Source organism: Reyranella sp. (assembly GCF_044224635.1).
Taxonomy (GTDB): domain Bacteria; phylum Pseudomonadota; class Alphaproteobacteria; order Reyranellales; family Reyranellaceae; genus Reyranella.
Map to the genome: position 1 here is coordinate 1 of NZ_JBGAKA010000020.1, position 115,343 is coordinate 115,343.

The window sequence follows — 115,343 nt, forward strand, 5'->3', positions numbered from 1 at the left end:
CGTTTGGCCGCAAAGCGGCCAAACGCCTTGGACGCGGACACCTCCCCAGCGAAGCTGGGGAGGAGCATGAGAGATCGTCACGGTGCCACGATCGGGTCGAGCTTGTGCTTCTTGGCGTACTTCAACAGCCGGCCGTCGAGCTTGATGGTGTCGACGAACAGGTTGATGTAGTTCAGCCAGATCTGGTCGCCCGGCGGCACGACATAGGCGTAGGGCGTCACCGCGAGCTTGTCGGCCGGCAGGATGTAGGTCGCCCAGTCGAACTCGTCGGTGACCTTGATGGCCGTCGGGAAGTCGGTGAGGATGGCGTCGACGCGGCCGGCCACCAGCTCGGCCTCGCGGGTGTTGGGCGGGGCGATCGACACCACCGTGGCATTCTTGAGGTAGCCCTTCATGAACACCTCGATGTAGCTGCCGAGCGAGGCCGCGGCATTGATGCCCTTCTGATCGAGGTCCTCCCACTTCTTGACCTTGCTGTCCTTGCGCGTGACCACGTAGATGTTGGTGATCAGGTAGGGCTTGGAGAACTCGACCGCCTGCGCCCGCTTCAGCGTCGCGCCGACGCCGAACATGCCGATCTCGCACTTGCCCGCCTGCAGGTCGGCGATGAAGGTGGCGAAGCTCGATTCGACGATCTCGAGCTTGGCGTCGAGCTCCTTGGCCAGTTCCTTGGCGAGGTCGGCATCGATGCCCTCGATCTCGCCCGACTTGGGATTGCGGAACGAGATCGAGTAGTAGAGCGGAAACTGGCAGACCCTGAGCTTCTTGCTCTTGGTCACGTCGTAGAGACGCGACTGCGTCTGCTGCGCCGCGGCGTCCGGCGCCGCCATCGTCAGCCCGGCCATGCCGGCGAGGGCCAGCGCCCCCCAGATCGCCCTCATACCCATGATCCTCATACCTGTCGTCCTCACACCCATGATCGGCCTCCTCTCGTCACTCTTCCCCGTCAATCCTCGAACTGCTGCAGGAATCGCCTGGCCCGCTCGGTCTGCGGCGCATCGAAGAACTGCGCCCCCGGGGCCTGCTCGACGATCTCGCCGTGATCCATGAAGACCGTGCGCGTGCCGACATGGCGCGCGAAGCCCATCTCGTGGGTCACCACCAGCATCGTCATGCCTTCCTTCGCCAGCTGGCGCATGACCATCAGCACCTCGCGGCGCAATTCAGGGTCGAGCGCGCTGGTCGCCTCGTCGAACAGCAGCACCTTGGGCGACATGGCGAGCGCGCGGGCGATCGCCACGCGCTGCTGCTGGCCGCCCGACAGGCGCGCCGGATAGGCATCGCGCTTGTCCGACAGGTCGACCTTGGCCAGCAGTGCCTCGGCGACGGTGATCGCTTGGTCGCGCGGCAGGCGCTTCACCCTGAGCGGCGCCTCGATCAGATTCTCCAGCACCGACATATGCGGCCACAGATTGAAATGCTGGAACACCATGCCGATGTCGGAACGTACGGCGCGTTGCGCCGCCCTGGTCCGCCGATCGGGCTCGGGCGTCGCGATCGTCGTGCCCTGCATGACAATGCGGCCTTCGCTCGGCGCCTCCAGCAGGGCGAAGCAGCGCAGCAGCGTGGTCTTGCCCGACCCGCTCGGGCCGACCACGCAGACGACGTCGCGCTCCATGACCGGCAGCGTGACCCGGGTCAGCACCTGGTGCGTGCCGAACCGCTTGGTCACCTCTTCCGCCACGATGATGGGCGTCGTCACGCTTGTTGGTTCCTCGCTGATGAGCGGCGCTAGCGCCATGAATCCCGTCCCCTCCCGAAGCGAAGGTTACTCGTCCGGCTGACATAAGCAATTCCTATGCCCGCTCTTATTCCTCTCCAGCTTTGGCAGATGCTTTGCTACAAACGCTCACAGAAGGGGCGGGAATTCCGATAACGGGTGCTTATACGTCCATGGATGTCAAGCTGCTGGAAGCGTTCCGGGCGGTCGTCGACCATCGCTCGGTCACGGCGGCGGCCAGCGTGCTGGGGGTCACCCAGCCGGCCGTCAGCACGCAGATCGCGCGCCTCGAGGAGATGATCGGCTTTGCCCTGTTTGAGCGCTCGGGCGGCCGGCTCAAGCCCACCCCTGAAGGATTGTTGTTCTATGCCGAAGCCAATCGCGTGTTGAGCGAGGTCGATCGTCTGGCCACGACCACGGCCCAGATTCGCGAAGGCCAGGCGGGGCGGCTGGTGATCGCCAGCCACCCGTCGGCGGCGATCTCGCTGCTGCCGCCGCTGGTGGCCGATTTCCTGCAGTCGCGGCCCGGCGTCTCGGTGCGCCTGGTATCGCGCCATTCGGACGTCGTGAGCCAGCTCCTGCCGAGCGAGAGCTTCGATATCGGCATCGCCGAGCTGCCGATCGACGACACGGCGGTCAAGCTCGTGAAATACCGCATGCGCTGCGTCGCCATCCTGCCGCCGCGCCATCCGCTGGTGTCGCGCAAGGTGCTGACGCCCAAGCTGGTGGCCGAGCATCCGATGGTCCTGCCGGTGCGCTCCCAGCAGGTCCCGACGCGGATCTTCGCCGCCTTCGCCTCGGCCGGCGCGGCCTTGAACATCGTGGCGGAAGCCGAGTTCTTCGCCACCCTGTGCGCGCTGGTGGCGGCGGGCGCCGGCTGGTCGCTGGTCGATCGGCTGTCGGCCGCGAGCTTCTCCCATCTCGGCCTGGTCATCCGGCCGTTCGAGCCGGCGATCGTCTACGAGATCGGCGTCTTCCATCGCGCCGACCGCGAGCCGTCGGTGCTGGCGGCATCCTTCCTCGAGCTGCTGGAGGGCAAGCTCGGTGGCTGACGCGACAGTGTCCATGGCCTCAGGAGGACCGCTCGGGCTCGACCCGGCCATCGCCGCTGAGCTGCTGGCCGATCCCGGCCTGTGGCGCGACTTCAACGACATCTGCGATTGCGGCGGCCGGCTGGCCGGCACGGAGAGCGAGAAGCGCGCCTTCGCCCTGCTGCGCGAGCGCGTGCGGGCGGCGTCGCCGGCCAATTCCGGCCGCTCCATTCCCGTGCCCTACGGCGGCTGGCGGGCGAAGCGGGCGTTCCTGCGCCTGCCCGACGGCAGCCTCGCGGCGTGCCATCCGCTGGTTCGCACCATCGCGACGCCGCCGCAGGGTCTCACGGCCGAGGTGATCGATCTCGGCCGCGGCACGCCCGAGGAGTTCGAAGCGCACGCCGCCGAGATCGGGGGCCGCATCGTCCTGGTGCGCCACGAGCTGATGTTCGCGGCCGGCACCATCCATCGCCGGCGCAAGTACGACGCCGCGCGTGCTCATGGCGCGGCGGGGTTCCTGATCGCCGGCCCCTTGCTCGGCCATGTCGTTGCCGGATCCTCGGGCCGGCAGGCGGGCGACGGCATTCCCGCGCTCGGCATCGCGCCCGAGACGGCGGCGCGGCTTGCCCGTCGCGCGAAGGGCTATCCCACCGTCACCATGACGATCGAGACGGAGGAGGGGCCGGCCGAGACCGAGACCCTGCTCTATGACTATCCCGGCAGGACCGGCGAATGGGTCGTGCTGAGCGCCCATGTCGACGGCCATGACCTCGCCGAGAGCGCCATGGACAACGGCACCGGGCTCGCCTCGGTGCTCGCGGTGACGCGGGCGCTGGCGCCGCACGTGGCGGGCTTCCGTCGTGGCCTGCGGGTCATGTTCTTCAGCGTCGAGGAGTGGGCGCTCACCGGATCGGCGCAATATGTCGAGTCGCTCGGCGAGGCTGAGCGCCGCCGCATCGCGCTCAACGTCAATCTCGACTCGGTGGCCGGCAGCCCAAACCTCGCCGCCCTGACCAGCGGCTTCGGCGGCGTCGAGCCATTCGTCCTGGACGTCGCCGAAGCCAACGGGCTCGGCGTGCGCACCGTGCGCCCGCTGATGACCAATTCCGACCACGCCAACTTCGCCCAGGCCGGCATCCCCGCCCTGCGCCTCGTCGCCGGCTTCGATGACCCCGCCGCCAACCTCCGCCTCGTCCTCACCCCCGCCGACACGCGCGACAAGATCGGCCAGGGCGAGCTGCGCACGGCGACGATCTTCACGGCGGCCCTCGTCGCCGCCGCCTGCAATGCGGACCCGGCGGAAGTGGAGAGGTGGCGCAGCTAGTCAGGCGATGAAGAAGGGCTGACCGGGCGACGAAGCAAAGGTCCTCGCTTTGCTCGGGATGACATCATCTTTGTAGCAACACCCTCGATGTCATCCCGAGCGCAGCGAGGAACCTTTGCGCTCCTCTCACATCGCCGCCGTCCTCAGGAACTGCAGCAGCAGGCGGTTGACCTCGTCTGGCTGCTCCTGCTGCACCCAGTGGCCGGCGCCTTCGAGGAGGTGGATTTCCTTCATGCGGGTGCAGGCCGTCTTCTGCATGCGGTCGATGGCGCCGGGATTCTGGTAGATGCCCCAGTCGCTCAGGCCCGAGATGAAGGTCGCGGGCACGTCGATGGTTCGGCCGCTGAAGATCTCATGCTCGGCACCGAAGCGGCCGGTGGTGCGCACGCGATAGGCGTTGAGGCCACCTTGGAAGCCGGTGCGCATGTACTCGTCGCTGTAGACCTTGAGCTCGCGATCGGGCAGCCACGTGTTGTTGGCGATCTCGGCCGGCGTCGGCATCTCCTTGGCCACCGTCTCGGCCATACCGTCGGCCAGATCCATGATGTAGTAGGTCGGCATCTTGGCGAGCTCTTCGGCGATCCAGCCTTTCAGCGGGAACGGCTTGTTGGCTTTCCAGTCGGCGCTCTTGTGATGGTAGTAGGCGCGCAGGAAATCATGCACGCCTTGCCGGGCATGCCAGATGTTCGCGTTGGCGGGACGCGTCGAATAGTACCACTGGTAATGCTTGCGCGGCCGCGGCAGGGTTGCCATCGCGGCATGGATATCGGGGGGCGCGCCCGATGCGGATGGCTTGTCGGCGATGTCGAACGGCAGGGCGGGCAGGCCGCCGAAGGGAGCGCTCATCAGCACCATGCGCTTGAAGATGTCGGGCCGCACCAGGGCGGCGTACGAGGCGATGGAGGCGCCGAAATCGTGGCCGACGACAGCTTCCGCCGTTCGGTGCCCGAGCGCGAACAGCACGCCGACCGCGTCGCGCAGCAGGTTGGTGAAGCGAAAGCTCGCGAGGTCGCCGTCGTAGTCGGCGTCCCAGCCAGTCGTGCGTCCATAGCCGCGATGATCGGGCGCGATGGCATGGTAGCCGGCCGCCGCCAGCGCCGGCAGCACCTTGCGCCAACTGTAGGCCAGCTCGGGAAAGCCGTGCAGCAGCAGCACCGCCGACCGGCCCTTGGTCTCGAAGCCGGCTTCCAGCACGTGGATGTCGAGGCCGTTGATCCCAGGCAGGATGCGCGCACGCACGCCGGCGGGCAAGACAGAGGCGGAAAGCGCTTCCATGGTTCCAATCCGTGGGTCGTTGCAAAAGGACGGTCACAGCCTACGTTGAAGCTGTCGAAAATGGCAGGCCGGCGTGGGTCACCCGGCATTGGACGCGCCGGACTCCTGCGGGAAGGATCAGCGCCACGCTCCCTGCCGCCACGGCCCGCGCCGGCATCCCTGTCACGCCGGCAAGGGAAGAGGACCTCGGTCATGCAGCAGCAGATTTCGGTGATCACGCTCGGCATCGCGGACGTCGCGCGCTCGAAGCATTTCTATGTCGGCGGCTTCGGCTGGATGCCTGTGTTCGAGAACGCGGAGATCGTCTTCTACCAGATGAACGGCCTGATGCTGGGTACATGGCTCACCGGCGCGCTGGAAGCTGACATGCAACGGTCCGGCCTCGCCCGGCAAGGCGCATTCTCTGTCGCGCACAATGTTCGCTCGGAAGAGGACGTGCAGCCTCTGCTCGATCGACTGGCGGCGTACGGCGGCATGCCGCTGCGTGCCGCGGATAAGCCGCCGCCCGGCGGTTTACGCGGCTACGTCGCCGATCCTGACGATCACGTGTGGGAAATCGCTTTCAATCCGGCCTGGCCGATCTCCGTCGATGGTCGCGTGACATTCGGCCTGTGACACAGACAGTGAAGCCCGTCACTCGTGGTGCTCGGCCAGCTGGTTGAGCGCCCGCTCGACCTCGGCGACGACGCACTGTCGATAACCCAGCGATTCCGGCGAGAGTTCGTAGGACAGGCAGACTTCGCGCGCCTCTCGCGTCGCGCGCGCCTGCCGGCCGGCAACGTCGGGTTGGCCGCGATCGAAGGCCAGCGCCGCGCGGGCGACGCAGCCCTCGAACGCAGCCGTGCTCGGAGTCACGCCGTTCTCGAGACAGACCTGCTCGGCGAGAACCAGCGCTTGTCCCGTCTGGGCATCAGCCCGAGGAAGCACCGCGGCGGTCAGCGCCAGGGCGCCGAGGGTGACGATGATCATCATCTTGCGAGTCATGCGTCCTCCTTCCGGACCACGGCCGCGGTGGGTGGCGAGCTGTGGAGGCCGCTCAGCGACTAGTCGTTGGCGACCTGCGGCCCATACTTCGGCTCCTCGGTGGCGAAGACCAGCAGGGCCCGCGCTGCGGTTTCCTTGTCGATGCAGGCCTGCAGGCCGGACGTATTCATCTGCAGGCCGTACGACAGGCAGGCTTCGCGCGCGCGGGCCGCGACCCGGGCAAATTTGTAAGCCATCTCCGGCTCGCCCCATTCGAGCGAGCGGGTAGTCTGCGACAGGCAGTATTCATGGCCCTCCATTCCCGGCTTCAATCCCTGCTCCCGGCAGATCCGCTGGGCCAGGCTCTGGGCCGATACCGGCGGCACGGGTGGCAGGAAGGCGACAAAAGCCGCGACCAGCAGCGCGCTTCCGAGCGCTGCACCGGCATGCAATTGACTGTGAGTCATAGGATCCTCCTCAAACCCCTCGCGGGAGGTCGTGTGCCAATGAACGCGGCTGGTACGGGACAGGTTGCCGCGCTGTTCCGGTCGCAATGACACTTTTCGGCCGCAATCGGGCATAGTTTCAGGAACGGGAGCGGCAGAGTGCTGCCTGTCCCACGGCGATGAGATCCGCCGCTACGCTCAGGATGACATGACAGGAACCGCTCAGTAGCTCTTCGGCAGGCCGAGCATCCTTTCGGCGACGTAGCACAGGATGAGCTGCTCGCTGACCGGCGCGATGCGGGCGATCATGACCTCGCGCAGGAAGCGCTCGACGTGGAACTCCTTGGCGTAGCCGTAGCCGCCATGGGTGAGGATGGCGCGCTCGCAGGCGTCGTAGGCGGTGCGCGCGCCGAGGTACTTGGCCGAGTTCGCCTCGGCGCCGCATTCGCGGCCGTTGTCGTAGAGCCAGGCCGCCTTGAAGGTCAGCAGGTTGGCGGCCTCGAGCTGCATCCAGCTCTCGGCCAGCGGATGCTGGATCGCCTGGTTCTTGCCGATCGGCCGGCCGAACACGGTGCGCTCCTTGGCGTATTGAGTAGCCTTCGCGAGCGCGGCCTTGCCGATGCCGATTGCTTCGGCGGCGATCAGCACGCGCTCGGGGTTGAGCCCGTGCAGCAGGTAGTGGAAGCCCTTGCCTTCCTCGCCGATGCGGTCCTCGAGCGGCACCTTGAGGCCGTCGATGAACACCTGGTTGGTGTCGATCGCCTTGCGGCCCATCTTGTCGATCTCGCGCACCTCGATCTTGGAGCGGTCGAAGTCGGTGTAGAACAGCGACAGGCCGTCGGTCGCCCGCCGGCATTTGTCCTTGGGCGTGGTGCGGGCGATCAGCAGCATCTTGTCGGCGATCTGTGCCGTGGTGGTGAAGGTCTTCTTGCCGTGCACGATGTAGCCGTTGCCGTCGCGCTCGGCCTTGGTGTCGAGCGCCGTGGTGTTCAGCCCGGCATCCGGTTCGGTGACGGCGAAGCAGCCCTTGACCTTGCCCTTGATGATGTCGGGCAGGATGCGCTTCTTCTGCTCGTCGGTGCCGAACACGACGATCGGGTTGGGCCCGAAGATGTTGAGATGGATCGCCGATGCGCCCTGCAGGGCCGCACCCGACTCGGCCACGGTCTGCATGAGGAGCGCGGCCTCGGTGATGCCGAGCCCGGCACCGCCATATTCCTCCGGCATGGCGATGCCGAGCCAGCCGGCATCGGCCATCGCCTGGTAGAAGTCCGCCGGGAAGCCGCCCTCCTTGTCCTTCTTCAGCCAATACTTGTCGTCGAATTGCGCACACAGCTTGGCGACGCTGTCCTTGATCGCGAGCTGGTCTTCGGAGAAGGCGAAATCCATGTCGGTCCTTTCAATCTGTTCCTCCCCAGCTTCGCTGGGGAGGTGTCCGCGAAGCGGACGGAGGGGTCATGGGCAACGGAACTGAGGCTCATGACCCCTCCGTCGCCGTATCGGCATTTTGGCCGCAGAGCGGCCAAAAGCCTTTGACGGCGACACCTCCCCAGCGATGCGCTGGGGAGGAAGGTTTGCTACCTATTCACCCCCAGCCAGCCCATCAGGAGGCGGTTGAACTGCTCGGGCCGCTCGACGTTGGGCAGGTGGCGCGCCTTGGCGATGCCTTCGTAGCGGCCGCCAGGGATCTTCGACGCGATGAGCTGGTTGCGGTCAGGCGGGGTGCCGGCATCCTCGTCACCGCAAATCACCAGGGTCGGAACCTTGATGGTGGGCAGGCGATCCTCGTAGTTGAAGTTCTGGATCGCCGACGCGCAGCCGAGGAAGCCGGCCGGCGTCGTGTTGCTGATCGTGTCGCGCACCTCGCGCCAGCGCGTCGCGTTGACCTGCTTGAACTCGTCGGTGAACCAGCGCTCCATGGTGCTGTCGGCGAGCGCCGCCAAGGTGCCGGCCTTGCGCACGACCGCCTTGCGCTCGTCCCACGCCCCGGTCGAGCCGGGCGGCGTCGACGGCTGGGTGTCGCACAGCGTCAGCGACAGCAGCCGATCGGGATTGGCCAACGCGAAGCCCTGGCCGATCATGCCGCCGATCGACAGCCCGACATAGTGCACCTTGGCGATGCCCAGCACGTCGAGCGCGCCTTTGACGTCGGCAGCGAGGGCGTCCATCGTGTAGTCGCCCTCGACCGGGCTGCTGCCGCCGTGGCCCCGCATGTCGAGGCGCAGCACGCGATAGCCGGCGCCGAGCAGCGGCACCATTTGCTCGACCCACATGCCGCCATCGGCATTGAGCGAATGGGTGAAGCAAACGGTCGGCGCACCCTGCGGGCCGGCGAGGTCGAAGTAGATCTTGCGGTTGTCGTGAGCGAGCAGCATGGGTCGTGCCTCCGATATTGTAGCCTTCACATCGCCGAGATGCCGCCGTCGATGACGACTTCCGAGCCGGTCATGAAGCTCGATTCGTCCGAGGCGAGGAACACCAGGGCCCAGCCCACTTCCTCGGGCCGGCCGAGTCGGCCGATCGGCACCTGGCGGCCGAGCTTCTGCTGCATCACCTCGTTGCCGAAGCGGTCTCGGTAGCGGTCGAGAATCGGCGTATCGATGAAGGTCGGGTGCACCGAGTTGCAGCGGATGTTGTAGCCCGACTTGGCGCAGTGCAGCGCCACCGACTTGCTGAGCAGCCGCACGCCCGCCTTGGCCGAGTTGTAGGCCGCCATGTTGGCGCCGGCGATGATGCCCGAGATCGACGAGATGTTGATCACGGAGCCGCCCAGCCGATGGGTGTGCTTCTTGATCTCGGCAACGCCGTGCTTGCAGCCGAGGAAGACGCCGTCGAGGTCGATGGCATGGACGCGCCGCCATTCCTCGAGCGTGATGTCCTCCACCGTCTTGCCCAGACCGATGCCGGCTGAGTTCACCAGCACGTGCAGCGCCCCGAACTTGTCGATGGCCTCGGCGATGGCGGCCTTCCAGTTGTCCTCGCTGGTGACGTCGAGCTTCACGAAATGGCCGGCCGAGCCCAGCTTGTCGGCCACCGCCCTGCCGCGGTCGACGGCGATGTCGGCGACCACGACCTTGGCGCCTTCCTGGGCCATCAGGGCGGCCGCGTTCGCGCCCAGTCCCGATGCGCCGCCCGTGATCAGCGCCACCTTGCCTGCCAGCCGGTCGGTCATGCTCGTTTCCTTCCTGCTCTTGCCTCGCGGTGCGCGATGTAGCTCGTGGCGGTCACGATGATCGCGGCTCCCACGAAGGTCCAGATGTCGGAGGTCTTGCCCCAGACCGCGACGTCCATCAAGGCGGCCCACACGATGCCGAGGAACGTGATGGGTTGCAGGGCGGAAATGTCGAGCAGGCGATAGGCCCAGGTGATGAAGAAGTAGCCCAGCGTGCCGAACACGCCCATGGACAGGAAGAGGCCGAGTTGCGCCAGGCTCGGCGTCTGCCAATACCACAAGCCGAGCGGCGCGAAGCAGATCATGCCGACGAGGCTCTGCCAGAACACCACGCCGGCCGGCCGATCGCGGCCGGAAACCACCTTGCCCACGAGGTTGGAGCCGGCCATCAGCGGCACTGCCAGAAGCATCATCAGGATGCCGGGGTTCAGCTCGCCGAAGCCCGGCCGCACGATCACCAGCATGCCGGCGAAGCCGACGGCGACGGCGGCCCAGCGTCGCCAGTGCACCGTCTCGTGCAGGAAGACCACGGCGCCGATGGTGACGAAGATCGGCCCGGTGAAGCCCAGAGCCGCCATGGTGGCGAGCGGCAGCCACACCACCGCCTCGTACCACAGGCCATAGCCGGTGGTGTGGAACAGGCCGCGGAAGGCGTGAAGCTTCAGATCCTGCGTGTGGAGGCCGGCGATGCCCGTGCGCCAGAGCAGCCAGGGCGTGATCACGGCGAGACCGGCGATCCAGCGTCCCCAGGCCACGAACAGCGGCGGCATCTCGCTCGCCAGCTCCTTCACCGAGCCGTTGAGGAAGTTGAAGAAGATGCCCGAGACGACGGCCAGCACGAAGCCGCGCGCCGTGCGCGAGGGAATCAGGCGCGAGAGCGAATCGATTTCGACGGCCGGGGCAGACATTGGCACCGGGCTTGCCTGTGCGGCGAGCGACGGTCAAGCTCGCGGCACGGAGGGGGTTTCTCGATGCGGCTTCGCTTGTACGGATTGTCGATCGCCATTCTGTTGGCCTGTGCTGGCACGGCGGCGGCGCAGGAGTCCTACCCCAACCGTCCGGTGCGCTGGATCGTGCCGTTCGTGGCAGGTGGGCCGACCGACACGCTGTCGCGCATCCTCACGGCGCGGCTCGGCGAGATCTGGGGCCAGAGCGTCGTGGTCGAGAACAAGGGCGGCGCGTCGGGCGCGATCGGCGCCGACCTCGTGGCCAAGGCGGCGCCCGACGGCTACACGGTGATGCTGGGCACGCAGAGCACCAATGCGTCGAACATCCTGTTCTTTCCCAACCTGCCTTACGATCCGATCAAGGACTTCCAGCCGCTGACCTTGATCGGCACGGCCTGCATGGCGCTGGTGATTCCGCCGTCAGTGCCGGCGAATACGGCGAAGGAGTTCGTCGACTGGGTCAAGAAGCAGGACGGCGGCGTCGCTTACGCCTCGGCCGCGCCCGGCAGCTCCCAGCATGTCGCCGCCGAGCTGCTGGTGAAGCGGACCGGCATCAAGGCCACGCACGTGCCCTATCGCGGCAGTGCAGCCGCCATGCCGGACCTGATGAGCGGTCGCATCGCCTACATGTTCGACAATCTGCCCTCCGCGCTGCCGCAGGCGCGGGCCGGCAAGGTCAAGGCGCTGGCCCAGACCTGCGCCAAGCGCTCGCCATCGGCACCGGACCTGCCGACGATGGAGGAGGCGGGCTTCCCCGACTTCGCGATCGAAGGCTGGTACGGCATCTTCGCGCCGGCGAGGACGCCGCGGCCGATCGTCGACAAGCTCTCGGCCGACATCAACAAGGTGCTGATGGAGCCGGCCTCGCTGGAGCGCTGGAAGACCCTGGGCTTCGATCCGATCGGCACCACCCCGGAGGCCTTTGCCGAGCGCCAGAAGGCCGACCTCGCCTACTGGAAACGCATGATCGACGACACCGGCATCAAGGTGGAATAGACTGCGAGCCCGAGGAGGACCTCCATGGACACCATCGTTGCCCGCCGCACCCTCGATACGACGCCCGTCGCGCCCTCTCTGTTCGCGCACTTCGTGTTGCGCTCGTCCAACATGCCGAAGCTGGTCGACTGGTACTGCACCGTGCTCAACATGCACGTCGTGCAGCGCAACGACTTCATCTGCTTCATGACCTACGACGACGAGCATCACCGGCTGGCGGTCGTCAATGTCGAGGGCCTGCACGAGCCCGACCAGAAGTCGTGGGGCCTGGCGCATGTCGCCTACACCTTCCGCGACATCGGCCAGCTTCTGTCGACCTGGCGCCGCCTCAAGGACCAGGGCATCGAGCCCTACCGGCCGATCCATCACGGCCCGACGATCTCGATGTACTATCGCGATCCGGACGGCAATTCGGTCGAGCTACAGGTCGATCGCTTCAAGACCAAGGAAGAGTGCGCGGCCTATTTCACCTCGGACGCCTTCCGCAAGAACCCGATCGGCGTTGCCTACGATCCGGCCGAGATGGCTGCCGCCTACGAGGCGGGCATGCCCGAGAGCGACCTCATGAAGTTGCCCGATGGGCCGCCGGCGCCGCTCGGCTCGGCCCGTCGCTAGTCATCGGGCTAGCTCGAGAACAGTAGGACCAGCGCTGTCCCGCCGATGGCGACGACGGCGAACGCTACGCCGATGATCATGAAGCGGCGTGGCCGGTAGGTGTCCTGGTCGATGGTCCGCGCCACGTGAAGATAGTGCCACGAGGCGCCGAGCATGATCAGGATGCCGAACGCGATCATGCCGATGCCGACTGTCTCGGCGTGGCGATTGACGGCCTGCTCCGACGCCGGCGTGCGATGGAACTCCAGCAGGAACAGGCTGAAGCGGTTCAGCGCCACGCCGAAGGTCATGACCGCGATCGACGTGCGTACCCAGGCCAGGATGGTCCGCTCGTTGGCGAGATGCTCGGTCACGTGCTGGGCTTTGGGCTTCGGCTGATCCACTGAGGCCTCCCGGGCGGGCAAAGAAAAGGGCGCGACCCCGGCAGGATCGCGCCCTGATTAAACCCCTCCCCAGCTCGGCTGGGGAGGTGCCCCCGTAATCGGGGGGCGGAGGGGCCATAGGCCCCAGTCCCGCTGCTCATGACCCCTCCGTCGCCGTGGGACGGCGACACCTCCCCAGCGAAGCTGGGGAGGAGAATGAGAGAGCGAAGACCGTCAGTTGTACTTCGCGATCTCGATGCGGCCGACCTGGTCGCGATGGACCTCGTCCGGGCCGTCGGCCAGGCGCAGCGTGCGCTGGTGGGCGTACATGCTGGCGAGCTTGAAGACCTGGCTGACGCCGCCCGCGCCGTGCAGCTGCAGGCAGCGGTCGACCACCTTGGAGCTGATGTTGGGCACCGCCACCTTGATCATGGCGATCTGTTGGCGCGCTTCCTTGTTGCCGTACTTGTCCATCGCCCAGGCCGCCTTCAGCACCAGCAGACGGGCCATGTCGATCTCCATGCGCATGTCGGCGACATGGGCCTTGGTCACGCCCATCTCGGAGATGCGCTGGCCGAAGGCGACGCGGCTCTTGGCGCGCTTGATCGCCATCTCGAGCGCCCGCTCGGCGACGCCGATGGCGCGCATGCAGTGATGGATGCGGCCCGGGCCGAGGCGGCCCTGGGCGATCTCGAAGCCGCGGCCCTCGCCCAGCAGGATGGCCGACTTGGGCACCCGCACGTTGTCGTAGATCACCTCGGCATGGCCGTGCGGCGCGTCGTCGTAGCCGAACACGTGCAGCATCTTGACGATCTTGATGCCGGGCGTGTCGCGCGGCACCACGATCATCGATTGCTGGCGGTAGGCCGGCGCGTTGGGGTCGGACTTGCCCATCAGGATGATGACCTTGCAGCGCGGGTCGCCCATGCCCGACGACCACCATTTGCGGCCGTTGATGACGTAATCGTTGCCATCGGCCTCGATGCGGCATTCGACGTTGCGCGCGTCCGACGAGGCGACGGCCGGCTCGGTCATGGCGAAGCACGAGCGAATCTCGCCGTTGAGCAGCGGCTTCAGCCATTTCTCCTTGTGCTCGGCCGAGCCGTAGCGGGCGAACACTTCCATGTTGCCGGTGTCGGGGGCCGAGCAGTTGACCGACTCCGAGGCGATCGAGGAGCGGCCCAGCACCTCGCAGATCGGAGCGTAGTCGAGGTTGGAGAGCCCCATCGTGCCATGCGTGTCGCCCGAAGCCCGGTCGGCCGGCAGGAACATGTTCCACAGGCCGCGCTTCTTCGCCTCGGCCTTGCACTCTTCGAGAACCGGCGGCAGCGACCAGCGGTCCTTGGCCTTCTCCATCTGCTCCTCGTAGACGGGCTCGGCCGGGTAGATGACCTCGTCCATGTACTTGTTGAGCTTCTCCAGCAGCGCCTTGCTGCGATCGGAGTATTCGAAATCCATATGGCCTCTCCCTCTCAGTGCTGCGGCGGAATGTGGCCGAAAACCGGGCCGATGTGAACGGGCATTCAGGCCGCACCCGCCTGTTCGCGCAGCGAATGGGCGTGCGTCAGATGGTTGCGGCGCATCGGCCGCAGCACGAGCAGCGCCAGGACGGCTGCCAGCGCGTTCATGGCGGCGGCCAGGAAGACCACGTGCCAGCTTCTTGATTTACGTCAAGCGTCGGCCGATGCCAGGCCGATACAAGATAGAGTGGCAGGCCATGGGATCAGGTTGTCGCTATCGACATTGGTGTCCCAGAAGCGGAGCGCGCGCCCGATGAAGAGCGGTTTGGCCCTGTTGCAGCTGTGGCTGATAGCGAGTGCAATCTGGATGATCGGATGGATCATCATGATCAACAGCAATTGTGCGTCGGGACACTCTGAAGCCTTGGTTTGCCGTCCCGACTTCCTGCAGCACATTTCCGCCTTTCTTGCGTCCCGCAACGTGACGATGATGGAGTTCGCGCTGTGGGGCTTGACGGTTCCCGTCGCTGCCCTGGTTGCCATCATCGCTGGATACGCCGGCTTTCGCCTTCTCCGCCAGGGCAAGCCAGATCCGTAGGCCATTCCCACGGTTGGAGCTCGTGCCCCTGAGCTTCTTGACCGATCCGGGTGCTCGCAGCCATGGCTGAAGCAGTCGCGCAAGACGATCGTCCTAAAGGCTTGCCTGCCGAAGGCGGGCGCTCCTAAATCTGGCAAAGATTGCTTTGGGAGTAACGCCGTTGGACGCTGTCATGAGCACGCCCTTCAAGCCGATCGAGTTCCTGAGCCGCGACGTGCGCGTCGACCGGCGCGACGACGGCACCATCATCCTGCAGTCGAACCACCGACTGAAACCCTACGAGAGGCACGTGCCGGCGTTCCTGGCGAAGTGGGCGGCCCAGGCGCCCGACCGGGTGTGGCTGGCGCAGCGCCGAGGGCCCGACCGCGAATGGCTGAAGCTTGCTTACGGCGAGGCCAAGCGGCAGGTCGATGCGGTGACGCAGGCGCTGATCGAGCGCGGCTTCGGGCCGGACAAGCCCGTGATGATCCTGTCGTCGAACTCGATCGAGTTCGCCCTTCTCAGCATGGCGGCGATGCAGGCGCGCGCGCCGCTCGCCCCGGTGTCGCCGGCCTACTCGGTGATGAGCCAGGATCATGCGAAGCTGCGCTATGTGTTCGACCTCATCAAGCCCGGCCTGGTGTTCGTGCAGAACGGCGAAATCTACGCCCGCGCCCTGAAGGCGCTCGACCTCGAGGGCGTGCTGCTGGTCCATGTCGACAAGGCGCCGCCCGAGAGGCAGTCGCTGCCGTGGAGCGAGCTTCTCGCGGCGCGGCCGACCGAGGCCGTCGACCGCTCGGTCGAGGCGATCGAGCCGGGCACGACGGCCAAGTTCCTGTTCACCTCGGGCAGCACCGGCATGCCCAAGGCGGTGATCAACACCCAGGAGATGATGTGCGCCAACCTGGCGATGGGCCAGATGGCGCGCACGCGCCGGCCCGAGGATCCGCCGGGGGTCATGCTCGACTGGCTGCCGTGGAACCACACGATGGGCGGCAATGCCACCTTCCAGGGCAATCTTGCCGACGGCGGCACGACCTACATCGACGACGGCAAGCCGCTGCCCGGCCTGTTCGAGGAGACGCTGCGCAATCTGCGCGAGATCTCGCCGACCTATTTCGCCAACGTGCCGGCCGGCTACGCCATGCTGGCGACGGCGCTGGAGAACGACGACGCCCTGGCGCGACGGTTCTTCAAGAACCTGAATTCGCTCGCCTATGGCGGCGCCACCCTGCCGTCCGACCTCTACGAGCGCATGGAGACGCTGGCGGTCAAGTACACCGGCTTCCGGCTGCCCTTCGTCACCGGCTGGGGCTCGACCGAGACCGCGCCGACGGCGACCACCGTGCACTGGGCCTCCGAGCGGGTCGGCCTGATCGGCCTGCCGTTCCCCGGCGTGCAGCTCAAGCTCGTGCCGACCGGCGAGGAGGGGCGCTACGAGCTCAGGCTCAAGAGCGTGATCGTGACGCCGGGCTATTACCGCCAGCCCGAGCTCACGGCGCAGATGTTCGACGAGGAGGGCTTCTACAGGATCGGCGATGCCGGCCGCTTCGTCGATCCCGAGGACCCGAGCTGGGGCCTGATCTTCGACGGCCGGGTGGTCGAGGATTTCAAGCTGATGAGCGGCACCTTCGTGCTGGTGGGGACGCTGCGCACGACGGCCATCGCGGCGGCGAGCCCGGTGCTTCAGGACGCCGTGATCTGCGGCCAGGACCGCGACTATGCCGGCCTGCTGGGCTTTCCCAATATCGCCGCCTGCCGCCAGCTCGCCGGCGCGGAGGGTGCCAAGCTCCCGCCCTCCGAGCTGCTCGCCCATCCCGCGGTGGTCGGCGCCCTGCGCGAGGGGCTCGGCCGCATGAACCGCGAGGGCAAGGGCTCGTCGATGCGCATCAAGCGCGCAGTGCTGATGGCCGAGCCGCCCTCGGTCGACGGCCACGAGATCACCGACAAGGGCTATATCAACCAGCGCGCCACCCTCGAACGCCGCAAGGCGCTGGTCGACCGGCTCTACGCCGGCGGCGAGGGCGTGATCGAGATCGGGTAGTTCATGGTCCTCCCCAACTTTGTTGGGGAGGTGTCGTCGTCATACGACGACGGAGGGGTCATGAGTCTCAGGCGCAACCTCCTCCCATGACTCGTGACCCCTCCGTCCGCGATTACGCGGACACCTCCCCAGAGAAGCTTCGCTTCGCTGGGGAGGGGATGAGAGGTCCGCGACTGGCGAAACGGCGTCCCTGCAAAGGTTGACACGCTGTCCTGCAATATCGATGCTCGCTACGGAACTTACGCCAGCGTAAGTCGAAAAGACGCAAGAATAAGTACGGAGGAAACAATGGCCGATCGTTCATCCGCGGGCGCGCTCGCGCGGCGTCGCTTCATCGGCACGGGACTGGGCGGCATCGGCCTGCTGGCCTTCGATCTGCCGGGATCGCGCGACGCGCGCGCCCAGACGGCCGGGCTGCTGCGCGTGTCGGCCAACGTCAATCCGTCGACGCTCGATCCGACGACCGGGCGCAGCGGCGGCGATCACCAGTTCCTCTATCCGCTGTACGACACCCTGGTGCAGTGGGAGCCGAAGACCGGCGAGCCCAGGCCGGGGCTTGCCCAATCATGGACCTACAAGGACGACACCACCCTGGTGCTCGAGCTGCGCCCCGGCCTCGCCTTCCATGACGGCACGCCGCTCGACGCCGAAGCCGTGAAGTTCAACCTCGATCGCAGCCGCACCGACCAGCGCTCCAACATCAAGGTCGATCTCGCCTCCATCGACTCGGTCGAGGCGACCGGTCCGACCACCGTCACGCTGAAGCTCAAGGCGTCGGATCGGTCGCTGCCGCTGATCCTGTCGGATCGCGCCGGCATGATGGCCTCGCCGACGGCGATCAAGGCCGGCGGCGGCGCCATCGACCGAAATCCGGTAGGGGCGGGACCGTGGAAGTTCGTCAAGTGGGAGGACAACACGATCGTCGCCTACGAGCGCAATCCCGCCTACTGGAACAAGAGCGAGCCCAAGGTCGACAAGCTCGACATGCGGATCATCCCCGAGGTGGCGACGGGCGTGCGCTCGGTGCTGGCCGGCGAGAACGACATCGTCGTGACGGTGCCGCCGGTGCAGAAGGTCGTGCTCGAGCGCTCGGGCAAGGTCAACGTCTTCGCCAACCCGTCGCTCTATCTGCACATGGTCTATCTCGACTACGCCAAGCCGCCGCTCAACGACATCCGCGTGCGCCGGGCGATGAACCTCGCGATCGATCGCAACGTGTTCAACACGGCGACGATGGGCGGCCTCGGCGAGCCGGGGACAACCCTGTACCCCAAGAGCTACTGGCCGCACGACGCGTCGCTGACCAGCATCCTCGCCTACGATCCGGACAAGGCAAAGGCGCTGATCAAGGAGGTCGGCACGGAAGTGTCGATCAACGGCATCTCCGCCTCGGACCAGGCCTCGGTGCAGCGCCAGGAGCTGCTGATCGAGATGTGGCAGCGCGTCGGCATCAAGGCGCGCGTGCGCTCGACCTCGACGCCGGAAGCCTCGAGCGCCTTCTTCGCGCAGCGCTCGACCGACTTCTTCATCGCCGCGCTGACGGCGCGGCCCGACCCGTCGATGGGCTGCTTCATCCTGTTCAGCAAGGATTCGTTCTACAACGGCGGCCATCAGGAGATCCCCGGCATGGAGGCGGCGCTGGCCGAGTCGCGGGCGGGCGCCACCCAGGAGCAGCGCAAGCAGGGCCTGTCCAAGGTCCAGCGCATCGCCTGCGAGCAGGCGGTGTTCATCCCGCTGCTGTTCGAGGTGAGCGTGATCGGCGTCAGCAAGAAGTTCACCGGCTTCCAGCCCAACCTGTTCGGGCGGCCGCGCTACGAGACCGTCGCGGCGGGGTAGGGCCAGGCCATGCTCGACCCCCGCATGCCGCCGCGCGATGAATGCGTGATGCGCGACCTGATCGACCGGCGCGCCCGCGAGGTCCCCGACCAGCCCTTCGCGATCTTCGCCGACGGCTCGAGCTGGAGCTACGGCGCGCTGCGGCGCCGGGTCCGCGACTGCGCCGAGGGGCTGCACCGGCTGGGCGTGCGCCAGGGCGATTTCGTGCTGGTCTGGCTGCCCAACGGCTCGGTGTGCCTCAGGGTCATGCTGGCCCTGAACTATCTCGGCGTGGTCTACGTGCCGATCAACACCGGTTATCGCGGCGGCCTGCTCGAGCACGTGGTCGAGAACTCGGGCGCCCGCCTGATGATCGGCGATGCGACGCTGGTGCCGCGCCTGGCCGACGTCAAGCACGCCGAGCTGCGGAGCATCGTCACCATCGGCGGAACGGCCGAGGTCCCCGGCCTCTCCATGCTCGACGAGGGCGTCCTCGACGGCGACGGCAGGCGCCTGCCGGCGTTCGAGCGCGAGGTCGAGCCGTGGGACACGCTGTCCGTCATCTACACCTCGGGCACGACCGGGCCGTCGAAGGGCGTGCTGTCGTCGTCGCTGCAGATGTATTCGACCTTCATCCCCAACAACATCCTGCGCCCCGAGGACAGGACGCTGGTCAACCTGCCGATGTTCCATGTCGGCGGCGCCGGGCCGATCTGGGCGACCATGATGCGCGGCGGCTCGTTCGCCATGGTCGAATCGTTCCGCACCAGCGAGTTCTGGCCGACCATCCGCGCCTTCGGGGTCAGCCACACGATCCTGCTCGGCGCCATGACCTCGTTCCTGCTCAAGGAGCCGCCATCGCCGGACGATCGTGACCATCCCTTGAAGCGCGTGTCGATGATCCCGCTCAGCGACCAGCACCGCGAATTCTCCGAACGCTTCGGGGTCGAGATCCATACCGGCTTCAACATGACCGAGATCTCCTCGCCGCTGGCCTCCGGCGCCAACCCGACGATCGACGGCACCTGCGGGCGGCCGCGCGCCGGCGTGGAGCTGCGCATCGTCGACGAGAACGATTGCGAGGTGCCGGCCAATGTCGTGGGCGAGCTGATCGTGCGCACCGACATGCCGTATGCCTTGAACCACGGCTACCATCGCAATCCCGAGGCGACGGCCCGCGCCTGGCGCAACGGCTGGTTCCACACCGGCGATGCCTTCCGCCGCGACGAGCAGGGCAACTTCTTCTTCGTCGACCGCATGAAGGACGCCATCCGCCGGCGCGGCGAGAACATCTCCTCCTTCGAGGTCGAGAAGGAGATCGTGGCGCATGACGACGTGCGCGACGTGGCCGTCGTCGCCGTGCCGAGCGAGTTCGGCGAGGACGAGGTCATGGCGGTGATGAGCCCCGTGCCGGGCCGCGACATCGATTTCCCCGCCCTGGTCGAGTTCCTGCGCCCGCGGCTCGCCCATTTCATGGTGCCGCGCTACTTCCGCATCATCCCCGACCTGCCGCGCACGCCGACCCAGAAGGTGCAGAAGCACCTGCTGCGCTCCGAAGGCGTCACCGCCGACACGTGGGATCGCGAGAAGGCTGGCATCGTGATCAGGCGCGAGCGGCTGGCGCAGAGGTCGACGGCGTGATTCATCACTTTTCATTCTCCTCCCCGGCATTTTCATCCTCCTCCCCAGCTTTTTCATTCTCCTCCCCAGCTCCGCTGGGGAGGTGCCCCGTCATACGGGGCGGAGGGGTCATGAGTCACAAAGGCAGCGGTCCCATGACTCATGACCCCTCCGTCGCCGCAAGACGGCGACACCTCCCCAACAAAGTTGGGGAGGAGAATGACCATCGAACCAGCAAGGCCCCATGACGACCGATCCCGGCGAAGACCTCGACACCCGCCGCCGCGCGATTCGCGCGATGGGCGGCGCCGCCAAGCTGCAGGCGCGCCGCGCGCGCGGCATCCTGAATGCGCGCGAGCGCATCGATCTCCTGTGCGAGCCCGGCACGTTCAGCGAGATCGGCGAGTTCGCCCATTCGGCGCGTGTCGAGGACAAGCATCGCACGCCGGCCGACGGTATCGTCACCGGCTTCGGCAAGGTCGACGGGCGGGACGTCGCGATGGCGTCGTTCGACCTGACGACGCTCGGCGCCTCGTCGTCCGTGGTGAACATCCGCAAGCTCGGCTTCCTCAAGGACAGCGCCTCGCGCGCCGGCATCCCCTGCGCCTTCCTGATCGAATCGGCCGGTGCGCGCATGCCCGACATCCAGGGCGCGGTCGGCATGGGCCGCATCGGCCAGCTCTCGGGCACGCGCCGTGATCGCGACGTGCCCTGGGTCTCGGCCGTGCTCGGGCCGTGCTACGGCATGGGCACGTGGTACGCCGTGCTGTCGGATTTCGCCGTGATGCGCCGTGACGCGACCTTCTCGGTATCGAGCCCCAAGGTCACCTCGGTGGCCTTGAGCCAGGAAGTGACGCCCGAGGAGCTGGGCGGCTCCGACCTGCATGCCGACACGACCGGCCAGATCGACCTGGTGACCGACACCGATGCCGAGGCGATCGCGGCGCTGCGCTCCTTCCTCGCCCTCCTGCCCGCCAACTGCCGCGAGGCGCCGCCGGCCGGCCGCGGGCCGGTGGCTGCGCATCCGGCGGAGGCCGTCGACGCGCTGGTCCCGGCGGCCCGCAACAAGATCTACGACGGCCGCAAGCTGGTCGAGCTGCTGGCCGATGTCGGCTCGGTGATGCCATTCCGGCCGCGCTACGGCGTCACGCTGGAGACGGCGCTGGCGCGCATCGACGGCCGCACGGTCGGCATCATTGCCAGCAACCCGCGGCGCAAGGGCGGCGCCATTGACGGCCCGTCGTGCAACAAGATGACCGAGTTCATCGTGCTGTGCGACAGCTTCAACATCCCGCTGGTGCTGCTCGCCGACACGCCGGGCTTCCTGGTCGGACTGCAGGCCGAGCAGGAGGGCGTTGCCGGCAAGATCATGAACAACCTGCGCGCCCTGGCGCTCGCGACCGTCCCGAGGATCGCCGTGGTGGTGCGCAAGAGCTACGGCCAGGCCTATCTCAACCTCGGCGGCGGGCTCGCCGACGCGTTGGCTGTGATGACGACCGGCGAGGTCGGCTTCGTCGATCCGTCGGTTGCCGTCAGCGTGGTCCACAATCGCCGCCGGCAGGACGGCGACAAGGAATACCAGGCATTGCTGCAGGGCATGGTGGTCAGCAACTCGCCGTACGAGCTCGCCGGCATCTTTGCCGGCCACGCGGTGATCAGGCCCGGCGAGACGCGGCAGTGGGTGAGCCGCATGCTCGATGTCTATGCGCGGCGCCTGACCGGCGGCATCGGCCAGCATCGCCTGTCGACCTGGCCGACCAGCCTGTAGAACAGGCGGGCCAGCGCGATTCCATGTCCTTTCTTTTCCGTCATCCCCAGCGAAGCCCGGCGTATGGGCGCGCCTTTCATTCTCCTCCCCAGCTTCGCTGGGGAGGTGCCCCGTCATACGGGGCGGAGGGGTCATGAGCCCCAGTCCCGCTGCTCATGACCCCTCCGTCGCCGAAGACGGCGACACCTCCCCAACAGAGTTGGGGAGGAGAATGAAAGGCGTGCTCATCGGCGAGCGCCCTGCCCCCGCGGGAGAGGCGACGACACCGTGACGCGCGTACGACGGAGATGGAACGGGGAGTTCGAGCCCTCGACCGAGGACCAGGCGCTGAAGCGCCGCCTGATCCTGCGCGAGGCCGCCGCGGCCTTCAACGAGCGCGGCTTCCACAACGTCTCGCTCGACGAGGTCGCGGTGAAGCTCGGGATCTCAAAGACGGTCTGCTACTACTATTTCCGCGACAAGAACCACCTGCTGCTGTCGTGCGTCGAGATCGGCTTCGAGCTGGCCGATCACGCCCTCGCCGCGGCCGAAGCGAGCGACGGCAAGGCGCTCGCCAAGGTGGTCGAGTTCACCCGCACGTACGTGAAGAACATCACCTCGGAGCTCGGCACCTGCGCCGTGCTCACCGACCTCAATTCCCTGAACGAGGCCGATCTCAAGGCGGTGCGGGCGCGCCAGCGCGTGTTCAGCCGGCGCCTGATCAAGCTCGTCCAGCTCGGCCAGGAGGATGGCAGCATCCAGGTCTCCGACAGCCGGGTCGCGGTGAGCTGGATCGTGAGCGCCCCGTTGATGATCCCCCAGCTCAGCCAGCTCTGGCAGAAGCAGGGCACCGCCTGGCTTGCGGACCATTACGCCGAGTTCACGCGCCGCTCGCTGTCGGCGCGGTAGGGTTCGTGATGAAACAGCGCTTCAATTCTTGCGAGATGGCTGCAATCAGAAAAATTGTCATCCCGAGGCCGAAGGCCGAGGGACCTTTGAGGCAACGGAAAGGTCCTTCGGCCTTCGGCCTCGGGATGACAGATTCTCTGTCGCGCCCACCACGTGCCAGTATCGAAGTCTGACGCGTCCAGGAGTCCCCCGATGAGCACTGGTGTCGTTCCCGACCGTGAAGAGTGCGTCCTGCGCTGCCTGCTCGACCGTCACGCCGAGGCGGCGGGCGATCGGCCGTTCATCGTGCTGCGCGACGGCCGGGAGATCTCCTATGCCAGCCTGCGCACCGACGTGCGGGCGATTGCCCGGGCGCTGCAGGATCTCGGCGTCAAGCAGGGCGCCCCGGTCCTGGTCTGGATGCCAAGCGGCCTGGAGGCGGTGAAGCTCTGGTTCGCCATCAACTATGTCGGCGCGATCTACGTGCCGATCAACACGGGGTATCGCGGCGGCATCCTCGAGCACGTGGTGCGCAACGCGGGCGCCGCGCTGATGCTCGCCCACGCCGAGCTGGCCGGCAGGCTGGCCGATATCGGCAAGACCGACCTGAAGACGGTCGTCGCTCTGCAGGGTGCCGCGGCGCCGATTGCCGGCATCGAGGTCCTGCCGGAGGATCGATTGCGCTCGGCCGGCGACGTGCTGCCGCTCGACCGGCCGATCGAGCCCTACGACACGCAAAGCATCATCTACACGTCGGGCACGACCGGGCCGTCCAAGGGAGTATTGTCGTCCTACGCCCATCTGCACGCGACCGCGACGACGCTGTGCTCGAGCAACGACGGGCTCTGTTATCTCGATGCGTCCGACCGTTTCATGGTCAACCTGCCGATGTTCCATGTCGGCGGCACGGCGCCGACCTACGCCATGCTGGTGCTGGGCGGAGCGATCGTTCTGCTCGAGGCGTTCGATACCGGCTCGTTCTGGCGCACCGTCAGCGGCACGCGCACGACCTGCGTCATCCTGCTCGGCGTCATGGCGACCTTCCTGATCAAGGAGCCGGTCCGGCCGGCTGAGCAGGAGACGTCGCTGCGCCATGCCCTCATCATCCCCTTCACCGCCGAGGGCATCGCCTTCCGCGAGCGTTTCGGCGTCACCACGCACACGCTGTTCAACATGAGCGAGGTGTCGTGCCCGCTGATCGCCGAGGACAATCCCGCCGTGGTGGCGACCTGCGGCCGGCCGCGCGCCGGCGTGACGGTGCGGCTGGTCGACGACAATGACTGCGAGGTCGGCCCCGGCCAGGTCGGCGAGCTGATCGTGCGCACCGACGTGCCGTGGACCCAGAACCACGGCTACAACGCCAACCCCGAGGCGACCGCCCGGGCCTGGCGCAACGGCTGGTTCCACACCGGCGATGCCTTCCGCATCGACCCGTCGGGCAACTATTTCTTCGTCGACCGCTTCAAGGACGCGATCCGCCGGCGCGGCGAGAACGTCTCGTCATTCGAGGTCGAGATCGAGGTCTCTGCCCATCCGGCGGTGCGCGAGGCGGCCGTCGTCGCGGTGCCGAGCGAGTTCAGCGAGGATGAGATCCTGGTGGCGATCTCGCTCGCCGAGGGTCAGACGGTTGATCCGGTTCAGCTGATCGAGTTCCTGCGATCGCGGATGGCCCATTTCATGGTGCCGCGCTACGTCCGCGTGCTCGACGACCTGCCCAAGACGCCGACCCAGAAGGTGCAGAAGCACATCCTGCGCGGCGAGGGCATCACGGCTGACACCTGGGATCGCGAGGCCGCCGGCATCGTCATCAAGCGCGACCGACTCGTGGGCCGTTCGGCGTGAGGTCTTGGTCTCCGCCTGCAAGGTGACCCCATCTTACGGCAACGGAGGGGTCATAGCCTTCGCTGGGAGCGCCACTCCTGTGGCGCTCATAGGATGCGCGATCGACAAGAAGGGCGCCACAGGAGTGACGCGCTCTCAGCGTATGATTCACCGACCGCACTTTGGTTCTTGCCAAAGTTAGAGCCTATGAGTGGCGCGCTCCCACGGTGCTTGTGCAATCAATTGCACAGGCTCGTGCTGGCGGGTTGCAGCCATGCGGCGCACGCAGGGAGACAGTCGCCACGATCGCGTTAGCGTGGCATCCATGACTGCCCGCTTCTCGCGTCACTCTTTCCCGGTGACCTGCGTCTTCTATTCTCCGCCGCTTGTGAGGGCGCACGAGGGCGGCGGGGAGTCGCGCGCGCCCAATGGCCCCGACCGCAAGATCGCCGGCCCGACCGCAAAAGGCGAAGCCGTGCGGTCGCTTGCGGTCGACTAAGTCCTTGATTCCAAAGGCTCCGAACGCAGCGAACGCAAAATTGCAGGGTCGTTCTTTTCTCGGCGAGCGGGGCGGCCCAACCCGCACGGGACCCTCCTGGCGCATATTCAGGCGAACGAACTTGAGATCGGGCGTGCGGCCAATCCTTGGCTATAGTCAGGATATGGACCGAACCGAGCCCCCCGCCGAGAGCGTCGAGAAGGACGCCCCGCTGCGCTACGACACGCGCCTGCTGGGGCGCATCCTGGGCGACACGGTGCGCGACCAGGAAGGCGAGGCGGTGTTCGAGCTGGTCGAGCATATCCGCCGCACCGGCGTGCAGTTCCATCGCAATGCCGACGAGGCAGCGCGCCAGGAGCTGCAGGCGATCATGAGCGGCCTGCCGATCGACCGGGCGATCAAGATCATCCGCGCCTTCGGCTATTTCTCCCACCTCGCCAACCTGGCGGAGGACCAGCATCACATCCGCCGCACGCGCGCCTATGCCAAGGCACGGGCGCCGGCGCGGCAGGGCACCATGGCGTATGCGCTGGCGCGCGCCCGCGATGGCGGGGTCACGCGCGAGGAGCTGGAGGCCTTCTTCGCCCGGGCGCTGTGCAGCGCCGTGCTGACGGCCCATCCGACCGAGGTGCGCCGGCGCAGCTCGATCGATCGCGAGATGGAGATCGCCCATCTGCTCGACGACCGGGACCGGGTCGAATACACGCCGGAGGAGCTCTCGGCCAACCGGCGGGCGCTGCGCCGCGCCGTGCTGACCTTGTGGCAGACCAGCATCCTGCGCGGCACGCGCCTGCGGGTCATCGACGAGGTCAACAACGGGCTGGCCTACTACGACCATACGTTCCTGCGCGCCCTGCCGGCCTTCTACGCCGATCTCGAGGATCGCCTGGGCGTCATCGAGCCGGAATGGCAGGGCATCGAGGTGCCGTCCTTCCTGCGCATGGGCAGCTGGATCGGCGGCGATCGCGACGGCAATCCCTATGTGACGGCCGAGGTGACGCGTCAGACGCTCGGGATGCACAGCGAGCGGGCGATGCGCTTCTATCTCGAGGAGCTGCACCGGCTGGGCAGCGAGCTGTCGCTTGACGGCCGATCGGTGCCGGTATCAGACGGGCTGGCCGCGCTGGCGAAGACCTCGCCGGACCGCTCGACCGAGCGCCAGGACGAGCCCTACCGGCGGGCCGTGATCGGCATCTATGCCCGGCTCGCCGCGACCGCCTGGAAGCTCGATCGGCTGGAGCCGCCCTATCCGGCGGTCGGCGAGGCGCCGGCCTACGAGTCGGTCGCGGCGTTGCAGGCCGATCTCGACACGGTCTCCGGCTCCCTGGTGCAGGCCGGCTCGCTGCCCCTGGCGCGCGGCCGCTTGCGCGGCTTGCGCCGGGCGGTCGACGTGTTCGGCTTCCACCTCGCCGCGCTCGACCTGCGCCAGAACTCCGACGTGCACGAGCGCGTGATCGCCGAGCTGCTCGAGGCGGCGTCGACCGGCGATCCCGTGGACTATCGCGCGCTCGACGAGCCCGCCCGCATCGCGCTCCTGACGGCTGAAATGGCCAACCCGCGACCCCTGGCAGCGCCGCACCATGGCTATGGCGAGGAGACGGCGGGCGAGCTCGCGATGCTGAACGTCACCGCCGACGCCCACCAGAGATACGGCGGCGCGTCGATGCCGCACTACGTGATCTCCAAGAACGACAGCGTCTCCGACATCCTCGAGGTGGCGGTGCTTCTGAAGGAGGTTGGGTTGCTGCGCCCGCATGAAGAACGGCTCGACGTCGACATCGTGCCGCTGTTCGAGACCATCGGCGACCTGCAGCACTGCGGCCGCATCATGGACGAGCTTCTGGGCCTGCCCGCCTATCGCCGCCTGGTCGCCTCGCGCGGCGACGTGCAGGAGGTCATGCTGGGCTATTCCGACAGCAACAAGGACGGTGGCTACCTGACCTCGACCTGGGAGCTCTACAAGGCCGAGCTGTCGCTGATCGAGGTGTTCGCCAGGCACAAGGTCGGCCTGCGCCTGTTCCATGGGCGCGGCGGCTCGGTCGGGCGCGGCGGCGGGCCGAGCTACGACGCCATCCTGGCGCAGCCGCCGGGCGCCCTGCAGGGCGCCATCCGCATCACCGAGCAGGGCGAGGTGATCGGCGGCAAGTACTCCAACGCCGAGGTCGGCCGGCGCAATCTCGAGACCCTGGCGGCGGCCACCCTCGAGGCGAGCCTGCTCGAGGCCGGCCATGCGCCGCCGCCCGCCGACTGGCTCGCCATCATGGAGGCGCTGTCGGCGCACGCCTTCCGCGCCTACCGCAGCCTGGTCTACGAGACCGAAGGCTTCGACCGATACTTCCGCGACTCGACGGTGCTGGAGGAGATCGCCACCCTCAACATCGGCAGCCGCCCGGCGTCACGCTCGAGCCGGCGGCGCATCGAGGATCTGCGGGCCATCCCCTGGGTGTTCAGCTGGGCGCAGTGCCGCCTGATGCTGCCCGGCTGGTACGGCTTTGGCGCAGCGGTGTCGGCCCTGACGGCAGCGCGGCCGGACGGGCTTGCCACCCTGCAGACCATGTACCGCGACTGGCCGTTCTTCCGCACGACGCTCTCCAACATGGACATGGTGCTGGCCAAGAGCGACATCGCCATCGCCTCGCGTTACGCCGAGCTGGTCGGTGACGCGGCGTTGCGCGAAAAGGTGTTCGGCCGCGTGCGGCAGGAGTGGCAGGCCTCGATCGATGCGGTGCTGGCGATCAGCGGCCAGCAGACCTTGCTCGAAGGCAACCCGCTGCTGGCTCGGTCGATCCGCAACCGCTTTCCCTACATCGACCCTTTGAACCACGTGCAGATCGAGCTGCTGAAACGTCATCGCGCCGGCGACACCGATCCCGGCGTGGTCGACGGCATCCATCTCAGCATCAACGGCATCGCCGCCGGTTTGCGGAACAGTGGGTAGGAGCCCTCTCGATGACGACAATGCTGTCATCCCGAGCCGACGGCGAGGGACCTTTCGGCAACAGTGGTAACGGAGGAAACCATGGCAATCGGAGCCAAGTACCTGTTCATCGTCAGCATGGACGTCGCCAAGGACAAGGAGGCGCTGTTCAACGAGGTCTACGACACCGAGCACGTGCCGCTGCTGCAGAAGGTCCCGGGTGTGGGCGCGGTGACTCGCCTGAAGACCGAGCCCGCCGCCTTCAACCTCGCCGGCGAGCGCAAGATGCTCGACGGCGGCAGCGAGCCGACCTACGTCGCGATCTACGAGCTCGACAGCCCCGACGTGCTGCTCAGCAAGGAATGGGCGGAGGCGGCGGAGAAAGGCCGCTGGCCGGGCGAGGTGCGTCCCTACACGTCCAACCGCCGCCACATCGTGCGCAAGGTGATCTAGCTCACGGCTTGCCGAACGTGGCGATGCGATCGACGGTGCAGATGAACAGCACGCGCTTCTCGTCGATCGCCGGATCGCGCAGGCCGTAGGGCGGCGGATTGCCGGTGTACTTGGTCCAGATCTTGTCGAGCTGGCGGGTGATGCGCTCGCCGCCCGGCTCCCATTCGCGCTCCTCGCGCTCGACGGTGCATTTGAGCTGGACCCAGTGATAGGCATTGTCGGGATTGACGATCAGGATGGTGAACCTGGGATTTTTGCGGATCCAGCCGCACTTGGGACGGTGCGACGCGGTGTTAACCAGCACCTTGTCGCCTTCGTAGTCGAACCACATGGGGGTGAGGCCGATGCGGCCGTCCGGCCCGATCAGGCCGAGCGTCACCGTGATCGGCCGATCGAGCAGGGCCTTGTAGATCGGATCGAGATCGGACAGGCCCTTGATCCTGGTCCGCTCGCCGACGGCGAACTGGCCCTCCTGGAGTCCGTTGGCGACGTCGCGAAATTTCGCGACAGTGATGTCCGGCATGGCTTCCTCCTCGACCTTCAACCTTCTGATGGGGAGGTCCAATTGTTTCGTGTGAGCTGCAATGCAGCAAGCGAGGATTGCCGCCGCCGGACGGCTTGGCGATGATGAACCGGCAGGAAAAGAGGGAGCACCGGACCATGGATTTCAAGAACAAGGTCGCCTTGATCACGGGCGGCGGCAACGGCATCGGCCGCGCCACGGCGCTGGGCTTTGCCTCGCGCGGCGCCAAGGTCGTGGTCGTCGACCGCGATTCGACGGCGGGAGAGGCGACCGCCGGCATCGTCCGCCAGCAGGGCGGCGAGGCCCTGTTCGTCCAGGCCGACGTGACGCAGGCCGACTCGGTGAAAGCCTATGTCGACAAGGCGGTGGCCACGTTCGGGCGCATCGACTGCTTCCACAACAATGCCGGCATCGAGGGCAAGGTGGCGCCCATCGTCGACTATGACGATGCGATGTTCGACTCGGTCATGGCGGTGAACGTGCGCGGCGTCTACCTGGGCCTGAAGTACGTCCTGAAGCAGATGATCGCCCAGAAGGGCGGCGCGGTCGTCAACACCGCGTCCACGGCGGGCTTGATGGGGTCGCCCGGCATGCCGGCCTACGTCGCGTCCAAGCACGCCGTGCTCGGCCTGACCAAGACCGCGTCCGGCGAGGTGGCGCGGCAAGGCATTCGCGTCAACGCCGTGTGCCCCGGGCCGATCGACACGCGTATGATCCACGCGCTCGAGGCGCAGCTCAATCCGGCCGACCCGGGAAAGGTGACGGCGCGCTACCAGTCGTCGATCCCGATCGGCCGTTATGGCACGCCCGACGAAGTCGCCAACACGGTGCTGTTCCTGTGCTCCGATCTCGCCGGCAACATCACCGGCGCGCACTACGTGATCGACGGCGGCCGCACCGCGACGCCGGGCGCCGTGACGTCGATGAACCAGGATTGAGCCCGCGGTCAGTTCGCCGTCATGCCGCCGTCGATGACCAGCTCGCTGCCAGTGACCCAGGACGCATCGTCCGACGCCAGGTAGAGGCAGCCGGCGGCGATGTCGTGCGGCGTGCCGAAGCGGCCGAGCGGCGTCGCGGCGAGGCGCTGGCTGGCGACCTCGGGGTTCGAATGGCCGGGCTGGGTCATCGGCGTGTCGACGAAGCCGGGATGGACCGAGTTCACGCGGATCCTGTCGGGCGCGTACTGGATGGCGGCCGCCTTGGAGAACAGGCGCACGGCGCCCTTCGAGGCGTGATAGGCGGCGTTGGCGTGGCTGCCGACGATGCCGCAGATCGACGAGATGTTGATGATCGAGCCGCCGCCGGCGCGCTGCATGGCCGGGATCGCCGCCTTGGTGCCGAGGAACACCCCGGTGGCATTGATCTCCATCACCTGGTTCCAGTGCGCCAGGGTCTGGTCGGCGAGCCGCGGCCCGGCCGTCATGGTGGTCTGGATGTTCTGCTTCGGGTCGCGCCCGGAGATGCCGGCGATGTTGCACAGGATGTCGACCCGACCGTAGGTCTTCTCGGCGAGGCCGACGATCTCGGACCACCTCGCCTCTTCGCGCACGTCCTGGCTGGCGAACAGCGCCGTTCCGTCGGCGGCGATGATCTCCTCCTCGATGCGCTTGCCCAGTGCGGTGTTGCTGTCGGTCAGCAGCACCGCGGCGCCATGGCGGGCGAACAGCCGCGCCGTCTCCGCGCCGATGCCGGAGGCGCCGCCGGTCACGATGGCGACCTTGCCGATCAGTCTCTTGCCCGGTTCCATGATCTCGCTCCTCCCGATGATTTCCGCGATGATGCCAACCGGCGGGCCGGACCGCCATGCCGGGGCCTGGCGAATTCCGCTGCGAGGTCGATCGACGTGGCGCGAATTGACTCGAGGACCCCGAGGCACAATCGTCGCGTCAACCACGACAAGCCGGACAGCGAGGGACCGATGCGCTTCAAGAACAAGGTGGCCCTGATCACGGCGGCGGCCAACGGCATCGGCCGCGCCACGGCCGGCATCATGGTCCGGGAGGGGGCGACGGTGATCGCCGTCGACAACAACCAGGGCCGGCTCGACGAGGCGGTGCCGTCGCTGCGCGCCGCCGCGGGCACGTCGGGCGGCAAGGTGCTGGGAACGCTGGCCGATGCCCTCGACGCCACGGTGGTCGACACGCTGATCGACGAGGTGGCGCGCACGCACGGCGCGATCGACATCCTGGTCAATGCCGTGGGCGGCAGCACGGTGATCGACCGGCCGACTGCGACCACCGAGCAGCTCACCTTCGCCGAATGGCAGAAGCTGATCGCCTTCAACCTCGACGCCACCTTCCTGTGCACGCATGCCGTGATCCCGGTGATGAAGCGCCAGCGCAGCGGCAAGATCGTCAACCTGGCCTCGATCGACGGCATCAACGTCAACGCCATCGCGCCCAGCATCACCCTGACCGAGCGCATCCGGCCGCATTGGGACAAGCGCACGCAGGCCTCGCAGGCCGAGGAGATCGAGAGGACGCCGTTGCGCCGCGTCGCCGAAGCGGCCGACCAGGCGCGCGTCATCTGCTTCCTCGCCTCGGCCGACGCCGACTTCGTCACCGGGCTCACCATCGACGTCACCGGCGGCGTGTAGCGGGGGAGGGGAGCATGGCAGGAAAGGTCGGATTCATCGGGCTCGGCGCCATGGGCGGGCCGATGGCGCTCAACCTGGCGAAGGCCGGATTCTCGCTGGTGGTCAACGATATCGACGCCTCGAAGACGGTGCCGCTGAAGGTCAAGGGTGCGGCGGTGGCGGCGTCGGCGGAAGCGGTGGCCGCCGAGGTCGAGCGCACGATCGTCATCGTCGAGACCACGGCGCAGGCCGAAGCGGTGATCGTCGGCGAGAAGGGCATCCTCGACAGTGCGCGCGCCGGCCACATCGTGCTCTGCATGGCGACCATCGATCCGTTCGCCGCCCGCGCCATCGCCGAGCGGCTTGAGACGCGCGGCATCGCCATGCTCGATGCGCCGGTGAGCGGCGGCACGGGGCGGGCGCAATCCGGCGAGCTGTCGGTGATCGTGGGCGGCGAGCGCGCCGTGTTCGACAAGTGCCAGGACCTGTTCTCGGCGATGGGCAATCGCTCGTTCCATGTCGGGCCGCTGGGCAGCGGGCTCGCCATGAAGCTGGTCAACAACATGCTGGTGCAGGTCAACACGGTGGCCGTGGCCGAAGCGATGGTGCTGGGCGTGAAGGCCGGCCTCGATCCGCAGATGATCTACGACGTCGTGCGCGTCTCGACCGGCGCGAGCGCGGCCTGGGAGCTGCGCGTGCCGCGCATCCTCGCCGGCGACTACGAGCCGGGCGGCACGGTCGACATCTCCTACAAGGACCAGGAGCTCGAGACCGCGTTCGCCAAGCGCCTCGGCGTGCCGGTGCTGCTCGCCAACGTCACCCAGCAGGTCTACCAGATGGCGCGGGCCCAGGGCCTCAACAAGCAGGACGGCTCGGCCATCGTGAAGATCTACGAGCGCCTCGCCGGCGTCTCGGTCAGGGAAGGAAACAAGTGATGACGACTTTCGTGCTGCTCCACGGCGCCTACCAGGGCGGCTGGATCTGGAAACCGGTCGCCGAGCGCCTGCGCGCGCAGGGCCATCACGTGCTGGCGCCGAGCCTCGACGGCTGCGCCGAGCGCAAGGGGCAGATCCGCGCCGGGATCACCACCGAGACGCACGCCGACGAGGTTGCCGGCTTGCTGTTCTATGACGATCTGAAGGACGTCGTGCTGGTCGGCACCAGCACCGGCGGCATGGTGATGGCGCGCACCGCGGAGCTGGCGCGCGAGCGCGTCGCCAGGGTGGTGTTCGCCGATGCCCTGGCGCTGCTCGACGGCGAGAAGCTGCCCGACATCGTCAAGCGGCCGACCGCGGTGGACACCGAGTTCGGCACCGGCCCCTCGCAGCACGATTTCGAGACCCGCCTGTTCGCCGATCTCGACCCGGCGCTGCGGCGGTGGGCGATCGAGCGCTGCACGCCGCACCCGATCGCCGCCATGCGTGCACCGGTCAAGCTCGAGCGCTTCTGGGGCCAGTCGTGGAACGCCTCGGTGATCTGGTGCAAGCGCAGCGCCAACCCGCCGGTCGCCCACCAGCGTCGCTGCGCCGACCGCCTGAAGGCGCGTTGGCACGAGCTCGACACCGGCCACTATCCGATGCTGAGCGAACCGGAGGCGCTGGCGAAGCTGATCGTCGAGGGCTGATCTAACTCCCACATGAGGGAGTTACTCGTCATTCTCGCTACTTGTTGAGGGCTTGCCTATTTGCCATTCTCGATCGGTGGCGCTGCGTGACGCGTATCGACTTATTGCGCGGGAGGGAGAGACTCATGACGAACCGCAGCGAAATCGAGCAGACCGTGAGAGCCTTCTATGCCGCGCGGGTGAACGATGACGTCGACGCAACGGTGAAGCACCTCGCTGAGGACGTCGTGTTCGAGCTCAATGGTCGCGGCACCGGCGTGCCGGCGCTCAGTGAAGTGGCCAGAGGAAAGGCGGCTGTGAAGGCAGTCGCCAGTGGCCTGATTGCGACCTGGAGATTCAGCGACTTCAGGGAATGCTCCCTGGTGATTGACGGCGAGCGAGCGGCATTGCACTGGAAAGCGCGCGTGACGTTCCGGCCGAACGGGAAGTCGGAGATATTCGACTTCTTCGATCACATTCAGTTCCGCGATGGCAAGATCGTCCAGGTCCGCCAGAACACCGACACCGCCCAGGCGATTGCAATGACGGCGGCGTAACTCGTCTCGGCGCGTGACCTACTCGTCCGCGCGCGACTCCCTGATCCGCCGCGTGCCCTGGAACACCGGCTTCAGCGGATCCATCACGAAGCGGATGCGCGGCAGGTCGGTGTCCACCGTGCAGCAGGTGCCGACGATCGGGTCGGCGAGCTGCAGGCCCGTGGCGTTCCACGCCGCGGCGTCGAAGGTCGAGACCTGCGGCTTGCCGCGCTCGGCCTTGTAGAAGGTGTACTTGGGATCGACCTGGATCAGCATCGGCTGGGTCTGGCCATCGAGCGGCGCATTGGCCGCCGTCACCCAGTTGATGTACTGCACGTCGCTGCCGGCCACGGGCTGCGGATCGACCAGCGCGCAGTCGAGGATGGTCGTGCCGCCGCGCGTCACCGTTCCCATGACGCGATCGTGGCGGCGCAGGTACTTCACCTCGCCGGTCTCGACCGGCAAGCCCCAGCGGGCACGCAACTCCCGGGTCGCGCCGTCGCTGTTGGTCACTGCGCCGAGCAGGAAGCCGCGGGGATGGGCGCCGGCGCGGCTGCCGAGCCGCAGCACGGCGAGATTGAACGGGCCGACCGGGCTCTCGGGATATCGCGTCACCGCCAGGATGACGTAGGACGGCAGTGCCGGATGCATCGCCTTGGGCAGCAGGCCGTCAGTCGAGCTGCGCGGCACCTCGATCAGGAGCTGCAGCATCTCTGCCTTCGGCAGAGTCCACGCCTCGGTGTCGAGGTTGGGCAGCGTCGGCAGCTTGGGCGCGACAGTCGTGAGATCGAGCGTTCCATAAAGCGGCATGTCACTCTCCCGCCGCGGCGGCGACGTTGGCCGGCTTGTTGGCGAACACCGGCATCACTTCCTTGGCGAACAGGCGCAGGCTCGCCATCACCTGGTCCTGCGGCACCACCTCGTTGGCATTGAGGATGAAGTTGATGCAGTCGACGCCCAGCGACTCCCAGCGCTTGACGGCGCGGATGATGCGTGCCGGATCGCCGTAGGCCATGCCCTCGGTCTGCTGCTCGCCGGCATCCGGGCCGGTGGCGGCGCGGCGCAGCGCCGGCAGCAGGCCGAGCGACTGGTAGGACGGCGAGGAGAACACCTCGCGGGTCGAGATCAGCTGGGTCGCGAGATAATTGAAGGTGTTGCCGAGCCGCTTGCCCATCTCGACACCGGTCTTCTCGTCCTCGTGGCAAAACAGGAAGTTGGTTGTTGCCACCTGCTCGTTGACGAAGGCGCCGACCGGCTCGCAGAGTTTTATGCGCCGGCGGTATTCCTTGATCTTCCTTTCCTGCTCGTCGAAGCCGGCGAAGGAGAGGCCGAGGCTGCCCAGGCCGCGATCGGCGGCATCGATCTCGGTGCCGGGGCTGGTGACGGCGACCCACATCGGCGGATGCGGCTTCTGATAGGGCTTGGGCAGGATGGTGCGCTCCGGCATCGACCAGAACTCGCCCCGGTAGGAGAACGTCTCCTGCGTCCACATCCGGGGCAGGCAGCGCACGAACTCGTCCCAGCTCTTCTTGGTGGTGTCGGGATTGGCGCGGAAGCCGCCGAGCTCCGTCCACGTCGCCGAGCGTCCCGTGCCGACATGCAGGCGGCCACCCGACAGGATGTCGAGCGTCGCCGTCCTCTCGGCGATCTTGATCGGATGATTGAACTCCGGCACGCACACCACGATGCCGTGCCCGACCTGGATGCGCTTGGTCACCATGGCGCAGGCGGTGAGGAACAGCTCCGGTGCCGAGCAGTGGGAATACTCCTCCAGGAAATGGTGCTCGACCGCCCAGACATGGTCGAAGCCCAGCTCGTCGGCGAGCTTCACCTGCTCGAGGCAGTTGTTGTAGACCGTGTACTCCTTCTCCGGCGTCCACGGCCGCGGGATCGAGATCTCGTAGAACAGGCCAAATTTCATAGTGCCCTCCCGCAGAGTTGCAAAACGCTAGGCTTGCCCGCCGGGCCATGCAACAGCACCATGCGGCGCCAAATGCGGGTGACTTCGGAGGGCGAAATCGAGATGCAGCGACTGGCGGGCAAGGTGGCGATCGTCACCGGCGGGGCGAGCGGCATGGGCCGCGCCACCGTCATGCGCTTCCTCAGCGATGGCGCGAAGGTGGTGGTGGCCGATCTCAACGAGGCCAACGGCGCCGAAACCCTGGCCGCCGCCAGAGCAGGCGGATACGGCGACAGCGTCGCCTTCGTGCGCTGCGACGTCGCGAGCGAAGGCGACATGATCGCCACCATCGCCGAGGCCGAGCGCCGCTTCGGTCGGCTCGACATCGCCTATCTCAACGCCGGCGTCGGTGGCGCCTTCGGGCCGATCGCCGAGACCAGCGTCGAGGATTGGGATTACACCTTCGCCGTTCTGACCCGCTCGGTGTTTCTCGGGATGAAGCACGCCTCGCAGGCCATGAAGAAGCACGGCGATGGGGGTGTCGTTCTGGTGACGGCGTCGATCGCCGGCATGGTGGGCGGCGGCGGCAGTCACGCCTATTCGGCCGCCAAGGCCGCCGTCATCAGCCTGATCGAGAATGTCGCGGTCGAGCTCGGACCGCACCGCATCCGCGTGGTCGGCATCGCCCCGGGTGTGATCTCGACGCCGCTGCTGCATCGCGGGCGGCCCGATCGCTACGAGAAGCAGTTCCAGCACCAGCCGTGGCCCGACCGCGGCGAGCCGGACGTCATTGCCGACGTCGCGGCGTTCCTGTGCTCCGACGATGCCCGTTTCATCACCGGCGAGACCATCAAGGTCGATGGCGGCCTGCTCGCCCAGGGCATCGCCCTGTGGGGCAACAGCCGCGACAATCCCTTCATACGGACCGCCGGCGTCAACCGCGGCACGACCGGCGAGGCCATGGTCGTGCGCAACCTGAAGGACGAAAGATCATGAGCGAAGCCGAACGTCTTCACCGTCACCTGATCGGCCAGCAGGGCTCGCGGCGCTCGCTGAACACGCCGGCGCTAGTGCTCGATCTCGAGATGCTCGACCGCAACATCGCCGAGATGGCGGCGTTTGCCTCGGCGCACAAGGTCAAGCTGCGGCCGCATTCCAAGACGCACAAGTCGGCCGACATCGCGCGCCGCCAGATCGCCGCCGGCGCGCTCGGCGTGTGCTGCGCCAAGCTGGGCGAAGCCGAGGCGTTGGGCGAAGCCGGCATCCAGCAGCTCCACATCACCTCGCCGGTGGTGACGCCGCAGGCAATCACCCGTCTGATCGCGCTCAACGGCCAGGTCAGCGACCTCATGGTGGTGGTCGATCATCCGGCCAACGTCGAGGCGCTGGACGCCGCCGCCGGCAAGGCCGGCAAGCCGCTCACGGTGGTCATCGACATCGATCCGGGCATGCATCGCACCGGCGTCGCCACGCCGGACGGCGTGGTCGAGCTGGTGCGCAAGGTCGTGGGATCGAAGTCGCTGAAATATGCCGGCGTGCAGTTCTATTGCGGCCGCCACCAGCACATCATCAGCTTCGCCGAGCGCAAGGCGGAGATAGAGGAGCGCACCGAGTATCTCAAGGGCATCCTGGCCAAGCTCGACGCGGCCGGGCTGAAGCCCGGCATCGTCACCGGCTCGGGCACCGGCACGCATTTCATCGACGCCAAGCTCGGCGTCTTCACCGAATTGCAGGTCGGCTCCTACGTCTTCATGGACCACGACTACAATGTCTGCGACCTGCGCGGCCTCGACAAACCGACCTTCGAGCAGGCGCTGCAGATCGATGCCCGCGTCGTCAGCGCCAACACGCCGGGTCTGGTCACGGTCGATGCCGGCCTGAAGGCAATGGCGACCGAGAAGGGCCCGCCGCCGATCCTCAAGGGCGCCGTCGACGGCTCGACCACCCGCTTCATGGGCGACGAGCACCTGGCGGTCATCGCGCCCGAAGGCCAGGCGTCACCCGGGCACGGCGAGCAGGTGATCCTGACCCCGCCGCACTGCGATCCCACCGTCAACATGTACGAGAGCTATCACGTGGTGAAGGGCGACACCTTGGTCGACATCTGGCCGGTCACGGCGCGCGGTCGGTCGCGCTGAGGGTCTGTCACAAATAAAGTGCTCCAGCTGTGACAACGCCTCTGTCATCCCGAGCGCAGCGAGGACCTTCGAGGCAGCAATAAAGGTCCCTCGCTGCGCTCGGGATGACAACGATTCTGGAGCACTTGTTTCCTGAGAGGTCCTAGGTGCTCCGGAGCAAGGTTGGTGGCGAAGCTCAGCGAAAGGATCAAAGGTCGGCATAGCCCTTTCGGTCGGCCTCGCAAGCCCACTCGGAGAAACAGCCAAACAGGTCGTATGATTCTGAGGACGCGCGGACGACGCGCACGTCGGTACCATCGATAGCAAAGGCGAGCGTGTCGCCTGGTTTCAGGTAAAGGGCTTGCCAGACGGCCTTTGGCAGCACGACCTGCGCCTTGCATCTCAAGCGTGCCGTGTGGATGGAACCTGCCATCGAGCAATTTCTATTCCTTGTGGCATGAGTGTATGGATTTCCCCTATATCGGCCAAGCCATAGGCATGAACATCCGGTCGTCGCTGGCCCTGGCGAGACCGCCATGCGGCCCTGCCGCCGCTGCATTGTCGGAATCTCGCCGAACGGCCGCTTTTATTGTCGCGTACTGTATGCGGACATTGACGTATCCAGTGGCTTTGCTACCGTGGGTTCCGTCAGTGCCTGTAGCGTTTGGTGAACGCTACCGTCGCGCGCATCGGTTGGGATCCGAGGCAGCGTAGCGCGGCGCAGGTGGCTGCAAGTGGGTGTGGATCACATGGCTGGGTTTGACCTTGGCGCAGCGCCGTCTGCCTTGTGGCAGGCCGGCGGCAATCTCGACTGCGAGATCGTCGCCGCCTCGATAACGAGGCGATTCGCCGCGATCGCTCAAGGCGCCGCGTCAGCGGTGGCCGTCGTTCAGGGAGATGAAGCCCTGGCGTACGCCACGCTCGACCGGTGTTCGAACCAGCTCGCCCGCGTCCTGCTGCGGCAAGGAGTCGGGCCGGGCAGCGTCGTCGCCGTGTACGCGAGCCGGTCGATTGGCGCGCTCACCAGCCTGCTGGCCATCCTCAAGACCGGCGCCGCCTATGCCCCCCTGGATGCGGCCGCGCCGGCCGAGTATCGCGACTGGGTCCTGCGCGACTGCGGCGCCCGGCTGTTGCTTACGGATCGCCGCCTGGCGGGCAGCCGGCCCGTGTTGACGATCGATATCGACGCCGCCCTGGCTGCCGCCGAGGCCGACTCCGGGGCGCCGCTCGAGGACTGCTCGTCGCCCGCCGACATCGCCTACGTGATGTACACGTCCGGGTCGACCGGGCGGCCCAAGGGCGTGCAGATTCCCCATCGAGCCGTGGTGCGCCTGGTGGTCGGCCAGGACTATGCCCGCTTTGCCGCCGACGAGGTTTTCCTCCACGCGGCTGCCCTCTCGTTCGATGCCAGCACGTTCGAGATTTTCGGCGCGCTTCTGCACGGGGCGCGGCTGGCCGTTGTCGACGGCGACCACGCCTCGCTCGACGACATCGCCACCGCAATTGCCCGCCATCGCGTCACGACGGCGTGGTTCACGGCAGGGCTGTTCCATCTGCTGGTCGAGCAGCGGCTCGCGGCGCTGGCCGGCCTTCGTCAGATCTTGGCCGGAGGCGACGTCCTGTCGCCGTCGCACGTGCTGCGTGCCCAGGCGGCGCTGCCCGACTGCCAGCTCATCAACGGCTATGGACCAACGGAGAACACGACCTTCACCTGCTGCTACCGGGTGCCGCGCGACGGCTGGGGTGGCGGGCCGGTGCCGATCGGGACGCCAATTCGCGGCACCCATGTCCGCCTGCTCGACGACGACATGAAGCCGGTGGCCGATGGCGAGACAGGCATGCTCTTTGCCGGCGGTCTCGGCGTTGCGTCGGGTTATCTCGGGGAGGCGCGGCATTCGGCGACCAGCTTCGTGGCTGATCCGGAGCATCGCGACGCCGTTCTCTATCGAACCGGCGATCTGGCGCGCCGCCGCGCGGACGGCGCCTTCGATTTCCTGGGTCGCCAGGACCGGCAGGTCAAGATCGACGGCAAGCGCGTCGAGCCTGGCGAGATCGAGGATGCGCTGCGTCGCGTCGGGGCGATTGCTAATGCCGTGGTCGCCGTCGGCCGCGCTCTGAGCGGCGAGCCCGCGCTGACGGCGTACGTCACGCCGGCGCCGGGGAGCATCGATCGCGCAGCCCTGATATCCGAGGTTCGAAGCGGGCTGGAACTGAGCCTGCCGGCCTACATGCGGCCGTCGCAGATCGTCGTCCTCGAGGAATTTCCGCTCACGCCGAATGGCAAGGTCGATCACGCCCGACTGCCGGCGCCGGAGCCGGTCCAGACTGGGCCGGCTCCGGTGATGCAAGAGGGCGCCGAGAGTGTGCTGAGCGGGATCGTCTCGCGGGTGCTCGGCGTCGCCGCCCTCTCGCCGGACACCAATTTCTTCGATCTCGGTGCCACGTCGCTCAAGTTGATGGAAGCTCACGCCGCCATCGAGCGGATCTGGCCCGAGGTCGGCATCGTCGAGCTTTTCCGTCAGCCGACGATCCGCGGCCTGGCGCGCGCCATCGAACGCCGCAGCGTGCCGGCCGATGCGGCGCCGCAGCGTCGCGGGCAGCAGCAGGCCGAGGCGCTCCGGCGGTTGCAGCGTGCCCGGACGGCACGATGACGATCCCGGACAACGCCATCGCCGTCATCGGGCTCGCCGGCAGGTTTCCCGGCGCCCGCGATGTCGGGCAGTTCTGGCGCAACATCCGCGCCGGCGTGAGCTCGATCCGCCGTTTCTCGGAGGCCGAGCTCGAGGACGCCTTCTCCGCGGAGGTCCGCCGCGACCCCGGCTTCGTCCGGGCGCGCCCGATCCTGGACGACGTCGACCAGTTCGACGCTGCCTTCTTCGGCATGTTGCCGCGCGAGGCGGCGCTCACCGATCCGCAGCACCGGCTGATGCTGGAATGCGCCTGGGTTGCGCTCGAGGATGCGGGCTACGAGCCCGCGCTTTATCCCGGCGCGATCGGCGTTTTCGCCGGCTGCAGCCTGAACACCTACCTGCTCTCCAATGTCCTGGCCGAGCGCCTGGACCCGGACAGGTTCGCCAGCGACTACCAGGTCGGTTCCTACGATGCGCTGCTCGGCGCGCTGTCCGACACCCTGGCGACGCGGATCGCCTACAAGCTGAACCTGCGCGGGCCGGCCATGACGGTCCAAAGCGCCTGCTCGACCTCGCTGCTGGCGATCGCCCAGGCCTGCCAGAGCCTCCTCCTGCATCAGTCCGACATGGCCCTGGCGGGCGGTGTCTCCATCACCTTCCCGCAGAAGCGCGGCTATCGTCACCAGGAAGGCGGCATGGTCTCGCCCGACGGCGTGTGCCGGCCTTTCGATGCCTCAGCCGCCGGCACGATCTTCGGCGACGGTGCGGCGATGGTTCTGCTGAAGCGCCTCGCCGATGCCCTTGCGGATGGCGACCATGTCTATGCCGTCATCCGCGGCAGCGCGGTCAACAACGACGGCAGCGACAAGGTCGGCTTCACCGCGCCGAGCGTGCAGGGACAGGCCGACGTCATCGCGGCCGCACTTGCGGTGTCGGAAGTCGAGGCGGAGACGATCGGCTACGTCGAATGCCACGGCACGGCGACGCCGCTCGGCGATCCGATCGAGTTCGCCGGTCTGGTGCAGGGCTTCGGATCACGCCCGGTCGGGCGGCCGTCTTGCGCCCTTGGTTCGGTCAAGGCGAATGTCGGCCATCTCGACGTCGCCTCGGGCGCCGCCGGCCTGATCAAGGCCGTGCTCGCGCTGCATCATCGCGAGATTCCGCCGCTGACGAACTTCCACGCTCCCAATCCGCACATCGATCTCGCCGGCAGCCCGTTCTATTTCCCGACCGCGCTGCAGGCGTGGCCGGAGGGCGGCGCGCCGCGACGTGCCGGCGTGAGCTCGTTCGGGGTCGGCGGTACGAACGTCCACGTCGTGCTCGAGGAAGCGCCAGCCGATCCGCGCCCGGCGGCCGAGGGCTGGCAGCATCATGTCCTGCCGCTATCGGCCAGGACCGACGCCGCGCTCGCCGCGACGGCAACGGCGCTTGCCGATCATCTGGCCGACAACGCCGGAGTAACGCTCGCCGATACAGCCTTCACCTTGCAGGCGGGCCGGCGCGCCTTCGAGCGTCGCGCCGCGGTTGCCTGCGCCTCGCGCGAGCAGGCGATCGGGGCGTTGCGTGCACTGTCGACCGCAGGGCCTTCGCCCGCGCAAAGCGGACCGCCGCCCCTCGTGTTCATGTTTCCCGGCCAGGGTGCGCAGCAGCCGGGCATGGCGCGCATCCTTTATCGGGACCATGCCTCCTTCCGGCAGACGATCGACGAGGGCATCGCGATCGCGACGCCGATCGTCGGCGACGGCCTGCGCGCACAATTGCTCGATCCTGCGGCAACGGGTGGCGAGGCGACGCTGCTGGCCCAGCCGGCGCTGTTCATCTTCGAATACGCCCTGGCGCGGCACTGGATGTCGGCCGGGATCGCGCCCGATGCAATGGTGGGCCACAGCGTCGGCGAGTTCGTGGCCGCCTGTCTCGCTGGCGTATTCACCTTCGCAGAGGGCTGCCGACTCGTCGCCACCCGGGCGCGGATCATGCAGGGCATGCCGACGGGCGCGATGCTGGCGGTCCGTCTCTCCGAAGCCGAGCTGACGGCAGAGCTTGGCGACGCACTCGACATTGCCGCCATCAACGCTCCGTCGCTTTGCGTCGCTTCGGGACCGCTCGAGGCAATCGAGGCTCTGGCCGACAGGCTCACTGAGCGTGGCGTGGCGTGCCGTCGTCTTGCCGTCTCGCATGCGTTCCATTCCCGCGCCGTGGACCCGGTGGTGGCCGGGATCGGGGCGGCTGTCCGCGCGGTCTCGCTTGCCGCGCCACAGATTCCCTTCGCTTCGGGCGTGACCGGAACCTGGACCGGCGCAGCGGCGACCGATCCGGACTACTGGGCCCGGCACGGCCGCGCCTCGGTGCGCTTCGCCGATGCCCTTTCGACGGTCGTCGGGGATCGTCCTCCGTTCCTGCTCGAGGTCGGTCCCGGCGGAACGCTGTCGGCCCTGGCAGCCCAGATTGTCGACCGGCACCGGCTGCGCTGCGTGGCAGCGAGCCTCGGCTCTTCAGATGCCGGCGATCTCTCGCAGTCGCTGGCCGCTCTGTGGAGCGCGGGCTTCACGCCCGATTGGGCCGTCGTCCTGCCAGCGCACGGCCAGCGCATCCCGTTGCCGACCTATCCTTTCCAACGCACGCGCTGCTGGATCGAGCGCGAAAGGGCATGTGACGAAACAGTCGATCCAAGATTGCTGTCATCCCGAGCGCAGCGAGGGACCTTTGAGGCAGCACTAAAGGTCCCTCGCTACGCAGTACAGGCCTTAAGTGGCAGCACAACGTCACCGCTGCCGCTCGGTCGACCGTCGGCGGCTGCCACCCCGGAAAAAGTCATGACTTTGAACCCGTCGGTTGCCGCGTCGCGGACTGCCGCGCTGCAAGACCAGATCATCGAGACGCTCGAGCACTTTTCTGGCGCCTCCGGCATCGATCCGCAGGCGAGTTTCGTCGAGCTCGGTTTCGATTCCCTGATGCTCGGCCAAGTTGCTCGCGCAATCGAGAAGAAGTTCCGCGTCAAGATCACGTTCCGGCAGCTGCTGCAGGAATTGCCATCGCCGGCGCGACTCGCCGCGCATCTCGACGCGATCCTGCCGCCACAGGCGCCACAACCGGCACCAGCGCAACCGCTGCCCGTGCAGGCAACAACAACGGCAGCAGCAGCAGCAGCAGCAGCAGCCGGTCCGATGGGCGACGCGCTCTCCACGCTCGTCCAGACGCAGATCGCTGCCATGAATGCGCTGTTCGCCGAGCAGCTGCGGGCCTTTCAGGCCCAGGCGGGCGCCGTTGCGGTCCAGCAAGCGGCAACGCCAGCTCCGCCTGCCGCCGTTTCGGCACCGCCAGTCGCGGAAGGAGAGGCGCGCGTGCGGCTTTACCGACCGCAAGCAGCCGGGGAGCACGACGCGCTGACCGAGAGCCAGCGCCGCTACATTGAGGAGCTGGTCGAGTGCTCCAACGCCCGGACCCCGACGGCGAAGGCGAAGACCCAGCAGGATCGGTCCGTCCTGGCCGACCCGCGCACGGTCGCGGGCTTCCGGCCGGAGTGGAAGGAACTGGTCTATCCGGTGATCGCTGCGCGGGCCAAGGGGGCGAAGCTCTGGGATCTCGACGGCAACGAGTACATCGATCTGGTCAATGGCTATGGCCAGACGATGTTCGGGCATTCGCCGGACTTCGTCGCAGCGGCGATTGCAGTGCAGCTCGAGGAAGGCTTTCCGATCGGACCGCAGAGCCCGCTCGCCGGAGAGGTGGCGGTCCTGGTGTCAAGGCTGACCGGCAACGAGCGGGTGACGTTCTGCAATACCGGCTCGGAAGCGGTGATGGCGGCGATGCGCGTGGCGCGCGCCGTCACCGGACGCGAGCGTGTCGTCGTCTTCGCCAACGACTATCATGGCCAGTTCGACGAGGTGTTGGTCAAGGCCGCCGGCCGGTCCGCCGGTCGCGCCTTGCCGGTGGCGCCCGGCATTCCGCCCGAATCGGTCGCCAACATGACGGTCCTGCCGTACGGCGATGCGCAGAGCCTCGACTGGATCGAGGCCAATGGCGACGATATCGCCGCTGTCCTGGTGGAGCCGGTGCAGAGCCGCCATCCGCTGCTGCAGCCTCGAGCATTCCTGCAGCGCTTGCGCGCCATTACCGAGGCCAAGGGCGCGGCCCTCGTGTTCGACGAGATCGTCACCGGCTTCCGCGTGCATCCCGGCGGCATGCAGGCGGTGTTCGGCGTCAAGGCCGACCTTGCGACCTATGGCAAGGTGGTGGGGGGCGGCATGCCGATCGGCATCCTCGCCGGCACGGCCCGGTTCATGGATGCCCTGGACGGCGGCGTGTGGCGCTACGGCGACGAGTCGGTGCCGGAGACCGCGCCCACCTTCTTCGCCGGCACGTTCGTGCGCCACCCCTTGGTGCTGGCAGCCGCCAAGGCCGTGCTCACGCACATCGAGGCCGCGGGACCGGAGCTGCAGGAAGGCCTTGCGCGGCGCATGGGCGGTCTGGTCGACGCGCTCAACCGCGAGCTCGAGCGGCGCGGCCTCGCGACGCGCGTCGAGGGTTACTCGAGCTGGTTCCATGTGACCTTCGCGGCAGAGGGTCCCCTGGCGTCCCTGTTCTGGGCGCACATGCGCCTGCTCGGCATTCACGTGCAGGAAGGCTATCCCTGCTTCCTCACGTCGGCACACTCCGACGCCGACATCGCGGCCATTGAATCCGCCTTTGTCGCGGTGCTCGATGCGATGCAGACTGCAGGTGTGCTGAATGCCAACCGAGACGCCGCTGTCTCGATGCCTTCGGCGTCGCCTGTCGCAGACGAGTGGGCACCACTCACCGAGCCTCAAGTCGAGGTGCTGGCCGCCGCGCGGCTGGGCGACGAGGCTTCGTGCGCCTTCAACGAGTCGGTCAGCATCTCGCTGGACGGGGCGCTCGACGTGACGGCCCTGGTCGCCGCCGTCAACGCCGTCGTTGCCCGTCACCAGGCGCTGCGTGGGCGAATCGACCAAGAGGGCGAGCGCATGCAGTTCGCCGCGTCGCTGGCGCTCGATGTGGCGCTGGAGGATCTTTCGCGCGACAGCGATCCCGATTCGGCGCTGGCAGCGCTGGTCGCCGCCGATGCGTGCACCCCCTTCGATCTCATGGCTGGACCGCTGGTGCGTGCCAGGCTGGTCCGCCTGTCGACGCGGCGCCATGTCCTTCTGTTCACCGCGCACCATATCGTCTGTGACGGCTGGTCGATGAACCTGGTGCTGAAGGATCTTGCGACCTTCTATCGGATGCCGGGTGCGAGCAGCGCTGAAACACTGCCGCCGGCTCCGCGGTTCTCGCAGCACGCGCTGGCATCGGCGGCGGCGTCCGGCACGCGACAGGTCGACCTCGATTACTGGACCGCGCTCTATCGCGAGCTTCCGGCATTGCCGGATCTTCCGACGGATCGCCCGCGGCCCGCGCTCCGCACGTTCAGCGGGGCGACCTTGTCGACCCATCTCGACGCCCGCCTTCTGAAGGCCCTGCGCAAGACCGGCGCCGCACACGGTGCGACCCTGTTCGCGACGCTGTTCACGGCCCTGCAGACCGTTCTCGGGCGCCTGTCGGGCAGCAGCGACGTCGTCATCGGCGTGCCGGTGGCGGGTCAATCCGTCGACGACGCACCGGAGCTGGTCGGCCATTGCGTCAACCTGCTGCCGTTCCGCGCGCCACTGGACTGGCAAGCGCCCTTCGCCCGGCATGTCGGTGCCGTGGCGGAGCGCCTGCTCGATGGCTTCGACCATGCGAAATGCACCTATGGCACGCTGGTGCGCGCGCTGCGGATCGAGCGCGTCGCCAACCGCCTGCCGCTCACCGAGTTCCAGTTCAATCTCGAACGCCTGGGCGACGATCTGGATTTCGGCAGATTGGAGGGTGCCGTCACGCCCAACCCCAAGGCCGCGGTCAACTTCGACCTGTTCGTCAATGTCATCGAATCGGCCGCCGGGCTGCGCATCGATTGCGATTACAACACCGATCTGTACGATGCAGCGACCGTCGATCGCTGGATGGCGCACTATCGGACGCTCCTCGAAGGCATCTGTACGACACCCGAGTGCACGCTGTCGGCTCTGCCGATGCTGTCCGCCGAGCAGGCGCATTTCGTCCTCGATGCGGTGAATGACAGCGCCGCCCCCTATCCGAAGGACAGGTGCATTCACGAGCTGTTCGCGGCTCGGGCGGCTGCCGATCCGGAGGCCGTGGCCTGCATCGATGGCGCAGGGGAAATGTCGTACGCCGAGCTCGACTTCCACTCGACGCGCCTGGCGCAGGAGATGCTGGCCGCAAGTCCGGTACGCAACGGCAGGATCGCCGTGGCGACCGACCGGTCGCGCGCGATGCTGGTGGCCTTGCTCGGCGTCATGAAGGCCGGCCACGCCTACGTGCCGCTCGATGTCCGCCAGCCCGGCGAGCGTCTCCGGCAGATCGCCAACGCAGCCGGGATCGACGGCATCGTCTGCCAGGACGAGGCGATGCAGGCGGTTGCCGGCACGGCGGTCGCGGTGCGCCTCGATCGGCTCGACCTCGGCCGGGCACGGCCGACTGCGCTTCCCGACCTTCCCGCCGTCTCAGCGAGCGACTCCGCCTACATCCTGTTCACATCAGGCTCGACAGGAGCTCCCAAGGGCGTCGAGGTGAGCCACGGGGCGCTGACGAACGTGATCAGCTGCGTCGCCGGCATGTGCGGCGTCACGTCGGCCGACCGCGCCGTGGCGTCGAGCGCCGTCACGTTCGATGTCGCCGCAACGGAACTTTACACGCCGCTGATATCGGGTGGGCGTGTGATCGTGGTTGACCGGCAACAGGTCATGAGCGGCGTCGAGCTGGTGGAACTGGCCGGCACGAAAGGCGCCACCTTGATGCAGGCGACGCCAACCCTGTGGCGCATGCTGCTGGAGGCGGGTTTCCGCTCCCATCCCGGTTTGAAGATGATCACGGCCGGCGAAGCTCTGCCGCGTGACCTGGCCGATCGGCTGCTCGCAGGCGGTGGCCGGCTGTGGAACCTCTACGGACCGACCGAAACGGCGATCTATTCCAGCGGCGTCGAGGTGCATGCCGGCGGGGACATCATCACCATCGGCAGCCCCCTCGCGAACACCCAGCTCTTCGTGCTGGACGATCGCGACTCCGTTCTTCCTGCCGGAGTTGTCGGCAACCTCGTGATCGGCGGCGACGGTCTGGCGAAGGGATATGTCGGCCGCGCCGATCTCACGGCGCACGCCTTCCCGCAGATCGCTGTCGCCGGGCGCGCGCCGCAGCGTCTCTATCGCACGGGCGATCTCGCGCGACTGCTGCCGTCGGGCGAATTCGAGCTGCTGGGCCGTGCCGATCGCCAGGTGAAGCTGCGCGGCTTCCGGATCGAGCTGGAGGAGATCGAGACCGTGCTGCGTCGGGCGCCGGGTGTGCGCGACTGCGCCGTGTTGTTGCGCGACGATGCCGGGACCGATCCGTCGCTCGTTGCCTATGTGGTCGCCGACGGCAGCGCAAAGTCTGCCGACCTGATGGCCCATCTCGCCGGACGCCTGCCCGACTACATGGTGCCTGTGCACTGGATCGAGCTTGCGGTGCTGCCCCTGACCTCGAGCGGCAAGCTCGATCGCAACGCGCTGCCGCCTCCGGCCCGCGCGGCGTCGAACGCTGCCGAGCCGACGGCTGAGCGGCCGCGGACACCTTTGGAGACCGCCATCGCCGACGTGTGGGCCAGCGTGATCGGTCGTCCGAGCGTCGAGATAGACTCGCCGCTGTTCTCGCTGGGTGCCGACTCCCTGCAGGTCTATCGCATCGCTGCGCGGCTCGGGCAGCAAGGCATCGCCGTCAACGCTCGCGCGCTGATGAGCAATCCCACGGTGGCAATGCTGGCCAGGGCGATTCAGGAAAGCGTGCCCGCCATCTCCGTTTCGCCGGCCGCATCAGGTCCTTCGCTGGCCGATTTTCGCTACCGAGCCCGCCGGAGCAGGGGGAAACCATGAAAGCTGGTGAACCCAATGACCGCATGACGTCGCCGGAGACCGAGGCCCTCGACGGATTTCCCTGTACGTTGTTCCAGGAGAGCCAGTGGGCCAGGTACAAGCTCCATGGTCCCTCCGGCTTCAACATCGCGATGCGTTGGGCCGTGAACGGGGATCTCTCGCGGCTGGCTGCGGAAGGGGCGCTGCAGTCGCTCATGCGGCGGCATGAAATCCTGCGCACCGGTTTTCGCGAGGTCGATGGCAAGCTCCAGCAGATCGTATCGCCGTCCTGCACGCTCAGGCTTCTCGACGTCGACCTGTCCTTTCTTCCGCCGGCCGAGCGGGCGGCCCGCGCCGAGCAGATGGCCAGGGCCGAGGCTCTCGATCCAATGGATCCTCGGCAGGCGCCCCTGATGCGGGCGACGCTGCTGCGTTTCGGTCAGGGGCGCGGCGAGCTGCTGCTTACCCTGCATGCCATGGTGGCGGATGGCTGGTCGACGGGTCTGTTGACCGGCGAGTTCCAGGCCGCCGCGCGGGCGATCGACGCCGGCACGCCGCCGGACGAGTCGGAGCCGGAGCTGCAGTTCGTCGACTATGCGCTGTGGCAGCAGGAGCTGCTGGCGAGCAACGCACTCGATGACTCGCGGGCCTTCTGGCGGCGGCACCTGACCGGCGCCGTCGGCACGCGTGTCCAGCCCGATCACAAGCCTGCATCGGCCGACAACGATCGCAGCTCGATTGCGTCGGTCCTGCTGCCGGCGACCGTCAGCGACGCGATCGATGCTTTCGGGCGCCAGCAGGGCGCGACGCGGTTTGCTCTCGCCGCCGCCGGTCTTGCCCTGATGCTGCATCGGGTAACCGGCGAGCGGGAAATCGTGTTCGGATCGCAGGTGGCCAACCGCGAGGAGCCGGCGGCCGAGCGGCTGGTCGGACCGACCGTCAACTCCATCACGTTGCGTGTGCCCGTGGCGGTCGATGCGTCGCTCCGGCAGTTCGCCGCGACGGCGACCGGAATTGTTCAATCGGCGCTGCAGAATCAGCGCCTGCCGCTCGAGATTGCGGAAGGTTTCGCTGCCACCGGCGAGGGCAGGCCGCTGCATGCCGTGAATCTCGTCGTGCACCGTTCGTACTCGGGCACCGCCGAAACCGAGGCGGGGACTTCCGGTCGCTTCAACCTGGTTTCCCTGCCGTCATACCCGGCGGGATCTCCCTGGGATCTGAATTTCTATCTCATCGGACGAGACGAGGGGTGGCGCCTGTCGTGCGAGGCGAACGCTGACCTCTACGAGCCGAGCACGGTGCAAAGCCTCTTGCAGGCGTGGCAGGAGTGCCTGCACGGGCTCGTGACGACACCTGATCGCGGTCTCGCTGACTGTCCCTGGCTGCTGGCCGTTGTCGTGCGCGCCGAATCCGCGCAGCCGGGGCTCTCGGCGCCCGCCGTGCAGCGCCATGAGCCGACCGACCTCGACGATCCCGCCCGTCACATCGTGCGCTTTCACGAGACGGGGACGAGCGCGCCCATGGTCGTGCTCAACAATCGGTCAGTCTATTATCCTCTCGCTCGCGAGCTCGGCGACAATCGGCCTTTCATCGATATCCAGCTCTATCATCCGTCGAGCCGTTGCGATGCGAAGGCGCATCGCTTCGAGGAGCTCGCTGCCCGCGCAATTCACCTCATCCGCTCGGTGCATCCGAAGGGTCCCTACATCCTGGGCGGTCATTGCGTGTACGGCACCGTGGCGTTCGAAGCGGCAAGGCAGCTGCAGACGATGGGCGAAACGACGACGCTCGTCGCCCTGTTCGACTCCTGGGCGCCGGGATACCGCGAGGACATGTCGCCGCTCGACCGCAAGCTCCGCCAGTTGAGGATCGACACCGTGGAGCACAAGAAGCGGCTGGAGCAGTACCGCAGGGGCGAGGTCGGGCTCGATGCTATCGTCCGCAAGCCGATTCTCCGCCGCCTCGGCCGGCTCGGTCCGGAGCCCGCGCCGGAGAAGTCACCGGACCTCCAGTTCGACGATCTGGTGACGGATGCCGCCAAAGCATACCGGCCCGAACCTTATGAAGGCGACGTCATCCTGTTCCGCAGCCAGGAGACGCTGCGCGGACGGCTGTTCGACGAGCTGATGGGCTGGGGTCCGCTGGTCTCGGGCAATCTGGTGAAAGTGGAAGTGGACAGCGCGCATCAGGACATGTTTCGCGATCGGCCGGCGCGCGACATCGCCGCCGTCTTGCGCGCCAGGTTGGGCGACGGGGCCAAGAGCTAAAGCAGGATTGGTTTACGTGAATCCAACTGTCATCCTGAGCGCAGCGAAGGATCTCATCGCCAGGAGTTTCATAGTGCTCCCGCTGCAGGCGGCGATGAGGTCCTTCGCCTACGGCGCTTGCTCCGCAAGCGCCTTGCTCAGGACGACAAGAATTCGGGCGTCGGCGTAAGAATGGCGTTTCAACACAGCTCTAGCCCTTGCTGGCAGGAGCGACCGCACCTAGCCAACGGATCGTGGTGATACCGGTGCGTCTCATTCTCGTCGTCGCGATCGCTCTGGTCCTGGCCGTGAGCATGGTCGGCTGGCTCATGCTCGTGCCGCGCTGGCCGCCGCCGACGGGCCAGCACGCCGTCGGCCGGATCGATCTCGACTTGCGCGATGCGCAGGGACGATCCGTGTCGATCACAGTCTGGTACCCGGCGGCAGGGCCGCGCGTGGCGAGCCAATCCATCGAGAACGCGCCGATCGACGCCACTCGACGGATGCCCCTGATCCTGTACTCGCCGGGCTGGGGCGGCTCGCGCCTGCAGAGCAGCATTCAGACGGCGAACCTTGCCAGCCACGGTTTCGTGGTCGTGGCATGTGATGATCATGGCGGCGGTCAGGGCGCCGGCCTGGAGCTGTCGTCGGATGCGGCGATGGCCGCAACGATCGAGCGTGCCGGCCGACAGGTCGTTGACCAAGCCAATCGCCTGCTCGACGTCCTGCGCGCCCTCGAGGCGGGCCAGTCTTCGTTCCTGAAGGATCGGATCGATTTCACCCGTGTCGGCGTGCTGGGCTATTCCCTCGGCGGCGCGGCTGGCTTGCAGGCCGCTTTGCGGGACCCGCGCATCGTGGGGGTGTTCAGCGTCGATGGCGGCCTGTTTGGCCCGCCGGCCACGCAGATCGGGAACGAGGCGTACTTTCTTCTGTCGAGTCGCGAGGCCTTTCCGAGCGAGGCCGAGCTCGCGTCGACCGACCCGTTCACGCGCAACTACGCCCTGATCAGCGCGCAGGATCTGCCGCGCAATGCGCGCCGCATGGAACGGCCGGACAGCTACTGGGCTGTCGTGGACAGGGCCGATCATGGGGACCTGTCCGACCAACTGTTCGTCTTCTCGCGCCATAAGCTGTTCCGGACCAATGCCGAGCGGCAATCGATCAACGCGGCGATCGAGGGGCTCGAGGTCGCGTTCTTCCGCGCCGTTCTTCTGGGCGAGCCGGGGCCGCTGCGCGATCTGCGTGGTCGCGACGGTGAGAGCGTGCGCTGGGTCAACGCGACGCCGCAGCCGCCCGGCACCGCCCGGGTCCGGCCTTAGAGTGTGATTGCTTCGAGTGGAAACAGATGAGGCTTCGCGAAGAACTCAAACACGCCGCGAGAATGGTCTACGGCCACTATCTTGCCCTTCGGCCTGGCAAGCTTCGGTTCCGTGGCGCCTTTGCCTCGTTCGACGAGGCCATGGCCGATGTGCGCACAGGCATGCTGGCCGGCTACGATCACGACAGCGTTTCGGACGTCTCCAGGAGCGTGATGGAGCAGGTCCCGCTGTGGGACTACCCGATCCTCTACTGGTTGATGCGCCTCGCTCCCGAGCTTTCGCGTGTCGTCGACGCCGGCGGTCATACCGGTGTGAAGTACCGCGCGTTCCACCGTTACCTCGACCTCGAGCGCGTCGACTGGATCGTCTACGACTTGCCGGCGCAAGTGCGCGCGGGACAGGCGCTGGTACGGCCCGAGGACCGGACCCTTTCGTTCGTCGAGCGCCTCGAGGATGCTCCCGCCGCCGACCTGCTGCTGGCCTCCGGCCTGATGCCCTATCTTCCCGGCTCGCTGGTGGATCTGGTGCGCCCGATGCGTGCGTCGCCGCGCTACATTCTCCTCAACAAGGTCGTCACGCGCGACGGGTCGACCGTGGTCACCCTCGAGAATTTCGGGGTTGCCGAGGTGCCCTATCAGATTCGCAGCGAGGGCGAAGTGCCGGCCGCACTCGAGGCGCTGGGTTACGACATCATCGACAGCTGGATCATCGACTCGCTCGGCCACAACATCCCGACTCATCCCGGGCTCGGTCGCTGCGTCTACCGCGGCTACGTCGCCCGCCGGCGCGAGGCATCGAACGGGGCCTGACGTTCTATCGCGTGCCGACCACGTACGTGCCGTTCCAGGTGCGCGCCAGCAGGATGATCGCGGTCATGCCGAGGGCGGCCACCACGAACATGCCGAGGAAGGCGCGCTGGCCGTACGCGGCGTAGAGCAGGCCAGCGAGCTGGAAGACCATCGCCTGCGCGGCACCCGTGCCGAGAGCGTAGTAGACGCTCTGCCCCAGCGCGACGCCCGACGGCGGCAGGGCGCGCTGGATGAAGGCCATGGCGCCGAGATGGCAGGCGGCGAAGGTGCCGGCGTGCAGGGCCTGCAGGGCGATCAGCGCCCACAGCTCGGTGGTGAACGACATGCCGAGCCAGCGCACCATGGCGCAGCCCAGCGCAAACGCGATCAGGCCACACACGCCGAGCCGCTTCAGCAGCCAGGGGCTCGCCAGCATCAGAAGGACCTCGACGGCGACGCTCTCGCCCCACAGAAGGCTGATGGTGACGTCGTCGATGCCGGCAGCGCGCCAGGTCAAGGTGCCGAAGCTGTAGAGGACGGCGTGACTGGCCTGGCATAAGCCGGCCGCCATCATGAACAGCAGGAAGGGCTTCGAGGTCAGGAGATCGGCGATGCCGAAGGGTGCGTGCTCTTTTTCGCCGTCCCGTGTGCCGTCTTTGGGCAGCCACAGAGCGAGCGGGACCAGCAGCACGATGCCGAGGAAGCTGACATAGAGGATCCAGGCCGGCCCGTTGCGATCGACCGCGACGCCGCACGCCACGGTGCCGGCGATGAAGGCCGCCGAGCCCCACGCGCGCAGCCGGCCGTAATCGATGCCGCGCGCTCGCGTCTCGTTGACCAGGATGCCGTCATAGAGCGCCAGGGTCGGCGCCCACACGCCGCCCCACACGAGCGTCACCGCCAGGATGGCGAAGAACGTCGTGGCGACCTGGTAGCCGGTCAACAAGATGGTGGCCGCGCCGGCGAGGACAAGGATGACGCCGCGGACGTTGCCGATGCGATGGGCGATCCAGCCGATGGCGAGCATGGCGCCGATGCCTACGAGCTGGCGGCTCATGAACAGCGTGCCGATCTCGGCATCGCTGATGCCGCGATCACGCAGCCAGACCGGCCAAAAGCTCATGAAGGCGCCGGCGGCGAAGAAGTAGGCGACGCCGTAGCCCGAGAGCCTGATGCCCGTGACGAGAGGCGCCATCAGGCGCCGAACTCGCGCCGCACCTGCTCGGTATGTTGCCCGACCGACGGGACCTCGCCCAACCGCTCGGGCTCGCCGGGCCACGAGGCGGCGAGGGCCGGGATGGCGATGTCGCCGCCGGGCGACCCGAAGACCACGCGGCGGACCTGGGGGTGGGTCGACAGGTCCCTGACGGTGCTGACGCGCGCCCAGGCGATCTGGGCGGCGTCGAGCCGGGCGGCGAGGTCGGCGAAGCGCTGGGCGCCGAAGCTCGCCTGCACGATGGCGTTGGTGTCGTCGCGCCGGGCGTTGCGCGCCTTGTTGGTGGCGTAGTCGGGATCCTTCTCCAGGCCCGGCTTGTCGAGCACGCCATGGCACAGCCGCTCGAACTCGCGGTCGTTCTGGATCGAGATCAGCACCGGCACATCGTCCTGGGTCCGGTAGACGCCATAGGGCGCGATGAAGGGATGGGTGAGGCCGAGCCGCGGCCAGTCGTATGCGGCGTAGTCGTTGGCCAGCAAGGGTACCGTCATCCATTCCGCCATCGACGAGAACAGCGACACCGCGAGCGCGCGGCCCTCGCCGGTCTTCTGGCGGGCGAGCAGGGCTTCCAGCACCGCGGCATGGGCATACATGCCGGTGCCGATGTCGGTTGCCGAGACGCCGACGCGGCCCGGCGCCTCGGCCGTGCCGGTGATCGAGGCGAGGCCGCTCTCCGCCTGCACCAGCAGGTCGTAGGCGCGGCGGTTCTTGTAGGGCCCGTGATCGCCGTAGCCCGAGATGTCGACGGTGATCAGGCGCTTGTGCCGGGCGCGCATCGCCGCCGAGCCGAAGCCTGCGCGCTCCGCCGCGCCCGGCGCGAGGTTCTGGATCAGCACATCGGCCCGCGCGATCAGGCGATGCAGCAGGGCGAGATCGTCGTCCTTCTTGAAGTCGAGCGTGACCGACTGCTTGCCGCGATTGAGCCATACGAAGTAGCTCGACTGGCCGTGCACATAGCTGTCATAGGCGCGCGCGAAATCGCCCTCGGGCCGCTCGATCTTGATCACCCGCGCGCCGGCGTCCGCCAAGCGAGCCGCGCAATAGGGAGCGGCGACAGCCTGCTCCACACTGATCACCAGCAGACCGTCCAGTGCACCGGGCATTCCGTGACCTCGATTTCGCTATCCACCGCGCCGCCGACCGGGCGCGATCGCAGGTCCCGTGCGGCAGGGCGGTAGTGTCCCAAATCCGCGCCCTGCACAAGTCGTTGCAGTCGTTCGCTCCTTGGAAGCGGCTGACGCGCGGCCTGCGCGCAAGAGCGTGCCTGTGCCATAGTGCGCGCCGGCCGCGACAGCAGAGAGGGAGCGAGGATGCCGGGACCGCTTGCAGGTGTGCGTGTGATCGACTTGACGGCGGTCCTGCTGGGGCCGTTCGCCACGCAGCATCTGGCCGACATGGGCGCCGACGTGATCAAGGTCGAGCCGCCGGAGGGCGACCTGCTGCGCGTGTCGGGCGGTTCGATGGGGCGCGACAAGAACATGGGGCCGATCTACATGGCGGCCAACCGCAACAAGCGCTCGCTCTGCCTCGATCTCAAGAAGGAAGCCGCGTGCGCCGTGCTGAAGGAGCTGATCAAGGGGGCCGACCTTTTCATCCACAACAGCCGCCCGCAGGCGATCGAGCGGCTGGGCCTCGGCTACCAAGATCTCAAGAAGATCAATCCGTCGATCATCTACGCCTACTCGCTGGGCTATGCGCGCAAGGGACCCTATGGCCACAAGCCCGCCTTCGACGACCTGGTGCAGGGGGTGAGCGGCGCGGCGTCGCTGCAGAGCCGCGTCGACGGCCTGCCGCCGCGCTTCATGCCGAGCCTGATCGCCGACAAGACGACCGGGCTGCATCTGTGCATCGCCGTGCTGGGCGCACTCTATCATCGCAAGTGCACGGGCGAGGGCCAGATGATCGAGGTGCCGATGCTCGAGACGCTGGCTTCGTTCTGGCTCACCGAGCATCTGTTCGGCGCCACCTGGACACCCGAGCGCGGCGCCATGGGCTACGACCGCATCATCAACAAGTTCCGCCATCCTTTCAAAACCCGCGATGGCTACATCTGCGCGCTGCCCTACACCGACACGCACTGGCTGACCTTCTTCGAGCTCGCCGGCCGACCCGACCTGGCCAAGGAACCGCGCTTCATCGACCGCAACGAGCGCGCCAAGCATTTCAGCGAGCTCTACCAGGTGCTGGCCTCGCTGCTTGAGCATCGTCCGACCGAGGAATGGCTGGAGATGTTCGACAAGGCCGACATCCCCGCCATGCCGGTGCGGACGCTGGAAGAGCTGCGCGACGATCCGCATCTCAAGGCGACCGGCTTCTTCACCGCGCGCGAGCATCCGACCGAAGGGCCGATCATCACCTTTGCCAGCCCGCTCGACTTCGAGAAGACCAAGGTCGAGTTCCGCCGCCACGCCCCGCGCATCGGCGAGGACGGCGAGGCAGTGCTGCGCGAGGCCGGCGTGAGCGAGGCGGCAATCGAGAAGCTCAAGGCGGAGAAGGCCCTGCTGGTGCCGGCGCCGACGGGCTCGTGACGACGGCCTCGGCGGCCTCGTACGTTCCGGGCACGACATGGGGTCCGTATCCGGCGCGGCCCGGCAATCTCGTTCGGGCGCTGATCGACGGCGAGGAGATCGCGCGTCGCGTCGGCGAAGCGGTCGAGGCAGCCCGGCGCAGCGTCTGGCTGACGGTCGCCTTCTGCCCGGATGATTTCTTGTTTCCGGATGGGCGCGGCCCCCTGTTCGATGGACCGCACGGCAGCCTGCGGCGTCGATGTCCGGTAGTGTCTCAGTCTGAATATCTGACTGAGACACCTACCTCGCGGACTGTGCGGATCGGCCGGATGCGTCGCAGCAAAACTCTGGTTCACGGACCGTCGCCGTCGAACACGTACTCGCGGCGCACCACCTCCGCGCCGCGCGAGCGGTACAAGCGGGAGCGGTCGGCGACGTGACGGAAACCGAGCCGCAGAAGGATCCGGCCCGAGGCGGGATTGTCGGCGGCGTGGCCGGCCACCAGCCGCCGGAGGCCCAGAGTCCGGGTCGCGAAATTGTGCGCCGCGCCGGCGGCTTCGCTAGCCAGGCCGCGACCCCAGTAGTCCCGTTCAAGCCAGTAGCCTAGCTCACCGCACCCGTCCTGGATCTCGTCGACATCGGCGCAGCCGATGACCCGGCCGTCGGCCACGACAGCGAAACGATAGGCCGTGCCCGCCCGCCATTCGACCGCGTGCTCTCTCAGCCAGGCGGCGACGTGTTCCAGCACTGGCGGATAGGCCGGGAACACCAGCATGCGCGTGACCTCGAAATCCGACCGGATCTCGAAGACGCGCTGGGCGTCCTGCGGCGTGAAGGCGCGCAGCAGGAGGCGTGGCGTCTGCATCGTGAAATCGGGCGGGATGCTCATGGCGCGGCATCCTATGCCATCCAGCCGATCGTGAGAATTTAGGGGGCGGGCCGCTTGGTCTCCGGGCGGATTGGGGGCGGCGGCTCGCGCCGTGCCGATGTGAGCATCAACACGGCAATCAAGCTCTTCCGCCTGCTCATGTGGCGTATGACTATGCCCGCGACACCAGCGTGAAAGTCGATCTGACGTAAGCACGTCATTACGTAAACTCGTTCCGCATCACGGCGTCATGAGCCGCGATTCGGTTTTGTTCTGCTTGTCCCGAGCGGCCTCGCGGCTAAACTCCGGCCAAATCGAAAACCCGGCCCGGGAGGGGCAGATGGATCTCGCTTTCACGCCTGAGGAACGTCAATTCGCCGACGATGTGCGGGCCTTCGTGCGCGCGAACCTGTCGGCCGACACGCGCGACAAGGTGAAGAACGGCAAGCACCTGATTCGCGATGACTACATGCTCTGGCAGCAGGCGCTGGGGAAGAAGGGCTGGCTGGTCTACACGTGGCCCAAGAAGCACGGCGGACCGGGCTTCACGCCGGCCGAGCGCTACATCTTCGAGAATGTCTGCGCCGAGGAATACGCGCCGGGCATCATCCCGTTCGGCACCAAGATGGTCGGGCCGGTGATCTACACGTTCGGCAACGACGAGCAGAAGCAGAAGTACCTGCCGGCGATCCGCGAGAGCACGGTGTGGTGGTGCCAGGGCTATTCCGAGCCGGGCTCGGGCTCCGATCTGGCGAGCCTGCGCACCAAAGCCGAGAAGCAGGGCGACCATTACATCGTCAACGGCTCGAAGACCTGGAACACGATGGGCCATTGGGCCGATTGGATCTTCTGCCTGGTGCGCACCGATCCCAAGGCCAAGCCGCAGGAGGGCATCTCCTTCCTGCTGATCGACATGAAGACGCCAGGCATCACCGTGAAGCCGATCATCATGGCCGACGGCGGCCACGAGGTGAACGAGGTCTTCTTCGACAACGTCAAGGTCCCTGTCGCCAACCTGGTCGGCAAGGAGAACGAGGGCTGGACCTGCGCCAAGTTCCTGCTCGCCAACGAACGGTTGGGCATCGCCGCCGTGCCGCAATCAAAGCGCGGCGTCGCGGCGCTGAAGGACATCGCCCGCGCCGAGCGCGAGGACGGCAAGCCGCTGATCGAGAACCAGACCTTCGCCGAGAAGATCGCCGATCTCGAGATCCAGGTGACGGCGCTCGAGTTCACCGAGCTGCGCGTGCTGTCGTCGATGGCGCATGGCGGCCAGCCCGGGCCGGAAGTGTCGGGGCTCAAGGTGCGCGGCTCGGAGATCCAGCAGCGCATCACCGAGCTCACCATGGAGGCGGTCGGCGAGTATGCCGCACCTTATCTGCCGGGGCTGTTGTGGCAGGGCTCGAACGAGGAGCCGGTCGGCCCGTCGTACGCCCATCTCGCCGCGCCGCGTTACTTCAATGCGCGCAAGACCACGATCTACGGCGGCAGCAACGAGATCCAGAAGGGCATCATCAGCAAGATGGTGCTGGGACTGTGACGGACCTGCCGAGCACTCCCTCCTGTCATCCTGAGCGCAGCGAAGGATCTCATTGCCGCGGGCCACTGGCGTACTCCGGAATGACCGGCGATGAGATCCTTCGCTACGCTCAGGATGACAAGAAAAGACTGCTCGGTCCGTATCCATATTGAGGACAAGTTAGATGGACCTCGCTCTCAGCCCTGAACACAAGGCCTTCGCCGACGAGGTGCGCGCGTTCGCGCATAAGAACCTGTCGCCGGCCACGCGGGCTAAAACGTTGTCGGGCAAGCACTATGATCGCGACGACCACGTTGCCTGGCAGCAGGCGCTCGGCCGGCAGGGCTGGCTTGCTTACACCTGGCCGAAGAAGTACGGCGGCCCGGGTTGGGATGTGACTCGTCGCTTCCTGTTCGAGAACGTGCTGGCCGAGGAAGGCGCGCCGCGTATCATCCCGTTCGGCGTCAAGATGGTCGGGCCGGTGATCTACACCTTCGGCACGGACGAGCAGAAAGAGCGCTTCCTGCCGGGCATCCGCCAGTCGACGGTGTCGTGGTGCCAGGGCTATTCCGAGCCGGGCGCCGGCTCGGACCTCGCCAACCTGCGCACGCGGGCGGTGCTGGACGGCGATCACTACGTCGTCAACGGCCAGAAGACGTGGACCTCGTTCGCCCATTGGGGCGACTGGATCTTCTGCCTGGTGCGGACCAACCCGGACGCCAAGGCGCAGGAGGGCATCTCCTTCCTGCTGATCGACATGAAGACGCCCGGCATCACCGTGCGGCCGATCATCATGCTCGATGGCGCCCATCACGTGAACGACGTGTTCTTCGACAACGTCCGGGTGCCGGTCGCCAACCGCATCGGCAAGGAAGGCGAGGGCTGGACCTGCGCCAAGTTCCTGTTGGCCAACGAGCGGCTGGGCATTGCCGAGGTGCCGGCCTCCAAGCGCGGCGTCCGCTCGCTGCGCGACATCGCCCGCAGCGAGCCGGCCGACGGGGCGACCGTGGCCGACGATGCTGCTTTCGCGGGCCAGATCGCCGACCTCGACCTGCAGGTGCAGGCGCTGGAGATGAGCGAGCTCAGGGTGCTGTCGACAATGGCGCAAGGCGGCGCGCCGGGACCGGAAGTCTCGACCCTGAAGATCAGGGGCTCGGAAATCCAGCAGCGCATCGCCGAGCTCACCATGGAGGCGGTCGGCGAATACGCGGCGCCCTACCAGCCCGGCATGCTGTTCCAGGACACCAACGAGACGCCGGTCGGGCCCGACCATGCGCCGCCGGCGGCGCCGCGCTATTTCAACATGCGCAAGACCAGCATCTATGGCGGCAGCAACGAAATTCAGAAGAACATCGTGTCCAAGATGGTGCTAGGCCTTTAGGCCTCGGGGCGATAAGACACGGCAGGATTCCGGAGGAAAGAATGGATCTGTCCCTATCCGACGAGCAGAAGCAGCTTCAGGAGGCGGCCGAGCGCTTCGTGCGCGACAAGTACCCGTTCGACGCACGGCGCAAGATCGCCGCCGCGGAGCGCGGCTGGCTGCCCGAGAACTGGGCGCAGTTCGCCGAGCTCGGCTGGCTCGGCATGGCCTTCTCGGAGGAAGACGGCGGCTATGGCGGCGGTCCGATCGAGACCATGATCGTCATGGAGCAGTTCGGTAAGGGCCTGGTGCTCGAGCCGTTCCTGCCCACCGTGGTGCTGGGCGGCGGCATGATCGCGGCGGCCGGCAGCGCGGCCCAGAAGCAGGCCCTGCTGGCGCCCATGATCGAGGGCAAGAAGCAGTTCGCCTTCGCCTGGCTGGAACGCCAGTCGCGCTACAATTTGGCCGACGTGTCGCTCAAGGCGACCACGGAAGGCAGCGGCTGGTCGCTCTCCGGCCACAAGGGCGTCGTCTATAACGCGCCGTCGGCCGACGACATCATCGTGCTCGCCCGCACCTCCGGCGCGGCGCGCGAGCAGAACGGCCTGACGTTGTTCGTCGTCGACGCCAAGGCCAAGGGCATCACGCGGCGCGACTACCCGACCCAGGACGCGTTGCGCGCCTCGGAGCTCACCTTCGACAAGGTCTCGGTCGGCGCCGATGCGGTGCTGGGCACGGTCGACGGCGCTTTCCCGATTGTCGAAGCCGCGGTCGATCGCGCCATCGTGGCGCTGTGCGCCGAGGCCACCGGCTGCATGGACGCGATCAACGCGGCGACGCTCGAATACATCAAGACGCGCAAGCAGTTCGGCGTGCCGATCGGCAAGTTCCAGGTGCTGCAGCATCGCATGGTCGACTGCTTCACCAACGCCCAGGAAGCGCGCTCGATGACCCTGATGGCGTCGCTCAAGATCGACGACAAGGATCCGGTGGTGCGCGCCAAGGCGGCCTCCGGCGCCAAGGTGCAGATCGGCAAGTCGGGCAAGTTCTGCGGCCAGAGCGCGGTGCAGATGCACGGCGGGATGGGCGTCACCGACGAGCTCTCGGTCAGCCATTATTTCAAGCGCCTGACCATGATCGACCTGATGTTCGGCAACCAGCAGCACCACCTGACGCGCTACAGCAACCTCGCCATGGCAGCGTGACGAAGACTTTCCTCCCCAGCTTCGCTGGGGAGGTGTCCCGTCTTACGGGACGGAGGGGTCATGAGCCCCAGTCCCGTTGCTCATGACCCCTCCGTCCGCGAAGACGCGGACACCTCCCCAGGTTCGCTGGGGAGGAGCCTGATTTATTGAACGCCATCCTCGACATCATCGTGCCGGTGTTCGGCACGGTTGCGGTCGGCTGGGCGCTTGGCCGGTCGCGGCTGCTCACCACCGACGGCTTGCGCGGGCTGACCAACGTCGCCTTCTATGCGTTGTTTCCGGCATTGCTCTTCCGTTCGATGGCTAAGGTCCGGCTCCAGGCGCTCGAGCTCGACATCCTGGTCGTGTTCTTCGGCACCGGCCTGCTGCTCTTCCTCCTGCTGATCCCGCTCGGCCGCCTGCTCGGCATGCGGTTCGGTGACCGCGCCGTGTTCGCCCTGTCCGGCACCTTTGCGAACGGCGTCGGCATCGGCATTCCGTTCATCACCTATGCCTTCGGCGAGGCTGGCCTGGTCCCGCTGCTGATGATCATCAGCGTCAATTCGCTGGTCATGCTGACGCTCACGTCGTTCCTGCTCGAGATCGGCGCCCAGGGCGGCGTGCGCGGCCGCCTGCTCGCCAAGCTGGGCGGGGCGGCGCTGATGATGCTGAAGCATCCGGTGATTCCGTCGATCTTCGCCGGTCTCGCCTGGGCCGAGCTGACGTCCCTGGTGCCCGGGCTTGCGACGCCTGCCGTCATCGACCGCGTCCTGCAGGCGCTGGCGCTCGCGGCGCCGCCCTGCGGCCTGATCATGGCCGGCGCCTCGCTCGCCCATGTCGGCATCAAGGAGCATTGGCAGACCGCGGCCGTGGCAACGGTCGTGAAGCTCGTCGTCATGCCGCTGCTGGTGTGGGGCGTGGGGCGCTATCTGTTCACGCTCGATCCGCTGTGGCTCACCGTCGCCACCCTGAATGCGGCGATGCCGGCGGGAGCCAATGTCTATCTGATCGCCCAGCTCTATCGAACCGGCGTGGGGCTCGCGACCAATGCCGTCGTGATCTCGACCGGCGGCAGCGTATTGACCCTGTCGTTGACGCTGCTATTGCTCGGTGTCCAGGCGCGTTAGGCGCAAGGCATCCGGAGGACGGCCCATGACCTATGAGTCCGTGCAGATTCGCAAGCTCACCGGCGGCTGCGGCGCCGAAATTCTCGGGGTCGACCTCAAGGCGATGAGCAATCGGCAATGGGACGAGGTGCAGCACGCCTTCCGCGAGCACGGCGTCGTCTTCTTCCGCGACCAGAAACTCACGCCCGAGCAGCACATCGCGTTCGCGCGGCGCTGGGCGCCGATCGACGTCAACCGCTTCTTCACCGCCGCGAAGGGCTATCCCGAGATCGCCGAGGTGCGCAAGGAGCCGCAGCAGAAGACCAATATCGGCGGCGGCTGGCACACCGACCACAGCTACGACCCCGAGCCGGCAATGGGCTCGATCCTGCTGGCCCGCGAATTGCCGGAGGAGGGCGGCGATACCCTGTTCGCCAACATGTATCGCGCCTACGAGACGCTCTCGCCTGGGCTGCAACGCACCCTGGAAGGCATGCGCGCCGTCCACGGCTCGGCCCACATCTTCGGCGCCAAGGGCGTCCACAAGGACAATCCCGAGTCGGCGAGCCGGTATGGCAATCAGCACCTGGTGGGAGACGATGTGCTCCATCCGGTCGTGATCCGTCATCCGCTGAGCGGCCGCAAGTCGCTCTACGTCAATCCGGGGTTCACCCTGCGCTTCGAGGACTGGACGGCCGAGGACAGCCGGCCGCTGCTCGAGTACCTGTACCGCCACGCGACGCGGCCGGAATTCACCTGCCGATTCCGCTGGGGCAAAGGCTCGATCGCGTTGTGGGACAACCGGGCGACCTGGCACTACGCCGCCAACGACTATCACGGCGAGCGCCGCCTGATGCATCGCATCACCGTCTCCGGCTGCGCCCTGCAGCCGGCGACGGCGTAGCGATCCGGGCCCGCTACTTCAGTCTCAGCGACAACACCGCCTTGGTGCGGCCGATGTCGCCCCCGAACTTGTTGATGGTGCCGGAGTTCGCCTCTCAGCGCACGGCCGCCCACAGCAGCGAGAGGCCCGAGATCGCCATCACGCCATCGAGCAGGCGCTGGAAGGTGGCGACGCTCAGCCGCTCGACGATCAGCCGCGCCAGGTAGGTTCCGGCCATGACCGACGAACCGGTGATCAGGCCCTTCGTGACGATGTCGACGGGCAGCGCGCCGAACTGGCGGAAGGTGACGGCCTTGCTGATGTAGAGCGCCAGCGAGCCCGCTGCCTCGGTGGCGATGAAGGCGCCTTTGACCAGCCCGTAGGCGGCGAATGCCGGCACGCTGAGCGGTCCGGTCGACACGACGATGCCGGTCAGGAATCCGATCATGGCGCCGGCAACGACCAGGTGCCAGGCGACGAACCTGATGTTGCGGCTGGCGAGCCAGCGCCGGCCCGGCACCATGGCGAGAAAGAACAGGCCGAGCGCGATGTCGATCAGCCTTTCGGGCAGAACGAGCAGCGTGCGCGCGCCGAGCGCGGCGGCCGGGATGCCGCCCACGGCATAGGCGCCGCAGGCCCGCCAGTCGATCTCCTTCCACCACGAGGTGATCTTGGCGAAGTTCGACATCAGGGCGACGATCGCCATGATCGGCACCGCCTCGCGCGGCCCGAACGTGTAGACCAGGATCGGCAGCAGGATGATGGTGGCGCCCGTGCCGACGATGCCGCTCACCGTCCCCGCGACCAGGCCGACGACGAGGACCAGGGCGTAGGTCAGCATGTCATGTCCTCTCCTCCCCGGCGTCGCCGGGGAGGTGCCCCGCCTCGCGGGGCGGAGGGGTCATGGGCCGGGAGCGCGACACTCATAAGCGCTTTCCTCCTTTCCTCTCCAGCGGAGCTGGGGAGGAGAGCTGAAAAGTTGGCGCCTATGAGCGCACCGCTCCTGTGGCGCTGATGGGATGTGTGATCGACAAGAAGAGCGCCACAGGAGTGGCGCGCTCCCGGCCCATGACCTCTCCGTCGGCGATGACGCGGACGCCTCCCCCAGCGAAGCTGGGGAGGCGCACGAAAGGCTCAATACCCGATGTTCGGCCGCAGCCATCGCTCCGCCTGCTCGATCGTCACGCCGCGGCGACGGGCGAAGTCCTCGACCTGGTCGCGGCCGATGCGGGCGACGCCGAAATACTGTGCCTCGGGATGGGCGAAGTAGTAGCCCGACACTGCCGCGGTCGGCAGCATGGCGAAGCTCTCGGTCAGGATCATGCCGGCATTCTGCCCGGCATTGAGCAGGCGGAACAGCTCGGGCTTCTGGCTGTGGTCGGGGCAGGCGGGGTAGCCCGGCGCCGGCCGGATGCCGCGATACTTCTCGCGCACCAGCTCGTCGTTGCCGAGCGCCTCGTCGGGCGCGTAGCCCCACAGGGTCTTGCGCACCCGCTCGTGCAGGCGTTCGGCGAACGCCTCGGCCAGGCGGTCGGCTAGCGCCTTCAGCAGGATGTCGGAGTAGTCGTCGTGGTCGGCCTTGAAGCGCGCGAGATGCTCCTCGATGCCGTGGCCCGCGGTCACCGCGAAGCCGCCGATCCAGTCGGCCTCCGGCGAGACGAAATCGGCCAGGCACATGTTGGCGCGGCCCGAACGCTTCTCGACCTGCTGGCGCAGGAAGTAGAGCCGCGACATCTCCTTGTCGCGGGCCTCGTCCTCGTACAGCACCACATCGTCGCCGTCGCGCCGGCACGGCCAGAACGACACCACGCCCTTGGCGGTGAGCCACTTCTCGCGCACCACGCGTTCCAGCATCTTGCGCGCATCGCCGAAGAGCTTGCGCGCGCTCTCGCCCACCACCTTATCCTCGAGGATGCTGGGATAGATGCCGGCGAGCTCCCAGGCACGGAAGAACGGCGTCCAGTCGATGCGCTCGATCAGCTCGTGCAGGGGATACTCGGCGAAGATGCGGCTGCCCGTCACCGCCGGCTTGGGCGGCGTATATTTCGACCAGTCGATCGCATAGGCGTTGGCCCGGGCGATCTCGAGCGAGACCAGCTTGTCCTTCTTGCCGTCGCCGCGCTCGACCCGGATCGCCTCGTACTCGGCGGCGACGCGGGCGGTGAACTCGCGCGCCTGGCCTTTCGACTCCGAGGTGAGCGCGGTGCACACGCCGACGGCGCGCGAGGCGTCGAGCACGTGCACCGTCGGCCCTTCGTAGCGCGGCGCGATGCGCAGCGCCGTGTGCACCTTCGAGGTCGTGGCGCCGCCGATCAGCAGGGGCACCTTGAAGCCCTGCCGATTCATCTCCTCGGCCACCGTCACCATCTCGTCGAGCGACGGCGTGATCAGGCCCGACAGGCCGATCATGTCGGCACGATTGTCGTTGGCCGATTTCAGGATGTCCTGGAACGGCACCATGACGCCGAGATCGATGACCTCGAAGTTGTTGCACTGCAGGACCACGCCGACGATGTTCTTGCCGATGTCGTGGACGTCGCCCTTGACCGTCGCCATGACGATGCGGCCCTTGCTGCGCGACGTGGAAGTCTTCTCCGCCTCGATGTAGGGCAGCAGGTGGGCCACCGCCTTTTTCATCACGCGGGCGCTCTTCACGACCTGCGGCAGGAACATCTTGCCGGCGCCGAACAGGTCGCCGACCACGTTCATGCCGGCCATCAGCGGACCTTCGATTACCTCGATCGGCCGCGCGATCTGCCGGCGCGCCTCCTCGGTGTCCTCGACCACGAACTGGTCCATGCCCTTGACCAGGGCGTGCTCCAGCCGCTTCTCGACCGGCCAGCTGCGCCATTCGGCGTCCTGTGTGGCGGCAACCTCGCCGGTACCCTTGTACCTGGGCGCCAGCTCGAGCAGGCGCTCCGTGGAATCGTCCCGGCGATTGAGGATCACGTCCTCGCAGGCGTCGCGCAGCTCCTTCGGGATCTCGTCGTAGACCTCGAGCTGGCCGGCATTGACGATGCCCATGTCCATGCCCGCCTTGATGGCGTGATAGAGGAACACCGAGTGCATCGCCTTGCGCACCGGCTCGTTGCCCCTGAAGGCGAAGGACAGGTTGGAGACGCCGCCCGAGATCTTGGCGCTGGGGCAACGCTGCTTGATCTCGCGCGTCGCCTCGATGAAATCGACGCCATAGTTGTTGTGTTCCTCGATACCCGTGGCGACAGCGAAGATGTTGGGGTCGAAGATGATGTCCTCTGCGGGGAAACCCACCCGGTTCACCAGGATGTCGTAGGCGCGGGCGCAGATCTCGACCTTGCGCTGCCTGGTGTCGGCCTGGCCCTTCTCGTCGAATGCCATGACGACGACGGCAGCGCCGTAGCGGCGCACCTTGCGGGCGTGCTCGATGAAAGCCTCGATGCCTTCCTTCATCGAGATCGAGTTGACGATCGGCTTGCCGGCGACGCACTTCAGCCCGGCCTCGATCACGCTCCACTTCGAGCTGTCGATCATGATCGGCACGCGGGCAATGTCGGGTTCCGAGGCGATCAGCTTCAGGAACGTCTCCATCGCCTTCTCGGCGTCGAGCAGGCCTTCGTCCATGTTGACGTCGATGATCTGCGCGCCGCTCTCGACCTGCTGGCGCGCCACCTCGATCGCGGCGGCATAGTCGCCCTCGAGGATCAGCTTCTTGAACCTCGCCGAGCCGGTGACGTTGGTGCGCTCGCCGATATTGATGAAGGTGGCGCGCTGTGCCTCGGGGGCGCCGTCGTTCCGATCCTGCGTCATCAGAAGAAGCTCGCCGCTTCCATGCCGGAAAGCCTGAGCGCTGGCGGCAAGGCGTGCCACTGGCGCGGCTTGACGCCTTTGACCGCCTCGGCGATCGCCGCGATGTGCCGGGGCGTCGTGCCGCAGCAGCCGCCGACCACGTTCAGCCAGCCATTCTCGGCCCAGCCGCGCACCAGCTTGGCCGTCATCTCCGGCGGCTCGTCGTAGGCGCCGAGCTCGTTGGGCAGGCCGGCATTGGGATAGACGCAGACCATGCCGTCGACCTGCGGGTTGAGTGCATTGACATAGGGGTGCAGCTCGGTGGCGCCGAAGCTGCAGTTCAAGCCCATGGTGAGCGGCCGGGCGTGGCGCACCGAATGCCAGAACGCCTCGACGGTCTGGCCGGAAAGATTGCGGCCGGCGAGATCGGTCAGGGTCATCGACACCATCACCGGCAGCGCCTCGCCGCGCGCTTCAGCCGCCTCGTCGGCGGCGACCAGGGCCGCCTTGGCGTTCAGCGTGTCGAACACCGTCTCGATCAGGATGAAGTCGACGCCGCCGTCGAGCAGGCCGTCGATCTGCTCGCGGTAGATGCCCTTCACCTCGTCGAACGTCACGGCGCGGAAGCCCGGATCGTTGACGTTGGGCGACACCGACAGGGTCTTGTTGGTCGGCCCCAGGGCGCCGACGACGAAGCGCGGCTTGTCGGGATCGCGCGCGGTCGCGACGTCGGCGCAGGCGCGCGTCAGCTTCGCCGCCGCAAGGTTGATGTCGCGCGCCATGCCGGGGATGCCGTAGTCGGACAGGCTGATGGCGTTGGCGTTGAAAGTGTTGGTGGCCAGGATATCGGCGCCGGCATCGAGGTAGGCGTTGCAGATCTCGCCCACGACATCGGGCCGCGCCAGGTTGAGCAGGTCGTTGTTGCCCTTCTGGTCATGGGCGAAGTCGCGGCCACCGCGGAAGCCTTCTTCGTCGAGCCGGTAGCTTTGGATCATCGATCCGTACGGCCCATCCTTGACCAGGATGCGCTCGCCGGCAATATCGCGCAGGAGCTGCGCCTTTTCGATGCGGCTCTGCCCTGAGCCTTGTCGATGGGTCATTGCGGACGTACTCCCAGCAAGTGGCAGATCGCAAAGGTGAGATCGGCGCGGTTCAGCGTATAGAAGTGGAACTGATCGACGCCCTCGTCGCGCAGCCGCCGGCACAGATCGCCGGCCACGGTGGCGGCGATCATGCGGCGCGTCTCGACATCCTCGTCGAGCCCGTCGAACAGGTTGGCGAACCAGGTCGGCACCTTTGAGCCGCACAGGCCGGCAATGCGCGTCACCGCCTGGAAATTCGACACCGGCATGATGCCGGGCACGATCGGCGCGGCGATGCTGGCCGCGGCGGCACGGTCGCGGAAGCGCAGGAAATCGTCGCATTCGAAGAAGAATTGGGTGATGCAGCGGTCGGCGCCGGCATCGACCTTGCGCTTGAGGTTCTCCAGATCGGCCGCGGTGTCGGCCGAGTCGGGGTGCTTCTCGGGATAGGCTGCGGCGCTGATCTGGAACGGGCCGATCTTCTTCAGGCCGGTGATGAGCTCGGCCGCATTGGCATAGCCGCCGGGATGCGCCGAGTACTTGCCGCCCATGCCGGACGGCGGATCGCCGCGCAGCGCCACGATGTGGCGAATGCCGGCGTCCCAATAGCTCCGCGCGATCTCATCGATCTCGTCCCTTGTGGCGCCGACACAGGTGAGGTGCGCGGCGGGATCCACTCCCGTCTCCTTCTTCAGCCGGACGACGGTCTCGTGCGTGCGCTGGCGGGTCGAGCCGCCGGCGCCGTAGGTTACCGAGAAGAACGTTGGACGCAGCGGCGCGAGACGCACCACGGTCTCCCACAGCGTGCGCTCTGCCGCCTCGGTCTTGGGCGGGGAGAATTCGAACGAGACCTTCAGGCGCTGCGGCGCCCGCGCGGGAAACTCGGCAGCAGCGATGCTGAGCGGGCCGCCCAGCGGGCCGGTATCGGGACTCATCGCGACACTCCATGCGAGGAAAGGACGGTCGACCGGGCCGCATTGCGTTCCGGCACGTCGCGCTCGCCGCGCCAGATGCCGGTCATCAGGCGCCGGCCGGGGAAGTGGATGGGCTCCAGCGGGTTGAGGCCGGCGCTCCTGAGCCAGCCCTGGACCTGGTTGTCGGCGAAGCCGAGATGGACGTGGGCGTGCTCGCGCTTCAACTCGACCAGGTCGTGCGGCGAGAAATCGACCACCAGCACGACACCGCCCAGGCGCACGACACGCGCCGCCTCGGCCAGCGCGGCCGCCGGATCGTCGGCGTAATGCAGCACGTGGTGAATGGTGACGACGTCGTAGCTGTCGGAGTCGACGGGCAGGGCATACATGTCGCCCTGGCGGATGTCGGCATTGTCGATGCCGGCGCGGGCCAGGTTGGCGCGCGCCAGCGCCAGCATCTCGCGCGACTGGTCGATGCCCAGTGCCTGCTCGACCTTGGGCGCCAGCACCTCGAGCAGGCGGCCGGTGCCGGTGCCGATGTCGAGCAGCCGGCGGGCGCCGATCGGCAGGTGATGGGCGAGCGCGCGCTCGATCTCGCGGTCGGCGACATGCAGGGCGCGCACCTCGTCCCAGCGCTGGGCATTGTCGCGGAAGTAGCGCACTGCTGCCGTCTGGCGGCGCTGCTGCAGGGCATCGAGCCGGGCGCGGTCGGCGGCGATGCGGCTGTGCCGCGGATCGAGCCGGCGCACGAACTCGCGCACCAGCGCCGCATCGTCGCCCGCCGTGACCAGGCGGAAGCGCGTGAACTGGGCTTCGCGGAACCGTTCCAGCAGCCCCGCCTCGACCAAGAGCTTCAGATGGCGCGACACCCGCGGCTGGCTCTGACCCAGGACGTGGACGTAGTCGCTGACGGTCAGATCCTCGCGCGCCGCCAGGGCGAGAATTCGCAAGCGCGTATCCTCGGCCGCGGCGCGCAGAAGCGTGAGCAGATGATCCATAAAGTAAAGCATATAAGCATATCTTTATGTTTGCAATCGCGATCTATCCCTGAATCGCCGCGGTCAGCGCTCTTCAAAGTACAGGCGCCCTGTGCAAGACTGCGCTCACGACCGGCCCGGAGCTTCGTGGGCCTGGGGATGCACTGGGGTTGGCGTTCATGATTGCAAGCGTGTCCAAGGGAATGGCGGCCGGCGCTCGCCGATCCGTTGCTGCGGCCGCGCTGGCAGCTGCCCTGGTCGGCGGCTGTGCCTCGGGCGACACCGGGGCCGCCGAGGTCTGGGATCCCATCGAGACCCCCAATCGTTTCATTTTCTCGTTCAACCGGGCGATCGATGTCATGGCGATCCGGCCGGTCACGGTGCTGTATCGGGACTGGGTGCCCGAGCCGGCGCAGAAGAGCGTCCGCAACGTGCTCGACAACCTCGGTGAGCCGGTCACCGCGATCAACGAGGTGTTCCAGGGCGACCCGAGCCGGGCCGCTACCACCATGGCGCGCTTCCTGGTCAATTCGACCATCGGCCTTGGCGGGCTGTTCGATGTCGCCACCAGATTCGGCCTGACGCGCACCAAGGAGGACGCCGGCAAGACCAGCGGCATGTGGGCCGGCAAGGGCGTCGAGCCGGAGAATGGCGGCTTCTACCTCATGCTGCCGCTCGCCGGCCCATCCAATGCCCGCGATGCCACCGGGCTGATGATCGACTACGCCATCGATCCTTTCCAGATCCTGCCAATCGCCTTCAACTGGGACTGGTTCTACTATTCGGCGCCGCGCTACGGGCTCACCGTCATCGACTATCGTTCGCGCACCATGTTCGCCCTCGACGATCTCGAGAAGAACAGCGTCGACTACTACGCCGCCCTGCGATCTGCCTACACGCAGAACCGGGCCGAGCTGATCCGCGCCAAGCGCGAGAAGACCGACACCAAGGGCGAGCTCGATCGCCGCGACAATCTCGCCCTGGTGAATGAGGTTTTCGCCGTTCGGCATCGGCATCGACGCCGTGCTGGAAGCGTTCCGTCAGTAGGCCATTGCAAGGGAGCGAACAGTGTCGCTGCTCGCCAGTCGTCGTGTTGTCCTCGGTCTCGCCGCCGGTGTCGCCGTTGTGACGTGCGTACGCTGCCGGTCAGCGGCGAGATCCGGCCGCGCAGCTGATCGAGCGCACGGCCACCGAAGTCATCCAGATCATCAAGGCCACACCGCCTGGCCCGGCCCGCCAGGCCGCGATGCAGAAGGTGCTGCAGACGAGCTTCGACTTGCCCTACATGGGCCAGACGGCGCTCGGCGCGAACTGGAACAAGACCGACCAGCAGCAGCAGGTACGATTCCTCAAGGCAGTCGACCAGTTGAGGCATGGCCGTACTTTACGGTTCGGCCAATACAACGGCCAGACGCTCACCGTCGGCAAGACGACGTCCCGGCCCAATGGCGTGTGGATGGACAGCCGGATCAACCAGGCCAATGGTCAGCCGATCAAGCGAATGGGAGGTCCGGCAGCTCGCCGCCTGCCTCGCTGACGTCAAGGTCGAGGGCGTCCAGCATGGTCGCGACTTAGACGTTCGGATTTCATTCCTACATCCAGAACAACGGCGGCAAGGTGCAGCCGACGTGTTGATCGACGAGCTCAGAGTCCCGCGCGGGCCGCTGGTGGTGCAGGCGCCCGACAGACGAGCTAGCCGGTGGGAGAGTGGCGGCGTTTTCCCGGTCCGCCGTTCCGTAGGAAGCTCGGCCGGTCGAAGGAGAGCGCCATGGACAGCTCGCCGTCGCAAAGAACATGCCTCGGTAGATCCGGTCTGGGCGCGTTCGCGAGGCCGCGCACGGCAGCCGCGGCCGAGCCGGTGCTGGCGGGCGTCCTGCACGCCACGATCCTGAGCCAGACCAGATCTGAAGGCGCTCAGCTACCATCTGGCGCGCCTGGTTGCGACGACCGAGGTGCCGGCGGCGCTGATCCGCCAGATCTTCGAGGAAGCGTTCGCCAGCGATCCGGCGATCGGGCTGTCGCGCGCGCGCCGACATCGTCGTTGGGGTGACGGATCGCGATCCAGCCTGCACGTCGCACCTCGATCCGCTGCTGTGGTTCAAGGGCTACCATGCGTTCCAGACCTATCGCGTGGCTCATTGGCTTTGCTGCAGCGGCGGCAGACGCTCGCCCATTCCTGCGTAGAGCCGCGCCAGCGCCATTCGGCCTCGACATCCATCCCGGCGCGCGCATCCGGCAAGGCACCTTCATCGATCACGGCACCGGCGTGGTGATCGGTGATGACCGCCGTGGTCGAGGACGGCGTGTCCATGCTGCGCCGCGGACGCTGGGCGGCACCGGCAACGAACGCGGCGATCGCCATCCCAGGTGCGGCGCGGCGTGCTTCTGGGTGCCGGGGCCAAGGCTGGGCAACATCGAGATCGGCGCCGCGCCAAGATCGCCGCCGGCAGCGTGCTCGAACTACTGCGGCCGACTGCACGGCGGCCGGGGTCCCGGCGCGCATCATCGGCTGCGTCGACGTGCCCGAGCCGGCACTGGAGATGGATCAGCGGATCTGAGGCGTCCGGCGACCGCCTGGGCAAGAGCGGGCGCTATCGCCTGAGCCAGGTCCAGGCGAACAGGCAGGTGGCGATGCCGTGGCCGGCCGCTCCGATGACCAGAAGACGGGCGGGCCAGGTCCCGGTGCTGACCATGGTCGCCAGCATCAACGTGGCGAGGTAGAGCGTGGCGAGCGCGCTGTAGAACAGCAGGCCACGACTTGCCCGCTTGCCGCCCAGCGCCGGCCAGAAGCCGACGCCGACGGCGAAGAGGGCGATGCCGAGCAACCGAAGGCCGACGACGTGGCCCGGGCTGCCGAGCCCCGGTTCGGCCAGGAAGCGGCTGACCGCCACGGCGAGCAGCACCAATGCGAAACCGGCAATGACGCTGACGGCGGCTGCAATCCCGCGCAGAAGCTGCGGCCGGGTGATTCCCGTGCGGAAGACGTCGTTCAGCGACGTTCCCCGCGTTTGCTGGAACGTATTCATGTCTCAACCACCCTCGATCGAGCGATTCCCAGGTCGCCCGGCCACCCAAGTACCCAACGCTTCCCGCACCGCAAGCAAGCGCACTTGAGGCTTGGTTGCAAGCGAGATCGGTTGTCACAAGGGCCATACAACATCCAAATACCGGCCGTTGAGGGGCCGGCCCGCGGCGCTTGGAGGTCCAATTGCGGCGATGTCAGGAATGCGCCGGAGCCGCCGGCTTCCTCACCGGCCAGATCTTGGCCATCAGCCAGCTCACCAGCAGGCCGACCAGGCATCCGAACAGGACCTCGCCGACCTTGTGCAGGCCGTTCTCGAGCCCGCTCAGCTTGGAATGGCTTTCCAGGCCCGAGGCGATGACGAGGGCGGCGGTGATCGGCGCCTGGCGCCACATGGTCTGGATGTGGATGACATAGGACGAGACGAAGACTGCGACGGCAAGCGCGACCGGAAGCTTCCATTCGCTGGGATCGCCGACGGCGAGGAACGCCAGCCCGACGACGCAACCGACCAGCACGTTGATGAGGCGGCTCCTGAACATGCGCGCGGCTTCCTCGACCTGGGGATCCGACGCAGCGATCATCGAGGCGATCGCCCAGATCGGATTGGTGTCGGCGATGTGCACCAGCACGTCCCAGACGATCGATGAGGCAATGAAGACGTTGACCGAGAAGCGGATCCCGAGGATGTCGCGTCGCACATTGTCGGCCCATTCCCGCAGGGCATGGATGGTCATCGGCGGCAGCGGCATCGATCGTCTCCCCTGATGACGCTACTCCGGGTGACGGGCGCTAGACAAACGCCACTTCCTTCTCCTCCCCAGCTTCGCTGGTGAAGTGTCGCCGTCAAAGGCTTTTGGCCGCGTAGCGGCCAAAATGCCGATACGGCGACGGCGACGGAGGGGACTCGTGGCCGCTCCCGAGCAGCGCTGGGGGATGATTCGACGACCTACCGCCGCACCAGCGGCTTGTACTTGATGCGGTGCGGCTGGTCGGCGTCGGAGCCGAGGCGGCGGTGGCGGTCGGCCTCGTAGTCCTGGTAATTGCCTTCGAACCATTCGACGTGGCTGTCGCCCTCGAAGGCCAGCATGTGGGTGGCGATGCGGTCGAGGAACCAGCGATCGTGGCTGATGATCACGGCGCAGCCGGCGAAATCGACCAGCGCCTCCTCGAGCGCGCGCAGCGTGTCGACGTCAAGATCGTTGGTCGGCTCGTCGAGCAGCAGCACGTTGGCGCCGCTCTTCAGCATCTTGGCCAGATTGACCCGATTGCGTTCGCCGCCAGACAGTTGGCCGACTTTCTTCTGCTGGTCGGCGCCCTTGAAGTTGAACGAGCCGCAGTAGGCCCGGCTCGGCACCTCGCGAGTGCCGAGCTTGATGATGTCAAGACCGCCCGACAGCTCCTCCCACACGGTCTTGTTGGGATCGAGCGTCTCGCGGCTTTGGTCGACGTAGCCCAGCTTTACCGTCGGGCCGACCGAGAAGGTGCCCGAGTCGGGCTTGTCCTGGCCGGTGATCATCTTGAACAGCGTCGTCTTGCCGGCGCCGTTGGGGCCGATCACGCCGACGATGCCGCCGGGCGGCAGCTTGAACGACAGATCGTCGATCAGCAGCCGGTCGCCGAAGCCCTTGGAGATCTTGTCGTATTCGATCATCGCGTGATCGCCCAGCCGCGGCCCGGCCGGGATGACGATCTGCGCCTGGTCGAGCGTCGCCTGCTTCTCTTCCGCCACCATCTGCTCGTAGGCCGCGATGCGCGCCTTGCTCTTGGAGCGCCGCGCCTGTGCGCTCTGGCCCATCCATTCGAGCTCGCGCTGCAGGGTGCGCCGGCGGGCATCGGCGGCCTTCTCCTCGAGCGCCAGCCGCTGGTCCTTCTGCTTCAGCCACGACGAGTAGTTGCCTTCCCACGGGATGCCGGCGCCGCGATCGAGCTCGAGGATCCAGCCGGCGACATTGTCGAGGAAGTAGCGATCATGGGTGACGGCCACGACGGTGCCCGGAAACTCGCCGAGATGGCGTTCCAGCCAGGCGACTGATTCCGCATCGAGATGGTTGGTCGGCTCGTCGAGCAGCAGCATGTCGGGCTTGGACAGCAGCAGGCGGCACAGCGCAACGCGGCGGCGCTCGACGCCCGACAGCTTCTCGACGTCGGCGTCACCCGGCGGACAACGCAGCGCGTCCATCGCGATCTCGACCGTGCGGCCGAGATCCCAGCCGTTGCCGGCGTCGATCTTCTCCTGCAGCTCGGCCTGCTCGGCGATCAGCTTGTCCATGTCGGCATCGGGATCGGAAAAGGCGTTCGAGACTTCCTCGAAACGGGCCAGCATCTGCGCCATCTCGCCGGCGCCTTCCATGACATTGCCCAGCACGTCCTTCTTGGCGTTGAGCCTGGGTTCCTGCTCGAGGAAGCCCACCTTCACGCCGTCGGCCGCCCAGGCCTCGCCGGTGAAATTGTCGTCCTGGCCCGCCATGACCCGCAGCAGGGTCGACTTGCCGGCGCCGTTCAGGCCGAGCACACCGATCTTGGCGCCTGGCAAGAATGACAGCCAGATGTCCTTCAGGACCTGCTTGCCGCCCGGAAAGGTCTTGTTCAGGCCCTTCATCACGTAGATGTATTGATAAGCTGCCATGTTATTGATTCCTTATGCTTCGAGCCCGAGCGGGCCTGCGCGGGAAGGGGTGAGGTCGAGGTCGCGTTGTTGTTGCTTCTGGGCGAATTCGAGTCTCCCATCCCCGTCAGGTTCCAGGCTCCTCCTTGGGCCACTCGCTTCAGATCGGAAGGCGCCTAGATAGGCGGCCTCCGGCAGGCATTCCAGTGCGATTTGAGGGAGTTGCTGCATCTTCTTGAGACCTTCCGATGCCTTCAGGCAGACGGTGCTCGCGATAAAGTTGGAATAATTCTAAAGTAGGTGCATATTCAAGGCTGCAAACGACCGAGGAAAACATGCCAGACGAAAGCAAATGCCCGTTTACAGGTGACACCCGCAGGGCCACGAACCGTGACTGGTGGCCGAGCCAGCTCGACCTTTCGGTGCTTCACCAGCACTCCACGCTGTCCGATCCGATGGGCAAGGCGTTCGATTACGCCAGGGAATTCAAGAGCCTCGACCTCAATGCCGTGATCAAGGACCTGCATGCCTTGATGACGGACTCGCAGGATTGGTGGCCGGCCGATTTCGGCCACTACGGGCCGTTCTTCATTCGCATGGCCTGGCACGCCGCCGGCACGTACCGGGTCGGCGACGGCCGCGGTGGCGCCGGGTCCGGTCAGCAGCGCTTTCGGCTGCTCTGGCCGATCAAGCAGAAATACGGCCGCAAGATCTCGTGGGCCGACCTGCTGATCCTGACCGGCAACGTCGCCCTCGATTCGATGGGCTTCAAGACTTTCGGCTTCGGCGGCGGCCGCAAGGACGTCTGGGAGGCCGACCAGGACATCTACTGGGGACCCGAGGGCAAGTGGCTGGCCGACGAGCGTTACAGCGGTGACCGCGATCTCGAGAATCCGCTCGGCGCGGTGCAGATGGGCCTGATCTACGTCAATCCCGAAGGGCCGAACGGCAACCCGGATCCGGTCGCCGCGGCGCGGGACATCCGCGAGACCTTCGCGCGCATGGCGATGGACGACGAGGAGACCGTGGCGCTGATTGCCGGTGGCCACACCTTCGGCAAGACGCACGGTGCCGGCGATGCGGCCCTTGTGGGACCCGAGCCGGAAGGCGCCAGCATCGAGGACCAGGGCTTCGGCTGGAAGAGCAGCTTCGGCTCGGGCAAGGGCAAGGATGCGATCTCGAGCGGCCTCGAGGTCACCTGGACGTCGACGCCGACCAAGTGGAGCACCAACTTCTTCTGGAACCTGTTCGGCTACGACTGGGAGCTGACCAAGAGCCCGGCCGGCGCCCACCAGTGGAAGCCGAAGCATGACGCGGGCGCCGGGTCGATCCCGGATGCGTTCGACAAGTCGAAGCGCCACCCGCCGGCCATGCTGACCACCGATCTTTCCCTGCGCTTCGATCCCGCCTACGAGAAGATCTCGCGGCGCTTTTACGAGAACCCCGACCAGTTCGCCGACGCGTTCGCGCGGGCGTGGTTCAAGCTCACCCACCGCGACATGGGGCCGGTCGTGCGTTACCTCGGGCCGCTCGTGCCGAAGGAGCATCTGATCTGGCAGGATCCGGTCCCGGCCGTCGATCACCCGCTGGTCGAGGAGACCGACGTCACGGCGCTCAAGGCCAAGATCCTGGCGTCGGGCCTGTCGGTCTCTCAGCTCGTTTCGACGGCCTGGGCGTCGGCGTCGACGTTCCGTGGATCCGACAAGCGCGGCGGCGCGAACGGGGCCCGCATTCGCCTCGCGCCGCAACGGGACTGGGAGGTGAATGACCCGGCCGACCTCGCCAAGGTGTTGCAGGTGCTGGAAGCGATCCAGAAGGAGTTCAACGCATCGGCGGCGGGCGGCAAGAAGGTCTCGCTGGCCGACCTGATCGTTCTCGCCGGCGGCGCGGCCATCGAGAAAGCTGCTGAAGCGGCCGGGCACGACGTAAAGGTTCCCTTTGCGCCGGGCCGCACGGATGCGTCGCAGGAGCAGACCGACGCGCATTCGTTTGCGCCGCTCGAACCGCTCGCCGATGGGTTCCGCAACTATCTGCGCGGCAGGCCGCGCCTGTCGCCCGAGGAGATGCTGGTCGACCGGGCGCAACTGCTGACGCTGACAGCACCCGAGATGACGGTGCTGGTCGGCGGCCTGCGCGTGCTCGGCGTCAATGCCGGCAAGGCCAAGCACGGCGTCTTCACGACGAAGCCTGAGGCGCTGACCCACGACTTCTTCGTCAACCTGCTCGACATGGCCACCGAGTGGCTGCCGTCGGCCGACACGCAAGGCGTCTACGAGGGACGCGACCGCAAGACCAGCCAGGTCAAGTGGACCGGCACCCGCGTCGACCTGATCTTCGGTTCGCACTCGCAACTGCGCGCGCTGGCCGAGGTCTACGCCTGCGCCGACTCGCAGGAGAAGTTCGTGAAGGACTTCGTCGCTGCCTGGACCAAGGTCATGAATCTCGACCGGTTCGATCTGGGTTGATCGCCTTCTTCTTCTCCTCCCCAACGCAGTTGGGGAGGTGTCGCCGTCTTACGGCGACGGAGGGGTCATGGGCATCACCACTGACGCTCAGACCCCTCCATCCGCGATTACGCGGACACCTCCCCAGCGAAGCTGGGGAGGAGCATGACTTGCTTGTAGCCGCCCCGCCGAACGGGTTGAATGACGGCGGGAGAAACGCTCACGCATGCTGGCGGAACCAACCGTCCTGGCGCTGTCTCTCGCCTATCTCGGGCTGCTGTTCGCGGTCGCCTGGATCGGCGACCGGCATGCGCGCACCTGGTCGGCGAGCTCGCTGGCGCCGGCGGTGTACGGCCTGTCGCTCGCCATCTACTGCACGTCGTGGACGTTCTACGGCGCGGTCGGCCGCGCCTCGACGTCGGGCATCGACTTCATCCTGATCTATACCGGTCCTGCCCTGGTCGTCCTTGTCGGCTACCCGATGCTGCGCAAGATGGTGCGGCTGGCCAAGCAGCACAACGTGACCTCGATCGCCGATTTTCTCGCCTCGCGCTACGGCAAGAGCCGCGCCGTCGGCGTGACTGCCACGCTGTTCGCCACGGTCGGCGTGCTGCCCTACATTGCCCTGCAGCTGCAGGCGGTGTCGTCGACCTTCAAGACCATCGCCGAACCGACGCCGTGGCTCGACGGCTCGCGCGGCGTCGTGCACACCGATACCTCGCTGATCGTCGCGGCGCTCATGGCGGTCTTCACCATCCTGTTCGGCGTGCGCAACGTGCAGGCTTCCGAGCAGCATCGCGGCATGATGCTGGCGATCGCCTTCGAATCGGTAGTGAAGCTGCTCGCGCTGCTGACTGTGGGGCCGTTCGTCCTGTTCGTGCTGTTCGACGGGCCGAGCGACCTGCTGGCCCGTGTCGCCGACACGCCGGCGGTGGCGGATCGTGTGTCGCGCGAGGGGGCACCGCTGACCTGGGTCGTGACGACGTTGCTGTCGGCGATGGCCTTTCTCTGCCTGCCGCGGCAGTTTCATGTCGCCGTCGTCGAGCACGACCATCCCTCGAGCCTCAAGACGGCGCGCTGGCTGTTTCCGCTCTACCTGATCCTGATCAACCTGTTCGTCGTGCCGATCGCGGCAGCTGGCTTGCTGCTGCTCGAGGCGCGGGTCAACCCCGACGTCTACGTGCTTCAGTTGCCGATCGCCCACGGCCAATCCTGGCTCTCGGCGTTCGTCTTCATCGGTGGCCTGTCGGCCGCGACCTCCATGGTCATCGTGGCCTGCATGGCGCTGTCGGGCATGATCGGCAACGAGCTGGTGATGCCCTACCTGCTGCGCCGCCAGGGTCGATGGGGTGCCGGCACTGCGCGTGACATGGGCCCGCTGGTCGTGTTCGTGCGCCGCGCCGCGGTCGTGCTCATCCTGATGGCGGCCTATGCCTATGAACGCATCATCTCGGGCTACCTGCCGCTCGCCTCGATAGGCCTCATCAGCTTCTGCGCCGTTGCCAACTTCGCGCCCGGCGTGGTGCTTGGTCTCTACTGGCGGCGCGCCCATCGCTACGGTGTCGTCGCCGGCCTGGCCGGCGGCTTCCTCGTCTGGCTCTATGCCCTGCTGCTGCCGACCCTCAACCAGGGCGCCGGAGGTGGGCAGAGGGTGCCGCTGCAGCGCTGGCTGCCGGCGCCGCTCGCCGAGCTCGATCCGGTCGGCCAGGGCTTTGTCGTCGGCATCCTGGTCAACACCCTGCTGCTGGTCGTGGTGTCGAGGTTGGTGCAGGCGGTCGGCGCCGACGCCGAGCAGGCGCGCGCCTTCGTGCTCGGCTCCGACCACGCGGGCGAGGCCGCCGAACGGCCGCAGCGGCCGGCGCCGGCTGACGCCGCCCGGATTGCGGAGTTGCGCGAGCTGTTGACGCGCTTCGTCGGCGCCGAGCGGGCGCTCAGGGCGTTGTCGGTAGAGCCGCTCTCTACCGACGCGGCCCTGAAGCGCACGGAGCGCGTTCTGTCGGGTGCGCTGGGCGCCGCATCGGCCCGCATCATTGTCGCCGCCTTCGGGCGGCGGGGCCGCTTGTTGCCACGACGCGCGCGCGCCCTGATCGACGAGGCCTCCGAGGCGATCGGCTACAACTACGAGATTCTGCGCAATACGCTCGACCATGTCGGCATGGGCATCGCCGCCTTCGACCGCGACCGTCGGCTGGAGATCTTCAATGACCGATTCACGCTGCTGCTGTCGCTTGACGCCGACTCCGTGGCGGTCGGCGCTTCGCCCCTGCAGTTCGGCGCATCGCCCGACGTAGCCGCCCTGCTGCGCCGGCCTGAGGCGCCACAGACCCACGAGATCAACACCCGCGAGGAACGGGTGATTGAACTACGCCTTGATCCCCTGCCTGGTGGCGGGTTTGTCGTCACCTGCAATGACGTGACGGCGCGCGTGCGCACGGCGGAAGCCTTGCGCGAAGGGGACCGTCGCCTGCGCCAGGCGGCCGAGACGCTCGAGCAGCGGGTGGCCGAGCGGACGGCAGAGCTCGAAGCGAGTCGCGCCGAGGCCGAGGCGGCCAATCTCGGCAAGACCCGCTTCATTGCTGCCGCCAGTCACGACCTGCTGCAGCCGCTCCACGCGGCGCGCCTGTTCACGGCAGCATTGATCGATCGTGATCCGGCCAACGATCTCGGCGCCAAGATCGAAACCAGCCTGGGTGCCGTCGAATCCCTGCTCGATGCGCTGCTCGATATCTCCAAGCTCGATGCCGGCGCGTTCCGGCCGGAGAAGCGGCCCTTCCCGTTGCAGCCGCTGTTTGATTCGCTGGCGACCGCCTTTGCTCCGGTGGCAGCCCGACGCGGCGTCGAGCTCGTCGTCGTCCCGACGAGCGCCTTCGTGTCGACCGATCCGGCATTCTTGCGTCGCATCCTTCAGAACCTCCTGTCGAATGCGTTGCGCTACGGCCGGGTCGAAGGGCGCCAGGCCCGCGTCCTGCTGGGGTGTCGTCGCGTGGGCACCGAGGCGCTGCGCATCGAGGTCAGGGATAACGGTCCAGGCATCGCAGCGGACAAGCAGGCGGTGATCTTCGATGAGTTCGTGCGCCTGCAGGCGGAGGACGACGCGCCGCGCGAGGAGCGGGGACTCGGGCTTGGGCTGGCGATCGTCGATCGCATCGCCCGCATGCTCGACCTGCCGGTCGGTATCAAGTCGGCGCTGGGGAAGGGCTCGATCTTTTCAGTCACCGTTCCGTCCGTGCCAGCAGTGGCGACCTTGCTGGTCGCGCCGCCGACGCCGAAGCCAACACCGTCGATCGAGGCGGAGAGCTTCGTGCTTTGCATCGACAACGAAGCGACGGTACGGGAGGCCATGGCTGCCCTGCTCAGCGGTTGGGGATGCCGGGTCGCCACCGCAGCTTCTCAGGAGGAAGCACTGGACCAGGTGACAGGTGCCGGACGACTACCCGACCTCGTGTTGGCCGATCTGCATCTTCATGACCGCGGCAACGACAAGCCGGATGGGCTGGAAGTCGTCGAGGCTTTGCGCCGGTCGTGGCAGCGCGCGGTGCCCGCGGCGTTGGTAACGGCCGATCGGGATCCGACGCTCAGGGTGCGCGCCCGGGCACGCCAGGTCGAGCTGCTGCACAAGCCGGTCAAGCCCGCCGCGTTGCGCGCCTTGTTGCGGTTGCGTACCCAAGAAGCCAGCAGCCGGACGGCGACTACCCCGGCGTGAGATTCCCCTTCAGCTCATCCGCAGCAGGGGAACGGCTGCAGCCGAGAGCAGGATGGCGGCAAGTTGCCGTCGCGTGAACGGCTCCTTCAGCCAGATGATCGCGATCACCAGGGCAAACACTGCGCTGGTGTCGCGCAGCGCGGCGGCGGGTGCGATGGCGGCACGACTCCAGACCCACAAGATCAGGAGGTACGACGTCACCGACGCGATGGCGATGGGAAGCGCCCGGCGGGCCTGGACGGCGAGCGTGCGCCATGATCCGCCGCCTGCGTGCGGCGCCCAGAACATTGCGGCAGCGTTTGTGATGGACACCGCGAATCCGTAGGCCAGGGGCGAACCTGCGCGGCGGACGCCCTGGGCATCGCAGATGACGTACCCGGCAGTCGTGACGCCGGCGAGCACGATCCAGCCCAGCGCCCGGCGCGGCAGCGCCACGCGTCCCGGCGAGCCCATGGCGAGGAGCAGAAGGGATGTCGAGATCAGGGCGATGCCGCAGGCGCCGTAGGAGCTCAGCGTCTCGCCGGACAAAAGGGCCGCCAGAGGCACGACGAGAAGTACCGACAAAGCCCGCACCACGGGATAGGCAACGCCGAAGCCCGACACCTGATAGGCGCGCAACAGTGCCGTCACGGTGGCAAGGTTGAAGGCTGTCGATGCCGCAATCCATAGCCACGCTGGCTGTGCAGGAAGGCCTGTCCACAACAGTCCGGGCAGGACGATTGCCGCGCTCAGCACCATCTGGGCGGTCATCAAGTCCTTGGGGTGTGAACCCGCCTTGACCGCCGCATTCCAGCCAGCGTGGAGAAGCGCACTCGCCAGCGCCGCGGCAACCTGCCAGGAGTCCATCGAGTCACGCGAGGGTGCGGTGGAAAATGGTCGTGCCTCGGGGGCCGCCTTGCGGCCACGAGACATAGCCGGGCATGCCGTTGATAGGCTTCCAGCCAAGGCCAGCATGGAGGCGCTCGGGCTCGCGCCGACTTGCGACCAGGTCGATGGTGATGGCTTCGGCGGGAATCATTGAGGAGCGCCCTCAGCGTGTGGCGATGACGACGGTATAGCGCGCCGGCTTGCGCGTTGGGTTCTGGTAGGTGACCGGTCGATCGAGCAGAAAGGCGAGGCAGTCGCCGCAATTGAGGCGATGGCGTTGCTCGCCCACGGTGACCTCGACGCTGCCGTCGAGCACCCAGACCTGATGGTGCACGGGCGTCTGCCTGTTCGTCCCCTCGTAGGCGACGAGCGCGCCCGGTGGAAACTCGATCTCGACGATCTGGATTGGCGACGGAAAGCCGGGAGGCGATACGTTGCGCCTGAGATATCCGGAGTCCGGATCGCGCCAGGCGTGCTGGTCGATTCGCCGCGACACCGGCGTCGGAGGACTATCCGCAGGCTCGAAAAGCGCTGCCAGGCTGATGTCGAGGCCGCCGGCGACCTTTTCGAGCACGACGGCGGTCGCGCTTGTCTCGCCGCGTTCGATCAGCGAGATCATCGATCGACTGACGCCGCTTCGTTCCGCCAAGGCCTCGATAGTGAGAGCACGCTCAGACCGCAGGCGTCGGACCCGGGTGGCGATCTGCTGGTCGAGGTTTTTCACTGTCACGCGGCAGCTTCCAGTCTTTTGCCGCTCTTATCCAGTATATTGGATTATTCGTCCAGTCCTTTATGTCGGAGGAAGCGACAGGCGCCGCGCCTCGATCACCGCCTGGGTGCGCGAACGGACGCCAAGCTTGCGCAGGACCACCGTGACATGCGCCTTCACAGTCGCCTCTCCGACGCCGAGCTTGTAGGCGATCTGCTTGTTCTGATCGCCCTGGACCATCAGCGCCAGCACGCGCCATTGCTGCGGCGTCAGTTGGCTGGCGCGCTGCGCGAAAGAATCGGCGGGTTCGTCAGGAGGCGCAATGATCTCGCCGCCGAGCACGGCGCGAACCGTTTCCACGATTTTTCCCAGAGACGCAGACTTGTCGATATAGGCCGAAGCGCCGAGATCATAGGTGCGGCGCACGATACCGGCATCGCGGGCCGCGGACACCACGATGATCGGTACCGTTGGATGGCTGGACCGCAGCAAGGCGAGTCCGGTGAGACCATCCATGCCGGGCATGTCGAGGTCGAGCAGCAACGCGTCGGTCTCGGGCCGGCGTTCGAGTGCCGCCTTGGTTTGCTGCAATGTTGCCGCGGTGTCGATGCGGGCACCGGCGAAGGCCTGTGCCGCAGCCGAGGCCAGCGCTTCGCGCACCATCGGATGATCGTCGGCAATCAGGAAGGAAAGGGCGTCCTCCGGCATTCGCGTTCCCTTGCGTCGGCCTCCGTGCGCATGTTGCGTCGCGGCAATCCCGTTCGGCAGCGCACAATCGATGGTCTTTGACCTTGGTCGAATTGCATCCCACCTGGACCGCCCAGCACACTACGCCATAAGTCGGGACCTTTGTACGGGCGCCCGTACAGAGCTTTGGGGAGAAACGCATATGGCAATGGCAGCAGCGGCCGACGCACCCGGACGGCCGATGAGTCGCGAGGAGCGGAAGGTCATCGTCGCTTCGTCCGTCGGCACCGTGTTCGAGTGGTACGACTTCTACCTCGCGGGCTCGCTCGCCGCGAACATCAGCGCCAACTTCTTTTCCGGCGTCAATCCGACGGCGGCGTTCATCTTCACGCTGCTGGGCTTCGCCGCCGGCTTCGCGGTGCGCCCGTTCGGCGCGCTGTTCTTCGGCAGCCTGGGTGACCTGATCGGCCGCAAGTACACCTTCCTGGTCACCATGACCTTGATGGGTATCGCGACCTTCGTGGTTGGCCTGCTGCCGGGCTACGCCTCGATCGGCATCGCAGCACCGATCGCCTTCATCGCTTGCCGTCTGCTGCAGGGCCTGGCGCTGGGCGGCGAGTATGGCGGCGCGGCGACTTACGTCGCCGAACATTCCCCGCAGAACCGGCGCGGTTTCTATACTTCGTGGATTCAGACAACGGCGACCGTCGGTCTCTTCCTGTCGCTGATCGTCATCCTGATCCTGCGCTTCTGGCTGACTCCCGAGCAGTTTGCGGCGTGGGGCTGGCGCGTTCCCTTCCTGCTGTCGATCCTGCTGCTCGGCGTGTCGATCTGGATCCGCCTGCAGCTCCAGGAGTCGCCCGCCTTCCAGCGCATAAAGGCGGAAGGCAAGAGCTCCAAGGCGCCGTTGCGGGAGGCCTTCGGCACCTGGAAGAACGCCAGGATCGCCATCCTGGCCCTGTTCGGCGGTACCGCCGGCCAGGCGGCGGTCTGGTACACGGGCCAGTTCTACGCCCTGTTCTTCCTCACCCAGTCGCTGAAGCTCGATCCCACGACGGCCAACATCGTGATCGCGGCGGCGCTCGCCATCGGCACGCCGTTCTTCATCTTCTTCGGCTGGCTGTCCGACAAGATCGGCCGCAAGCCGATCATCCTCGCCGGCTGCCTGCTCGCGGCGGTGACCTACTTCCCGCTGTTCCACGCCCTCACCAACGCCGTGAACCCGCAGCTCGAGCAGGCGCTCGAGAAGTCACCCGTCACCGTGGTGGCCGATCCCGGCGAATGCTCGTTCCAGTTCAACCCGACCGGCACGGCAAGCTTCACGAGCTCGTGCGACATCGCCAAGTCGTTCCTCGCCCGCAACTCGGTGAACTATTCCAACGAGAAGGCCGCCCCGGGCACGCCGGCGCAGATCAAAATCGGCGACAAGGTCATCACCTCGTTCGACAAGGCGAAGGCCGGGGCCGAGGGCGCCGCCAAGGAGAAGGCGTTCAACGCCGACGCGACCGCGGCCATCCGCGCCGCCGGCTATCCGGCGACCGCCGACAAGGCCAGGATCAACATGCCGATGGTGATCGGTATCCTGACCATCCTCGTGATCTACGTGACGATGGTCTACGGCCCGATCGCGGCCATGCTGGTCGAGCTGTTCCCGACCCGCATCCGCTACTCGGGCATGTCGCTGCCGTACCATATCGGCAACGGCTGGTTCGGTGGCTTCCTGCCGCCGACCGCGTTCGCCATCGTGGCGGCGACCGGCAACATCTACTCGGGCCTGTGGTATCCGATCGCGGTGGCGGGGATGACCTTCGTCATCGGCCTGCTGTTCGTGCCGGAGACCAAGGATCGCGACATCTACAAGGACGATTGACGGGCAGCCGCTCGGCAAACTGTGACCGGCGGCCCAACGGGCCGCCGGTTTTCTTTGGAGCCGGTGGCGGGCATGCTGGGAATGTCTCAGCCAAGCGGGATCGCAGCCATGAACCTCGATGCCATCACGATCGGCCATCAGCCGCCAGACGACATCAACACCATCATCGAGGTGCCGATCGGCGGCGAGCCGATCAAGTACGAGATGGACAAGGCGGCTGGCACGCTGGTCGTCGACCGCTTCCTCTACACGCCGATGCGCTATCCGGGGAACTACGGCTTCGTGCCGCACACGCTGTCCGACGACGGCGACCCGATCGACGTGCTGGTCGCCAATACCCGCCCGATCATCCCCGGCGCCGTGATGAATGTCAGGCCGATCGGCGTCTTGCGCATGGAGGACGACGGCGGCGGCGACGAGAAGATCATCGCCGTGCCCTCGTCACGCATCACCCAGCGCTACGTCAAGGTGGTGACGGCCGCCGACCTGCCCGAGATCACGCGCCATCAGATCGAGCATTTCTTCATCCACTACAAGGATCTCGAACCGGGCAAGTGGGTGAAGCTGCTGGGCTGGGGCGACGTCGACGAGGCGCGCCGCCTCATCGTCGAGGCAATCGAGCGGGCCGAGGCAAAGGCCCGGCGCTGACGACCGGACGTGGCGCTTTTTCACTCTCCTCCCCAGCTTCGCTGGGGAGGTGTCCGCGTCTTCGCGGACGGAGGAGGCGAAAGCCCCACTGCGACTCCTGACCCCTCCGTCTCGGACTACCGAGACACCTCCCCAGCGAAGCTGGGGAGGCGAATGAGAAGAGCGCCACGGAGTGGCGTGCTCCCGGCCATGAACATCATCGCCGGCGCTGGCGTAGGCGATTAGCCTGCCCTCAAGACAGATCGACGCCGATCCGACCGCGCCGTCCGGTGACCTCGACGGCGAGCTCGGATTCGCTGCGGCGCAGCGCGACGTCGACCGACGAGCCGCCGAGCGAGATCCGGCGCAGCGCGACATCGTCGAGGAAATCGGGCAACAGTGGATCGGCGAAGACGACCGACCCGCGCGCCGTGTCGAAGCCGAGACCGAGGCAGGACTGCAGCAGCGACACCGGTGTGGCGGTGGCCCAGGCCTGCGGCGAGCAGGCGACGGGATAGGGCGTGGGGCCGTGGCTCTGCCGGCGGGGAAAGCCGCAGAACAGCTCGGGCAGCCGTTGCAGATCGATGTAGCGCGACGCCGCGAACAGCCCGTCGAATATCCGCGCGGCCTGGCGGCGAAAGCCATAGCGCGCAAAGCCGGCGGCGATCAGGGCATTGTCGTGCGGCCACACCGAGCCGTTGTGATAGCTCATGGGATTGTAGCGTGGCTGGTCAGTCGCCAGGGTGCGCACGCCCCAACCCGAGAAGAACTCGGGCCGCGACAGGCACTTGACGATTTGTGCTGCGCGTTCGGGCAGGGCGATGCCGGTGAACAGCGCGTGGCCCGCGTTGGACGCAGCCACGCGACAGGGTTTCTTGTTGCCGTCGAGCGCCAGAACGTAGGTGCCCATGGCCGCGTCGAAGAATACGGCGTCGAACCGGCGCTGCAGATGGTCGGCACGTTCGGCGTATTTCCCGGCGTCGCCATCGCCCAGGCGGCGCGCAACGACCGCGGCCGCCCGCCATGCGCCGAAAGCATAGGCCTGTATCTCGACCAGGGCGACCGATCCTTCGGCGAGACTGCCGTCGGCGTGGAAGATCGAATCGTTGCTGTCCTTCCAGCCCTGGTTCACCAGGCCGGTGTCGCGTTGCCGGCGATACTCGATGAAGCCGTCGCCGTCGCGATCGCCTGACTCGTCCATCCAGCGCAGCGCCGCGATGATGTTGGGCCACAGCGCGCGCAAGGTGTCGACATCGTCGGTGCGCTCGAGATAGGCGCCGGCCAGCATGACGAACAGCGGCGTCGAATCGACGCTGCCGTAGTAGCGGCGGAACGGCACTTCGCCCAGCAGCGCCATCTCGCCGCTGCGGGTCTCGTGCAGGATCTTGCCGGGCTCGGCATCCGACGCCGGATCGAACGCGGTCGCCTGATGGCGCGCCAGGTGGCGCAGCACGCCGCGGGCGATCGCCGGATCGAGCCACAAGGTCTGCAGCGCCGTGATCAGCGAGTCGCGGCCGAAGACGGTGCTGAACCACGGGATGCCGGCATAGGGAAACGGTCCGTCCTCGGTCTCGGTGACGAGCATGTAGAGATCGGAGATGGCGCGGCGCCAGGCCTCGTTGAAGGTCGGGTTGGCGCTGGTTACGACAGCGGCACGCGCGGCGGAGATCCGCATGGCGCGGCGCGCCCGCCGCAGGGCCGGTAGGAAAGCTTCGGCGCGACCGGGGGCCCTCGGCTCCTCTTGCGCCGTGCATTCCACCGCGAGGTCGATGATCCGGGTCTCGCCGGGCTGCAGAACCAGCGCGAACACCGCGCCGTTTGCCGAGAGGTTCTCGACGGCTGAGCCAAAGCGGAGCACGGAGCGGCGGCGCAGCCCGTCGAGACCGACGTAGCCCAGCTCCACCTGCGTCTTGCCGACAATGGCGGGCTGGCGCACGCCGCGGCGCTCGCGGCGCGAGCCGCGCACCTCGAACAGATCGGCAAAGTCGGCGGCAAAGGACAGCCCGAGGCGCAAGGTCTGTGGTGTGGTGCTGAAATGGCGCAGCGCCAGGCGCTCGTGGCAGGTCGATTTCCACAGGAACCGCTGGCGGCGGATGTGGATCACGTCGTGCTCGAGCATCAGCCGGCCGTCGGCGGCGTGGATGTCCGGGTTCGTGAGGTCGCACGTCAAGAGCGCGTTGTCGTCGCGAACCGTCGAGGCCAGCAGGATGGGAAGCTGCTCGTCGAGGGTGAGCACGAAATGCGAGAGATGACGTGTGTCACGATAGAACAGGCCCTCGGGGCTTGCCGGCCCGGCGATGGCGTCGCCGCTTGGATTGAAGATGCCGAACGAGTCGGCGTGCTTCAGCGTGCGCAGGCGCCGCTCGGCCAGCGACGTGACGGCGGGAATGAAGAACTCTGCCGCCGGCACGTCCTGGCCGATGGGCAACGCCGCCTCGATCGTGCTGCCGCCGGTCGGCTTCACCGGGCATTCTCCCCTGTTCTTGACCGCTCACTGCGCGGCGGCACGGCTCTGGCCCGGCGGCACCCGACGCTGTCGGCGGACAAACGGCGGCGGACGCCTACGGTTCCGCGCTAGCGCCTGTGGACAATCAACGTCGCTGAAGCTGCGTCCAGGAACGCCATCGCGCCGACAAGCGTGGTCTCGGGCTGGTGGCCGTGGCCCACGGGCAATCCGCCGAGAATGGGAACGCCAAGCTGCTCGAGGTGACCACGCAGCAGGTCGACGACGGTGAAACCATTGATCGGTTTGAAGCAGTCGGTGAACTGGCCCACCGCCACCCCCGCGAGCCCCGCCAGATGGCCGGCCTTGCGCAGCATGGTCAACTGGCTGTCCATCACGCCTGGAGTCATGTTGACCGCCTCGAGCAGCAGGATGGCGCCCTTCAACGACGGCAAGGCCCAGCCAGCGGCAGCCGACATCGGTAACAGGCTGCCCCCGATCAACCTGCCCCTGGCCGTCCCCTCGGTGGTCAGCGCGGCAGTCGGCTCATCCGCCCTCGACCGAAGACAGATGCCTTCGGACGTCATCAGCGCCTTTCGCAGGGTCTCGCCGCCTTGGCCGTCGGGCACGAGCGATCCATGGACACTGATCAATCGGCAATGCTTCAAGAGGCTGAGCTGGAGAGCCGTGATGTCGCTGATGCCCACCAGGAATTTTGGGTCGCTGCGCGCTGCCGCAAAATCCAGCCGATCGGCGATGCGGTAGGAGCCTTTGCCGCCGGCTGCCGTGAAGAGGGCGCGCACGCTCAGGTCGCGCAAGGCGGCGTTGAAATCCGCCAGGCGTTCTTCGTCGGTGCCCGCGAGCCAGGCCACCTTGCGAAAAACATGCTCGCCGAACTCGACGTCGAGTCCCCAGCTTTCGAGCACGCTTGCGCAATGGCAAGCCCACTCTCTTGGCGGTGGGCTTGCCGGAGACACAAATCGCACCTTGTCTCCCCTTCGGAGCGGTGCCGGCATCAGGGCGAGGTCGGGTTCGGGGGAAGTCGCCGGATCCAAGATGATCTCAGCCAATCGGCATTTACGAGCGCTTGAACCTCTGCCGAACTTTTTCGGTGTCGTAGGCTCTTTCGCCGAGCGAGTCCGGGTCCCATTCGCTGCGTTCGATGCCGAGCAGGTCTCCGCCATAGACGTGGAGGGCGCCGGTGGCGCGCGCGATCGGATTGACCACCGAATGGATGATGTCGGCGCCGAACGCCACGGTCTCCCCGGTCGAGATCGACTTGGCGCCGGCCGCCTCGATACGGCCGTCGGTTCGATCGGGCAGGCGGCGCCACAGGATGTTGTCTTCGCGGCCATCGTAGATGCCGATCACCGACCACATGCGATGATCGTGCGGCATGACGATCAAGTTCGCCGGCCAGATCAGGTTGAGGATCGTCAGCTCAGGCGAGCGATGCAGGATGTCGATGCCACCGGGCCGCGGCTCGCCCAGCCCGCGCTTCACGGCGGCCGGCTCGGAGACCGAGCGGGCAACGAACTCGCGGACGGCCACCGCCGCCTGCGGGCCGGCGAGGGCTGCCTGGCAATCGGCGACGAACTGATCCTTGTCGAACATGGGGGTCCTCGCGGATGACTGCATATGGGCCGCGCATTGTGTATCGTTGTCCCCGATGCTGTCGACGTCGCAGGAGCGCCTGCTGCGCTATTGGGGACTCAACATGGGGATTGCCATGGAGATGTCCGGCGGCGCGACGTGGCCGATGTTCCGCTACAGCAAGGCCGAGCAGGCGCGCTTCATATCGATTACGGACGACCTTCCCGGCAAGGCGATGTGGGTGTTCTTCGCCGCCACGGTCGTCGTGTTCCTGGTGATGGCAGCGCTTGCCGTGGTCCTGATCCTGCTGCCCATCCTGGCCCTGGTGGCTCCCAACCCGGCCGACCTGACGCCATTGCCCTTCGTCCTGGCCATGGCCCTGGTGATCATCGTCTCCCTTGCCCTGAGCTTTCCGCTGTCGCTCGCAATCGGCGCGCGCCTCGGCGATGCGTGGGGCGGGGGCACGTGCGCCGCCGCCGAGCCGGGCGATCACGACCTCTACGCCAAGATCCGGCGCCAGTTCCTGCGCTTCGCGCTGATCGCCGGAGCGGTCTTCGTTCCAGGGTGCCTGCTGTTCATCCTCTTCGACATCGACGCGGGCCCCGTGGTCGAAATGCTGAAGCTCGTCTGCGCGGTGAGCACGCTGGGCGGCCTGGTCGGCTTCTGGCGGACGCGGCCGAAGCGGAATTGAGGCGCGTCTGGCAATTGCACGCGGTTCGGCCGCACCGCTAGATCGACAAGGCGCGCACTGGCGTTAGTTGTTGCAGCAGGCACATTTCGGTCGCCTGATTCCAGCCGACCGAAATGTGCTTTAGCATCCGGCCATGAACGGACCTCTCGCCGGCCTTCGCCTCCTCGACCTCACTACCGTGCAGATGGGGCCGTGGTGCACGCGCATCATCGCTGATTTCGGCGCCGAGGTGATCAAGGTCGAGGCGCCGGAAGGCGATTCGAGCCGCTACACCGGCGTGCCGCGCCATCGCGGCATGAGCGGCACCTTCCAGCACAACGCCAGGGGCAAGCGCTCGATCTCAAGCGGCCCGAGGCCAAGCAGGCGATCCTGCGGCTCGCCGCCAAGTGCGATGCCTTCGCCTCCAACATCCGCCCCGCGGCCTTGGATCGACTGGGGCTCGACTACGAGGCGGTGCGCCGGGCCAATCCGTCGATCGTCTATCTCAGCATGGTGGGCTACGGCAGCGGCGGGCGCTACGCCGGCCGCCCGGCCTACGACGACCTGATCCAGGCGGCGTCCGGCGTGACCATGCTGCTGCAGCGCTCGACCGGCGAGCCGCGCTTCATCCCGATGTCGGCGATCGACCGGATCGTCGGCGGCGCGGCAGCCGACGCCCTGCTGGCCGGGCTGCTGGCCAGGGAACGGACCGGCGTCGGCCAGCGCATCGAGGTGCCGATGTTCGAAACCATGGTTCAGTTCGTGCTGTCGGAGCATCTGCAGGGCACGACCTTCGATCTGCCGACCGGCCCGCCCGGCTATCCGCGCACCCTGTCGCGCTCGCGCAAGCCCTATGCCACCAAGGACGGCTTCCTGGCGGTGCTGCCCTACAATGACGGCCAATGGCGGCGGTTCTTCGAGGCCATCGGCAAGGGCCACCTGCTGAAGTAGGACCCGCGCTTTGCCGACATCACGTCGCGCACCGCGAATATCGACGCGCTCTACGACATGATCGGCGAGGAACTGAAGGCCCGTACCACCGGCGAATGGCTGGAACTGCTGCAAGGGGCCGATATCCCCTGCATGGTGCCGCACACGCTCGACTCCGTGCTCGACGATCCGCATTTGAAGGACCGCGGCTTCTTCGTGTTTCAGGACCATCCGTCGGAAGGGCGCATCCGCACCATGGCCGAGGCGATCTTAAGAGACGCATGGATGCCCGGAGCCCAACTCCAGGATGCAGACTTCACGCAGGCGAGTCTCGCTGGATCGCGCCTGATCGGAGCGTCCCTTCGGCAAACTCAGTTGCGGGGTGCAGACCTTCGCAACGCTGACCTTAGCGACACCGACCTGACTGAGACGGATTTCTCGGGGGCAAATTTGGCCGGCGCAAAGTTGTACGGGGCGAAACTGGTAGGTACCAACTTGGAAGAGGCAAACCTGTCCGGCTGTTGCGTCTACGGAGTGTCGACCTGGGATCTGCGAATAGCGGGTGCAATTCAATCCAATCTAGTCATTTCACGACCTCTCGAATCGCCTATTCAAGTCGATTATCTCGAGGTGGCTCAATTTACGGGTTCACGGCTTGGAGCATATTCCATTCTGAACCGAGTATGCCCGTCGCAGCACCATCCCCAGTGAGCTCTGGCGGGCTCGAGTTCGCTAGCTCGCCTGTGGTTTTCGCATACGACGCGAACGGCCGGGCGGGGTACGCTCGGCCTGAGCCTGGGGCCCAACCCTGCGCCAAGCCATGCGCCAAACTCCGCGGAGGTATCGATGAGCTACGATCTCGTCATCAAGAACGGCACGGTCGTCGACGGCACGGGGGCCAAGCGTTACCAGGCCGACGTGGCGATCGCCGGCGGCAAGGTTGCAGAGATCGGCAAGGTGAGCGAGGGGGCCAGGCGCACCATCGACGCCGACGGGCTGGTCGTGGCGCCGGGTTTCGTCGATCCGCACACCCACTACGATGCCCAGATCTGCTGGGACGGCGCGGTGACGCCGTCGTCCTGGCACGGCGTCACCAGCGTGGTGATGGGCAATTGCGGCGTCGGCATCGCGCCCTGCAAGCCCGAGACCCGCGAGATCGCCATGCGCGATCTGGTCAATGTCGAGGGCATCCCGTTCGACGTGCTCAACCAGGGCATCACCTGGGACTGGGAAACCTTCCCGCAATTCATGGATGCCGCCGCGGCGCGCAACCCGTCACTCAACCTCGCCTTCATCGCGCCGCTGACGCCGTTCCGGCACTACGTCATGGGCGAGGCCTCGATGGAGCGGTCGGCGACGCCCGAGGAGACGGCCAAGATCGCCGCGCTGATCGGCGAGGCAGTCGATGCCGGAGCGCTCGGCTTCTCGAGCACGACGCTCAACCAGCATATCGGCTTCGAGGGCAAGCCGCTGGCCTGTCGCAACGCCAGCCGCGAGGAGATGAAGGCCTATGCGAACGCGCTCAAGGTGCGCGGCAAGGGCGCCATCGAGATCGCGCTGACCCGCCAGGTTGGCGTGCTCGAGCAGGACCAGTGCGAGCTGCTCGACTTCCTGCTGACCGAGAGCGGCCGGCCGGTGACCTTCATCGCCCTGTTCGATCGCGACGACATCCCCGAGGCGGTGCGCGACACGTTGCGCCGCGCCGCGCCGATGATCGCCAAGGGCGCGCGTCCGCAGACCTCGCCGCTGCCGCTGACGCGCGAGATCGACATGAACAACCCGTTTTCCTTCGCCGCCTTCCCGGCGTGGAAGCGGGTGTTCGCCGACACCGCGAAAGAAGCGCAGAAGAAGGTCTATGCCGATCCGGCCTTCCGCAACGCCTTCCGCGACGACCTCAAGAATCCCCTTGGCTTCGGCAACTGGGGCCGCATCGGCGTCCACGCCGTGCGCAATCCGGCGCTCAAGGCGCTCGAGGGCAAGTCGATCGCCCAGATCGGCCAGGAGCAGGGCAAGGACGGCGTCGACACCTTCCTCGACCTGGTGCTGGCCGACAATCTCGAATGCGAGCTGACCATGGCCTCGTGGAACACCCGCGAGGATCGCATGAAGGAGCTGCTCAACAACAAGTCGATCCTGATGGCGCTTGGCGATGGCGGCGCGCATGTCGACATGCTGTGCGACGCCGGCTACCCGACCTACCTGCTGGGCACCTGGGTGCGCGAGAAGCAGGCGATCACCCTGGAGGAAGGCGTGCGCAAGCTGACCTCCGATCCGGCCGACCTGTTCGGTCTCGCCGATCGCGGCCGCCTCGCCAAGGGCGCGCCGGCCGACGTCGCGATCTTCGATCCCGAGCGCATCGGCTCGACCAACCACGGCGAGCGCCGTTACGACCTGCCGGGCGGCGCCAAGCGCATCGTCATGCCGTCCAAGGGCGTCGAGTACACCGTCGTCAACGGCGCCGTCACGTGGGAGCAGGGCAAGCTTACCGGTTCCAAGGCCGGCAAGGTCCTGCGCGGATAGGCTGCGTTGGGCAAGTGACCACAGTCTCGCCACAGGGGGTGCGTTAGAGTCAGGCGATCAGGCATGTCGGAAAGGCGGTCGTACAGGAGGGCGGCATGAAAGAGGTCCCGCTCATTGCGGCGGCTGCTCTCGCGCTGCTGGCCGGACCGGCAGCGCTCGACCCAGCGGCCCGGTCTTCGGAGCAGGTCAGTGCGGAAGAGCGTGTGTTGGGCGCGCGCGACGAGGATCTTCCGGTGACGCGCGAAGTCGCGGCGGACGGCGTTGTCGTGGGCCTGCTCGACCTCGCCTTCGTGCGCGCCGGCGTGAGCGCGGGCCTGTCGGCGGACTTGCGCAGCGCCTTCGCTGCTGCCCTCGATCTGGAACGCGACGTGCAGGCGGGCGACGCCTTCTCTCTCCGTTACGCCGAAACCCGCACGCCGCGAGGCACCGTGATCGCGCGTTGGCTCTTATGGGCCGAGTTTCGCACCAAGGCGAAGGGCAGCGTTTCCATTCATCGCTTTCGCGGCCGTGACCAGAGCGAACAACTGTGGCTGGCCGATGGGCAGGCGGCGCGGCCGCCGGCGATGCGGATGCCGCTCGACAGTGTGGTCGTGTCGTCCGGCTTTGGCGTGCGGCCCGATCCGTTCGACCAGCAGCCCGCAAGGTCGGTCAAGGCGGCCTCGATGGTGAGCCTCAAAGGCGCGGCGCCGGCCAAGCCGCTAGGCGCAAGCGACAGCGATGCTCCCCTCCCGATCAACACGCCGCTCGGTGTGCTGCTGGGCCTGGACGAGCGGTCGGTGGCCGCCCTGAAGAAAGCGGCGCGCGGTCCCTGTGCGTCGTGCCTGCACCAGGGCATCGACCTCGTGGCGCCGGCCGGCACGCCGATCCATGCTGCCGCCGATGGCGTCGTCTCCGACGCGGCGCCGAACGGGCCGTACGGCAACTGGGTCCGCATCGAGCATGCCGGCAAGCTCGCCACCGTCTACGGCCATCTCGAGAAGTTCGCAGCCCACATCGAGCCCGGCCGCACGGTGGCGCAGGGCGACGTCATCGGCCTGGTCGGCAACACCGGGCATTCGACCGGCGCCCACCTCCATTTCGAGCTCCGCACCGACGACAGGCCAGTCGATCCGATGCGCCATCCGCTGTTCAAGGGGGAGCGCCTGCAAGGGCCGGAACTCGAACGCTTCCGCCGCCAGGTCGCCCGCACGCTCGAGCAGCGCGACGGCTCTCATGTGCCTCCCCCGTAATCGGGGGAGGGATGGCTGTTCACGCCGCCGTGTAAGGCTGGCCCCAGCGGTCTTGGTAGACGAAGTCGGTGAGCGGGCCGCGGCCGACCGGGCCGAACTTGCCCATCGGATAGCCGATTGGAAGGATGGCGTAGGAGTGGACGCCGTCGGGCAGTCCGAGCGCCTTGTCGGCCTCCTTCTCGAACAGCATGTGGCGGGTCGTCAGCGTGCAGCCGAGGCCGAGCGCGCGCGCCGCCAGCAGCATGTTCTGCACGGCAGGGTAGATCGAGGCGCCCGACATGCGGTTGGGGTTGGGGCCGTCCTCCAGGCAGGCGACGATCCATACCGGCGCCTCGTGGAAATGCTCGGTCAGGTATTCGACCGCCGAGTGCTGGCGCTTGTAGCCGTCCCTGGTCGCGCCCGGCGGCGGTTCGCTGCTGGCGTAGCGCGGGCCGATGATCTCGTCGTAGGCGCGCTTGTACCAGACCTGCACCGCCTCCTTGATCTTGCGATCCTTGATCACCAGGAAGCGCCAGCGCTGGCTGTTGCCGCCGTTGGGGGCACAGACGCCGGCGCGCAGGATCTTGGCGATCAGCGCGTCGGGTACCGGGTCGGGTTTCAGGCGGCGCATCGAGCGCAGGGTTTCGATGGTCTCGAACAGGTCGGGCATGCGGTCCCTCCGATGGACTTGAGGCCCGGCATCCTATCGGCAGGTCGGCGCCAGAACCATGCGCGCGGCAGCCCGTGGCGTGGGATCAGCGGCTCTTGCGGCTGTGCGCCAGCCACTCCCAGGCGGCCGTGCAGTCGTGGGCGTGCAGCCCCCGATGATGCTGCTTGGCCAGCGCCTCCTCGTCGGCATAGTCGGCCGCCGTGGGATCGACGGCGAGAGCGAGGCCGGCCGCCACCATCTCGGCGCCGAGATCGGCGCCGTCGGCCGTGCAGCGGGCAACCACGCGGCCGTTGGCGTCGTGCGATACCGGCTCGCAGGCGATGCGACTGTCGCGCATGAAGCCGCGCAAGGCCGACTTGGCCTTGACGCCACCCGGCCAACCGTCGGCGCAGGACTGGTGGGTCTCGAGCGTGTCGATCGCCCACAGCTGGTAGATCGTGCCGTGGAGCTTGAGGACGTCGCCGCTGATCGCGGTCTGGGCCGCTGCGGGCGCGGCGGCAAGGGCGAGGAGCAGGGTGCTCAGAAGCGCAGGTCGCATGACGGCGATGCTGTGCCCCGGCTGAGGCGGAATGAAGGCGCCGTCGGTCAGCCCGGGCAAGCTGACCTGAAGCGCGCCGCGCGGGCGGCCATGTGGTCGTACTTGTTGGCAATGTCGAGCATCAGCGTCCGGGCAACGGGATCGCGAAGCCGATGCGCCAGGGCGCGCGCCTCGTCGGCGCGAGTTGCCCAAAAATCGGGCGGCGGCATCGGGGTCTCGTCCTCCCGGATCATCGTGTCTCCTCGCCGTGGCCTCGCGATCGGGGCCGGGATCGAGCCTCTTGCGGGCCGCTCCGGTCTTCGTTTTGTCGCTACGCAAGTTTCGCAACTCTCCCATTTAAAAGGGGCATGCACAATCACTGAAATGTGATCACCTGACGGTGGACGACACGAGCGGCAGGGTGAAGGTCGCCTGCTCCCCCTTGATCTCGGGCGGCAGGGGCGCGTAGGGCGAGCCGGCGCGGACACCGGCAATGACGCCTTGGTCGAATGCCGGGACGCCGCTCGAGCTGGTGATGCCGACATCGAGCAGGCGGCCGTCGCGCGCGATCACGATCCGGACGACCGTGATGCCTTCGCTCACATTGGCGCGCGCGTGATAGCGGTAGCCGGCCAGCTTGCGCACGACCTGCCAGAGATAATTGTCGGAGATTCGCGCCCGATTGTAGCTGTCGGCGGGATTGACGAAGGGTGAGGGCGACACCTCCTCGGCCCGCGGAGCCGCCGACGGCGGGCGCTGGCTCGGCGCGGCCAGGGGAGAAGGGCGGAGCTCGGGCCGCTGGGGCGCCGGCGCCGGCCTGACCGGCGGCGGAGCGAGGGCGGCGTGTGCCTGCGGCTTCGCTGCCGGCTTGGGTGGCGGGACGACCGGCGCCTCCGCCTGCTTGGGCGGTTCGACGGGCGGCGTTGGCGCCGGCGCCATCTGCTTGGCGGGCTCGACGGGTGGCCTCGGCGATGGCTCAGCCTGCTTGGGCGGCTCGACAGCAGGCGTCGGCGGAGGCGCGGCCTGCTTGGGCGGCTCGACGGTCGGTGCGGGCGGCGGCGCCGGCGCGTTCAGCGGCGGCGCCGCCGCGTCGCGCTGGGCCGCCGGATCCGGCGCCGGCGGCGTGTTGCGCTGCTCGCTGGCCCGCGGAACCTGGGTCGGCTTCTCGGCGGTGAACTCGGCGGGCGGTCTTAATCCCGGCGGGATCGGCGGCGCGGGCGGAGGAGACTCGACGACCGGCTTGGGCGGGTCGGGTGGCTTCGGAGGCTCGGGCGATTTCGGAGGATCCGGCGGCTTGGGCGGCTCGACGACCGTTACCTCGATCGCTGTCTCGGGCAGCGGCTCGCGCGGCTGGTTGGTCGCCAGCCACAGGAGCGCCGCCCCGATAAATCCATGCAACGCCAGCGTCAGCGCCAGCGCGGACGTCGACATCCGTCTGGATCGAAGAGCGAAGGCGCTGACGGTGTGGGCCACGACAGGTCTGTTCTACGGCGTGGTTGGCTCGACTGCTACCGGCCGGCAACGCGGCCGGACAGCGACGGCGCGCATCTCCGCCGGGCAATCTCGCTTCGCATTTCATCGCGTGTGTCGTATAGCCGATTCATGATGCTTCCCGTCGTCGCGTCGTCGTCGCTTGCCGTTCCATATGGAGCGGCCGTGCGGCGTGTGCAGCGGGCAAACGCCGTGATGCCTGATTTTGGCGGCGCTCTGCCGCCATCGCGGACTGCGTCAGAGTGACCAACGTCGAGGCCAGCGACTACGGCGACGTCGTCCTCTTCCTGGTCACCGCCGGCTTCGTGGTGCCGCTGTTCCGGCAATGGAAGCTCAGCCCCATTCTCGGCTTCCTGGCGGCCGGCGTGCTGCTCGGACCCTCCGGGCTCGGCTCCCTGCAGGATGTGGTTCCGTGGCTCAGCTACGTCACCATCAAGAACCCCAGGAGCGTGGCGCAGCTCGCCGATCTCGGCGTCGTCTTCCTCCTCTTCAGCATCGGCCTCGAGCTCTCGTGGGAGCGCCTGAAGTCGTTGCGCCGCCTGGTGTTCGGCCTGGGCGGGCTGCAGGTTGCGATCTGCACGGCCGTGATCGCCGCCGCCGCCATCGCGCTGGGACAGGACCCGACGGCCGCCGCCCTGGTGGGCATGTCGCTCGCCTTCTCATCGACCGCCATCGTCATGCCCCTGCTGGCCGAGCAGAAGCGGCAATACACCCCGTCCGGGCGGGCGACCTTCGCCATCCTCCTGCTGCAGGATCTCGCGGTCGCGCCGCTGCTGATCACCATCGCCTTCCTCGGCTACCGTATGGGCGAGGGCTTCTCGCCGCGCCTGCTGCTGGCCTTCGCGCCGGCCGCTATCGGCATGGTCGCGCTGGTCGTGCTGGGTCGCCTGGCGTTGCGGCCGCTGATGGCCCTGGTGGCAAAGGCCAGGAGCGAGGAGCTGTTCGTCGCCGCCTGTCTCCTGGTCGTGGTCGGCGCCGGCCTGGTGGCGGCGATCTGCGGCCTGTCGATGTCGCTCGGCGCCTTCATCGCCGGCCTGCTGCTCGCCGAGACCGAGTACCGCAAGGAGGTCGAGACCACCGTCGAGCCGTTCAAGGGGCTGCTGCTCGGCCTGTTCTTCGTCTCGGTCGGCATCGGCCTCGACCTGTCGCTGCTGGTTGCCAAGCCGCTGCAGATCATCGGCCTGCTGCTGGGCCTCATGGTGCTGAACGGCGGCGTCATCTTCGGGCTGGCGCGGCTCTTCGGCTTTGCCGCATCCGCGGCGACGGAGATCGCCCTGCTGCTCGCCGCGAGCGGCGAGTTCTCCTTCGTCGTCCTCCACTCGGCGATGTCGGAGGGCCTGGTCGAGCCATCGCTCGGCAAGGCCATCCTGGTCTCCTCGACGCTGTCGATCTTCTGCATTCCGCTGCTTGCCGCCGCCGGCGCTGCCCTTCACCGGCGCGCCGCGCCGGCCGAGCATCCGCCCATCCCGCACGACCCGACGACGACGCCGCGAGTCCTGGTGGTCGGCTACGGCCGCGTCGGCCATCTCGTCGCCGAGATGCTGACGGCGCACGGTATCCCCTGGCTCGCCGTCGATCGCACGCCCCGGCAGATCGAGGAGGCGCGGCGCGCCGGCCACGAGATCCTCTACGGCGATGCCTCGCGGCCGGAGTTCCTGCAGCGTTGCGGGCTCGAGACCGCGCTCGCCGTCGTGGTGACCATGGATTCGCCGGATGGCACGGAAGCCGTGGTGGCGACGGCGCGGCAGATCCACCGCGACCTGCCGATCGTGGCGCGGGCGCGCGACGCCCGCCAGGCCAAGCGGCTCTACAGCCTCGGCGCCTCCGATGCCGTGCCCGAGACGATCGAGGCCTCCCTGCAGCTCTCCGAATCGCTGCTGGTCGGGCTCGGCGTGCCGATGGGCCTGGTGATCGCCTCGATCCACCAGCGCCGCGAGGACTACCGCAAGGAGCTCAACGACCCCAACGCGCTCGGCGGCCGCGCCCGCAGCCTGCGCGGGGAGTAGGGACCTGTAACGAGCCAGGGCTTCAGTTGTGACGGCGCTGTTGTCATCCCGAGCAAGGCGCTTGCGAAGCAAGCGAGGGACCTTTCCTGCTGCCTCAAAGGTCCCTCGCTGTGGTCGGGATGACAATCTGCCGGATGCACTGATCTCGTGAAATGAAGTGTTCGTGCTACGCATCGGGGCTGGCGGCGAGCACGCGCAGGGCATCGATGATGTGATAGAACGAGCTGCCCGGCGCCGCCTCCTCGATCCAGGTGCCGTCGCCGGCGAGCTTGTCGCGCCACAGGCCGGGCACCGGCGTCTCGAGATAGTGCAGCAAGGCCCGCGCGGCCGCGGCCGCATCGCTGCGGTAGCCGCGCCGCAGCGCGGCGTCCTCCTCGGCGTTGGCCAGGATGAGCGCCGCCTTCAGCCATTCCGTCTGCGACCACAGCCGCGCCTTGGGATCGTGCACCGACATGTCGTCGAGCAGCTCGAACACGGCGACGCCGCGCACCGGATCGATGCCATGGTCGGCGCCGGTGCGGTAGAGGCGCCGCGCCATGCGCCGCGCGTCGTCGCGTCCGCGCGCCCGGCCCCAGCGCTCGAGCAGGCCGGCCCATTCGAACTGGTGTCCCGGCCAGACCAGGCGGCCGGCCAGTCCGGCGGCCGGCGACCAGTCCGCGTTGAAGTATTCCAGCAGATAGCGTCCATCGGCGACCACGAAGCGGCGCAGGCCGAGCTCGGCGACCTCGTCGGCCAGGGTGCCCCAGCGGGCGTCGGCGGACACCTGCTCCCAGGCCAGGGCGGCCTCCAGCAGGTGCATGTGCGGGTCGGACTGGTAGAGCGCGTCGTCGGCGAAGCCGGTGAAGCCGCCGTGCGGGCATCGCCGCTCGGCCAGCAGCCGCTCGACGATCGCCACCGCGATCGGCTCGAGGCTGCGATCGGTGGCGGCGCTGCTGCTGGCGACTGTCGCGAGCGCCAGCAAGGCGAAGGCCTGCTCGTACAGGTGCGGCGCCTTCTCGACCGGCCGTCCGTCGCTGGCCAGGGCATTCCAGAACAGACCGTCGGCGCGGCGGTAGCGGTCGAGATAGTAGTCGAGGCCGTGCCCGACGGCGCGTTGCCACGGTCCCGACCAGCCGAGCGCGCCGCCGACGGCATAGGAAAAGATCTGCCGCGCCTGGACCCGCGCGCGCCGCTCGCCAAGCACGGGGCGCCCGGAGAGGTCGATCGCTTCGTGGAAGCCGCCGGCCGACTGATCGGCGCCGACGTCCCACCATGTCGGCAAGGCATCGGCGTGCAGCCACTGCAGCAGGCGGTCGCGCAAGCGCGGGAGGTCGGCGTCGCTCATGGGGCGATGGTTTCCTCCCCACCGAAGGTGGGGAGGAGACTAAGAATGTCGCTCACCATCGCTCACATCAGCTCGCTGTAGGGCACGAAATCGACCTCGGTGCCCGACTGCAGTTTCGTCAACTCTTCGGGCAGCTCGACCAGGCCGTCGGTCTCGGTGAGGGAGGTCAGCATGCCGGCGCCCTCCTTGGCGAACCGGGTCGCCACGGCGAGACCGGCATCGGGGCGGTCGAGCGAGACGCGCACGAACTCGCGGCGGCCGGCCTTCTTCCTGTAGTCGAAAGCGCTCATCACGCGGAACCGGCGGGCGATGTGCGGCTCGGTGCCGGACAGCGCCTCGATCATCGGTCGCGCCACCAGGGCGAAGGTGAGCAGGGCGGCGACCGGATTGCCGGGCAGACCGGCGAGCGGCGTGGCGCCGATCTGGCCCATGGCGACCGGCCGGCCGGGCTTGATCGCCAGCCGCCAGAAGTAGAGCGAGCCGTGATTGGCGATCGCGGCGCGGACATGGTCCTCCTCGCCGGTCGAGACGCCGCCCGAGGTGACGATCAGGTCGTTCTTCTCGGCCGCCCGGCGCAGCACGTCGCCCAGGCTCGCCGGGTCGTCGTGCACGATGCCGAGGTCGGCGACGTCGACGTCGAGCCGCTCCAGCATGCCGGCCAGCACGTAGCGGTTGGCGTCGTGGACCTGGCCCGGCCGCAGCAGCTCGCCGGGCTCGCGCACCTCGTCGCCGGTCGACAGCAGCGCCACCGACAGGCGCCGGCGCACCGGCACCTTGACGAAGCCCAGCGCCGCCAGCAGGCCGAGATCGGCCGGTCCCAGGCGGCGGCCCGCGGTGAGCGCGATCGAGTCGCGGGCGATATCCTCGCCGGCGCGGCGCAGGTTGGCGCCGCGCTTGATGCCCGGCCGGATCGTCACCAGGTCGTGATCACGCAGGCAATCCTCCTGCATGATCACGACGTCGGCCCCGTCGGGCAGCATCGCCCCGGTGAAGATCCGGATCGCCTCGCCCGGCCCGAGCGCCATCGTGGCACCATGCCCCGCCGCGGCGCGGTCGACGCAGCGCAGCACCGTCTCGCGCACCGAATCGAGATCGTCGAAGCGCACGGCATAACCGTCGACCGCCGAGTTGTCGTAGCCCGGCACGGCGATCGGCGCGGTGATGTCCTGCCCGAGTGTGCGGCCAAGCGCGCGCCGCAGTGGCACCTGCTCGATCCCGGCGACCGGCACCACCCGCTCGAAGATCATGTCGCGCGCGGCATCGATGCCGAGAAGGGCACCGCCGAAGGCAAAGCAATCATCGGATAGCTGCGCCATGCGCTCGCGTCTCCGCTATCGCCGTCGTTCTGTGGCGGCAGGTGAGTTCGCCATCGCGAACCTTTCTGTCGTCCTGAACGCAGTGAAGGACCTCATCGCCGCCTGGTACGAGTGTACGTTGGACCGTCTGGCGATGAGATCCTTCGCTCCGCTCAGGATGACAGGAGAGGGAGGAACCACTGTCACAGGCCCTTACTCCGCCGCCTCGGCGGCGACGGCGACCGGCTCGACCTGGGCGGCGCAGAACTTGAATTCGGGAATCTTGCCGAACGGATCGAGCGCCGGGTTGGTCAGGATGTTCGCCGCCGCCTCGGCGTAGCAGAACGGGATGAACACCATGCCGTTGGGCACATCGGGGTCGACCCGCACCTTGAGCTCGATGGCGCCGCGCCGCGTCGACACCCGGATCATGTCGCCGCGGCCGATGCCGAGCTTCTCGACGTCGCGCGGGCACAGGAACGCCATCGCCTCGGGCTCGAGCTCGTCGAGCACGGCGGAGCGCCGCGTCATCGCGCCGGTGTGCCAGTGCTCGAGCACGCGGCCGGTCGACAGCACGTAGGGATAGGTCTCGTCCGGAATTTCATCCGGCGGCCGGACATGCGCCGGCACGATCCGCCCGCGCCCGCTCGCCGTCGGGAAACCTGAATTGAACAGGATCTCGTTGCCCGGCTTGTCGGCGGCGTCGGCCGGATAGGTCACCGCGCCCTCGCGCTGCAGCCGCTCCCAGCTGATGTTCCTGAGCGACGGCATGGTGCCCGACATCTCGGTGTAGACGTCGCCGACACCCGAATAGGTCCAGCCGCAGCCCAGCCGGTTGGCGAGATCGATGATGATGTCGAGATCGACGCGCGCCTGTCCGGGCAGGGGCAGGGCCGTGCGTCCGAGCTGGATGCGGCGGTCGGTGTTGGTGTAGGTCCCGGTCTTCTCCGGGAACACCGACGCCGGCAGCACGACGTCGGCGTGCCACGCCGTCTCCGTCAGGAAGATGTCCTGCACCACGAGGTGCTTCAGCTCGGCCAGCGCCTCGCGGGCATGCTGCACGTCGGGGTCCGACATCGCCGGGTTCTCGCCCATGATGTACATGCCCTCGATCTGGCCGGCGTGGATCGCGTTCATGATCTCGACCACCGTCAGGCCGCGCTTGGGATCGAGCGGCACCCCCCAGGTCGCCTCGAAGTAGTCGTGCGCGCTCGCCAGCTCGACCGGGCGATAGTCGGTGAAGAACATCGGGATCAGGCCGGCGTCCGAGGCGCCCTGCACGTTGTTCTGGCCGCGCAGCGGATGCAGGCCGGCGCCCGGCCGCGCGATCTGGCCGGTCACCAGGGCGAGCGCGATCAGGCAGCGCGCGTTGTCGGTGCCGTGCACGTGCTGGGAGATGCCCATGCCCCAGAAGATGATCGAGCTCTTCGATCGCGCATACAGGCGCGCGACCTCGCGGATCGTGTCGGCCGGCACGCCGCACACCGGCTCCATCGCCTCGGGCGAGAAGCCACCGATGCGCTCGACCAGGTCGGGGAAGCCCTCGGTGAAGCCCGCGATGTACTGCTTGTCGGTCATGTTCTCGGTGATGATCGTGTGCAGCATCGCGTTCAGCAGGGCGACGTCGCTGCCCGGCTTGAAGCGCAGGTCGATGGTGGCGTGACGCGACAGGCCCTGGCCGCGCGGATCGGCGACGATCAGCTTGGCGCCGCGCTTGACGGCGTTCTTGATGAAGGTGGCGGCGACCGGATGGTTGGAGGTCGGGTTGGCGCCGATCACGATGATGGTCTCGGCGTCGAGCGCCGCCGAGAACGGCGCCGTCACCGCGCCCGAGCCGATGCCTTCGAACAGCGCGGCGACGGACGAGGCATGGCAGAGCCGCGTGCAGTGATCGACGTTGTTGGTGCCGAAGCCGGTGCGCACCAGCTTCTGGAACAGATACGCTTCCTCGTTGGAGCCCTTGGCCGAGCCGAAGCCCGCCAGGCCGGGACCGCCGCGGCGCTCGCGGATCTCGATCAGGCCCCGGGCGGCGCGCTCCATCGCCTCTTCCCAGGTGGCTTCGCGGAAATGCGTCCACGGGTTGGCGGGATCGACCTCGTCGTCGGCCGATTTCGCCACGCCGTCCTTGCGGATCAGCGGCACCGTCAGGCGATCGGGATGGCTCGCATAGTCGTAGCCGAAGCGGCCTTTTACGCACAGCCGCGCATGGTTGGCCGGCCCGTCCTTGCCGGTGACGTGCAGGATGCGGTCGTCCTTGATGTGATAGGTGAGCTGGCAGCCGACGCCGCAGAACGGGCACAGGCTGTCGACCGTGCGATCGGCCCACTCGGTGCGCGTCTGCGCGGCGTCGAGCAGGGTGGCCGGCATCAGCGCACCGGTCGGGCAGGCCTGCACGCACTCGCCGCAGGCGACGCACGAGCTCTCGCCCATCGGGTCGTCGAAATCGAACACGATCTTCGAGAGAGGACCGCGCCCGGCCATGCCGATCACGTCATTGACCTGGACCTCGCGGCAGGCGCGGACGCAGAGAGTGCAGTTGATGCAGGCGTCGAGATTGACCGCCATGGCGGGATGGCTGACGTCGCTCGCCGGCCGCTCGTCGGCCGGGAAGCGGCTCGACGTGACGCCGACCGCATCGGCCCAGTTCCAGAAGCGCGAGTCGGGATCGTGCGAGGTGGCGCGCGCCGGCTGGTCGGCGACCAGCAGCTCGAACACCATGCGGCGCGAGGCCTCGGCGCGCGGCGTGGCGACGCCGACCTTCATGCCCGGCGCCGGCTTGCGCAGGCACGAGGCCGCCAGCACGCGCTCGCCCTCGATCTCGACCATGCAGGCCCGGCAGTTGCCGTCGGGCCGATAGGTCGGCGCCGTCGACCAGCAGAGATGGGGGATGTCGACGCCGTTGCGCTGAGCGACCTGCCAGATGGTCTCGCCGTCCCGCCCCTCGACCTCGACGCCGTCGATCGTGAACTTCGCCACGCTCATCGCACGATCTCCGCATAAGCGTTCCTCCCCAGCTTCGCTGGGGAGGTGTCCGCGTCATCGCGGACGGAGGGGTCATGAGCAGCGGGACCGTGGCCTCTGACCCCTCCGTCGTCGCCGTAAGACGGCGACACCTCCCCAGCGAAGCTGGGGAGGAGATGCAAAAGTTGGCGCCCCTGAGTGGCGCACACGATCCCCCTCATCGCACGATCCCCACGTCCGCCGGGAAGTGTTTCATCACGGTGCTCAAGGCATTGGGCGCGGCCTGGCCGAGCCCGCAGATCGAGGCGTCGCGCATCGCCACCGAGAGCTCGCCCAGGAGCTTCTCGTCCCAGCCCTTCCGCAGCACCAGCTTGACGGCCTTCTCGGTGCCGACCCGGCAGGGCGTGCACTGGCCGCAGCTCTCGTCCTCGAAGAAGCGCATCAGGTTGACCGCCGCGGCGCGGATGTCGTCCTGGTCGGACAGGATCACGACGGCGGCCGAGCCGATGAAGCTGCCGTGCGGCTCCAGGGTGCCGAAATCGAGCGGCACGTCGCCCAGCGAGGCCGGCAGGATGCCGCTCGACGGTCCGCCCGGCACGTAGGCCTTGAAGGCGTGGCCGGCCAGCATGCCGCCGCAGAACTCGTCGATCAGCTCGCGCACCGTCACCCCGGCAGGCGCGATCTTGACGCCGGGATCGGCGACGCGCCCGGACACCGAATAAACGTGCAGGCCCTTGCGGCCGTTGCGTCCCTGGCCCTGCCACCATTCGGGGCCGCGCTCGACCAGGTCGCGCACCCAGTACAGCGTCTCGACATTGTTGATCAGGGTCGGCCGGCCGAAGATGCCGACCTGGAAGGGCAGCGGCGGCTTGTGGCGCGGCAGGCCGCGCTTGCCCTCGATGCTCTCGATCATCGCCGACTCTTCGCCGCAGATATAGGCGCCGGCGCCGCGCCGCAGATGGACCCGCACGCCGGCCAGCAGGCCGGCGGCGTCGAGCCGGCTGAGCTCGCGCTTCAGGATCGCGTGGCAGGCCGGGTACTCGTCGCGCAGATAGAAGTAGATGTCGGCCGCCTCGACCAGGTGCGCGCCCATCAGCATGCCTTCGAGCACGCGATGCGGGTCGGTCTCGAGGAAATGCCGGTCCTTGAAGGTGCCGGGCTCGCCTTCGTCGGCATTGACCGCCATCAGGCGCGGCCCCGGCTCGCCCAGCACCGAGCGCCACTTGCGCGCCGTCGGGAAGCCGGCGCCGCCGCAGCCGCGCAGGCCCGCCTTGTCGACGATCTCGACCAGCGCCTCGCGCGAGAGCGCGCCGCTGCGCAGCCGCGCCAGGGTCTGGTAGCCGGCGTTGGCGCGGTAGGCGTCCAAATCGATGTAGTCGGGGATCGCCGAATGGTGAAGAGGCGAGCGCACAGCCTCGCCGACCGACGCGGCATCGGCGTGGTCGATGAAGTTGTGCCCGACCTCGGCGACCGGCGCGGTATGGCAGTGCCCGACGCACGGCGCGCGGACGACCCGGACATCGGGGTCCTGGCCTGCCTTCAGCGTCGCCAGCAGTTCCTCGGCGCCGGCCAGCGCGCACGACAGGCTGTCGCACACCCGGATGGTCGTCGCCGGCGGCGCCGTCTCGCCCTCGCGCACGACGTCGAAATGAGCATAGAAGGTGGCGACCTCGTAGACCTCGGCCTGCGCCATGCGCAGCTCGTCGGCCAGCGCCATCAGGTGGGCGGCGGAGATGTGGCCGTACTTGTCCTGGATAAGGTGGAGGAACTCGATCAGCAGATCGCGCCGGCGCTCGGCCGTCCCCAGCAGCGCGCGGACGTCGGCCTGGGCCGTCGTCTCGAGCTGCCGGCCCTTGGGGATCGTCCGGCCGCGGCGGCGGCTCGAGCCGGGATGCCGGGGCTGGTGCGCCGGCCGACTGCCTTCAGGCAAAAATCCTCTCCTCGCGTGGGTTTTGCGGTGAGCCTAACGCTGCCCGCCCGACAGTCAATCGACCGGCGGAGCCATGGCTCTTCCGCCGGGAGCGCGCCACTCCGATGGCGCTCATGGGATCTGTGATCCATAAGATGAGCGCCGTCGTCGGCTGAGGTTACTCCGCCTCAAGTGGCGCGCTCCCGGCGATGAGTTTCAACCATGAGGGCCAGCCGGCGGGCCGGTAGCGGGGACGAGGCCGAGAAAGTGCCGTGGAGCAAGGCTTTTGCAGCCGCCCGATAGCGCGGAACAGGGAAAATTATCAGGGAATTGCTCGCACCGAAGCAGGGATTTCGAGTCATCGGATCAGGCTATCTGGAGCAGCGATCAGGGAGCCCGCCGCCTCGGATTGATGTCGGAGCACACTCTGGTCGGCGGAGGGAGCGCTCGCGCCCCAACAAAGTAAAGCGCCCCCCTTTCTTGCGGTCAGTGCAGTCGGTTGCGGTCGAAGCCTGTCGAATCAACGGTCTGGACCGACCGCAAGTGACCCGTCGCGACCGCACCGTGCGGTCGGAGCTGTGTCTTGCGGTCGAGGTCATCCAATGTCCGCTCCTTCGCAATGTCACCTTCACGTCACTGGAGCGGCCGTGGAGATTCGGTGCCGATCCTTGCGTCAGTTGCGTCCGTGCGTCAGTGGCCTTTTGAATCAAGGACTTGGCGCTGACGCAAGCGAAGATCGTTGCGTCAGTCGAGTGGCGTGCGTCAGTGCTGCTGGTCATTGTCGTGGCTGCTGGCAGAGGCTGCATCTTGCCGTACGCAGCTATCACAGCACCGCCCTCGAAAGCAGGCGAGCCAGCCTGCCTGGTTCGCATTTGCAGCCATGACCTTGTGCAATTGATTGCACGCGTCCCCGCGCGCTTACCTTCTCGCCGATGAAGCCATCCAAATCTGACTATGTCCACGTTTGAAGAGAAGGCAAGAGGCCCCCGCAGCGTCCTGTCGGTTGGTCAGCACGCCTCGGTGCTATCACCCGCCGCCTACGCAGCGCCCGGGCTGCCGCTGATCGGCAGGCCGAGCAGCCTGCCGGCCTTGATCATCGTCTTGTCGAGGCTGTGGATGGCCCGGGCATCATGGTTGGCCGCGATCGCGAGATGCAGAGCGTCACCGGCTCGCAGCCCTGTCTCGTGCCGCCGGAGGTAGCGCTTGGCCAAATCGTAGTCCTCGGCCTCGGGAAGCCAGACGATCAGCGACTGGGTGACGACCTCTTCGAAGAGCGTCTCCGTGGCGCGCGCCTCGGCGGCATTCATGGCGCCCATCCGAACATCGCGCGCCAGCAGCGAGGCAAACTCCACCTCTGTCCAGCGACTGATCGCCAGGTGGCCGGTCGGCAGCCCTGCCACGAACCGGGCGATCTGCGCGCTTGTTCTTTCCTTGCGGACGAGTGGCGTCAGGAAACTGGTGTCGAAGTAGTTCATTTCGTCAGTAGCGCTCGTCGTCGCGCATCTCGCGCACCAGGGTCGCGCTATCCTTGCGCCATGGCGATCTGCCTGCTCGAAAGGCCGCGAGCTTCTCCAGAGGCAGCGGCATCTTCGGCTGAACGACGGCTCGAATGTGGGCCACGGGCTTACCGTGTCGCGTGATGACGACTTCCTCGCCCGATTCCACCTTGTCCAGCAGCTCGCTGAGATGCGCCTTTGCCTGCGCCAGACTCACGGTAACCACCGTCGCCCCCCATGACCAGAAAACTGGTCACCAAGATAGCACGCCAAGGACCGGCGGCCAAGCTTACCCTCTACGTCCATTCCATTGGGAGCTGGAGTTTCCGGAGGTGTTTGATGGCGACAAACCGGGTTTCGACGCCGTGGTCGGCAACCCGCCCTTCGCCGGCAAGAATACGGTCATCAGCTCATATCCCGAACCGATTCTCGATTGGCTCAAGGTCTTGCATCTTGGATCACACGGCAATGCCGATTATGTCGCGCATTTCTTGCGGCGCGCCTGAAGCTTGATCGCCAATGGCGGTGCCTTCGGACTGATCGCCACTAACACGATCGGCCAGGAGGATACCCGAGAAACCGGACTTGCGCCCATCCTGCGCGATGGTGGGCGCGTCTACGCAGCAACGCGTCGCCTGGTGTGGCCTGGTGAAGCGGCGGTGGTCGTGTCCGTGGTGCATATCGGCAAACAGGCTGACGAATGGCGTCCTCGATTGGACGGCAAACCTGTGCAGCGAATTTCGGCGTACTTGGTTGAAGGCGACCTCGACGACTTGCCTAAACCGCTATCGGAGCACTCGGGCGAGGCCTTTATCGGCTCGTATGCTCTCGGTATGGGATTCACCTTCGACGACGAAGGTGCAGGCGATGGCATTGGCCGGCCCACCTCGCTCGCCGAGATGCGCCGGCTCATAGCCACGAATCCGCGGAACCAGGAACGCATCTTTCCCTACATCGGCGGCGAGGAGGTCAACAATGACCCTGAGCAGAAGCCTCATCGTTACGTAATCGACTTTTTCGATCGGCCCTTGAAGGTGGTGAGCGAAGAGTATCCAGATCTCATCGAGATCGTTAAGAGAAAGGTCAAGCCAGAACGCGATGTTCAGAAGCGCGACGCTCTCAGGGAGCGTTGGTGGCAATATGCTGAAAAGAGACCGGGGTTGATAAGCGCCAATCTCGGGCTGACGAAGACATACAACCGGTTTCATGATCCTGACGAGAGTGCGTCGGACATCGTTAAGCTGCGTCAGCTCCACCACGACATAGACTGCGCTGTCCTGGGGGCCTATGGCTGGCGCGACCTCGCTGCACAAGCCCAGTCGCTGCACCTGACAGAGCGCGACGAGGACGAGCCGAAGTACCAAGGCCGGCTGTTCTGACCGGCGGACTTCCGTAACGAGGTGCTGGCTCGTCTTCTCGATCTCAATTCGAAGAGGGTGGTCGCGGAGGCGGCGGTTGGGCCAGTGGTCCCAAAGGCAAGACGGGGGCGTCGAAAGACGGGATTCTCGGAGAATCAGGGGGTCCTTATCTAACTGCAAGAAATTCTTGCAAGAAGGAAAACGCAAGACTATATGTATGACGTGCCCAATGCCTCGGCCCGTCTCGGTGCGCGCCTGCGTGCCATCCGCGAACAGCGCGGCCTGTCGCAGGAGCAGTTGGCCGACCTGTTCGGCTTCAACGACCGCCAGACTGTGTCTGCCATCGAGACCGGCGAGCGGCGGCTGTCGGCCGACGAGCTGATCCTGGCGGTCCAGAAGCTCGGCATCACGCTCGACGACCTCGTCGATCCATTCAGGCTGACAGGCGAGGGCCGCTTCTCGTGGCGGCAGACCAATGTCACACCACGTCGCCTTGAGAGCTTCGAGGCGGTGGCGGGCCGCTGGATTGCGGCCTTTCGCGAGATTGCTCCGCAGGTCGGGCAGCGGGCGCCGCTGCTGCGCCGTGCGCTTTCCCTGCACAAGGGCTCGAGCTTCGACGAGGCCATGGCAGCGGGCGAACGGTTTGCCGAGGAGTTCGGGCTCGGCGATGTGCCGGCGGCGCGGCTCGCCGAGGTGATGGCGCGCGAGCTCGCGATCCTGGTGTTGATGGTCGATGCCGCCGAGGGCGTTTCGGGGGCGGCCTGCCGCTTGCCGGAGCTCGACGCCGTGCTGATCAACCGTCGTGAGGTCGCGGGCCGGCGGCACTTCGATCTCGCCCACGAGCTGTTCCACCTGCTGACCTGGGATGCGATGCCGCCTGAGCACGTCGAGGAGTCGAGCGAGACCGGGCGCGGGCGCGTCGAGCAGCTCGCCAACAACTTCGCCAGCGCGCTTCTCATGCCGCGCACGGTGCTGGAGCAGCATGGCGACTGGAAGCGGCTGCCCGAGGGCGAGGCGCTGGTTCGTCGCTTGAAATCGGTCGCTCGCGCCCTGCAGGTGACGGCGACGGCGCTCAAGTGGCGCCTGGTCGCCCTCGGCCACCTGTCTGTCAAGGCGGCGCGCGCGCTCGACGATCGCCTGCTGAGGTCCGAGGAACCCAAGGCTGCCAGGGCCGGCCTGCCGCCACTGTTCTCGCGGCCGTTCCTGGAGGTGCTGGCGCGCGCCATCGACACCGGCCGGGTCTCCGCCCGGCGCGCCGCCGACCTGGTCGGCCTGACCTTGGACGACCTCGCCGACCTGTTCGAGCGGCACGGGGTTGCGACTCCGTTCGAGCTGTGAGGGCGCCGTGGCTCTGCGCGGCCGTCCGGTCCTGCTGGATACCAACGCCATCCTCGAAGCCTGGCGCACGGGGTCCTGGAAGGCGCTGGCCGGCGGCCATCGGTTGGAAACGGTGGAGACGATGACGATGGAGACCCATACCGGCTTCCAGCGCCGGCGCCCCGAGCAGCAGGTCGATCCGGCGGCGCTGCGACAGTCCCTGCACGCCGTCCACGACGTGACGGATCTCGATCGTGCCCGGCTCGCTCTAGGAAAGAGAAGGAGTCGCAAGATCGGGCTCTGAGGATGGCAAAGCTGAAGGAACGACGCGAGGCGGAAGCCCGATCCAAGGCCGAGCGTGCGAAGGCAGAAGCCCGATCCAAGGCCGAACGCGCGAAGGAGGAAGCCAAGCATCAGCGCTGGGCCAGGGAGGCGACGAGGGGATCGGTTACCCGTCGGCCGCTCGATTTGGGCCGAGCCGGGCTTCCCGAAGGCGAGGAGCTTGATCCACCGGATCGGCCCTCACGTTCGGCCGCTCAGCGTTGGTATTCGTTATTGGGGAAGCGCTGAAGGCCAACGCTTCGACATTTCCGATGCGATGACGCTATCCCGGGGATCGCGTCAAGTCGCCTTGGGCAGCCTGCGCACGAGTGTCCACCAGCCCGCCAGCCCGACGATGCCGGTCACGGCGACGCCGAGACCGATATTCAACTGCGTGGTGTGCGGCAGGTAGCCGATCAGCAAGGTCAGCAGCGCGGCCGCGATCATCTGCACGAAACCCATCAGCGCCGAGGCCGCGCCGACGCGGTTGGCGGGCACCGAGGCGAGCGCGTTGGCGATCGCGTTGGGCATGTTGAGGCCGTTGCCCCAGCCCATCAGGACCAGCGGCACGATCAGGGCGAGCGGCGTGACGAAGCCGAGCAAGGCCGTCGCGATCATTGCCGCCGCGCCTGCTGTGAGGATGCCCTGGCCCACGGGGATCAGGAGCAGGCTCTGCACCCGGCCCTGCAGGCGGCTGGAGACCAGGCTGCCGACGACGAAGTTGCCCGCCCACGCCAGCGTGAACCAGCCGAAAAGTTCCGCCGCCACGCCCATCCCCTGGATCAGCAGGATGGGTCCGCCGGAGAAGAAGACGTTGAAGCCGGAGGAGGCGCAGGTGGCCGCGATCATGAGGCCGACGAACCGGCGTTCACGCAGCACCCCGCGGAAGCCGTCGATGTAATCGCGCACCACGCCGGTCGTGCGCGGCGCTGCCTTCGGCGCCGTTTCGCCGAGGATGTGCCAGACCGCGACCAGCGTCACGAAACCGACGGCAGCCGTGAACCAGAAGCTGCTCTGCCAACCGAAATTGCCGAGCAGCTGGCCGCCCAGCAGCGGCGCGAGCGCGGGCGCCACCGCCATGGCCGACGCCATGTAGCCCATTGCCCGCGGCGCTTCGGGGCCGGAGCGGCTGTCGCGCACGATGGCGCGGCCCAGCACGACGCCGCCGCAGGCGCCGCAGGCCTGGATCAGGCGCGACGCGATCAGGGCCTCGATCGTCGGGCTGACGGCGCAGCAGAGGCTGCCGATCGTGAACACGACCAGACTTGCCAGCAGCACCGGCCGCCGGCCCATGCTGTCCGAGAGAGGGCCCACGGCAAGCTGCGCGAAGGCGAACGCGAACAGATACACCGACAGCGTGAGCTGCGCCGTGCCGTAGGCGACATCGAAGCTTCGCGCGATGGCCGGCAGCGACGGCAGGAAGATGGTGAGCGCGAGCTGCGACGACACGGTCGCGCTCATCAGCAGCCAGATCGGCGGTTTGGTCGTACGCATACGCGGGAGTTTCGGATGGCCCGAGATGGGGAAGGGCGCGCTTCATAGCAGCGTCCGGATGGGCGCGTCAGTTTTTCGCCTTTAATTTCCTCCCCAGCTTCGCTGGGGAGGTGTCGCGGTAAAGCGATTTTGGCCTACGGCCAAAAACGCGACGCGACGGAGGGGTCATGAGCAGCGTGACTGTGGCCCTTGACCCCTCCGTCCGCGATTACGCGGACACCTCCCCAGCGAAGCTGGGGAGGAGGGAAGAGCGAAGCTGGGGAGGAGGGAAGAGCGGAGCTGGGGAGGGGGTTCAGGGGCCCGAGGGAGCGAGCCTCACGGCGGTCACATAGCGTTGGCGATAATAGTCGCTGTCGAGATGCGTTATCTGGACGGGCGAGCCTTTGTGCGTTGCATGGATGAACGAATCGTTGCCGACGTAGATTCCAACATGCGTAAAGGTGGTAGCGCTGCCGAAGAACACGAGGTCGCCGGTTTTCAGGTCGCTGCGCGCGACCACCATGCCCTCGCGTGCCATGTCGTTCGGCATGCGCGGAATGCGTTGCTGGAAGGTCGCCCCGTAGAGGTAATAGACGAAGCCGCTGCAGTCGAAGCCGGTGGCCGGCGAGATGCCGCCATGGCGATACGGCGTCCCCAGATACTTCCTGGCATGGGAGACCAGGCGCTCTCCCCACTGCGTGTTCGTGGAAGGTGACTGTTGCAAAGACACCGTTTGAAGGCGTGCCTCTTCCTTTCTCGGCGGCTCGGCAGCGACGCCATTTTCCTTCTGCCATTTTGCATTGAGTTGGTCGGCTATACTGTCGGATGGATCTGTCTGGGGAGGCGCCTTGGCGATCGGCTTCAAGGTGCTTTTCGCGGGAGCCTTGACCTGAGCCATCGCCGGTGAAGCGACGCCGGACAGCAGGGTGGCTGCTAATGCGAAACTCAGACAGGCGCTCGCCTGCATGATGGCCAGCAGGCTCGAAGAGAGCCTGCTGCGTCCGGCACTGTCCGCCATGTCTCCCCCTGAGCTGCCGTCGACGTTGCAATCCTGATC

General features: G+C 67.3%; 94 protein-coding genes and 2 pseudogenes. 50 read left to right on the forward strand and 46 right to left on the reverse strand.

What is annotated here, in order from left to right; all coding sequences use genetic code 11:
* Positions 1–77: 77 nt before the first annotated feature.
* Both ACILR9_RS18370 and ACILR9_RS18375 read right to left on the reverse strand, forming a co-directional pair.
* Complete coding sequence (locus ACILR9_RS18370; protein WP_395711400.1) at positions 78–881, reverse strand: ABC transporter substrate-binding protein; 804 nt, start codon at positions 879–881, stop codon at positions 78–80.
* A gap of 65 nt (positions 882–946) precedes the next feature.
* Positions 947–1,690, reverse strand: coding sequence for an amino acid ABC transporter ATP-binding protein (locus ACILR9_RS18375; protein WP_395711498.1), 744 nt, complete (start codon positions 1,688–1,690; stop codon positions 947–949).
* Positions 1,691–1,893: 203 nt separating this feature from the next.
* Here ACILR9_RS18375 and ACILR9_RS18380 point away from each other — a divergent pair, with 203 nt between their 5' ends.
* Together ACILR9_RS18380 and ACILR9_RS18385 are read left to right on the forward strand one after the other, a co-directional pair.
* Complete coding sequence (locus tag ACILR9_RS18380) at positions 1,894–2,772, forward strand: LysR family transcriptional regulator (protein ID WP_395711401.1); 879 nt, start codon at positions 1,894–1,896, stop codon at positions 2,770–2,772.
* Positions 2,765–4,075, forward strand: a complete 1,311-nt coding sequence (locus ACILR9_RS18385; RefSeq protein ID WP_395711402.1) for a M28 family peptidase — start codon at positions 2,765–2,767, stop codon at positions 4,073–4,075. The genes ACILR9_RS18380 and ACILR9_RS18385 overlap by 8 nt, the downstream gene beginning before the upstream one ends.
* A gap of 126 nt (positions 4,076–4,201) precedes the next feature.
* Here ACILR9_RS18385 and ACILR9_RS18390 read toward each other — a convergent pair whose 3' ends face one another.
* The gene (locus ACILR9_RS18390; RefSeq protein WP_395711403.1) at positions 4,202–5,350 is read right to left on the reverse strand and encodes an alpha/beta fold hydrolase; all 1,149 of its coding nucleotides are present in this window, start codon (positions 5,348–5,350) and stop codon (positions 4,202–4,204) included.
* Positions 5,351–5,542: 192 nt separating this feature from the next.
* On the opposite strand from ACILR9_RS18390, the gene ACILR9_RS18395 reads away from it, so the two are divergent.
* On the forward strand, positions 5,543–5,965 hold the full coding sequence (locus ACILR9_RS18395) for a VOC family protein (protein ID WP_395711404.1): 423 nt from the start codon (positions 5,543–5,545) through the stop codon (positions 5,963–5,965).
* Positions 5,966–5,983: 18 nt separating this feature from the next.
* Here ACILR9_RS18395 and ACILR9_RS18400 read toward each other — a convergent pair whose 3' ends face one another.
* The 6 genes from ACILR9_RS18400 to ACILR9_RS18425 form a co-directional block, all read right to left on the reverse strand.
* A complete protein-coding gene (locus tag ACILR9_RS18400) occupies positions 5,984–6,334 on the reverse strand; it encodes a hypothetical protein (RefSeq protein ID WP_395711405.1) in 351 nt (116 codons plus the stop codon).
* 59 nt (positions 6,335–6,393) lie between these two features.
* A complete protein-coding gene (locus ACILR9_RS18405) occupies positions 6,394–6,780 on the reverse strand; it encodes a hypothetical protein (protein ID WP_395711406.1) in 387 nt (128 codons plus the stop codon).
* 201 nt (positions 6,781–6,981) lie between these two features.
* Positions 6,982–8,148, reverse strand: coding sequence for an acyl-CoA dehydrogenase family protein (locus ACILR9_RS18410; RefSeq protein WP_395711407.1), 1,167 nt, complete (start codon positions 8,146–8,148; stop codon positions 6,982–6,984).
* Between the two features lie 188 nt (positions 8,149–8,336).
* A complete protein-coding gene (locus tag ACILR9_RS18415) occupies positions 8,337–9,134 on the reverse strand; it encodes an alpha/beta fold hydrolase (protein ID WP_395711408.1) in 798 nt (265 codons plus the stop codon).
* Between the two features lie 26 nt (positions 9,135–9,160).
* Positions 9,161–9,931, reverse strand: a complete 771-nt coding sequence (locus ACILR9_RS18420; protein WP_395711409.1) for a glucose 1-dehydrogenase — start codon at positions 9,929–9,931, stop codon at positions 9,161–9,163.
* A complete protein-coding gene (locus ACILR9_RS18425) occupies positions 9,928–10,839 on the reverse strand; it encodes a DMT family transporter (RefSeq protein ID WP_395711410.1) in 912 nt (303 codons plus the stop codon). The genes ACILR9_RS18420 and ACILR9_RS18425 overlap by 4 nt, the downstream gene beginning before the upstream one ends.
* A 63-nt stretch (positions 10,840–10,902) precedes the next feature.
* On the opposite strand from ACILR9_RS18425, the gene ACILR9_RS18430 reads away from it, so the two are divergent.
* Both ACILR9_RS18430 and ACILR9_RS18435 read left to right on the forward strand, forming a co-directional pair.
* Entirely contained in the window at positions 10,903–11,874 is a 972-nt protein-coding gene (locus ACILR9_RS18430; RefSeq protein ID WP_395711411.1) for a Bug family tripartite tricarboxylate transporter substrate binding protein, read from the forward strand.
* Positions 11,875–11,898: 24 nt separating this feature from the next.
* Complete coding sequence (locus tag ACILR9_RS18435; protein WP_395711412.1) at positions 11,899–12,489, forward strand: VOC family protein; 591 nt, start codon at positions 11,899–11,901, stop codon at positions 12,487–12,489.
* 8 nt (positions 12,490–12,497) lie between these two features.
* On the opposite strand, the gene ACILR9_RS18440 is transcribed toward ACILR9_RS18435, so the two are convergent.
* The 3 genes from ACILR9_RS18440 to ACILR9_RS18450 all read right to left on the reverse strand — a co-directional run bounded on the left by ACILR9_RS18440 (position 12,498) and on the right by ACILR9_RS18450 (position 14,500).
* Complete coding sequence (locus tag ACILR9_RS18440) at positions 12,498–12,872, reverse strand: YidH family protein (RefSeq protein ID WP_395711413.1); 375 nt, start codon at positions 12,870–12,872, stop codon at positions 12,498–12,500.
* 213 nt (positions 12,873–13,085) lie between these two features.
* On the reverse strand, positions 13,086–14,309 hold the full coding sequence (locus tag ACILR9_RS18445) for an acyl-CoA dehydrogenase family protein (RefSeq protein WP_395711414.1): 1,224 nt from the start codon (positions 14,307–14,309) through the stop codon (positions 13,086–13,088).
* Positions 14,310–14,374: 65 nt separating this feature from the next.
* Positions 14,375–14,500 carry a hypothetical protein gene (locus ACILR9_RS18450; RefSeq protein WP_395711415.1) on the reverse strand — a complete coding sequence of 42 codons (126 nt, stop codon included), beginning with the start codon at positions 14,498–14,500 and terminating at the stop codon, positions 14,375–14,377.
* 124 nt (positions 14,501–14,624) lie between these two features.
* On the opposite strand from ACILR9_RS18450, the gene ACILR9_RS18455 reads away from it, so the two are divergent.
* From ACILR9_RS18455 to ACILR9_RS18495, 9 genes are all read left to right on the forward strand, one after another.
* Entirely contained in the window at positions 14,625–14,909 is a 285-nt protein-coding gene (locus tag ACILR9_RS18455; RefSeq protein WP_395711416.1) for a hypothetical protein, read from the forward strand.
* Positions 14,910–15,081: 172 nt separating this feature from the next.
* The gene (locus ACILR9_RS18460; RefSeq protein WP_395711417.1) at positions 15,082–16,932 is read left to right on the forward strand and encodes an AMP-binding protein; all 1,851 of its coding nucleotides are present in this window, start codon (positions 15,082–15,084) and stop codon (positions 16,930–16,932) included.
* Between the two features lie 288 nt (positions 16,933–17,220).
* Entirely contained in the window at positions 17,221–18,768 is a 1,548-nt protein-coding gene (locus ACILR9_RS18465; RefSeq protein ID WP_395711418.1) for an ABC transporter substrate-binding protein, read from the forward strand.
* A gap of 9 nt (positions 18,769–18,777) precedes the next feature.
* Positions 18,778–20,388, forward strand: coding sequence for an AMP-binding protein (locus ACILR9_RS18470; protein WP_395711419.1), 1,611 nt, complete (start codon positions 18,778–18,780; stop codon positions 20,386–20,388).
* A gap of 223 nt (positions 20,389–20,611) precedes the next feature.
* On the forward strand, positions 20,612–22,135 hold the full coding sequence (locus tag ACILR9_RS18475; protein WP_395711420.1) for an acyl-CoA carboxylase subunit beta: 1,524 nt from the start codon (positions 20,612–20,614) through the stop codon (positions 22,133–22,135).
* Between the two features lie 267 nt (positions 22,136–22,402).
* Positions 22,403–23,023: a TetR/AcrR family transcriptional regulator gene (locus tag ACILR9_RS18480; RefSeq protein ID WP_395711421.1), complete on the forward strand. Its 621-nt coding sequence runs from the start codon at positions 22,403–22,405 to the stop codon at positions 23,021–23,023.
* A 192-nt stretch (positions 23,024–23,215) separates the two neighbouring features.
* Positions 23,216–24,844: an AMP-binding protein gene (locus ACILR9_RS18485; protein ID WP_395711422.1), complete on the forward strand. Its 1,629-nt coding sequence runs from the start codon at positions 23,216–23,218 to the stop codon at positions 24,842–24,844.
* A gap of 641 nt (positions 24,845–25,485) precedes the next feature.
* Positions 25,486–28,260, forward strand: a complete 2,775-nt coding sequence (ppc, locus tag ACILR9_RS18490) for a phosphoenolpyruvate carboxylase (protein ID WP_395711423.1) — start codon at positions 25,486–25,488, stop codon at positions 28,258–28,260.
* An 81-nt stretch (positions 28,261–28,341) separates the two neighbouring features.
* Positions 28,342–28,692, forward strand: coding sequence for a hypothetical protein (locus tag ACILR9_RS18495; RefSeq protein WP_395711424.1), 351 nt, complete (start codon positions 28,342–28,344; stop codon positions 28,690–28,692).
* A gap of 1 nt (position 28,693) precedes the next feature.
* Here the strand turns inward: ACILR9_RS18495 and ACILR9_RS18500 are convergent, their stop codons facing one another.
* Positions 28,694–29,215, reverse strand: coding sequence for a pyridoxamine 5'-phosphate oxidase family protein (locus ACILR9_RS18500; protein ID WP_395711425.1), 522 nt, complete (start codon positions 29,213–29,215; stop codon positions 28,694–28,696).
* A gap of 137 nt (positions 29,216–29,352) precedes the next feature.
* Between ACILR9_RS18500 and ACILR9_RS18505 the strand changes: the two genes are divergently transcribed.
* Entirely contained in the window at positions 29,353–30,153 is an 801-nt protein-coding gene (locus ACILR9_RS18505; RefSeq protein ID WP_395711426.1) for a glucose 1-dehydrogenase, read from the forward strand.
* An 8-nt stretch (positions 30,154–30,161) separates the two neighbouring features.
* On the opposite strand, the gene ACILR9_RS18510 is transcribed toward ACILR9_RS18505, so the two are convergent.
* Positions 30,162–30,962 carry an SDR family NAD(P)-dependent oxidoreductase gene (locus tag ACILR9_RS18510; RefSeq protein WP_395711427.1) on the reverse strand — a complete coding sequence of 267 codons (801 nt, stop codon included), beginning with the start codon at positions 30,960–30,962 and terminating at the stop codon, positions 30,162–30,164.
* Between the two features lie 171 nt (positions 30,963–31,133).
* Between ACILR9_RS18510 and ACILR9_RS18515 the strand changes: the two genes are divergently transcribed.
* From ACILR9_RS18515 to ACILR9_RS18530, 4 genes are all read left to right on the forward strand, one after another.
* Positions 31,134–31,811 carry an SDR family NAD(P)-dependent oxidoreductase gene (locus ACILR9_RS18515; protein WP_395711428.1) on the forward strand — a complete coding sequence of 226 codons (678 nt, stop codon included), beginning with the start codon at positions 31,134–31,136 and terminating at the stop codon, positions 31,809–31,811.
* Positions 31,812–31,825: 14 nt separating this feature from the next.
* The gene (locus tag ACILR9_RS18520) at positions 31,826–32,725 is read left to right on the forward strand and encodes an NAD(P)-dependent oxidoreductase (RefSeq protein ID WP_395711429.1); all 900 of its coding nucleotides are present in this window, start codon (positions 31,826–31,828) and stop codon (positions 32,723–32,725) included.
* A complete protein-coding gene (locus ACILR9_RS18525) occupies positions 32,725–33,414 on the forward strand; it encodes an alpha/beta fold hydrolase (protein WP_395711430.1) in 690 nt (229 codons plus the stop codon). Before ACILR9_RS18520 ends, ACILR9_RS18525 begins: the two co-directional genes overlap by 1 nt.
* Positions 33,415–33,500: 86 nt before the next feature.
* A complete protein-coding gene (locus ACILR9_RS18530) occupies positions 33,501–33,950 on the forward strand; it encodes a nuclear transport factor 2 family protein (RefSeq protein ID WP_395711431.1) in 450 nt (149 codons plus the stop codon).
* Positions 33,951–33,968: 18 nt separating this feature from the next.
* On the opposite strand, the gene ACILR9_RS18535 is transcribed toward ACILR9_RS18530, so the two are convergent.
* A complete protein-coding gene (locus tag ACILR9_RS18535) occupies positions 33,969–34,739 on the reverse strand; it encodes an acetoacetate decarboxylase family protein (RefSeq protein ID WP_395711432.1) in 771 nt (256 codons plus the stop codon).
* Between the two features lies 1 nt (position 34,740).
* Positions 34,741–35,850, reverse strand: a complete 1,110-nt coding sequence (locus ACILR9_RS18540) for an LLM class flavin-dependent oxidoreductase (protein WP_395711433.1) — start codon at positions 35,848–35,850, stop codon at positions 34,741–34,743.
* A 102-nt stretch (positions 35,851–35,952) separates the two neighbouring features.
* On the opposite strand from ACILR9_RS18540, the gene ACILR9_RS18545 reads away from it, so the two are divergent.
* Positions 35,953–36,825: an SDR family NAD(P)-dependent oxidoreductase gene (locus ACILR9_RS18545; protein WP_395711434.1), complete on the forward strand. Its 873-nt coding sequence runs from the start codon at positions 35,953–35,955 to the stop codon at positions 36,823–36,825.
* Positions 36,822–37,967 (forward strand): DSD1 family PLP-dependent enzyme, encoded by a 1,146-nt coding sequence (locus ACILR9_RS18550; RefSeq protein WP_395711435.1) that lies wholly within the window; start codon positions 36,822–36,824, stop codon positions 37,965–37,967. The genes ACILR9_RS18545 and ACILR9_RS18550 overlap by 4 nt, the downstream gene beginning before the upstream one ends.
* 187 nt (positions 37,968–38,154) lie before the next feature.
* Here the strand turns inward: ACILR9_RS18550 and ACILR9_RS18555 are convergent, their stop codons facing one another.
* Positions 38,155–38,379, reverse strand: a complete 225-nt coding sequence (locus ACILR9_RS18555) for an AbrB/MazE/SpoVT family DNA-binding domain-containing protein (RefSeq protein WP_395711436.1) — start codon at positions 38,377–38,379, stop codon at positions 38,155–38,157.
* Between the two features lie 316 nt (positions 38,380–38,695).
* On the opposite strand from ACILR9_RS18555, the gene ACILR9_RS18560 reads away from it, so the two are divergent.
* The 5 genes from ACILR9_RS18560 to ACILR9_RS18580 all read left to right on the forward strand — a co-directional run bounded on the left by ACILR9_RS18560 (position 38,696) and on the right by ACILR9_RS18580 (position 52,890).
* Positions 38,696–40,597: an amino acid adenylation domain-containing protein gene (locus ACILR9_RS18560; protein WP_395711437.1), complete on the forward strand. Its 1,902-nt coding sequence runs from the start codon at positions 38,696–38,698 to the stop codon at positions 40,595–40,597.
* The gene (locus ACILR9_RS18565) at positions 40,594–48,537 is read left to right on the forward strand and encodes an amino acid adenylation domain-containing protein (RefSeq protein ID WP_395711438.1); all 7,944 of its coding nucleotides are present in this window, start codon (positions 40,594–40,596) and stop codon (positions 48,535–48,537) included. Before ACILR9_RS18560 ends, ACILR9_RS18565 begins: the two co-directional genes overlap by 4 nt.
* Entirely contained in the window at positions 48,534–50,783 is a 2,250-nt protein-coding gene (locus ACILR9_RS18570; RefSeq protein ID WP_395711439.1) for a condensation domain-containing protein, read from the forward strand. Before ACILR9_RS18565 ends, ACILR9_RS18570 begins: the two co-directional genes overlap by 4 nt.
* Before the next feature lie 197 nt (positions 50,784–50,980).
* Positions 50,981–52,081 (forward strand): alpha/beta hydrolase family protein, encoded by a 1,101-nt coding sequence (locus ACILR9_RS18575; protein ID WP_395711440.1) that lies wholly within the window; start codon positions 50,981–50,983, stop codon positions 52,079–52,081.
* A 26-nt stretch (positions 52,082–52,107) separates the two neighbouring features.
* Entirely contained in the window at positions 52,108–52,890 is a 783-nt protein-coding gene (locus ACILR9_RS18580; protein WP_395711441.1) for a methyltransferase, TIGR04325 family, read from the forward strand.
* Positions 52,891–52,894: 4 nt separating this feature from the next.
* Here the strand turns inward: ACILR9_RS18580 and ACILR9_RS18585 are convergent, their stop codons facing one another.
* Together ACILR9_RS18585 and ACILR9_RS18590 are read right to left on the reverse strand one after the other, a co-directional pair.
* On the reverse strand, positions 52,895–54,064 hold the full coding sequence (locus ACILR9_RS18585; protein ID WP_395711442.1) for an MFS transporter: 1,170 nt from the start codon (positions 54,062–54,064) through the stop codon (positions 52,895–52,897).
* A complete protein-coding gene (locus ACILR9_RS18590; RefSeq protein WP_395711443.1) occupies positions 54,064–55,188 on the reverse strand; it encodes a CaiB/BaiF CoA transferase family protein in 1,125 nt (374 codons plus the stop codon). The genes ACILR9_RS18585 and ACILR9_RS18590 overlap by 1 nt, the downstream gene beginning before the upstream one ends.
* A 207-nt stretch (positions 55,189–55,395) precedes the next feature.
* Here ACILR9_RS18590 and ACILR9_RS18595 point away from each other — a divergent pair, with 207 nt between their 5' ends.
* Positions 55,396–56,613, forward strand: coding sequence for a CaiB/BaiF CoA transferase family protein (locus ACILR9_RS18595; protein ID WP_395711444.1), 1,218 nt, complete (start codon positions 55,396–55,398; stop codon positions 56,611–56,613).
* A 331-nt stretch (positions 56,614–56,944) separates the two neighbouring features.
* Here the strand turns inward: ACILR9_RS18595 and ACILR9_RS18600 are convergent, their stop codons facing one another.
* Positions 56,945–57,481 carry a GNAT family N-acetyltransferase gene (locus ACILR9_RS18600; RefSeq protein ID WP_395711445.1) on the reverse strand — a complete coding sequence of 179 codons (537 nt, stop codon included), beginning with the start codon at positions 57,479–57,481 and terminating at the stop codon, positions 56,945–56,947.
* A 319-nt stretch (positions 57,482–57,800) separates the two neighbouring features.
* Between ACILR9_RS18600 and ACILR9_RS18605 the strand changes: the two genes are divergently transcribed.
* From ACILR9_RS18605 to ACILR9_RS18625, 5 genes are all read left to right on the forward strand, one after another.
* Positions 57,801–58,997, forward strand: a complete 1,197-nt coding sequence (locus ACILR9_RS18605) for an acyl-CoA dehydrogenase family protein (RefSeq protein WP_395711446.1) — start codon at positions 57,801–57,803, stop codon at positions 58,995–58,997.
* Between the two features lie 163 nt (positions 58,998–59,160).
* A complete protein-coding gene (locus tag ACILR9_RS18610) occupies positions 59,161–60,357 on the forward strand; it encodes an acyl-CoA dehydrogenase family protein (RefSeq protein WP_395711447.1) in 1,197 nt (398 codons plus the stop codon).
* 41 nt (positions 60,358–60,398) lie between these two features.
* Positions 60,399–61,541, forward strand: coding sequence for an acyl-CoA dehydrogenase family protein (locus ACILR9_RS18615; protein WP_395711448.1), 1,143 nt, complete (start codon positions 60,399–60,401; stop codon positions 61,539–61,541).
* 146 nt (positions 61,542–61,687) lie between these two features.
* The gene (locus ACILR9_RS18620; protein WP_395711449.1) at positions 61,688–62,647 is read left to right on the forward strand and encodes an AEC family transporter; all 960 of its coding nucleotides are present in this window, start codon (positions 61,688–61,690) and stop codon (positions 62,645–62,647) included.
* Positions 62,648–62,672: 25 nt separating this feature from the next.
* Entirely contained in the window at positions 62,673–63,530 is an 858-nt protein-coding gene (locus ACILR9_RS18625) for a TauD/TfdA dioxygenase family protein (protein ID WP_395711450.1), read from the forward strand.
* Between the two features lie 94 nt (positions 63,531–63,624).
* Here ACILR9_RS18625 and ACILR9_RS18630 read toward each other — a convergent pair whose 3' ends face one another.
* The 4 genes and pseudogenes from ACILR9_RS18630 to ACILR9_RS18645 form a co-directional block, all read right to left on the reverse strand.
* Positions 63,625–64,347: a sulfite exporter TauE/SafE family protein gene (locus ACILR9_RS18630; protein ID WP_395711499.1), complete on the reverse strand. Its 723-nt coding sequence runs from the start codon at positions 64,345–64,347 to the stop codon at positions 63,625–63,627.
* Between the two features lie 296 nt (positions 64,348–64,643).
* Positions 64,644–68,374 (reverse strand): annotated as a pseudogene (metH, locus tag ACILR9_RS18635) (methionine synthase).
* Positions 68,371–69,291 carry a methylenetetrahydrofolate reductase [NAD(P)H] gene (metF, locus tag ACILR9_RS18640; protein WP_395711451.1) on the reverse strand — a complete coding sequence of 307 codons (921 nt, stop codon included), beginning with the start codon at positions 69,289–69,291 and terminating at the stop codon, positions 68,371–68,373. Before metF ends, metH begins: the two are co-directional and overlap by 4 nt.
* Positions 69,288–70,280 (reverse strand): methyltransferase domain-containing protein, encoded by a 993-nt coding sequence (locus tag ACILR9_RS18645; RefSeq protein ID WP_395711452.1) that lies wholly within the window; start codon positions 70,278–70,280, stop codon positions 69,288–69,290. The genes metF and ACILR9_RS18645 overlap by 4 nt, the downstream gene beginning before the upstream one ends.
* A gap of 158 nt (positions 70,281–70,438) precedes the next feature.
* Between ACILR9_RS18645 and ACILR9_RS18650 the strand changes: the two genes are divergently transcribed.
* Both ACILR9_RS18650 and ACILR9_RS18655 read left to right on the forward strand, forming a co-directional pair.
* Entirely contained in the window at positions 70,439–71,422 is a 984-nt protein-coding gene (locus ACILR9_RS18650) for a VacJ family lipoprotein (protein WP_395711453.1), read from the forward strand.
* Positions 71,422–71,784: an ABC transporter substrate-binding protein gene (locus tag ACILR9_RS18655; protein ID WP_395711500.1), complete on the forward strand. Its 363-nt coding sequence runs from the start codon at positions 71,422–71,424 to the stop codon at positions 71,782–71,784. The genes ACILR9_RS18650 and ACILR9_RS18655 overlap by 1 nt, the downstream gene beginning before the upstream one ends.
* A 561-nt stretch (positions 71,785–72,345) precedes the next feature.
* Here ACILR9_RS18655 and ACILR9_RS18660 read toward each other — a convergent pair.
* Positions 72,346–72,609, reverse strand: coding sequence for a hypothetical protein (locus tag ACILR9_RS18660; RefSeq protein ID WP_395711504.1), 264 nt, complete (start codon positions 72,607–72,609; stop codon positions 72,346–72,348).
* Here ACILR9_RS18660 and ACILR9_RS18665 point away from each other — a divergent pair.
* On the forward strand, positions 72,527–72,805 hold the full coding sequence (locus tag ACILR9_RS18665; RefSeq protein ID WP_395711454.1) for a hypothetical protein: 279 nt from the start codon (positions 72,527–72,529) through the stop codon (positions 72,803–72,805). The two genes, ACILR9_RS18660 and ACILR9_RS18665, sit on opposite strands and share 83 nt — an antisense overlap.
* Positions 72,806–72,838: 33 nt before the next feature.
* On the opposite strand, the gene ACILR9_RS18670 is transcribed toward ACILR9_RS18665, so the two are convergent.
* The 3 genes from ACILR9_RS18670 to ettA form a co-directional block, all read right to left on the reverse strand.
* Positions 72,839–73,273, reverse strand: a complete 435-nt coding sequence (locus ACILR9_RS18670) for a hypothetical protein (RefSeq protein WP_395711455.1) — start codon at positions 73,271–73,273, stop codon at positions 72,839–72,841.
* Between the two features lie 193 nt (positions 73,274–73,466).
* Complete coding sequence (locus ACILR9_RS18675) at positions 73,467–74,021, reverse strand: FUSC family protein (protein WP_395711456.1); 555 nt, start codon at positions 74,019–74,021, stop codon at positions 73,467–73,469.
* Positions 74,022–74,218: 197 nt separating this feature from the next.
* Entirely contained in the window at positions 74,219–75,898 is a 1,680-nt protein-coding gene (gene ettA, locus ACILR9_RS18680) for an energy-dependent translational throttle protein EttA (RefSeq protein WP_395711457.1), read from the reverse strand.
* 314 nt (positions 75,899–76,212) lie between these two features.
* Here ettA and katG point away from each other — a divergent pair, with 314 nt between their 5' ends.
* Together katG and ACILR9_RS18690 are read left to right on the forward strand one after the other, a co-directional pair.
* A complete protein-coding gene (gene katG, locus ACILR9_RS18685; protein ID WP_395711458.1) occupies positions 76,213–78,342 on the forward strand; it encodes a catalase/peroxidase HPI in 2,130 nt (709 codons plus the stop codon).
* A gap of 205 nt (positions 78,343–78,547) precedes the next feature.
* A complete protein-coding gene (locus tag ACILR9_RS18690) occupies positions 78,548–82,024 on the forward strand; it encodes a NahK/ErcS family hybrid sensor histidine kinase/response regulator (protein WP_395711459.1) in 3,477 nt (1,158 codons plus the stop codon).
* A gap of 9 nt (positions 82,025–82,033) precedes the next feature.
* Here the strand turns inward: ACILR9_RS18690 and ACILR9_RS18695 are convergent, their stop codons facing one another.
* The 3 genes from ACILR9_RS18695 to ACILR9_RS18705 form a co-directional block, all read right to left on the reverse strand.
* Positions 82,034–82,936, reverse strand: coding sequence for an EamA family transporter (locus tag ACILR9_RS18695; RefSeq protein ID WP_395711460.1), 903 nt, complete (start codon positions 82,934–82,936; stop codon positions 82,034–82,036).
* A gap of 118 nt (positions 82,937–83,054) precedes the next feature.
* Positions 83,055–83,621: a helix-turn-helix domain-containing protein gene (locus ACILR9_RS18700; protein ID WP_395711461.1), complete on the reverse strand. Its 567-nt coding sequence runs from the start codon at positions 83,619–83,621 to the stop codon at positions 83,055–83,057.
* Between the two features lie 60 nt (positions 83,622–83,681).
* Positions 83,682–84,308 (reverse strand): response regulator, encoded by a 627-nt coding sequence (locus ACILR9_RS18705; protein ID WP_395711462.1) that lies wholly within the window; start codon positions 84,306–84,308, stop codon positions 83,682–83,684.
* 187 nt (positions 84,309–84,495) lie between these two features.
* On the opposite strand from ACILR9_RS18705, the gene ACILR9_RS18710 reads away from it, so the two are divergent.
* Positions 84,496–86,157 (forward strand): MFS transporter, encoded by a 1,662-nt coding sequence (locus tag ACILR9_RS18710; protein ID WP_407075322.1) that lies wholly within the window; start codon positions 84,496–84,498, stop codon positions 86,155–86,157.
* A 108-nt stretch (positions 86,158–86,265) separates the two neighbouring features.
* Complete coding sequence (gene ppa, locus ACILR9_RS18715; protein ID WP_395711464.1) at positions 86,266–86,805, forward strand: inorganic diphosphatase; 540 nt, start codon at positions 86,266–86,268, stop codon at positions 86,803–86,805.
* 232 nt (positions 86,806–87,037) lie between these two features.
* Here ppa and ACILR9_RS18720 read toward each other — a convergent pair whose 3' ends face one another.
* The 3 genes from ACILR9_RS18720 to ACILR9_RS18730 all read right to left on the reverse strand — a co-directional run bounded on the left by ACILR9_RS18720 (position 87,038) and on the right by ACILR9_RS18730 (position 90,841).
* Positions 87,038–89,248, reverse strand: a complete 2,211-nt coding sequence (locus ACILR9_RS18720; RefSeq protein WP_395711465.1) for a glycogen debranching N-terminal domain-containing protein — start codon at positions 89,246–89,248, stop codon at positions 87,038–87,040.
* Positions 89,249–89,358: 110 nt separating this feature from the next.
* Positions 89,359–90,243, reverse strand: coding sequence for an LD-carboxypeptidase (locus ACILR9_RS18725; protein WP_395711501.1), 885 nt, complete (start codon positions 90,241–90,243; stop codon positions 89,359–89,361).
* A gap of 61 nt (positions 90,244–90,304) precedes the next feature.
* Positions 90,305–90,841 carry a hypothetical protein gene (locus tag ACILR9_RS18730; RefSeq protein ID WP_395711466.1) on the reverse strand — a complete coding sequence of 179 codons (537 nt, stop codon included), beginning with the start codon at positions 90,839–90,841 and terminating at the stop codon, positions 90,305–90,307.
* 55 nt (positions 90,842–90,896) lie between these two features.
* Between ACILR9_RS18730 and ACILR9_RS18735 the strand changes: the two genes are divergently transcribed.
* The 5 genes and pseudogenes from ACILR9_RS18735 to ACILR9_RS18755 all read left to right on the forward strand — a co-directional run bounded on the left by ACILR9_RS18735 (position 90,897) and on the right by ACILR9_RS18755 (position 96,169).
* Positions 90,897–91,511 carry a hypothetical protein gene (locus ACILR9_RS18735; protein WP_395711467.1) on the forward strand — a complete coding sequence of 205 codons (615 nt, stop codon included), beginning with the start codon at positions 90,897–90,899 and terminating at the stop codon, positions 91,509–91,511.
* A gap of 184 nt (positions 91,512–91,695) precedes the next feature.
* Positions 91,696–92,621 (forward strand): annotated as a pseudogene (locus tag ACILR9_RS18740) (CaiB/BaiF CoA transferase family protein); the annotation flags it as partial.
* Between the two features lie 54 nt (positions 92,622–92,675).
* Positions 92,676–93,131, forward strand: coding sequence for a pentapeptide repeat-containing protein (locus ACILR9_RS18745; RefSeq protein WP_395711502.1), 456 nt, complete (start codon positions 92,676–92,678; stop codon positions 93,129–93,131).
* Positions 93,132–93,266: 135 nt separating this feature from the next.
* On the forward strand, positions 93,267–94,940 hold the full coding sequence (locus tag ACILR9_RS18750) for an amidohydrolase family protein (protein WP_395711468.1): 1,674 nt from the start codon (positions 93,267–93,269) through the stop codon (positions 94,938–94,940).
* A 95-nt stretch (positions 94,941–95,035) separates the two neighbouring features.
* Complete coding sequence (locus tag ACILR9_RS18755; RefSeq protein ID WP_395711469.1) at positions 95,036–96,169, forward strand: M23 family metallopeptidase; 1,134 nt, start codon at positions 95,036–95,038, stop codon at positions 96,167–96,169.
* Positions 96,170–96,188: 19 nt separating this feature from the next.
* Here the strand turns inward: ACILR9_RS18755 and ACILR9_RS18760 are convergent, their stop codons facing one another.
* The 4 genes from ACILR9_RS18760 to ACILR9_RS18775 form a co-directional block, all read right to left on the reverse strand.
* Positions 96,189–96,818, reverse strand: coding sequence for a nitroreductase family protein (locus ACILR9_RS18760; protein ID WP_395711470.1), 630 nt, complete (start codon positions 96,816–96,818; stop codon positions 96,189–96,191).
* An 85-nt stretch (positions 96,819–96,903) separates the two neighbouring features.
* Complete coding sequence (locus tag ACILR9_RS18765; protein ID WP_395711471.1) at positions 96,904–97,356, reverse strand: thermonuclease family protein; 453 nt, start codon at positions 97,354–97,356, stop codon at positions 96,904–96,906.
* Between the two features lie 47 nt (positions 97,357–97,403).
* Complete coding sequence (locus tag ACILR9_RS18770; protein WP_395711472.1) at positions 97,404–97,589, reverse strand: hypothetical protein; 186 nt, start codon at positions 97,587–97,589, stop codon at positions 97,404–97,406.
* Between the two features lie 136 nt (positions 97,590–97,725).
* The gene (locus ACILR9_RS18775) at positions 97,726–98,766 is read right to left on the reverse strand and encodes a TonB family protein (RefSeq protein WP_395711473.1); all 1,041 of its coding nucleotides are present in this window, start codon (positions 98,764–98,766) and stop codon (positions 97,726–97,728) included.
* A 302-nt stretch (positions 98,767–99,068) separates the two neighbouring features.
* On the opposite strand from ACILR9_RS18775, the gene ACILR9_RS18780 reads away from it, so the two are divergent.
* On the forward strand, positions 99,069–100,832 hold the full coding sequence (locus tag ACILR9_RS18780) for a cation:proton antiporter (RefSeq protein ID WP_395711474.1): 1,764 nt from the start codon (positions 99,069–99,071) through the stop codon (positions 100,830–100,832).
* Between the two features lie 166 nt (positions 100,833–100,998).
* Here the strand turns inward: ACILR9_RS18780 and ACILR9_RS18785 are convergent, their stop codons facing one another.
* The 6 genes from ACILR9_RS18785 to ACILR9_RS18810 all read right to left on the reverse strand — a co-directional run bounded on the left by ACILR9_RS18785 (position 100,999) and on the right by ACILR9_RS18810 (position 110,043).
* Positions 100,999–102,156 (reverse strand): AGE family epimerase/isomerase, encoded by a 1,158-nt coding sequence (locus ACILR9_RS18785; protein WP_395711475.1) that lies wholly within the window; start codon positions 102,154–102,156, stop codon positions 100,999–101,001.
* A 62-nt stretch (positions 102,157–102,218) separates the two neighbouring features.
* Entirely contained in the window at positions 102,219–103,472 is a 1,254-nt protein-coding gene (gene glp, locus ACILR9_RS18790) for a gephyrin-like molybdotransferase Glp (protein WP_395711476.1), read from the reverse strand.
* A 192-nt stretch (positions 103,473–103,664) separates the two neighbouring features.
* Entirely contained in the window at positions 103,665–106,433 is a 2,769-nt protein-coding gene (fdhF, locus tag ACILR9_RS18795; RefSeq protein ID WP_395711477.1) for a formate dehydrogenase subunit alpha, read from the reverse strand.
* A gap of 196 nt (positions 106,434–106,629) precedes the next feature.
* Positions 106,630–108,342, reverse strand: coding sequence for an NAD(P)H-dependent oxidoreductase subunit E (locus ACILR9_RS18800; RefSeq protein ID WP_395711478.1), 1,713 nt, complete (start codon positions 108,340–108,342; stop codon positions 106,630–106,632).
* A gap of 1,016 nt (positions 108,343–109,358) precedes the next feature.
* Positions 109,359–109,796 (reverse strand): type II toxin-antitoxin system VapC family toxin, encoded by a 438-nt coding sequence (locus tag ACILR9_RS18805; protein ID WP_395711479.1) that lies wholly within the window; start codon positions 109,794–109,796, stop codon positions 109,359–109,361.
* Between the two features lie 4 nt (positions 109,797–109,800).
* Positions 109,801–110,043 (reverse strand): type II toxin-antitoxin system Phd/YefM family antitoxin, encoded by a 243-nt coding sequence (locus tag ACILR9_RS18810; protein WP_395711480.1) that lies wholly within the window; start codon positions 110,041–110,043, stop codon positions 109,801–109,803.
* Here ACILR9_RS18810 and ACILR9_RS18815 point away from each other — a divergent pair.
* The 5 genes from ACILR9_RS18815 to ACILR9_RS18835 all read left to right on the forward strand — a co-directional run bounded on the left by ACILR9_RS18815 (position 109,961) and on the right by ACILR9_RS18835 (position 113,062).
* Entirely contained in the window at positions 109,961–110,323 is a 363-nt protein-coding gene (locus ACILR9_RS18815) for an Eco57I restriction-modification methylase domain-containing protein (RefSeq protein WP_395711481.1), read from the forward strand. The genes ACILR9_RS18810 and ACILR9_RS18815 overlap by 83 nt on opposite strands.
* Before the next feature lie 3 nt (positions 110,324–110,326).
* Positions 110,327–111,196 (forward strand): hypothetical protein, encoded by an 870-nt coding sequence (locus tag ACILR9_RS18820; protein ID WP_395711482.1) that lies wholly within the window; start codon positions 110,327–110,329, stop codon positions 111,194–111,196.
* Between the two features lie 192 nt (positions 111,197–111,388).
* Entirely contained in the window at positions 111,389–112,513 is a 1,125-nt protein-coding gene (locus ACILR9_RS18825) for a helix-turn-helix domain-containing protein (protein WP_395711483.1), read from the forward strand.
* A gap of 7 nt (positions 112,514–112,520) precedes the next feature.
* Complete coding sequence (locus ACILR9_RS18830; RefSeq protein WP_395711484.1) at positions 112,521–112,796, forward strand: hypothetical protein; 276 nt, start codon at positions 112,521–112,523, stop codon at positions 112,794–112,796.
* 2 nt (positions 112,797–112,798) lie between these two features.
* On the forward strand, positions 112,799–113,062 hold the full coding sequence (locus ACILR9_RS18835; RefSeq protein ID WP_395711485.1) for a hypothetical protein: 264 nt from the start codon (positions 112,799–112,801) through the stop codon (positions 113,060–113,062).
* Positions 113,063–113,113: 51 nt separating this feature from the next.
* Here ACILR9_RS18835 and ACILR9_RS18840 read toward each other — a convergent pair whose 3' ends face one another.
* Both ACILR9_RS18840 and ACILR9_RS18845 read right to left on the reverse strand, forming a co-directional pair.
* Positions 113,114–114,307 carry a multidrug effflux MFS transporter gene (locus ACILR9_RS18840; protein WP_395711486.1) on the reverse strand — a complete coding sequence of 398 codons (1,194 nt, stop codon included), beginning with the start codon at positions 114,305–114,307 and terminating at the stop codon, positions 113,114–113,116.
* A gap of 292 nt (positions 114,308–114,599) precedes the next feature.
* Positions 114,600–115,304 (reverse strand): C40 family peptidase, encoded by a 705-nt coding sequence (locus ACILR9_RS18845; protein ID WP_395711487.1) that lies wholly within the window; start codon positions 115,302–115,304, stop codon positions 114,600–114,602.
* Between the last annotated feature and the right edge of the window lie 39 nt (positions 115,305–115,343).

Coding starts and splice junctions, on each gene's coding strand:
- ACILR9_RS18370 (WP_395711400.1), bottom strand. CDS start 881: ATGAGGGCGATCTGGGGGGCGCTGGCCCTCGCCGGCATGGCCGGGCTG.
- ACILR9_RS18380 (WP_395711401.1), top strand. CDS start 1,894: ATGGATGTCAAGCTGCTGGAAGCGTTCCGGGCGGTCGTCGACCATCGC.
- ACILR9_RS18390 (WP_395711403.1), bottom strand. CDS start 5,350: ATGGAAGCGCTTTCCGCCTCTGTCTTGCCCGCCGGCGTGCGTGCGCGC.
- ACILR9_RS18395 (WP_395711404.1), top strand. CDS start 5,543: ATGCAGCAGCAGATTTCGGTGATCACGCTCGGCATCGCGGACGTCGCG.
- ACILR9_RS18400 (WP_395711405.1), bottom strand. CDS start 6,334: ATGACTCGCAAGATGATGATCATCGTCACCCTCGGCGCCCTGGCGCTG.
- ACILR9_RS18405 (WP_395711406.1), bottom strand. CDS start 6,780: ATGACTCACAGTCAATTGCATGCCGGTGCAGCGCTCGGAAGCGCGCTG.
- ACILR9_RS18410 (WP_395711407.1), bottom strand. CDS start 8,148: ATGGATTTCGCCTTCTCCGAAGACCAGCTCGCGATCAAGGACAGCGTC.
- ACILR9_RS18415 (WP_395711408.1), bottom strand. CDS start 9,134: ATGCTGCTCGCTCACGACAACCGCAAGATCTACTTCGACCTCGCCGGC.
- ACILR9_RS18420 (WP_395711409.1), bottom strand. CDS start 9,931: ATGACCGACCGGCTGGCAGGCAAGGTGGCGCTGATCACGGGCGGCGCA.
- ACILR9_RS18425 (WP_395711410.1), bottom strand. CDS start 10,839: ATGTCTGCCCCGGCCGTCGAAATCGATTCGCTCTCGCGCCTGATTCCC.
- ACILR9_RS18430 (WP_395711411.1), top strand. CDS start 10,903: ATGCGGCTTCGCTTGTACGGATTGTCGATCGCCATTCTGTTGGCCTGT.
- ACILR9_RS18435 (WP_395711412.1), top strand. CDS start 11,899: ATGGACACCATCGTTGCCCGCCGCACCCTCGATACGACGCCCGTCGCG.
- ACILR9_RS18445 (WP_395711414.1), bottom strand. CDS start 14,309: ATGGATTTCGAATACTCCGATCGCAGCAAGGCGCTGCTGGAGAAGCTC.
- ACILR9_RS18455 (WP_395711416.1), top strand. CDS start 14,625: ATGAAGAGCGGTTTGGCCCTGTTGCAGCTGTGGCTGATAGCGAGTGCA.
- ACILR9_RS18460 (WP_395711417.1), top strand. CDS start 15,082: ATGAGCACGCCCTTCAAGCCGATCGAGTTCCTGAGCCGCGACGTGCGC.
- ACILR9_RS18465 (WP_395711418.1), top strand. CDS start 17,221: ATGGCCGATCGTTCATCCGCGGGCGCGCTCGCGCGGCGTCGCTTCATC.
- ACILR9_RS18470 (WP_395711419.1), top strand. CDS start 18,778: ATGCTCGACCCCCGCATGCCGCCGCGCGATGAATGCGTGATGCGCGAC.
- ACILR9_RS18475 (WP_395711420.1), top strand. CDS start 20,612: ATGACGACCGATCCCGGCGAAGACCTCGACACCCGCCGCCGCGCGATT.
- ACILR9_RS18485 (WP_395711422.1), top strand. CDS start 23,216: ATGAGCACTGGTGTCGTTCCCGACCGTGAAGAGTGCGTCCTGCGCTGC.
- ppc (WP_395711423.1), top strand. CDS start 25,486: ATGGACCGAACCGAGCCCCCCGCCGAGAGCGTCGAGAAGGACGCCCCG.
- ACILR9_RS18495 (WP_395711424.1), top strand. CDS start 28,342: ATGGCAATCGGAGCCAAGTACCTGTTCATCGTCAGCATGGACGTCGCC.
- ACILR9_RS18500 (WP_395711425.1), bottom strand. CDS start 29,215: ATGCCGGACATCACTGTCGCGAAATTTCGCGACGTCGCCAACGGACTC.
- ACILR9_RS18505 (WP_395711426.1), top strand. CDS start 29,353: ATGGATTTCAAGAACAAGGTCGCCTTGATCACGGGCGGCGGCAACGGC.
- ACILR9_RS18510 (WP_395711427.1), bottom strand. CDS start 30,962: ATGGAACCGGGCAAGAGACTGATCGGCAAGGTCGCCATCGTGACCGGC.
- ACILR9_RS18515 (WP_395711428.1), top strand. CDS start 31,134: ATGCGCTTCAAGAACAAGGTGGCCCTGATCACGGCGGCGGCCAACGGC.
- ACILR9_RS18520 (WP_395711429.1), top strand. CDS start 31,826: ATGGCAGGAAAGGTCGGATTCATCGGGCTCGGCGCCATGGGCGGGCCG.
- ACILR9_RS18525 (WP_395711430.1), top strand. CDS start 32,725: ATGACGACTTTCGTGCTGCTCCACGGCGCCTACCAGGGCGGCTGGATC.
- ACILR9_RS18535 (WP_395711432.1), bottom strand. CDS start 34,739: ATGCCGCTTTATGGAACGCTCGATCTCACGACTGTCGCGCCCAAGCTG.
- ACILR9_RS18540 (WP_395711433.1), bottom strand. CDS start 35,850: ATGAAATTTGGCCTGTTCTACGAGATCTCGATCCCGCGGCCGTGGACG.
- ACILR9_RS18545 (WP_395711434.1), top strand. CDS start 35,953: ATGCAGCGACTGGCGGGCAAGGTGGCGATCGTCACCGGCGGGGCGAGC.
- ACILR9_RS18550 (WP_395711435.1), top strand. CDS start 36,822: ATGAGCGAAGCCGAACGTCTTCACCGTCACCTGATCGGCCAGCAGGGC.
- ACILR9_RS18555 (WP_395711436.1), bottom strand. CDS start 38,379: ATGGCAGGTTCCATCCACACGGCACGCTTGAGATGCAAGGCGCAGGTC.
- ACILR9_RS18560 (WP_395711437.1), top strand. CDS start 38,696: ATGGCTGGGTTTGACCTTGGCGCAGCGCCGTCTGCCTTGTGGCAGGCC.
- ACILR9_RS18565 (WP_395711438.1), top strand. CDS start 40,594: ATGACGATCCCGGACAACGCCATCGCCGTCATCGGGCTCGCCGGCAGG.
- ACILR9_RS18570 (WP_395711439.1), top strand. CDS start 48,534: ATGAAAGCTGGTGAACCCAATGACCGCATGACGTCGCCGGAGACCGAG.
- ACILR9_RS18580 (WP_395711441.1), top strand. CDS start 52,108: ATGAGGCTTCGCGAAGAACTCAAACACGCCGCGAGAATGGTCTACGGC.
- ACILR9_RS18585 (WP_395711442.1), bottom strand. CDS start 54,064: ATGGCGCCTCTCGTCACGGGCATCAGGCTCTCGGGCTACGGCGTCGCC.
- ACILR9_RS18590 (WP_395711443.1), bottom strand. CDS start 55,188: ATGCCCGGTGCACTGGACGGTCTGCTGGTGATCAGTGTGGAGCAGGCT.
- ACILR9_RS18595 (WP_395711444.1), top strand. CDS start 55,396: ATGCCGGGACCGCTTGCAGGTGTGCGTGTGATCGACTTGACGGCGGTC.
- ACILR9_RS18600 (WP_395711445.1), bottom strand. CDS start 57,481: ATGAGCATCCCGCCCGATTTCACGATGCAGACGCCACGCCTCCTGCTG.
- ACILR9_RS18605 (WP_395711446.1), top strand. CDS start 57,801: ATGGATCTCGCTTTCACGCCTGAGGAACGTCAATTCGCCGACGATGTG.
- ACILR9_RS18610 (WP_395711447.1), top strand. CDS start 59,161: ATGGACCTCGCTCTCAGCCCTGAACACAAGGCCTTCGCCGACGAGGTG.
- ACILR9_RS18615 (WP_395711448.1), top strand. CDS start 60,399: ATGGATCTGTCCCTATCCGACGAGCAGAAGCAGCTTCAGGAGGCGGCC.
- ACILR9_RS18625 (WP_395711450.1), top strand. CDS start 62,673: ATGACCTATGAGTCCGTGCAGATTCGCAAGCTCACCGGCGGCTGCGGC.
- metF (WP_395711451.1), bottom strand. CDS start 69,291: ATGAGTCCCGATACCGGCCCGCTGGGCGGCCCGCTCAGCATCGCTGCT.
- ACILR9_RS18645 (WP_395711452.1), bottom strand. CDS start 70,280: ATGCTTTACTTTATGGATCATCTGCTCACGCTTCTGCGCGCCGCGGCC.
- ACILR9_RS18665 (WP_395711454.1), top strand. CDS start 72,527: ATGACCGCCGTGGTCGAGGACGGCGTGTCCATGCTGCGCCGCGGACGC.
- ACILR9_RS18660 (WP_395711504.1), bottom strand. CDS start 72,609: ATGGCGATCGCCGCGTTCGTTGCCGGTGCCGCCCAGCGTCCGCGGCGC.
- ACILR9_RS18670 (WP_395711455.1), bottom strand. CDS start 73,273: ATGAATACGTTCCAGCAAACGCGGGGAACGTCGCTGAACGACGTCTTC.
- ACILR9_RS18675 (WP_395711456.1), bottom strand. CDS start 74,021: ATGCCGCTGCCGCCGATGACCATCCATGCCCTGCGGGAATGGGCCGAC.
- ettA (WP_395711457.1), bottom strand. CDS start 75,898: ATGGCAGCTTATCAATACATCTACGTGATGAAGGGCCTGAACAAGACC.
- katG (WP_395711458.1), top strand. CDS start 76,213: ATGCCAGACGAAAGCAAATGCCCGTTTACAGGTGACACCCGCAGGGCC.
- ACILR9_RS18690 (WP_395711459.1), top strand. CDS start 78,548: ATGCTGGCGGAACCAACCGTCCTGGCGCTGTCTCTCGCCTATCTCGGG.
- ACILR9_RS18695 (WP_395711460.1), bottom strand. CDS start 82,936: ATGTCTCGTGGCCGCAAGGCGGCCCCCGAGGCACGACCATTTTCCACC.
- ACILR9_RS18705 (WP_395711462.1), bottom strand. CDS start 84,308: ATGCCGGAGGACGCCCTTTCCTTCCTGATTGCCGACGATCATCCGATG.
- ACILR9_RS18710 (WP_407075322.1), top strand. CDS start 84,496: ATGGCAGCAGCGGCCGACGCACCCGGACGGCCGATGAGTCGCGAGGAG.
- ppa (WP_395711464.1), top strand. CDS start 86,266: ATGAACCTCGATGCCATCACGATCGGCCATCAGCCGCCAGACGACATC.
- ACILR9_RS18725 (WP_395711501.1), bottom strand. CDS start 90,243: ATGCCGGCACCGCTCCGAAGGGGAGACAAGGTGCGATTTGTGTCTCCG.
- ACILR9_RS18730 (WP_395711466.1), bottom strand. CDS start 90,841: ATGTTCGACAAGGATCAGTTCGTCGCCGATTGCCAGGCAGCCCTCGCC.
- ACILR9_RS18735 (WP_395711467.1), top strand. CDS start 90,897: ATGCTGTCGACGTCGCAGGAGCGCCTGCTGCGCTATTGGGGACTCAAC.
- ACILR9_RS18745 (WP_395711502.1), top strand. CDS start 92,676: ATGGCCGAGGCGATCTTAAGAGACGCATGGATGCCCGGAGCCCAACTC.
- ACILR9_RS18750 (WP_395711468.1), top strand. CDS start 93,267: ATGAGCTACGATCTCGTCATCAAGAACGGCACGGTCGTCGACGGCACG.
- ACILR9_RS18755 (WP_395711469.1), top strand. CDS start 95,036: ATGAAAGAGGTCCCGCTCATTGCGGCGGCTGCTCTCGCGCTGCTGGCC.
- ACILR9_RS18760 (WP_395711470.1), bottom strand. CDS start 96,818: ATGCCCGACCTGTTCGAGACCATCGAAACCCTGCGCTCGATGCGCCGC.
- ACILR9_RS18765 (WP_395711471.1), bottom strand. CDS start 97,356: ATGCGACCTGCGCTTCTGAGCACCCTGCTCCTCGCCCTTGCCGCCGCG.
- ACILR9_RS18770 (WP_395711472.1), bottom strand. CDS start 97,589: ATGATCCGGGAGGACGAGACCCCGATGCCGCCGCCCGATTTTTGGGCA.
- ACILR9_RS18775 (WP_395711473.1), bottom strand. CDS start 98,766: ATGTCGACGTCCGCGCTGGCGCTGACGCTGGCGTTGCATGGATTTATC.
- ACILR9_RS18785 (WP_395711475.1), bottom strand. CDS start 102,156: ATGAGCGACGCCGACCTCCCGCGCTTGCGCGACCGCCTGCTGCAGTGG.
- glp (WP_395711476.1), bottom strand. CDS start 103,472: ATGGCGCAGCTATCCGATGATTGCTTTGCCTTCGGCGGTGCCCTTCTC.
- fdhF (WP_395711477.1), bottom strand. CDS start 106,433: ATGAGCGTGGCGAAGTTCACGATCGACGGCGTCGAGGTCGAGGGGCGG.
- ACILR9_RS18805 (WP_395711479.1), bottom strand. CDS start 109,796: ATGAACTACTTCGACACCAGTTTCCTGACGCCACTCGTCCGCAAGGAA.
- ACILR9_RS18815 (WP_395711481.1), top strand. CDS start 109,961: ATGACGACTTCCTCGCCCGATTCCACCTTGTCCAGCAGCTCGCTGAGA.
- ACILR9_RS18825 (WP_395711483.1), top strand. CDS start 111,389: ATGTATGACGTGCCCAATGCCTCGGCCCGTCTCGGTGCGCGCCTGCGT.
- ACILR9_RS18835 (WP_395711485.1), top strand. CDS start 112,799: ATGGCAAAGCTGAAGGAACGACGCGAGGCGGAAGCCCGATCCAAGGCC.
- ACILR9_RS18840 (WP_395711486.1), bottom strand. CDS start 114,307: ATGCGTACGACCAAACCGCCGATCTGGCTGCTGATGAGCGCGACCGTG.
- ACILR9_RS18845 (WP_395711487.1), bottom strand. CDS start 115,304: ATGGCGGACAGTGCCGGACGCAGCAGGCTCTCTTCGAGCCTGCTGGCC.